This window comes from Lysobacter sp. FW306-1B-D06B, from assembly GCF_038446665.1.
GTDB lineage: Bacteria > Pseudomonadota > Gammaproteobacteria > Xanthomonadales > Xanthomonadaceae > Lysobacter_J.
The window spans coordinates 683,355-792,432 of the sequence record NZ_CP151802.1 but is presented as its reverse complement, the minus strand read 5'-3'; the positions used below and the strand labels follow the sequence as shown (position 1 = coordinate 792,432).

The 109,078-nt window shown below is 68.5% G+C and carries 112 protein-coding genes and 1 pseudogene (2 of these 113 only partly in view); 59 read left to right on the top strand and 54 right to left on the bottom strand.

Annotated elements, in window-relative coordinates; genetic code table 11:
- Window positions 1-597, top strand: partial view of a histidine kinase gene (locus tag AAFF32_RS03655; protein WP_216964870.1) — the 3' portion only. 510 nt of this gene lie to the left of the window's left edge; only the last 597 of its 1,107 coding nucleotides appear in the window; its start codon lies beyond the left edge, outside the window; the stop codon is at window positions 595-597.
- Entirely contained in the window at window positions 594-1,226 is a 633-nt protein-coding gene (locus AAFF32_RS03650) for a response regulator transcription factor (RefSeq protein ID WP_216964872.1), read from the top strand. The genes AAFF32_RS03655 and AAFF32_RS03650 overlap by 4 nt, the downstream gene beginning before the upstream one ends.
- Before the next feature lie 13 nt (window positions 1,227-1,239).
- On the opposite strand, the gene crcB is transcribed toward AAFF32_RS03650, so the two are convergent.
- Entirely contained in the window at window positions 1,240-1,620 is a 381-nt protein-coding gene (gene crcB / locus AAFF32_RS03645; protein WP_216964874.1) for a fluoride efflux transporter CrcB, read from the bottom strand.
- Window positions 1,621-1,766: 146 nt separating this feature from the next.
- On the opposite strand from crcB, the gene AAFF32_RS03640 reads away from it, so the two are divergent.
- Complete coding sequence (locus AAFF32_RS03640; RefSeq protein WP_216964876.1) at window positions 1,767-3,278, top strand: acetyl-CoA hydrolase/transferase family protein; 1,512 nt, start codon at window positions 1,767-1,769, stop codon at window positions 3,276-3,278.
- 295 nt (window positions 3,279-3,573) lie between these two features.
- Here the strand turns inward: AAFF32_RS03640 and AAFF32_RS03635 are convergent, their stop codons facing one another.
- The 4 genes from AAFF32_RS03635 to AAFF32_RS03620 all read right to left on the bottom strand — a co-directional run bounded on the left by AAFF32_RS03635 (window position 3,574) and on the right by AAFF32_RS03620 (window position 7,823).
- Window positions 3,574-4,254: a YafY family protein gene (locus AAFF32_RS03635; RefSeq protein WP_216964878.1), complete on the bottom strand. Its 681-nt coding sequence runs from the start codon at window positions 4,252-4,254 to the stop codon at window positions 3,574-3,576.
- Window positions 4,255-4,318: 64 nt separating this feature from the next.
- Complete coding sequence (locus AAFF32_RS03630) at window positions 4,319-5,758, bottom strand: NIPSNAP family protein (RefSeq protein WP_342316517.1); 1,440 nt, start codon at window positions 5,756-5,758, stop codon at window positions 4,319-4,321.
- 50 nt (window positions 5,759-5,808) lie between these two features.
- On the bottom strand, window positions 5,809-7,158 hold the full coding sequence (locus AAFF32_RS03625; RefSeq protein ID WP_342316516.1) for an ATP-binding protein: 1,350 nt from the start codon (window positions 7,156-7,158) through the stop codon (window positions 5,809-5,811).
- Window positions 7,155-7,823, bottom strand: a complete 669-nt coding sequence (locus AAFF32_RS03620; RefSeq protein WP_216964890.1) for a response regulator transcription factor — start codon at window positions 7,821-7,823, stop codon at window positions 7,155-7,157. Before AAFF32_RS03620 ends, AAFF32_RS03625 begins: the two co-directional genes overlap by 4 nt.
- Window positions 7,824-7,990: 167 nt before the next feature.
- On the opposite strand from AAFF32_RS03620, the gene AAFF32_RS03615 reads away from it, so the two are divergent.
- The 5 genes from AAFF32_RS03615 to AAFF32_RS03595 all read left to right on the top strand — a co-directional run bounded on the left by AAFF32_RS03615 (window position 7,991) and on the right by AAFF32_RS03595 (window position 13,039).
- Window positions 7,991-8,461, top strand: coding sequence for a hypothetical protein (locus AAFF32_RS03615; RefSeq protein WP_342316515.1), 471 nt, complete (start codon window positions 7,991-7,993; stop codon window positions 8,459-8,461).
- 7 nt (window positions 8,462-8,468) lie between these two features.
- Window positions 8,469-9,527, top strand: coding sequence for an MBL fold metallo-hydrolase (locus AAFF32_RS03610; RefSeq protein WP_342316514.1), 1,059 nt, complete (start codon window positions 8,469-8,471; stop codon window positions 9,525-9,527).
- 43 nt (window positions 9,528-9,570) lie between these two features.
- Window positions 9,571-10,611 carry a class 1 fructose-bisphosphatase gene (locus AAFF32_RS03605; protein ID WP_216964897.1) on the top strand — a complete coding sequence of 347 codons (1,041 nt, stop codon included), beginning with the start codon at window positions 9,571-9,573 and terminating at the stop codon, window positions 10,609-10,611.
- Window positions 10,612-10,831: 220 nt separating this feature from the next.
- Window positions 10,832-12,241 (top strand): sigma-54 dependent transcriptional regulator, encoded by a 1,410-nt coding sequence (locus AAFF32_RS03600; RefSeq protein WP_216964899.1) that lies wholly within the window; start codon window positions 10,832-10,834, stop codon window positions 12,239-12,241.
- Between the two features lie 75 nt (window positions 12,242-12,316).
- Window positions 12,317-13,039 (top strand): 2OG-Fe(II) oxygenase, encoded by a 723-nt coding sequence (locus AAFF32_RS03595; protein ID WP_342316513.1) that lies wholly within the window; start codon window positions 12,317-12,319, stop codon window positions 13,037-13,039.
- Window positions 13,040-13,081: 42 nt separating this feature from the next.
- On the opposite strand, the gene AAFF32_RS03590 is transcribed toward AAFF32_RS03595, so the two are convergent.
- The 3 genes from AAFF32_RS03590 to AAFF32_RS03580 all read right to left on the bottom strand — a co-directional run bounded on the left by AAFF32_RS03590 (window position 13,082) and on the right by AAFF32_RS03580 (window position 15,901).
- Window positions 13,082-13,516 (bottom strand): response regulator, encoded by a 435-nt coding sequence (locus AAFF32_RS03590; protein ID WP_206861921.1) that lies wholly within the window; start codon window positions 13,514-13,516, stop codon window positions 13,082-13,084.
- Window positions 13,516-14,652: an ATP-binding protein gene (locus AAFF32_RS03585; protein WP_216964903.1), complete on the bottom strand. Its 1,137-nt coding sequence runs from the start codon at window positions 14,650-14,652 to the stop codon at window positions 13,516-13,518. The genes AAFF32_RS03590 and AAFF32_RS03585 overlap by 1 nt, the downstream gene beginning before the upstream one ends.
- A 160-nt stretch (window positions 14,653-14,812) precedes the next feature.
- Window positions 14,813-15,901, bottom strand: coding sequence for a PA0069 family radical SAM protein (locus AAFF32_RS03580; protein WP_342316512.1), 1,089 nt, complete (start codon window positions 15,899-15,901; stop codon window positions 14,813-14,815).
- A gap of 112 nt (window positions 15,902-16,013) precedes the next feature.
- On the opposite strand from AAFF32_RS03580, the gene cls reads away from it, so the two are divergent.
- The 4 genes from cls (at window position 16,014) to AAFF32_RS03560 (ending at window position 19,245) form a co-directional block, all read left to right on the top strand.
- Window positions 16,014-17,450: a cardiolipin synthase gene (gene cls, locus AAFF32_RS03575; RefSeq protein WP_342316511.1), complete on the top strand. Its 1,437-nt coding sequence runs from the start codon at window positions 16,014-16,016 to the stop codon at window positions 17,448-17,450.
- A gap of 113 nt (window positions 17,451-17,563) precedes the next feature.
- Window positions 17,564-17,830, top strand: coding sequence for a hypothetical protein (locus AAFF32_RS03570; protein ID WP_342316510.1), 267 nt, complete (start codon window positions 17,564-17,566; stop codon window positions 17,828-17,830).
- Between the two features lie 130 nt (window positions 17,831-17,960).
- Window positions 17,961-18,434: a hypothetical protein gene (locus AAFF32_RS03565; protein ID WP_342316509.1), complete on the top strand. Its 474-nt coding sequence runs from the start codon at window positions 17,961-17,963 to the stop codon at window positions 18,432-18,434.
- A gap of 40 nt (window positions 18,435-18,474) precedes the next feature.
- Window positions 18,475-19,245, top strand: a complete 771-nt coding sequence (locus AAFF32_RS03560) for a pyridoxine 5'-phosphate synthase (protein WP_342316508.1) — start codon at window positions 18,475-18,477, stop codon at window positions 19,243-19,245.
- Window positions 19,246-19,263: 18 nt separating this feature from the next.
- Here the strand turns inward: AAFF32_RS03560 and AAFF32_RS03555 are convergent, their stop codons facing one another.
- From AAFF32_RS03555 to dnaA, 11 genes are all read right to left on the bottom strand, one after another.
- Window positions 19,264-19,680: a biopolymer transporter ExbD gene (locus AAFF32_RS03555; RefSeq protein WP_216964915.1), complete on the bottom strand. Its 417-nt coding sequence runs from the start codon at window positions 19,678-19,680 to the stop codon at window positions 19,264-19,266.
- A gap of 168 nt (window positions 19,681-19,848) precedes the next feature.
- Window positions 19,849-20,262, bottom strand: a complete 414-nt coding sequence (locus AAFF32_RS03550) for a biopolymer transporter ExbD (RefSeq protein ID WP_216964916.1) — start codon at window positions 20,260-20,262, stop codon at window positions 19,849-19,851.
- A gap of 15 nt (window positions 20,263-20,277) precedes the next feature.
- Window positions 20,278-20,697 carry a biopolymer transporter ExbD gene (locus tag AAFF32_RS03545; protein WP_216964918.1) on the bottom strand — a complete coding sequence of 140 codons (420 nt, stop codon included), beginning with the start codon at window positions 20,695-20,697 and terminating at the stop codon, window positions 20,278-20,280.
- Window positions 20,698-20,743: 46 nt separating this feature from the next.
- The gene (locus AAFF32_RS03540; RefSeq protein ID WP_216964920.1) at window positions 20,744-21,496 is read right to left on the bottom strand and encodes a MotA/TolQ/ExbB proton channel family protein; all 753 of its coding nucleotides are present in this window, start codon (window positions 21,494-21,496) and stop codon (window positions 20,744-20,746) included.
- A 72-nt stretch (window positions 21,497-21,568) separates the two neighbouring features.
- The gene (locus AAFF32_RS03535) at window positions 21,569-22,243 is read right to left on the bottom strand and encodes an energy transducer TonB (RefSeq protein ID WP_216964922.1); all 675 of its coding nucleotides are present in this window, start codon (window positions 22,241-22,243) and stop codon (window positions 21,569-21,571) included.
- Between the two features lie 149 nt (window positions 22,244-22,392).
- Complete coding sequence (locus AAFF32_RS03530) at window positions 22,393-23,607, bottom strand: tetratricopeptide repeat protein (protein ID WP_342316507.1); 1,215 nt, start codon at window positions 23,605-23,607, stop codon at window positions 22,393-22,395.
- Between the two features lie 129 nt (window positions 23,608-23,736).
- Window positions 23,737-24,540: a M48 family metallopeptidase gene (locus tag AAFF32_RS03525; RefSeq protein ID WP_216964925.1), complete on the bottom strand. Its 804-nt coding sequence runs from the start codon at window positions 24,538-24,540 to the stop codon at window positions 23,737-23,739.
- A 124-nt stretch (window positions 24,541-24,664) separates the two neighbouring features.
- A complete protein-coding gene (gene gyrB, locus AAFF32_RS03520; RefSeq protein ID WP_342316506.1) occupies window positions 24,665-27,130 on the bottom strand; it encodes a DNA topoisomerase (ATP-hydrolyzing) subunit B in 2,466 nt (821 codons plus the stop codon).
- 135 nt (window positions 27,131-27,265) lie between these two features.
- Window positions 27,266-28,372, bottom strand: a complete 1,107-nt coding sequence (gene recF / locus AAFF32_RS03515; RefSeq protein WP_342316505.1) for a DNA replication/repair protein RecF — start codon at window positions 28,370-28,372, stop codon at window positions 27,266-27,268.
- Window positions 28,373-28,450: 78 nt separating this feature from the next.
- The gene (dnaN, locus tag AAFF32_RS03510; RefSeq protein ID WP_216964930.1) at window positions 28,451-29,551 is read right to left on the bottom strand and encodes a DNA polymerase III subunit beta; all 1,101 of its coding nucleotides are present in this window, start codon (window positions 29,549-29,551) and stop codon (window positions 28,451-28,453) included.
- Between the two features lie 301 nt (window positions 29,552-29,852).
- Complete coding sequence (gene dnaA / locus AAFF32_RS03505) at window positions 29,853-31,184, bottom strand: chromosomal replication initiator protein DnaA (RefSeq protein WP_216964932.1); 1,332 nt, start codon at window positions 31,182-31,184, stop codon at window positions 29,853-29,855.
- A gap of 526 nt (window positions 31,185-31,710) precedes the next feature.
- Here dnaA and rpmH point away from each other — a divergent pair.
- The 7 genes from rpmH to AAFF32_RS03470 all read left to right on the top strand — a co-directional run bounded on the left by rpmH (window position 31,711) and on the right by AAFF32_RS03470 (window position 38,127).
- Window positions 31,711-31,851 carry a 50S ribosomal protein L34 gene (rpmH, locus tag AAFF32_RS03500; protein ID WP_027083663.1) on the top strand — a complete coding sequence of 47 codons (141 nt, stop codon included), beginning with the start codon at window positions 31,711-31,713 and terminating at the stop codon, window positions 31,849-31,851.
- Window positions 31,852-31,908: 57 nt separating this feature from the next.
- Window positions 31,909-32,340 (top strand): ribonuclease P protein component, encoded by a 432-nt coding sequence (rnpA, locus tag AAFF32_RS03495; RefSeq protein ID WP_216964934.1) that lies wholly within the window; start codon window positions 31,909-31,911, stop codon window positions 32,338-32,340.
- A 15-nt stretch (window positions 32,341-32,355) separates the two neighbouring features.
- Window positions 32,356-34,029: a membrane protein insertase YidC gene (yidC, locus tag AAFF32_RS03490; protein ID WP_216964936.1), complete on the top strand. Its 1,674-nt coding sequence runs from the start codon at window positions 32,356-32,358 to the stop codon at window positions 34,027-34,029.
- 132 nt (window positions 34,030-34,161) lie between these two features.
- Entirely contained in the window at window positions 34,162-34,290 is a 129-nt protein-coding gene (locus AAFF32_RS03485) for a hypothetical protein (RefSeq protein WP_256448141.1), read from the top strand.
- Window positions 34,280-35,626 carry a tRNA uridine-5-carboxymethylaminomethyl(34) synthesis GTPase MnmE gene (gene mnmE / locus AAFF32_RS03480; RefSeq protein ID WP_342316504.1) on the top strand — a complete coding sequence of 449 codons (1,347 nt, stop codon included), beginning with the start codon at window positions 34,280-34,282 and terminating at the stop codon, window positions 35,624-35,626. Before AAFF32_RS03485 ends, mnmE begins: the two co-directional genes overlap by 11 nt.
- An 87-nt stretch (window positions 35,627-35,713) precedes the next feature.
- Window positions 35,714-36,988, top strand: coding sequence for a 5-demethoxyubiquinol-8 5-hydroxylase UbiM (gene ubiM / locus AAFF32_RS03475; protein ID WP_342316502.1), 1,275 nt, complete (start codon window positions 35,714-35,716; stop codon window positions 36,986-36,988).
- Window positions 36,989-37,080: 92 nt separating this feature from the next.
- Entirely contained in the window at window positions 37,081-38,127 is a 1,047-nt protein-coding gene (locus AAFF32_RS03470; protein ID WP_216964941.1) for an energy transducer TonB, read from the top strand.
- Between the two features lie 370 nt (window positions 38,128-38,497).
- Here the strand turns inward: AAFF32_RS03470 and AAFF32_RS03465 are convergent, their stop codons facing one another.
- The 5 genes from AAFF32_RS03465 to AAFF32_RS03445 form a co-directional block, all read right to left on the bottom strand.
- Entirely contained in the window at window positions 38,498-39,700 is a 1,203-nt protein-coding gene (locus AAFF32_RS03465; RefSeq protein WP_342316501.1) for an ABC transporter permease, read from the bottom strand.
- Window positions 39,697-40,443: an ATP-binding cassette domain-containing protein gene (locus tag AAFF32_RS03460; protein WP_342316499.1), complete on the bottom strand. Its 747-nt coding sequence runs from the start codon at window positions 40,441-40,443 to the stop codon at window positions 39,697-39,699. The genes AAFF32_RS03465 and AAFF32_RS03460 overlap by 4 nt, the downstream gene beginning before the upstream one ends.
- Window positions 40,444-40,447: 4 nt before the next feature.
- Window positions 40,448-41,974, bottom strand: coding sequence for an alpha/beta hydrolase (locus AAFF32_RS03455; RefSeq protein ID WP_342316498.1), 1,527 nt, complete (start codon window positions 41,972-41,974; stop codon window positions 40,448-40,450).
- Window positions 41,975-42,060: 86 nt separating this feature from the next.
- Entirely contained in the window at window positions 42,061-43,254 is a 1,194-nt protein-coding gene (locus tag AAFF32_RS03450; RefSeq protein ID WP_342316497.1) for a hypothetical protein, read from the bottom strand.
- Window positions 43,251-44,030 carry a ferredoxin--NADP reductase gene (locus tag AAFF32_RS03445; protein ID WP_342317210.1) on the bottom strand — a complete coding sequence of 260 codons (780 nt, stop codon included), beginning with the start codon at window positions 44,028-44,030 and terminating at the stop codon, window positions 43,251-43,253. Before AAFF32_RS03445 ends, AAFF32_RS03450 begins: the two co-directional genes overlap by 4 nt.
- A gap of 90 nt (window positions 44,031-44,120) precedes the next feature.
- Here AAFF32_RS03445 and AAFF32_RS03440 point away from each other — a divergent pair, with 90 nt between their 5' ends.
- The 4 genes from AAFF32_RS03440 (at window position 44,121) to panE (ending at window position 47,647) form a co-directional block, all read left to right on the top strand.
- Window positions 44,121-45,152 carry an ABC transporter ATP-binding protein gene (locus AAFF32_RS03440; RefSeq protein WP_216964952.1) on the top strand — a complete coding sequence of 344 codons (1,032 nt, stop codon included), beginning with the start codon at window positions 44,121-44,123 and terminating at the stop codon, window positions 45,150-45,152.
- Window positions 45,149-45,955: an ABC transporter permease gene (locus tag AAFF32_RS03435; RefSeq protein WP_216964954.1), complete on the top strand. Its 807-nt coding sequence runs from the start codon at window positions 45,149-45,151 to the stop codon at window positions 45,953-45,955. Before AAFF32_RS03440 ends, AAFF32_RS03435 begins: the two co-directional genes overlap by 4 nt.
- 169 nt (window positions 45,956-46,124) lie before the next feature.
- Entirely contained in the window at window positions 46,125-46,628 is a 504-nt protein-coding gene (locus tag AAFF32_RS03430) for a hypothetical protein (protein WP_216964956.1), read from the top strand.
- Window positions 46,629-46,705: 77 nt separating this feature from the next.
- The gene (gene panE / locus AAFF32_RS03425; protein WP_342316496.1) at window positions 46,706-47,647 is read left to right on the top strand and encodes a 2-dehydropantoate 2-reductase; all 942 of its coding nucleotides are present in this window, start codon (window positions 46,706-46,708) and stop codon (window positions 47,645-47,647) included.
- A gap of 366 nt (window positions 47,648-48,013) precedes the next feature.
- On the opposite strand, the gene AAFF32_RS03420 is transcribed toward panE, so the two are convergent.
- Window positions 48,014-49,975, bottom strand: coding sequence for a winged helix-turn-helix domain-containing protein (locus AAFF32_RS03420; protein WP_342316495.1), 1,962 nt, complete (start codon window positions 49,973-49,975; stop codon window positions 48,014-48,016).
- Window positions 49,976-50,190: 215 nt separating this feature from the next.
- On the opposite strand from AAFF32_RS03420, the gene AAFF32_RS03415 reads away from it, so the two are divergent.
- On the top strand, window positions 50,191-50,511 hold the full coding sequence (locus tag AAFF32_RS03415) for a hypothetical protein (RefSeq protein WP_216964969.1): 321 nt from the start codon (window positions 50,191-50,193) through the stop codon (window positions 50,509-50,511).
- An 8-nt stretch (window positions 50,512-50,519) separates the two neighbouring features.
- On the opposite strand, the gene AAFF32_RS03410 is transcribed toward AAFF32_RS03415, so the two are convergent.
- A complete protein-coding gene (locus AAFF32_RS03410; protein ID WP_216964971.1) occupies window positions 50,520-51,317 on the bottom strand; it encodes a TatD family hydrolase in 798 nt (265 codons plus the stop codon).
- A 160-nt stretch (window positions 51,318-51,477) separates the two neighbouring features.
- Here AAFF32_RS03410 and hrpB point away from each other — a divergent pair, with 160 nt between their 5' ends.
- The 6 genes from hrpB to AAFF32_RS03380 all read left to right on the top strand — a co-directional run bounded on the left by hrpB (window position 51,478) and on the right by AAFF32_RS03380 (window position 58,459).
- Window positions 51,478-54,000, top strand: a complete 2,523-nt coding sequence (gene hrpB / locus AAFF32_RS03405; RefSeq protein WP_342316494.1) for an ATP-dependent helicase HrpB — start codon at window positions 51,478-51,480, stop codon at window positions 53,998-54,000.
- 257 nt (window positions 54,001-54,257) lie between these two features.
- A complete protein-coding gene (locus tag AAFF32_RS03400) occupies window positions 54,258-55,250 on the top strand; it encodes a sulfotransferase (protein ID WP_216964975.1) in 993 nt (330 codons plus the stop codon).
- A gap of 149 nt (window positions 55,251-55,399) precedes the next feature.
- Window positions 55,400-56,236: an AraC family transcriptional regulator gene (locus AAFF32_RS03395; protein WP_216964976.1), complete on the top strand. Its 837-nt coding sequence runs from the start codon at window positions 55,400-55,402 to the stop codon at window positions 56,234-56,236.
- 96 nt (window positions 56,237-56,332) lie between these two features.
- Complete coding sequence (locus tag AAFF32_RS03390; protein ID WP_216964978.1) at window positions 56,333-56,470, top strand: hypothetical protein; 138 nt, start codon at window positions 56,333-56,335, stop codon at window positions 56,468-56,470.
- Window positions 56,470-57,360 carry an alpha/beta hydrolase gene (locus AAFF32_RS03385; RefSeq protein WP_216964980.1) on the top strand — a complete coding sequence of 297 codons (891 nt, stop codon included), beginning with the start codon at window positions 56,470-56,472 and terminating at the stop codon, window positions 57,358-57,360. The genes AAFF32_RS03390 and AAFF32_RS03385 overlap by 1 nt, the downstream gene beginning before the upstream one ends.
- Before the next feature lie 10 nt (window positions 57,361-57,370).
- Window positions 57,371-58,459 (top strand): saccharopine dehydrogenase NADP-binding domain-containing protein, encoded by a 1,089-nt coding sequence (locus AAFF32_RS03380; RefSeq protein WP_342316493.1) that lies wholly within the window; start codon window positions 57,371-57,373, stop codon window positions 58,457-58,459.
- Here AAFF32_RS03380 and AAFF32_RS03375 read toward each other — a convergent pair.
- Complete coding sequence (locus AAFF32_RS03375) at window positions 58,411-59,331, bottom strand: methyltransferase domain-containing protein (RefSeq protein ID WP_342316492.1); 921 nt, start codon at window positions 59,329-59,331, stop codon at window positions 58,411-58,413. The genes AAFF32_RS03380 and AAFF32_RS03375 overlap by 49 nt on opposite strands.
- A gap of 76 nt (window positions 59,332-59,407) precedes the next feature.
- Window positions 59,408-60,103, bottom strand: a complete 696-nt coding sequence (locus AAFF32_RS03370) for a Fe2+-dependent dioxygenase (protein WP_216964986.1) — start codon at window positions 60,101-60,103, stop codon at window positions 59,408-59,410.
- A 105-nt stretch (window positions 60,104-60,208) separates the two neighbouring features.
- Between AAFF32_RS03370 and AAFF32_RS03365 the strand changes: the two genes are divergently transcribed.
- The gene (locus AAFF32_RS03365; RefSeq protein ID WP_342316491.1) at window positions 60,209-60,619 is read left to right on the top strand and encodes a hypothetical protein; all 411 of its coding nucleotides are present in this window, start codon (window positions 60,209-60,211) and stop codon (window positions 60,617-60,619) included.
- 180 nt (window positions 60,620-60,799) lie between these two features.
- Here AAFF32_RS03365 and AAFF32_RS03360 read toward each other — a convergent pair whose 3' ends face one another.
- Window positions 60,800-61,909 carry a hybrid sensor histidine kinase/response regulator gene (locus tag AAFF32_RS03360; protein WP_342316490.1) on the bottom strand — a complete coding sequence of 370 codons (1,110 nt, stop codon included), beginning with the start codon at window positions 61,907-61,909 and terminating at the stop codon, window positions 60,800-60,802.
- Window positions 61,910-62,137: 228 nt separating this feature from the next.
- Between AAFF32_RS03360 and AAFF32_RS03355 the strand changes: the two genes are divergently transcribed.
- Window positions 62,138-63,091 carry an aldo/keto reductase gene (locus AAFF32_RS03355; protein WP_342316489.1) on the top strand — a complete coding sequence of 318 codons (954 nt, stop codon included), beginning with the start codon at window positions 62,138-62,140 and terminating at the stop codon, window positions 63,089-63,091.
- The gene (locus AAFF32_RS03350) at window positions 63,088-64,065 is read left to right on the top strand and encodes a DMT family transporter (protein WP_342316488.1); all 978 of its coding nucleotides are present in this window, start codon (window positions 63,088-63,090) and stop codon (window positions 64,063-64,065) included. Before AAFF32_RS03355 ends, AAFF32_RS03350 begins: the two co-directional genes overlap by 4 nt.
- A gap of 117 nt (window positions 64,066-64,182) precedes the next feature.
- On the opposite strand, the gene AAFF32_RS03345 is transcribed toward AAFF32_RS03350, so the two are convergent.
- From AAFF32_RS03345 to AAFF32_RS03330, 4 genes are all read right to left on the bottom strand, one after another.
- Window positions 64,183-65,607 (bottom strand): nicotinate phosphoribosyltransferase, encoded by a 1,425-nt coding sequence (locus tag AAFF32_RS03345; protein WP_342316487.1) that lies wholly within the window; start codon window positions 65,605-65,607, stop codon window positions 64,183-64,185.
- 118 nt (window positions 65,608-65,725) lie between these two features.
- Window positions 65,726-66,259 (bottom strand): pseudouridine synthase, encoded by a 534-nt coding sequence (locus AAFF32_RS03340; RefSeq protein ID WP_216964994.1) that lies wholly within the window; start codon window positions 66,257-66,259, stop codon window positions 65,726-65,728.
- Between the two features lie 106 nt (window positions 66,260-66,365).
- A complete protein-coding gene (locus AAFF32_RS03335) occupies window positions 66,366-67,217 on the bottom strand; it encodes a methyltransferase (RefSeq protein ID WP_342316486.1) in 852 nt (283 codons plus the stop codon).
- A gap of 76 nt (window positions 67,218-67,293) precedes the next feature.
- Window positions 67,294-68,265 (bottom strand): LysR substrate-binding domain-containing protein, encoded by a 972-nt coding sequence (locus tag AAFF32_RS03330; protein ID WP_342316485.1) that lies wholly within the window; start codon window positions 68,263-68,265, stop codon window positions 67,294-67,296.
- Window positions 68,266-68,429: 164 nt separating this feature from the next.
- On the opposite strand from AAFF32_RS03330, the gene AAFF32_RS03325 reads away from it, so the two are divergent.
- The 16 genes from AAFF32_RS03325 (at window position 68,430) to AAFF32_RS03250 (ending at window position 81,112) form a co-directional block, all read left to right on the top strand.
- Complete coding sequence (locus AAFF32_RS03325) at window positions 68,430-68,642, top strand: hypothetical protein (RefSeq protein ID WP_216965001.1); 213 nt, start codon at window positions 68,430-68,432, stop codon at window positions 68,640-68,642.
- Window positions 68,643-69,003: 361 nt separating this feature from the next.
- Window positions 69,004-71,118 (top strand): TonB-dependent siderophore receptor, encoded by a 2,115-nt coding sequence (locus tag AAFF32_RS03320; RefSeq protein WP_342316484.1) that lies wholly within the window; start codon window positions 69,004-69,006, stop codon window positions 71,116-71,118.
- Between the two features lie 14 nt (window positions 71,119-71,132).
- Window positions 71,133-71,411, top strand: coding sequence for a hypothetical protein (locus tag AAFF32_RS03315; protein ID WP_216965006.1), 279 nt, complete (start codon window positions 71,133-71,135; stop codon window positions 71,409-71,411).
- A complete protein-coding gene (locus AAFF32_RS03310) occupies window positions 71,411-71,674 on the top strand; it encodes a hypothetical protein (RefSeq protein ID WP_216965008.1) in 264 nt (87 codons plus the stop codon). The genes AAFF32_RS03315 and AAFF32_RS03310 overlap by 1 nt, the downstream gene beginning before the upstream one ends.
- A 21-nt stretch (window positions 71,675-71,695) precedes the next feature.
- Entirely contained in the window at window positions 71,696-73,303 is a 1,608-nt protein-coding gene (locus AAFF32_RS03305) for a PepSY-associated TM helix domain-containing protein (protein ID WP_342316483.1), read from the top strand.
- A gap of 62 nt (window positions 73,304-73,365) precedes the next feature.
- Window positions 73,366-74,256, top strand: a complete 891-nt coding sequence (locus tag AAFF32_RS03300; RefSeq protein ID WP_342316482.1) for a hypothetical protein — start codon at window positions 73,366-73,368, stop codon at window positions 74,254-74,256.
- A gap of 24 nt (window positions 74,257-74,280) precedes the next feature.
- Window positions 74,281-75,105 carry an AraC family transcriptional regulator gene (locus AAFF32_RS03295; protein ID WP_342316481.1) on the top strand — a complete coding sequence of 275 codons (825 nt, stop codon included), beginning with the start codon at window positions 74,281-74,283 and terminating at the stop codon, window positions 75,103-75,105.
- 237 nt (window positions 75,106-75,342) lie between these two features.
- Window positions 75,343-76,311, top strand: a complete 969-nt coding sequence (locus AAFF32_RS03290) for a DMT family transporter (protein WP_216965014.1) — start codon at window positions 75,343-75,345, stop codon at window positions 76,309-76,311.
- Window positions 76,312-76,429: 118 nt separating this feature from the next.
- A complete protein-coding gene (locus tag AAFF32_RS03285) occupies window positions 76,430-77,464 on the top strand; it encodes a DUF4344 domain-containing metallopeptidase (protein WP_216965016.1) in 1,035 nt (344 codons plus the stop codon).
- A 136-nt stretch (window positions 77,465-77,600) separates the two neighbouring features.
- A complete protein-coding gene (locus AAFF32_RS03280) occupies window positions 77,601-77,903 on the top strand; it encodes a YciI family protein (protein ID WP_342316480.1) in 303 nt (100 codons plus the stop codon).
- 63 nt (window positions 77,904-77,966) lie between these two features.
- Window positions 77,967-78,305, top strand: a complete 339-nt coding sequence (locus tag AAFF32_RS03275; protein ID WP_342316479.1) for a ribonuclease E inhibitor RraB — start codon at window positions 77,967-77,969, stop codon at window positions 78,303-78,305.
- 25 nt (window positions 78,306-78,330) lie between these two features.
- A complete protein-coding gene (locus AAFF32_RS03270; protein ID WP_342316478.1) occupies window positions 78,331-78,891 on the top strand; it encodes a hypothetical protein in 561 nt (186 codons plus the stop codon).
- 377 nt (window positions 78,892-79,268) lie between these two features.
- The gene (locus AAFF32_RS03265; protein WP_216965024.1) at window positions 79,269-79,526 is read left to right on the top strand and encodes a hypothetical protein; all 258 of its coding nucleotides are present in this window, start codon (window positions 79,269-79,271) and stop codon (window positions 79,524-79,526) included.
- A gap of 135 nt (window positions 79,527-79,661) precedes the next feature.
- Window positions 79,662-80,111, top strand: coding sequence for a hypothetical protein (locus tag AAFF32_RS03260; RefSeq protein ID WP_216965026.1), 450 nt, complete (start codon window positions 79,662-79,664; stop codon window positions 80,109-80,111).
- Between the two features lie 56 nt (window positions 80,112-80,167).
- Window positions 80,168-80,539 carry a DUF6869 domain-containing protein gene (locus AAFF32_RS03255; RefSeq protein ID WP_342316477.1) on the top strand — a complete coding sequence of 124 codons (372 nt, stop codon included), beginning with the start codon at window positions 80,168-80,170 and terminating at the stop codon, window positions 80,537-80,539.
- 51 nt (window positions 80,540-80,590) lie between these two features.
- Window positions 80,591-81,112 (top strand): demethoxyubiquinone hydroxylase family protein, encoded by a 522-nt coding sequence (locus AAFF32_RS03250; protein ID WP_342316476.1) that lies wholly within the window; start codon window positions 80,591-80,593, stop codon window positions 81,110-81,112.
- A gap of 40 nt (window positions 81,113-81,152) precedes the next feature.
- Here the strand turns inward: AAFF32_RS03250 and AAFF32_RS03245 are convergent, their stop codons facing one another.
- From AAFF32_RS03245 to AAFF32_RS03235, 3 genes are all read right to left on the bottom strand, one after another.
- Complete coding sequence (locus AAFF32_RS03245; protein WP_342316475.1) at window positions 81,153-82,310, bottom strand: oxidoreductase; 1,158 nt, start codon at window positions 82,308-82,310, stop codon at window positions 81,153-81,155.
- 463 nt (window positions 82,311-82,773) lie between these two features.
- On the bottom strand, window positions 82,774-84,999 hold the full coding sequence (locus tag AAFF32_RS03240) for an NADP-dependent isocitrate dehydrogenase (RefSeq protein ID WP_342316474.1): 2,226 nt from the start codon (window positions 84,997-84,999) through the stop codon (window positions 82,774-82,776).
- Between the two features lie 316 nt (window positions 85,000-85,315).
- On the bottom strand, window positions 85,316-86,023 hold the full coding sequence (locus AAFF32_RS03235; protein WP_342316473.1) for a UPF0149 family protein: 708 nt from the start codon (window positions 86,021-86,023) through the stop codon (window positions 85,316-85,318).
- Window positions 86,024-86,119: 96 nt separating this feature from the next.
- Between AAFF32_RS03235 and AAFF32_RS03230 the strand changes: the two genes are divergently transcribed.
- Window positions 86,120-86,512 (top strand): YchJ family metal-binding protein, encoded by a 393-nt coding sequence (locus AAFF32_RS03230; RefSeq protein WP_216965394.1) that lies wholly within the window; start codon window positions 86,120-86,122, stop codon window positions 86,510-86,512.
- A gap of 79 nt (window positions 86,513-86,591) precedes the next feature.
- Here the strand turns inward: AAFF32_RS03230 and AAFF32_RS03225 are convergent, their stop codons facing one another.
- The 3 genes from AAFF32_RS03225 to queF all read right to left on the bottom strand — a co-directional run bounded on the left by AAFF32_RS03225 (window position 86,592) and on the right by queF (window position 88,367).
- Window positions 86,592-87,089, bottom strand: a complete 498-nt coding sequence (locus AAFF32_RS03225; RefSeq protein WP_216965036.1) for a hypothetical protein — start codon at window positions 87,087-87,089, stop codon at window positions 86,592-86,594.
- 44 nt (window positions 87,090-87,133) lie between these two features.
- On the bottom strand, window positions 87,134-87,445 hold the full coding sequence (locus AAFF32_RS03220) for a LysM peptidoglycan-binding domain-containing protein (protein WP_216965038.1): 312 nt from the start codon (window positions 87,443-87,445) through the stop codon (window positions 87,134-87,136).
- Between the two features lie 100 nt (window positions 87,446-87,545).
- Complete coding sequence (gene queF / locus AAFF32_RS03215) at window positions 87,546-88,367, bottom strand: NADPH-dependent 7-cyano-7-deazaguanine reductase QueF (RefSeq protein WP_216965041.1); 822 nt, start codon at window positions 88,365-88,367, stop codon at window positions 87,546-87,548.
- A 222-nt stretch (window positions 88,368-88,589) separates the two neighbouring features.
- Here queF and AAFF32_RS03210 point away from each other — a divergent pair, with 222 nt between their 5' ends.
- The 3 genes from AAFF32_RS03210 (at window position 88,590) to AAFF32_RS03200 (ending at window position 90,782) form a co-directional block, all read left to right on the top strand.
- Window positions 88,590-89,147 carry a diffusible signal factor-reguated Ax21 faimly protein gene (locus AAFF32_RS03210; RefSeq protein WP_216965043.1) on the top strand — a complete coding sequence of 186 codons (558 nt, stop codon included), beginning with the start codon at window positions 88,590-88,592 and terminating at the stop codon, window positions 89,145-89,147.
- 213 nt (window positions 89,148-89,360) lie between these two features.
- Window positions 89,361-90,011 carry a hypothetical protein gene (locus AAFF32_RS03205; protein ID WP_216965045.1) on the top strand — a complete coding sequence of 217 codons (651 nt, stop codon included), beginning with the start codon at window positions 89,361-89,363 and terminating at the stop codon, window positions 90,009-90,011.
- A gap of 132 nt (window positions 90,012-90,143) precedes the next feature.
- Window positions 90,144-90,782, top strand: coding sequence for an outer membrane beta-barrel protein (locus AAFF32_RS03200; RefSeq protein WP_342316472.1), 639 nt, complete (start codon window positions 90,144-90,146; stop codon window positions 90,780-90,782).
- A 75-nt stretch (window positions 90,783-90,857) separates the two neighbouring features.
- Here AAFF32_RS03200 and AAFF32_RS03195 read toward each other — a convergent pair whose 3' ends face one another.
- From AAFF32_RS03195 to AAFF32_RS03175, 5 genes are all read right to left on the bottom strand, one after another.
- Window positions 90,858-91,886 (bottom strand): NAD(P)H-dependent glycerol-3-phosphate dehydrogenase, encoded by a 1,029-nt coding sequence (locus tag AAFF32_RS03195; RefSeq protein WP_216965049.1) that lies wholly within the window; start codon window positions 91,884-91,886, stop codon window positions 90,858-90,860.
- 13 nt (window positions 91,887-91,899) lie between these two features.
- Complete coding sequence (gene secB / locus AAFF32_RS03190) at window positions 91,900-92,412, bottom strand: protein-export chaperone SecB (protein ID WP_216965050.1); 513 nt, start codon at window positions 92,410-92,412, stop codon at window positions 91,900-91,902.
- A gap of 195 nt (window positions 92,413-92,607) precedes the next feature.
- Complete coding sequence (locus AAFF32_RS03185) at window positions 92,608-93,045, bottom strand: rhodanese-like domain-containing protein (protein WP_216965052.1); 438 nt, start codon at window positions 93,043-93,045, stop codon at window positions 92,608-92,610.
- A 78-nt stretch (window positions 93,046-93,123) separates the two neighbouring features.
- A complete protein-coding gene (locus AAFF32_RS03180) occupies window positions 93,124-93,552 on the bottom strand; it encodes a hypothetical protein (RefSeq protein ID WP_254200782.1) in 429 nt (142 codons plus the stop codon).
- Window positions 93,553-93,579: 27 nt separating this feature from the next.
- Window positions 93,580-94,101, bottom strand: a complete 522-nt coding sequence (locus AAFF32_RS03175) for a YiiD C-terminal domain-containing protein (protein ID WP_342316471.1) — start codon at window positions 94,099-94,101, stop codon at window positions 93,580-93,582.
- Window positions 94,102-94,156: 55 nt separating this feature from the next.
- Between AAFF32_RS03175 and AAFF32_RS03170 the strand changes: the two genes are divergently transcribed.
- From AAFF32_RS03170 to AAFF32_RS03160, 3 genes are read left to right on the top strand one after another with little or no spacing between them, the layout of a single operon-like run.
- Entirely contained in the window at window positions 94,157-94,924 is a 768-nt protein-coding gene (locus AAFF32_RS03170; RefSeq protein ID WP_216965055.1) for a uroporphyrinogen-III synthase, read from the top strand.
- Window positions 94,925-94,973: 49 nt separating this feature from the next.
- Window positions 94,974-95,954: a uroporphyrinogen-III C-methyltransferase gene (locus AAFF32_RS03165; RefSeq protein WP_342316470.1), complete on the top strand. Its 981-nt coding sequence runs from the start codon at window positions 94,974-94,976 to the stop codon at window positions 95,952-95,954.
- 49 nt (window positions 95,955-96,003) lie between these two features.
- Window positions 96,004-97,254 carry a heme biosynthesis HemY N-terminal domain-containing protein gene (locus tag AAFF32_RS03160; protein WP_342316469.1) on the top strand — a complete coding sequence of 417 codons (1,251 nt, stop codon included), beginning with the start codon at window positions 96,004-96,006 and terminating at the stop codon, window positions 97,252-97,254.
- A 529-nt stretch (window positions 97,255-97,783) separates the two neighbouring features.
- On the opposite strand, the gene AAFF32_RS03155 is transcribed toward AAFF32_RS03160, so the two are convergent.
- Entirely contained in the window at window positions 97,784-98,341 is a 558-nt protein-coding gene (locus AAFF32_RS03155) for a hypothetical protein (RefSeq protein WP_342316468.1), read from the bottom strand.
- A gap of 270 nt (window positions 98,342-98,611) precedes the next feature.
- Window positions 98,612-99,904: an acetyl-CoA C-acetyltransferase gene (locus AAFF32_RS03150; protein WP_216965401.1), complete on the bottom strand. Its 1,293-nt coding sequence runs from the start codon at window positions 99,902-99,904 to the stop codon at window positions 98,612-98,614.
- A gap of 112 nt (window positions 99,905-100,016) precedes the next feature.
- Here AAFF32_RS03150 and AAFF32_RS03145 point away from each other — a divergent pair, with 112 nt between their 5' ends.
- The gene (locus tag AAFF32_RS03145; RefSeq protein ID WP_342316467.1) at window positions 100,017-100,934 is read left to right on the top strand and encodes a hypothetical protein; all 918 of its coding nucleotides are present in this window, start codon (window positions 100,017-100,019) and stop codon (window positions 100,932-100,934) included.
- 14 nt (window positions 100,935-100,948) lie between these two features.
- Here the strand turns inward: AAFF32_RS03145 and AAFF32_RS03140 are convergent, their stop codons facing one another.
- The 7 genes and pseudogenes from AAFF32_RS03140 to bioB form a co-directional block, all read right to left on the bottom strand.
- Window positions 100,949-101,368, bottom strand: coding sequence for an HAD-IB family phosphatase (locus AAFF32_RS03140; RefSeq protein WP_342316466.1), 420 nt, complete (start codon window positions 101,366-101,368; stop codon window positions 100,949-100,951).
- A gap of 80 nt (window positions 101,369-101,448) precedes the next feature.
- A complete protein-coding gene (locus tag AAFF32_RS03135; RefSeq protein ID WP_216965065.1) occupies window positions 101,449-102,441 on the bottom strand; it encodes a multidrug resistance efflux transporter family protein in 993 nt (330 codons plus the stop codon).
- A complete protein-coding gene (bioC, locus tag AAFF32_RS03130) occupies window positions 102,438-103,358 on the bottom strand; it encodes a malonyl-ACP O-methyltransferase BioC (RefSeq protein WP_342316465.1) in 921 nt (306 codons plus the stop codon). The genes AAFF32_RS03135 and bioC overlap by 4 nt, the downstream gene beginning before the upstream one ends.
- A 113-nt stretch (window positions 103,359-103,471) precedes the next feature.
- Window positions 103,472-104,233 (bottom strand): annotated as a pseudogene (gene bioH / locus AAFF32_RS03125) (pimeloyl-ACP methyl ester esterase BioH); the annotation flags it as partial.
- Window positions 104,234-104,284: 51 nt separating this feature from the next.
- On the bottom strand, window positions 104,285-104,692 hold the full coding sequence (locus AAFF32_RS03120) for an ACT domain-containing protein (protein WP_216965071.1): 408 nt from the start codon (window positions 104,690-104,692) through the stop codon (window positions 104,285-104,287).
- Complete coding sequence (gene bioF, locus AAFF32_RS03115; protein ID WP_216965073.1) at window positions 104,689-105,912, bottom strand: 8-amino-7-oxononanoate synthase; 1,224 nt, start codon at window positions 105,910-105,912, stop codon at window positions 104,689-104,691. The genes AAFF32_RS03120 and bioF overlap by 4 nt, the downstream gene beginning before the upstream one ends.
- A gap of 18 nt (window positions 105,913-105,930) precedes the next feature.
- Window positions 105,931-106,965, bottom strand: coding sequence for a biotin synthase BioB (gene bioB, locus AAFF32_RS03110; RefSeq protein ID WP_216965075.1), 1,035 nt, complete (start codon window positions 106,963-106,965; stop codon window positions 105,931-105,933).
- A gap of 130 nt (window positions 106,966-107,095) precedes the next feature.
- Here bioB and AAFF32_RS03105 point away from each other — a divergent pair, with 130 nt between their 5' ends.
- Window positions 107,096-107,755, top strand: coding sequence for a ComF family protein (locus AAFF32_RS03105; RefSeq protein WP_342317209.1), 660 nt, complete (start codon window positions 107,096-107,098; stop codon window positions 107,753-107,755).
- 190 nt (window positions 107,756-107,945) lie between these two features.
- Here the strand turns inward: AAFF32_RS03105 and AAFF32_RS03100 are convergent, their stop codons facing one another.
- A complete protein-coding gene (locus AAFF32_RS03100) occupies window positions 107,946-108,440 on the bottom strand; it encodes a Rid family hydrolase (protein ID WP_342316464.1) in 495 nt (164 codons plus the stop codon).
- A 212-nt stretch (window positions 108,441-108,652) separates the two neighbouring features.
- On the opposite strand from AAFF32_RS03100, the gene AAFF32_RS03095 reads away from it, so the two are divergent.
- A protein-coding gene (locus AAFF32_RS03095) for a DUF308 domain-containing protein (RefSeq protein WP_216965079.1) crosses the window boundary here: on the top strand, window positions 108,653-109,078 show its 5' portion. Its footprint extends 126 nt past the window's final position; the window shows 426 of its 552 coding nt (coding positions 1-426); its start codon is at window positions 108,653-108,655; its stop codon lies off the right edge, out of view.

The window sequence follows — 109,078 nt, the reverse complement described above, 5'->3', positions numbered from 1 at the left end:
ACGCGCGCCCTCCTCGCCGACAGCGCCCGCGACAACGAACGCCTGCGCGTGGCGCGCGAACTGCACGATGTCGCTGGCCACAAGCTCACCGCGATGACCCTCAACCTGCGCGCGCTGGCCGCCGATCCGGCGTTCGCCGGACGGCAGGAGATCGCGCTGGCGCAACAGCTCTCCAGTGAGTTGCTCAGCGACATCCGCGGCATCGTCCAGGCGATGCGCCACGACCAGGGCCTGGACCTGGGCACGGCACTGCGCGCACTCGCTGCGCCGATGCCGAGACCGTCGTTGCGCCTGCGCATCGACGATGCAGTGCGCGTCACCGATCCGGCCACCGCCGAGGCCGTCCTGCGCCTGGTGCAGGAAGCGCTGACCAACAGCGCGCGCCACGGCGATGCCGACGTGGTGGACGTGTCCATCGGTGCGGGCGATGGACGCCTGCGCATCCGCGTGGAAGACAACGGCCAGCTGCGCGGCGCGATCCGCGAGGGCAACGGGCTGTCGGGGATGCGCGAACGCGTGACGGCCGCCGGCGGCGAGCTGGCGCTGAGCCGCTCCGAACACGGTGCGTTGCGCATCGACGCGAGCCTGCCCGCATGACGGCGCCGCGCATCGCGCTGGCCGACGACCAGGCCATCGTCCGCGCCGGCCTGCGCGCCTTGCTGGAGCGCCAGGGCATCACGGTCGTCTTCGAGGCCGCCGACGGCGCGCAGCTGCTGGAACAGTTGGAACACACGCACGTCGACGTCGTCCTCAGCGACATCCGCATGGCCGGGCTGGATGGCATCGAAGCCCTGCGCCGCCTGCGCGCGCGTGGCGACAGCACGCCCGTGCTGCTGCTCACCACGTTCGACGAAAGCGAGCTGCTGCTGCAGGCGACGCAGGCCGGTGCGCAGGGTTTCCTGCTCAAGGACGCCGCACCGGAAGACCTGCGCGACGCGATCGCCCGCGTGGCCGCCGGCGAGACGCTGCTGCAACCGGTCAGCACCGACCCGGTGCGCGCTCGCTACCAGTACCACCAGCAGGAAGCGCCGCGCGAGACCTTCACCGAGCGCGAAGTGGCGATCCTGCGCCTGCTGGCCGGCGGCTATTCGAACAAGGAGATCGCGCGCGCGATGTTCCTCGCCGAAGGAACGGTGAAGAACTATGTGTCGGTGATCCTGGAGAAGCTCGGCACGCGCGATCGTACGCGCGCGGTGCTCAAGGCGATCACGCTGCGTGTGATCTGAAAGCCGCGCGGCTTCAGCTCGCCACGACTTTCACCGTCCACAGCCCCAGCCCCGTCATCGCCAGCGACCCCAGCAGGTGCAGCGCGATCACGCCGAACGCCCAGGCGTAGTCCTGACGCTGCAGCAGATCCACCGTTTCGGCGGAGAACGTGGAGAACGTGGTCAGTCCGCCCAGCAGCCCCGTGATGACGAACAACCGCCATTCCGGCGCCAGCTGCGGCATCTGGGCGAAGCCCGCGACCGCCAGCCCGATGAGGTAACCGCCAACGAGGTTCGCCGCCAACGTGCCCATCGGCACCGCGTGGTGCAGCGGATTCAGCCACAGGCTCAGGCCCCAGCGTGCCCACGCGCCGAACGCGGCTCCGACGGCGATGGCGACCAGCGAGTAGAGCATCGGAACCTCCTTCAGTGCGCAGGTGCGAGCGTACGCGTGCCGCCGCCACCTCGGCCAGTCACGGCAAGCGATCCGCCTCGCACACGGCAAGCCGCCTGCACGGACGCGGGACTAGACTGCGGCTTCCCCCGCACGTGTACGCCCCCATGAACGACCGCATCCGCCACGCCGGCCTGCGCGAAAAGCGCATGTCCGCCGAGCACGCCGCCGCCCTGATCCAGCCCGGCATGACCGTGGCGATGAGCGGCTTCACCGGCGCCGGTTATCCCAAGGCCGTGCCGCAGGCCCTCGCGGCCCACATCGAGGACGCCCACGCACGCGGCGAGGCCTTCCGCGTGAAGGTGCTGACCGGCGCCTCGACCGCGCCGGAGCTCGACGGCGTTCTCGCCCGTGCCGAGGGCATCGAGCTGCGCCTGCCCTACCAGTCCGACCCCAGCCTGCGCGAGCGCATCAACGCCGGCGATCTTCACTACATCGACATGCATCTGAGCCATGTCGCGCAGCACACCTGGTTCGGGTTCTTCGGTGCGGTGGACGTGGCCGTGGTGGAGGTCACCGCGATCACCGACGACGGACACCTCGTGCCGTCCTCGTCGGTGGGCAACAACAAGACCTGGCTGGAGCAGGCCGACAAGGTCATCCTCGAAGTGAACCGCTGGCAGCCGGCCGCACTGGAAGGCATGCACGACGTCTACTACGGCACCGCGCTGCCGCCGAACCGCAAGCCGATCCCGCTGCTGCACCCGGACGACCGCATCGGCGAGCCGTGGCTGCGCTGCGATCCGTCGAAGGTCATCGCCGTGGTCGAGACCGACGCGCCGGATCGCAATTCGCCGTTCACGCCGCCGGATGCGACCTCGCGCCAGATCGCCGCGCACCTGCTCGACTTCCTCGCCCACGAAGTGCGCCGCGGCCGCCTGTCGCCGCAGCTGCTGCCGTTGCAATCGGGCGTGGGCAACATCACCAACGCGGTGCTGGCCGGACTGGGCGAGGCGGGTTACCGCGACCTCACCGCCTTCACCGAGGTGATCCAGGACGGCATGCTCGACCTGCTCAAGCGCGGCGTGGTGCGCGTGGCCTCGGCGACGTCGTTCTCGCTCAGCCCGGCGGCGATCGACGAATTCCTCGATCACGTCGACTTCTATCGCGAGCGCATCGTGCTGCGCACGCAGGAGATCTCCAACCACCCCGAACTCGTGCGCCGCCTGGGCTGCATCGCGATGAACGGCATGATCGAGGTCGACCTGTACGGCAACGTCAACTCCACGCACGTTGCCGGCACGAAGATCATGAACGGCATCGGCGGCAGCGGCGACTTCGCGCGCAACGCATACCTGTCGGTGTTCATGTCTCCGAGCACGGCGAAGAACGGCGCGATTTCCTCGATCGTGCCGATGGCCAGCCACGTCGACCACACCGAGCACGACGTGATGGTGATCGTCACCGAACAAGGCGTCGCCGACCTGCGCGGCCTGTCGCCGAAGCAGCGTGCGCAGCGCGTCATCGACTCGTGCGCGCATCCGGACTATCGGCCGATGCTGCAGGACTACTTCGACCGCGCCCGACGCGAGAGCTTCGGCAAGCACACGCCGCACCTGCTGGGCGAAGCGCTGTCGTGGCATGAGCGGTTCGTGGAGACGGGGTCGATGCGGGTGTAGTGCGTGTCAGTGCGTCGTCCCTGCCAATAGCGTCATCCGCTCAAGTACCGTCATCCCGGCGAAGGCCGGGATCCAGGCTGTCACGCTCTCCGACCCATCACGTCATTCCAGCGAAAGCTGGAATCCATTTCGCTCCGCTGCTCACAGGCCACGGGGAAGCGTGGAAAGCCGCTGGAGAGTGCCGCCATACGGCGGCCCAAGAGCCCCGCCTTCGCGGGAATGACGGTGCGGTAGTCACCGGAGAAGGAGTGCCCGCGGGTTGCATGCGTAAGTCACCCGCACGCGTCGAGTCGAATCACGACCCACTCACCGCCTTCAAGTACGCCGCCAACCCCCGCTCCCGCGTCTCGACGAACGTCTCCCCCGTCGGCGAATAGCTGACGATGCGATCGGGGCGGAAATTGCGGAAGTCGGCGCGCAGCCGGCACCACGCGCCCAGCGTCCAGCTGCCGCCCCAGAAGGCCAGGCACAGCGGTTCGATCTCGCGCTCCGTCGGGCGCGCATCGTTGTCGCGATAGCTCATGCGCAGCACCAGCGCGCCGGTCACCGCCGCGTGCAGGTCGTCGATCAGTCCGCTGTTCTCGAGCCGGTCCACTTCCGGCGCGAAGATACGCGTGCGCGAACTGCGTTCGCGCAGCTCCGGCGGCAACACTGCTTCGATCTTCAGCAACGCCGCCGCGGCCTCGCGCCCCAGCCGCTTGCCGCCGAAGGCACGCACGAAGCGCGTGCCGACCACCAGGGCTTCGAGCTCGTCGGGCGTGAACATCAGCGGCGGGATGTCCGAGCCTTTACGCAGCAGATAGCCCACGCCCGCTTCGCCTTCGATGGGAACACCGGAGCGCTGCAGGTCGGCGACGTCGCGGTACACCGTTCGCAACGACACGCCGAGCTCCTCGGCCAGTCGCTGTGCGGTGAGAGCGGAACGGCGTCCACGCAGGGCATGGATCAACAGGAAGAGGCGGTCGGCGCGGCGCATGCGCCATGATCGCGCGCCGACGCGCCGCACTCAATCGGCACGACGACGCAGGACGCGACGGCGATCACGCACGCAGCTCCGAACGCTGCGTCGGCGTCAGGCGCAGCCGTTGCGGCGGCTGCTTCAAGCCGTGCAGCAGCGATTGCGCGACGCCGCTTCGCCATTCGCCATCGACCAGCAGCGCGGCTTCGTAGCGATGGTGCGCGTCCGCGTCGGCGAAGCGCGCGAACCACACCAGCGCCTGTTCGCCTTCGCGCACCGGCAGTCGCGGATAGGTGTTAGCGCTCTCTTCGGTGACATACACACCGATCAGCTCCGCACCGGCGGAGCGCAGACGCGGAGCGAGCTGCTCTTCGAAGCGCGCGAGGAAGCCGGCATCGGCCGGTGCATCGAGCAGGCAGATGCCCGCTTCGATCAGACCATCGTCCGTGCGGGCGTCGCCAAGCGCGGGGCGCGGCGATGGATTCGGCGCGAAGCCGGAATCGCGCCGCGCCGGTCGCAGCAGCAGCACGTCGTCGCTGTCGACGATGGTGGCATTGGCTGCTTCACGATGGCGCTTCCAGGTTGGACCGGAATAGAAGCCCTCCAGCGCCTCGGCCCGCACCGGCATGTCGGCGAAGCCGCGCAGCCAGACGAAGCGGTCCTGCGCGTCGAGGTCGCGGAACTGCCCGATGACGTGCATGCCCACCGCTTCCTGCGGTTCGATGAATTCACGCTCGAACAGTTCGATCAGCTCGTCGCGGCGCGCGGGCTGCATCGCGTACTGGCGCAGTTCGATCACGCCGTCCTCGTGCAGCAGGCGGCCGTCGTCGTCGGTGCGACGGAACCACATGTGCCAGTTCGTCTCCCATGTGGCGCCCTCGTCGATGGAAAACGCCTGCTGCCAGTGCGCGGTATTCGCGCTCGCCTGGCTCCAGCGGAAGCGAACGCGCACCGGGCGACCTTCGTGCTCGTCGGAACCAAAGAACGTGCCCACGCGCGTGCCTTGCGGCGTGGTATCGAAGGCGCCCGTCATCGGCGCGTCGAGAACGCCGTCGTGGTTTCCGGCCCAGTAGATCGACCACTGCTTCGAGTCGGGACTGAACAAGCGCAGCGTCATGCCGATGAAGCGCTCGTCGCTGCCGGGGCGCGTCCAGTCGCTGACGAAGTCGTCGACATTGCCCATGCCGCCGAGCAACGGCTGGCACAGCTGCGTGGCGTGGAAGATCTCCCAGTCCCCGGAACCGGCGAGGCGCTGCGTCAGGCGCTCGTTGCGGATGTGCCAGCGGCCGTGGAGGAAGTCGAAGTCGTGCCGGCCGTCCTGGCCGGTGGCGGTGATCATGGTGCTGGTGTCCCCGGTGGTTGCAACGGCGCGCGCCGCCGCGCGGAACGGCAGCAGCCACGCGGTCTGCGCCATCGTGGCCAGTTGCAGGAACAGCCGGCGCTGGCGGCGCCACGCGGGCTCGAGAACGGCGTCGAAGGCGTTGCCCATGGCGGGCTCCGTTACAGTCGTGCGCAATCGCACGACCGCAGAATGGACGGGCGCTGCTGACAGGGTCCTGTCAGCAGGCGCACTCAGACCGCCGGGAAGAACACCGTGACCGCCAGGCCCTTGCCGTCCAGGCCGTCGTCGACATGGATCGTCGCGTGATGGGTGCGGGCGATGCGCGCCACCAGCGACAGGCCGATGCCGCTGCCGCGCTCTGCTCCGCCATTGGCCCGATAGAAGCGATGGAAGATGCTCTCGCGCTCCGCCGCGGGAACCCCCGGGCCGTCGTCGGCCACGCACAGCGCGATGCCGCCAACGCCATCGCGCACGTCGCGGCGGCACATCACTTCGATGCGCCCGCCTTCACCGGCGTAGCGCACGGCGTTGTCGACGAGGTTGCGGATCAGGATGCCGAGCTGGTCGACATCGCCACGGATGCGGCCGTCCTCGGTGCGCAGGCCGATGCGCTGGTGGCGCTCGCGCGCAAGCGTTTCGAAATCGCGCACGACCAGCACCAGCAGCGGCGCCAGGTCCAGCGGCGCGAGCGTGGGCGAGGCGACGGCCGCGTCGATGCGCGCCAGGTCGAGCAGCTGTTCCGACAAGCGCGCCGCGCGCGATACGCCGGCGCTCAGGCGGCGCAGCGCGGTGTTGCGTTCTTCTTCCGTCGCGGCACGGCGGGCGAGGTCGGCGTGCGCGCTCAGCACGGCCAGCGGCGTGCGCAGTTCATGCGCGGCATCGGCGATGAAGCGGCGTTCGTTCTGCACCGCCTGGTCCACGCGCGTGAGCTGGTCGTTGAACGCGTCGACCAGCGGGCTGAATTCGGTGGGAAGTCCCGGCGCCTGCAGCGGCGTGAGATCCAGCGGCTGGCGCGCGCGCAATGCCTCGCGCAACGCCGCGACCGGCCGCAGCGAGCGGCCGATCACCACCCACACCGTCAGCACGAAGAGCACGAAGATCAGGCCCGCCGCGAGCAGGCTCAGGCCGATCCAGCGCGCCACTTCGTTGGCGATCATCTCCTTGGAACGTCCCACCTGCACAGTGAGGCCACGGCGTGGATCGGTGAGGCTGTAGACGTGCCAGACCTGGCCGGAAATAGTGCGTCGCGCGAAGCCATCGCGAAAATCGGGCTTGAGCGGTTCGTCGGGCGCGGCGATGGAATACACCACGTTGTTGCCCTTCACCCACACCTGCCAGCTCATCTTGTGGTCGCGCTGGCCGGCCGGCAGCGCGGGGCGCTCGCGGGCGGGCAGCAGTTTCAGGCCGTCGGGCATCGACTCCAGGATCTGCGAGGCCACCTCGCGTTGCGACTCGTCCCAGAAGCCGTAGTGCGCGCGCGAAAGCTGCCACGCCTGGCAGCCGAGCCAGATCAGCCAGGCCACCAGCACGCATTTCACCGACACCCACGTCAGCCGCCACCGCAGCGAACGCGCCTTCACGACGACGCTCCTCCGTTGATGCGATAGCCCTGGCCGTGCACGGTGACGATCAGCTGCTCGCCGAGCTTGCGTCGCAACTGGTGCACGTAGACGGCGATGGTGTTGCTCTCGATCGTGCCGGAGCTGCCGTACACCGCTTCCTCCAGTTGTTCGCGCGTGACCACGCGGCCCTGGCGCTCCATCAGCAGCAGCAGGGTGCGGAACTCGTGCGCGCTCAGCGCGACCTGTGTGCCGTCGCGCGTGACTTCGCGGCGCGCGGGATCGAGCACCACGCCGTTGAAGCTCAGCACGGGCGAGACGCGCCCCTGCGTGCGACGCATCACCGCGCGCAGGCGCGCGAAGAGCTCGTCGGGCTGGAAGGGTTTGACGATGTAGTCGTCGGCACCGGCGTCGAGGCCGGCGATGCGGTCGCTGAGCTTGTCGCGCGCGGTGAGGATGATCACCGGCGTCGCGTCGTAGCGGCCGCGCAGATACGTGAGCACGGTCAGGCCGGAACTGCCAGGCAGACCCAGGTCGAGCAGGACGGCGTCGAAGTCGTGTTCGACCAGCGCCGTGCGCGCGAGCGCGGCGTCGCCGGCGGTGTCGACACGGAAGCCGTGCGCGCGCAAGCCGGCGCACAGCGCCTCGGCCAGCATCGTGTCGTCTTCCACCAGGAGCAGGTTCATCGCGGTCCAGTCGTCTCGTGCAGGTGGCCAGTGTCGCCGGTCGCGTTTAAAAAGTTCTTAAAGGACGGCGCGCAGGCTGTGCCTCCCATGCGCCGCGCTCCGCATCGTACCGGGAGGCCACATCCCGGAGATCGCGCGGCGGTCGCTTTTCGCTCCCCCGGTGACCCATGACCGCCACATCCCTGCTGTTCCGCATGCCCGCGCCGGCCGTTTCGCCCGTGTCGGTGCGACCGGTTCGCCCCGAGGACTCGCATACACTGCTGCGCCTGGCGCGCGCATCGAACCACGACGATGCGGCGTGGACGGACCTGCTGGAGTTCAACGAGGCGCTGTTCGAGGCGCCAGTGCGCGCCTGGGCGTGGCTCGCCTTCGCGGGCGACGCAGCGGTGGGGCATGCGGTCGCGACGGTCGGCTTCTCCCTGCGCGCACGCGGGTACTGCCTGCAGCTGGATTCGCTGCACGCCAGCGAAGAATGGGCGGACGCCGCCGAATCGGCATTGTACGACGAAGTGCGTGCGATGGCGCGTCGGCTCGGCTGCGTGCAGCTGCACTGGTACGGGCCGCATGACGATGCCGCACGTTTCGACACTCCCGACGCACGGCGCGATGGCCAGCGCCATGTGCTCTGCCTCCTCTGATCGCGCCATGCCGCGCCTATTGCTGGTTGCACTGATGACCACCGGACTGCTTGCTTCCTGCTCCACCACGTCGCCCTATGCCGCCTCGCCACAGTTCCGTGACGGCGGTTTCCGCAATCCCGTCGCGCCGAAACAGGCGGGGCTCGGGCAGATGCCGCGCATGCTGTGGCGCTTCCTGTTCGACAAGCCCGATGACGCGCGACCCGAAGCGCCGCCGCCGGTGAAGCCGCTCACGCGTGCGCAACTGCTGGCCGCGCCGGACGGAACGCTGTTCCGCTTGGGCCATTCGACGATGCTGTTGAAGTTGTCCGGCGGTTTCTGGCTCACCGATCCGGTGTTTTCCGAGCGCGCATCGCCCGTGCAATGGGCCGGGCCGAAGCGCTTCCACGCGCCGCCGATCGCGATGGACCAGCTGCCGCCGATCGAAGGCGTGATTCTTTCCCACGACCATTACGACCACCTGGACCGAGCGGCCGTGCTGGCCCTGGCGGAGAAGACCCGGCATTTCATCGCGCCGCTGGGCGTGGGCGATCTGCTGGTGGAATGGGGCGTGGACCCGGCCAAGGTGCAGCAGCTGGACTGGTGGCAGGAGACGCGCATCGCCGGCGTGCGCCTGGTCGCTACGCCCGCGCAGCATTTCTCCGGACGCGGCCTGTTGGCGAAGAATCCGACGCTGTGGGCGTCATGGGTGATCGAGGCCGATGGGTTGCGCGTGTTCTTCAGCGGCGACAGCGGCTATTTCGATGGCTTCCGTACGATCGGCGACCGGTTCGGCCCGTTCGACCTCACGCTGGTGGAATGCGGCGCCTACGACGCGATGTGGAGCGGCGTGCACATGCAGCCGGAGGAAACCGTACAGGCGCACCTGGACCTGCGCGGGCGCCGACTGCTGCCGGTGCACAACGGCACCTTCGATCTGGCACTGCACGGCTGGCAGGAACCGTTTACACGGGTCAGCGCGAGTGCTGCGCAACACGGTGTCGCGGTCACAACGCCGGGCTTCGGTGAAGCGGTGGACATCCGCAATCCGCCTGCGGAACGCGCGTGGTGGCTGCCCTCGCCGTAGTCATCGGCGACAATGGCGGTCCGTTTCCATCGCGGCACCGCCCATGACGAACACCCCGCAGTCGATTTCCCTCACCCGCTATCTCATCGAAGAGCAGCGTGCCGGCCGCATCAACGCCGACCTGCGCTTGCTGATCGAAGTGGTGGCGCGCGCGTGCAAGACCATCTCCATCGCCGTGGGCAAGGGCGCGCTCGGCGGCGTGCTGGGCGATGCGGGCAGCGCCGGTGAGGCGTCCATCAACGTCCAGGGCGAAGCGCAGAAGAAGCTCGACGTGTTGTCCAACGAGATCCTGCTGGAAGCCAACGCCTGGGGCGGCCACCTTGCCGGCCTGGCGTCGGAGGAGATGGACACCTCGCAGCCGATTCCCGACGTCTATCCGCGCGGCAATTACCTGCTGCTGTTCGATCCCCTGGACGGCAGCTCCAACATCGACGTGAACATTTCCGTCGGCACCATCTTCTCCGTGCTGCGCGCGCCCGATGGCGTGGCCCAGGCGCAGGATGAGGATTTCCTGCAGCCCGGCACGGCGCAGGTTGCCGCGGGCTACTGCACCTACGGGCCGAGCACGATGCTGGTGCTCACCGTCGGCAACGGCACGCACGCCTTCACGCTGGACCGCGAGATCGGCAGCTTCGTGATGACCACGCGCGGCATGCGGATTCCGGAGGAGACGAAGGAGTTCGCCGTGAACATGTCGAACCAGCGTTTCTGGGAAGCGCCGATGCAGCGCTACGTCGGCGACCTGCTCGCCGGCAAGGAAGGCCCGCGCGGCAAGGACTTCAACATGCGCTGGGTGGCCTCGATGGTCGCCGACGTGCACCGCATCCTCACCCGCGGCGGCATCTTCAGCTATCCGCTGGACAGCAAGTGCGCGGCCAAGGGCGGCAAGTTGCGCCTGATGTACGAGGCCAACCCGATGTCGCTGCTGGTCGAACAAGCCGGTGGCGCGGCGAGCACGGGTCGCCAGCGCATGCTGGAAGTGCAGCCGACCGGATTGCACCAGCGCGTGCCGGTGTTCCTGGGCTCGAAGCTCGAAGTCGAAGCCGCGGTGCGTTATCACGCCGAGCACGACGCGTCCGCATGACGGCATCGCACTGCGTTTGATTGAGTGGCGCCCGCCAAGGCGGCGCCACTCACGAACGTGAATCGCATTGGCGCGTTTCATGTCACGTGCCCACACACGGATTCAGAATCACAACGCGTCGTTCTTGACCGCTCATCGTCGGACGGCCCGTTGAATACACTGCGTAACTTCCCGCAGTGGCAGCATCGGTTGCCTCGGATACGCCAGGTATGACATGCCGATGGACGGAATGCAGGAATCCGAAGCGGCGCAGTCCGACGGCCGCGAACTGATCTACGTGACCCGTGGCGGTGCCGGACGCGTGCTGGCGCTGGGTGGCCTGCAGCAGATGGGGTGGAACCTCCGGCGCGCGCCCGATGCGCGCACCGTGCTGCGCATCCTGCACAGCGATGCGCGCAAGCCGCATGCGGCGCTGCTCGACCTGCGTGAAGGCTTCACGCAGCAGGACCTGGCCGAGTTCGGCGTGGCGTTGTCGGCCGGCAATGTCGGTTGGGTGGCGGGCATCGACGCACGCCAGCTCGACGATGGGCCCGTTCGCGATCTCATCCGCGACTACTGCTACGACTACCTCACGCTGCCCTGCCCCGAGTCCGTGCTCAACACGGTCATCGGCCACGCACACGGCATGGCCAGCCTCGCCTGCGAGCGCGGCGACGCGACGAGCGAGGCCGGCTTCGACGGCATGATCGGCGAGAGCCCGGCGATGCGTACCTTGTGCCGCACGCTGCGCAAGGCGGCGTTGACGGAAGCGCCGGTGTTCATCGCCGGCGAGACCGGCACGGGCAAGGAACTGGCGGCGATGGCGGTGCACCGGCATTCGCGCCGCCACGCGCATCCGTTCGTCGCGATCAACTGCGGCGCGATTCCCCACAGCCTGATCCAGTCCGAACTGTTCGGTTACGAGCGCGGCGCCTTCACCGGCGCGCAGCAGCGCAAGCTGGGCCGCATCGAGATGGCCAACAGCGGCACGCTCTTCCTGGACGAGATCGGCGATCTTCCGCTGGAAAGCCAGGCGTCACTGTTGCGCTTCCTGCAGCAGGGGAGCATCGAGCGTCTCGGCGGACACGAGCAGATTCCGGTCGATGTGCGCGTCATCTCGGCGACTCACCACGACCTGGACCGCGCGGTCGCCGAAGGCCGCTTCCGCGCCGACCTGTATCACCGCCTGTGCGTGCTGCGCCTGCAGCAGCCGCCGCTTCGCGATCGCGGCAGCGACATCGACCGCCTGGCCGAGTATTCGCTGCAGCGCTATTCGCAGGAAGGCCACCGCACGCTCAAGGGCTTCGCGCCCTGCGCGCGGCAGGCGCTGCACAGCCACACCTGGCCGGGCAACGTGCGCGAGCTGATCAACCGCGTGCGCCAGGCGGTGGTGATGGCGGAAGGGCGCCTCATCACGGCGGCCGATCTGCACATCGAAAGTTCGCTCACGACGCCACCGCCGACACTGGATGAAGTGCGCGACGCGGCCACGCGCGCGGCGATCGAGCGCTCACTGCATCGCAATCGCGGGCGCCTGGTGGACGTGGCGCGCGAGCTGGGCGTGTCGCGCGTGACGCTGTACCGCCTCATGCAGCGCCACGGCCTGCGTGCGCACGAACCCGAGGCGCCGGGGACGATCCACGTCGCATAGTGCGACCCTGGCGCGTTTGCGCGCCGCTGCGGGCATGCGAGGATGCCGCATCGCCCCTCCAGACGACCCTTGCGCATGCACAGCCAGGACGCTGACGCCGCCGCGGCGGACTTCATCGAGGTCTACGACGATGCGCTCGACCGGGCGCAGTGCGCACGACTGGTGGAACGCTTCAGCGCCAGCGGCGACGCGGTGCCGGGCCGCATCGGCAGCGGCGTACTGCCGGAACTGAAGGACAGCCGCGACCTCACCATCACCGGCCGTGATGACTGGCGCGAAGACGTGGAGTTGCTGCACCGCGTGGTGTTCAAGGGACTGTTGTCGTACCTGCGCCGCTATCCGCACACGCTCATCGCGCCGGTGATGCTGGAAGTGCCGGGCGAAGGCGAAGCGCGTCACCGCCTGACGGCCGAGCGGCTGATCGCGATGGACGACACCGCGCTCGCGCCGGTGGTGCAGACGGTGCTGCGACCGGGCGCGATCAACCTGCAGCGTTACACGGCCGATCGTGGCGGATATCCGTACTGGCATTGCGAGCTGTACCCGCGCGATGCGGCGGGCGAAACGCTGCATCGCCACCTGCTGTGGACGATGTATCTCAACGATGGCTTCCAGGCCGGCGAAACGGAGTTCCTGTATCAGCGCCGGAAGATTGCCCCGCGTACCGGCAGCCTGCTGATCGCGCCGGCGGCGTTCACGCATACGCATCGCGGCAATCGGCCCAGCGGCGGGGACAAGTTCATCGCGACGAGCTGGATCCTGTTCCAGCGGGCGGAGAAGTTGTACGGAGCGGGGTAGGCGGGACCCCGACTTCACCTCGCCTGTGCAGGCACTCCGCCCTCACACATGCCGCGGATGGTTCAGCACCAGCCAGTACAGGCCCACCTGCTTGACGGCCCACACGAACTGCTCGAAATCCACCGGCTTCTGGATGTAGCTGTTCACGCCCAGCGCATAGCTGGCTTCCACGTCGAACGGCTCCGCGCTGGTGGTGAGCACGACGACCGGCAGCGTGCGCGTGGCCTCGTTGGCTCGCACGGCCTGCAGCACTTCGCGGCCGTCGACCTTGGGCAGGTTGAGGTCCAGCAGCATGATCGACGGCAGATCATCCGGATCCCGGTCGGCGTACTTGCCGCGCGCGAACAGGTAGTCGAGCGCTTCGGCGCCATCGTTCACCACGACGAGGCGGTTGGCGATCTTGGCCTCGTCGAAGGCGATGCGAGTGAGCTCGACATCGTCCGGGTTGTCCTCGACCAGCAGGATTTCCTTGTGCATCAGGCGTTCTCCTCCGCCACCGCTCGGGCTGGCAATTCGAGGGTGAACGTGGCGCCGGACTCGGGTCGCGAATCGGCGCGAACGCTGCCGCCATGGCGCTCGGCGATGCGTCGGACGATCGCCAGCCCCAGACCGTGACCTCCCCCCTGGTCCGGTCCGTGCAGTCGCTGGAAAGGCTCGAACAGCTTGTGCGCGTAGCGCATGTCGAAACCGATGCCCTCGTCACGAATCTCGACATGCAGCATGTCGCCGTCGTCACGACCGGAGACGCGGATGCGGATGGGTTCACGCTCGCGCGAGAACTTCCACGCGTTGTCCATCAGCTGGGTGAGCAGCAGCTTGAGCAGGCGTTCGTCGCCCCAGGCGTGCAGGCTCGGCTGCACCTGGATCTCGGCGCGGCGGCGCGGTTCGGCGTCCTGGAGTTCGGCGCCGACCCAGTCCGCCAGCAGGCTCAGGTCCACATCGGCGGCCTTGAGTTCGGTGCGCGTGACGTAGGACAACTCGTTCAGCGCGCTCAGCAGCCCGCTCATGCGCGAGGCCGCGGCGCGTATGCGGGTAAGGTAATCGCGATCGGTCTCGTCCAGACGTTCACCGGCGCGATCGGCCAGCAAGGCCGAGAAGCTCTCGATCGAACGCAGCGGCGCGCGCAGGTCGTGCGCCACGGCATCGGCGAACAGCTGCAGCTGATGATTGGCGGCGTAGCGCCCGGCGTACTCGGCGTCCGCGCGGGACTTCAACGCCAGTTCCGCCGCATGCTGCGCGCTGATGTCGCGCAACTGCACGAGCAGGAACAGCGGCTGCGCGTGTTCGTCGCGCATCACCGAGACATTGACCTGCGCCCAGATGGTCTCGCCATCGCGACGCACGTAACGCTTCTGGGCATCGAGCACCGGGATGCTGCCGTCCACCAGGCCGCGCAGAAAATGGCGGCTCATGGCGACGTCGTCGGGATGGGTCAGCGAGGACGCGGGCGTGCCGATTACATCGTGCGCGCTGTAGCCGAACATGCGCTCGAAAGCGGGGTTCACTTCAAGCCAGCGGCCGTGCAGATCGACGATCGCCATGCCGACGCCGGAGGCATCCATCGCGAGACGGAAGCGGTCGACGCCCGTGTCCTGACGGGGGGTGTGGCTCATCGAGAGTGTGACTCACGCCGTTTGTCGCGCAGCTAGTGTAGCCAAGGCTGTCGTGACGGTGTGGTGCACGTGCCGGCGCGGCCGTGGCGCCGCATTGCGCGTCCGGGCCGCACTGCAACGCGTGTCGTTGGAATGCCCACAGTCTCGGCGGCCGTGTCGCTCAGAATAATTCGCCCTGCGGCGACGGTTTGCGCGGCGGAACGAACTGGCGGGTGTCCAGCGGCGCAGGCGGGCCAAAGCCCAGCCGCTTGTGCGCCTTGCGGAAACGCTGCGCGATGAGTTGCGCGAACGGCCCTTCGCCGCGCATGCGCGTGCCGAAGGTGCTGTCGTAATCCTTGCCGCCGCGCATCTGCTGGATCAGGCTCATCACATGATCGGCGCGGTCGGGATAGTGCAGTTGCAGCCATTCGCGCCACACCTGCTTGAGTTCGTGCGGCAGTCGCAGCAGCACGTAGCCGGCGGAGGTCGCGCCGTGATCGCGGCAGGCCTCGAGGATGTGCTCGATCTCGCTGTCGTTGATCATCGGAATCACCGGCGCGACCATCACGCCCACGGGCACGCCGGCGTCGGCGAGCGTCTTCATCGCCTTCAGGCGCGCGTGCGGGGCGGACGCGCGCGGCTCCATTCGCGCGGAGAGACGGTTGTCCAGCGAGGTGACCGAGAAGGCGACGCTGGCCAGGCCGCACCGGGCCATGGGTGCGATGAGGTCGACGTCGCGCACGACGCCGGCGTTCTTGGTGATCAGGCCGAAGGGGTGCGAGCAGGCGTCCAGCACTTCGAGCACCGAGCGCGTGACGCGGTAGCGGCGTTCGATGGGCTGGTAGGAATCGGTGTTGATGCCCAGCGCGAGCGGTACGCACTGGTAAGACGGCCGCGCGAGCTCGGCCTGCAGGCGCTCGGCGGCGTTGGTCTTGGCGAACAGGCGGGTTTCGAAATCCAGGCCCGGCGACAGGTCCAGGTAGGCGTGCGAGGGCCGGGCGAAGCAGTAGACGCAACCGTGCTCGCAGCCGCGATACGGGTTGATCGATGCGCTGTGGCCGATGTCGGGCGAGTCGTTGCGGCTGATGATGCTGCGCGCCCGTTCCTCGGTGACGCGGGTCTGCGGACTGGGCGCGTCGGACAGGTCTTCGTAGACCGAGCCCCAGCCGTCGTCCTCGCCGCGCGCGACCGTCACCGCGTAGCGGCCGTCCACGTACGACGCGGCACCGCGACCTTTGATCGGGGCCTGGGCTTTGCGGGCGTCATCCATCGGCCGTAGCCTACGCGCGCTGCGTCGCAGCCCGTGAGACGGGCAGGGGCGCGAAACGACGACGCGGCGCCGGTGTCCGGCGCGCCTTGCTGAACGAGGAGATTCGCCCGGCATGCAGGACATCCTGAGCAGCGCATGGAGCGCCTTCACCTCGGTTCCCTATCTGGGCCTGTACCTCACGCTTGGGTACCTGGCCTACTTGGTGTGGCTGGGCCTGTGGATCGTGCTGCAGAAGCGCGAACCGGTGGCGACGCTGAGCTGGTTGATCAGCCTGGCGGCCCTGCCGTACATCGGCTTCGTCATCTATTTCTTCTTCGGCCCGCAGCGGATCCGCCGTCAGCGTCTGCGCCGCGTGCGCGCCCGCGCGAGCCTGCCGCCACCGCCGGAAGGGCTGGTGCCCACGCCCGATGCCATCGAGCTGGCGCGTCTGGCCCAGTCCACCACCGGCCTGCCGCCGATCACCGCCACGCGCGCGGATCTGCTCGTGGACGGCGCATCCAAGTACGCCGCGCTCCTGGAAGCGATCGCGCAGGCGCGCGATCACATCCACCTGGAGTACTACATCTACCTGCCCGACCGCACCGGCACGGCATTGCGCGATGCGCTGGTCGAACGCGCGCGGGCCGGCGTGCAGGTGCGCCTGCTGCTCGATGCCGTGGGCTCGGGCAAGACCAAGCGCAAGTTCCTCAAGCCGCTGGTGGAGGCGGGAGCGGAGGTCGCGTGGTTCCATCCGATGAAGTTGCAATGGATCTGGAAGCGGCCGTGGCTCAACCTGCGCACGCATCGGAAGATCGTGGTGATCGACGGCGAGATCGGCTTTACCGGCGGCATCAACATCACCGATGCGGAAGACGAGCGCCTGCGCAAGGACGCCTACCGCGATCTCCACCTGCGCCTGGAAGGCGACGTGGTGCGCGAGCTCCAACTGGTGTTCGTCGAAGACTGGGCGTACGCGACCGGGCAGCCGCCGCTGCGCCTGCAACATCCGCCGCCGCGGCGTGGCTCGATTTCGGCACAGGTGGTGGTGTCCGGACCGGATTCGTCGTGGGAGGCGATCCATCGCGTGCACGTGGCCGCGATCCACTCCGCTCAGCGGCGCGTATGGCTGGTGACGCCGTATTTCGTTCCCGGCGAGGCGGCACGAATGGCGCTGACCTCCGCCGCGCTGGGCGGGCTGGATGTGCGCCTGCTCGTGCCCAAGGTGTGCGACAGCCGGCTGGTCACGCTCGCGGCGCGTTCGTATTTCGACGAGTTGCTCGAAGCCGGGGTGAAAGTGCACGAGTACGGGCCCCGCATGCTGCACAGCAAAGCGCTGCTGTGCGACGACGAGCTGGCGATCATAGGCAGTGCGAATTTTGATCACCGCAGCTTTCGGCTGAACTTCGAAATCTCGGTGTTGTTCCGCGACAAGGGGGTGGCCGGGGAGCTCGCCCAGTTGATCCAGGGCGAATGCAATCTGGCGCCACGGGTGCGCGCGGACCGGGCGCAACCGCTGTGGCGCACGCGCGTGCCCGAGGGGCTCGCGCGGCTGGTCTCACCGCTGCTGTGATGCACGCAGCGCTTCGGCAGACGGGCGGTCGCCGGCACCCGGCGACCGGACTTCCACCCGTTCGGACGCGCGCTACACTGCGGCCGCTGTCGCACTCACATACGGAGCATCCCATGCACTGGCTGTATCTGCTGCTGGCCCTGGTCGCGCTGGCGATCGCGTTCAAGACGACGTCGGTGGCCGTGCTGGCGGTGTGCCTGCTGGCGTCGCTGGGGTTCTTCCTGGCCTGGGTCCTGAAGCTGCTTGCCTCACGCGTGGACAGCCAGAGCCGCGATTCGTCCCTGATCCTCGATCCGGCCGAACTGCGTCGCCTGCGTGAGCAGGCCGAGGCCCGCCGCGCGGCCGCGGGCACCCCGCCGCCGACCTCGCCGGCCCCCTGATTTCGCCGCCCGTGCGCTCACGGGCGCTGCGCTAGTATCGGCCCGCCGGAAGCCCGGCCACGCCCGGGCTGTAGTCGCGTTTCCTGCCGCCTGTCGGCGCACCGGCCGCGCCGGCTTCCAGGAGATCGCCATGAAAGCGTTCGGCTGCGTGCTTGCTCCGCTGTTCTTCGTCGCCGGCGCATGCGCCGCATCCGACCAGGCCACTGCGCCCGCGACCGCCGATGCCGCTCCGGGTACGGCCTCGAGTTGCGGCCGCGTCAGCATCTTCGACGTGGCGCCGCGCAGCCAGGATCTTTATCGCGCCAGGGTGATGAACATCGACGGCAAGCTCGCCGGTCCGACCGGGGCGAAGACGTTCCGGCTCGCGCCCGGCAAGCACACATTGCAGGTCGCCGAACTCATCAATTCCGATCAGTTCAACGACGTGCAGCTGCGCCAGCGCGACATGCGCGCCGATCCGTACAAAGACCTGGTGGTCGACGTAGCGCCCAACACCACCTATCTTCTGGCCGCGCACCTGATCGAAGCCAAGCGCAACAGCATCACCGACGGGTCCTACTGGGAGCCCGTCATCTATCAGAAGAATTCCGAACCGTGCCACTGATCCGATCGTGCTGGGCGATGCCCGCCAAGGGCCTCGTCCGATGACCGTACTGAGCGTCAACGTCAACAAGATCGCGGTGCTGCGCAATTCGCGCGGCGGCAATGAGCCCGACGTGGTGCGCGCCGCGCGCGCCTGCCTGGACGCGGGTGCGCACGGGATCACCGTGCATCCGCGCCCGGATGCCCGACATATTCGCGCGGACGACGTGTATGCGTTGGCCGAGCTCACGCGCGAGCGTGGCGTGGAGTTCAACCTGGAGGGCAATCCATTCGCGCCACCGCGCGCAGGCTATCCGGGATTTTTCGCCTTGTGCGAAGCGGTGCGTCCCGCGCAGGCGACGCTGGTACCCGACGGTGACGCGCAGCTGACATCGGACCACGGTTTCGATTTCGTCCGCGATGCGCAGGCGCTGCGTCCGCATGTGGAGGCACTCAAGGCGATCGGGTGTCGCGTCAGCCTGTTCGCCGATGCGCACACAAAGGCGGGGCGCGAAGGTATCGCCGGGGCGGCGGAAGTCGGCGCCGATCGCGTGGAGTTGTACACCGGGCCCTGGGCGGAGGCGTTCGCGCTCGGCCAGGGCGAGGCGATGGCCACGCAGTTCGCCGAGGCGGCGAAGCGCGCGCAGGGAGCGGGGCTGGGCGTCAACGCCGGGCACGACCTGAGCCAGGAGAACCTGGGCGCGTTCCTGCGCGCCGTGCCTGGAGTGCTCGAAGTGTCGATCGGCCACGCCCTCGTCGGCGAAGCGCTGTATGAGGGCTTCGCCACCACGATCCGCGGATATCTGGACATTCTGGAAGACGCCCGCCGCTGAGGGCGGGCGCCCGGTGCATCACTGCCAGGCGATGTCGCGCACGCCGTTGTGCTGGGCCTCGGCCAGCGTCCAGGCGAAGTCCTGGTAGTCCGCGTCCGCGTTCGCGCTGATCTGCACGATCGGCCGCTGTTCGGCCTGGGCCAGCTCGCGCAGGGCCTGCGGGAGTTCGGCGCGGGTCAGGGCCACGCCGTCGAGCGTGAAGCGGTCATTGCCTTCGACCTTGAGCTCCACGCGCGGCGGTGGTTTGGTCCGGGTGGACGAGTCAGTGGCTTGCGGGATGCGAAGGTCGATCTGCCCGGTCATCACGGGCGTGGCCACCATGAAGATGACCAACAGGACCAGCATTACGTCGACCAGCGGGGTGATGTTGATCTGGGCGACCTCGACGTGGCCGCGGTGGGAATGCTGGGAATCACGGAAAACGGAAGCAGCCATTGCAACCTCCCGAGGGCCCCATGCCCGGTTCCACGCTAAACCTGGCGCCGCGAAACCCGCAAGGGGACGGGGACGGGGCACAGCCAGTCTGCGTTCACACTCCGGCGCTCGGAGCCCCAAAAGAAAACGCCGCCCGGAGGCGGCGTTTTCACGACAGGTAAGCGTCAATCAGTTCTGAACAAAGCCGATCTTTTCCATATCGGCGTTCTTCGCATGCGCCAGCACCTTCGCCAGGATGCCGTAATCGGCGTCCGGGCTGGTGTCGATCTCGAGCATGGGCTGATTGCTCGGGTCGCGCTGGACCTCCGCCCTCATCATGTCCTGGATCGCGGTGATCGGCTGCGGTGCGTCATTCCAATACACCTGTCCGGACGCGTCGATACGCAGCCTGATCGGCGGCGGCGGTTCGCGCGTTTGCGGCGGTGGGTTCAGCGACTTCTGCGGCAGGTTGACGTCGATCGGATACGTCAGCGGGGGCGCCGTCACCATGAAGATGATCAGCAGAACCAACATCACGTCCACGAGGGGCGTGACGTTCATGTCCGCCATCGGACCGCCACCGGAATTCGATGCAAATGCCATTACTGGGTCTCCGGATCAGCGAGGTTCTTTGAGCGCCATGAAGCCGACCTTGCGCATGCCCTGGGCCTGCGCAATCTGCACCACTTCGGAAACGATGCGGTACTTGGTCGTCTTATCGCCGCGGACGTTGATCGCCGGCTGCGGGGTCTTCTGAGCTTCGATCGACAGACGACTCTCAAGCAGATCCTTGGTCACCGGCTCGTCGTTCCAATACAGGCTGCCGTTGTCTTCCACCGTGATGCTGATCGGCGGAGTGGGCGGAGCCTGATTGTCGCGCTTGTCCAGATTCGCTTCGGGAAGATCGACCTGGACCTTATGCGACATCAGGGGCGCGGTGATCATGAAGATGATGAGCAGAACCAGCATCACGTCCACGAGGGGCGTGACGTTGATCTCGGCCATCGGGCCGCCGCTATCGCCAGTACTGAAGGCCATTACGAGACTCCAACCTGCTGCAAGAGGATGTCGTTAGAACGAGTGCTTAGCGCTTCGCAGCCACTTCGCCGACGCGCGAGCCGGTGGCGAAGAAGTCATGCAGGTCGTGCGCGAAGGTATCGAACTTGTTGTTCGTGACGCGGTTGAGGCGGGTGAAGAAGTTGTACGCCAGCACCGCCGGGATCGCGACGAACAGACCGATGGCGGTCATGATCAGCGCTTCACCCACGGGACCTGCGACGGCGTCGATCGAAGCCTGGCCGGTCGCGCTGATGCGGATCAGGGCGTGGTAGATGCCCCACACGGTGCCGAGCAGACCGACGAACGGAGCGGTCGAACCGACGGTGGCGAGCACGGTCAGGCCGGCTTCCAGCTTCGAGGACTCGCGGGTCACGCCCTGGCGCAGCGCGCGGTCAACGAACTCCGAACGGTTCAGCGACTCGACGAGACGCGAACCTTCGTGACGCTGGTGGTGGGCAGCCGCCTGGGCGGCGTCGAGGGCGATCTTCGAGAACGGCTCGAAACGGCCCTGCTCTTCCATGAAACGGATGGCGTCCTGCGCGTTCGGGGTTTCCCAGAACGTGGAGACGACGCGATCCGAACTGGCGCGCAGGCGCAGGTTCTTCACGAAGTTCACAACGATCCAGTAGATCGACAGGATCGACATGATCGCCAGAGTGATGAAGACGACCCAGCCGACGAAGTCGAAGTTCTGCAACAGATGCGCGAAGCTCATCTGCTGAAGTGCCTGGGCGTTGGAGCCTCCAGCAGTCGCAGCGGTGGTGGTTTCCTGCAGCATGACGCTTACCTTTGAAATGTCGTGGAAAAGGAGTGTGTTACGGAGTGCTTGCTACGAATCCCGTGACCCCGATCAGGTCGGCGGGACGAAATCGACCGGGACGCGGACGCGGCTGGTGACGCCAACGCCGTTCTGCATTTCCGGGTTGAACTTCCACTTCCGGGCGGCATCCATCGCAGCACGGTCGAGGTTGCGGTTGCGGCTGGACTTCTCGACCGAGACGTCGAGCACGTTGCCCGAGCCGTCGATGGTGATGATCAGCACGACCGTGCCACCAATACCCTGACGGGCTTCCGTCGGCGGGTACTTGGGCGGGTTGAGCCGCTTCGAGGACGGGTCGACGCTCGAACCAATCGTCGTGGCCGGTGCGGGCGGCGACGGGGGGCTCGGCGGCGGCGCCTGGACGTCCACCGGACTCGGGTCGTCCACCACGATCGGCGGCTCTTCCGGAGGCGGCGGCAACGGCGTCGGTTGCGGCGGAGTGAGCTTCGGCGGTGGCTTCAGCTCCTTCGGCGGTTCCGGCGGCGGCGGCGGCGGCGGCGGGGGCGGCGGCGGCGGCTTGATGAGGTTGACGAACGTAACCTCCTCTTCCTTCTGCTGCTGGGCCGGAGGCGCCATAGGAGCAAGAAGCAGCAGCAGTGCCGCGACGTGGAAGGCGATCGCGATCGTGATACCGGCGATACGCGCCCAGTTCAGACCGTCGCGGTCGTCGTCGTTTCTAGCGTGAATTTCGAGGTCTTGCGTCATGCGCCGTAGCTCGGGAGGTAATTCCGGACGCCAGGGCGCCTCGGGCCGTCAGATACGATTCCCGTGACCCATTCGAGTCGCGGGAACCTCCTAGCATATACCAATTTGCGGCCGTGGAACCACGCAAATCAGTGGATTCGCTTTGCCGATTACTTGCTTGGCAGCGCGAGGATCTTCTTGGCGTCGTCGGGCTTCTTAACTCCCTTGGCGACGGCCTGTTTGGCGGCTTCCTTAGCCTCGGGGACGCGATCTTCCTGCCACAGCACTCGGGCGAGGTTCAGGTAAGCCTCACCATCGGGTGCCAGAGGAGCGGCCTTCTTGTAAGCATCGATCGCCGGGCCGGCCTGATCGGAGAAATAGTACGCCTGCGCCTGGGCCAGGTAGGTCTGGTAGTCGGGCTTGAGGATGCCCTTCTGCAGGCCGTCGTTGATGACCGAGATGGCCTCCTTCTCCTTGTCGTCCATGTTCAGGTACGTGGCGTAGAGCTGGCGGTACTCCTTGTCTTCGGTCAGCTGGCCGCTGGCGCGGAGCTTCTCGAGGACAGCGGCCGACTTGTCGTACTGCTCGCCCTGCTGGTAGACGGCGGCCAGGTTGAGCTGGGCACGCTTGTCGTTCGGGTTCTTGGCAGCGACGGCTTCGGCCATCTTGGCGGCCTCACCGGCGTTGCCGGACTCGGCGTAGGTGGCCATCAGCAACTGCTGCCACTCGGGCTTCGGGTTCGGGCTGGCGTCGATGGCCTGCTTGAGGACCGCGGCGGCCTCCGGGTAGCGCTCCATGCGGTAGAGGGCGTTGCCCTTCACCACGAGCTGCTCCGGCTTGGTGCTCTTGGTCTCGGCGAAGAAGGTGTCGAGGGTCTTCAGCGATTCGGCGTACTGCTCATCCTGCAGCTGCAGCTGGGCGAGCATGTACATGGCGCCGAAATGGCCGTTGTTGTCCAGGCCGTTGAGGGCGATGGCCTTCTGCAGATAAGCCTTAGCGCCAGCGGTGTCATCGGCGTCGTAGGCAATCTGCGCCGCGATCTGAGCGGCGAAGGCACGGTCGTATGCGTTGAAGGCTTCGGTGGCGATGATCTCGTCCGCGGCGGCGCGGGCCTCGGCGGCCTTGTCGTCGTCGTACAGCTTCATCATCTTCTGCAGCTTCGGGCCGCCCTTCGACGAGGCCTTGGCCTCGACCTGGCGCGTGGCGTTCGGGTACTCGTCGGCCGGCTTGCTGGCGGTCTGCTTGCTTTCCGCGTGGCGCGAGCGGCGCTCCTCGGCGCGATCCTGCGCGGACTGCGCATTGACCTGGCTGACCGCACCGAGCACCAGGACGGCACCAATGGCCGCGGTCAGGATGCTGCGGTTGCGGAGGGAAAACTTGTTCATCGAACACCTCAGATCTGCTGCCGCCCGTATGGACAGGGCGGGACGATGGCACCGGGGCCAGGGGGGCGTCACGCTAACAGAAACTCGCGGGCCTGTGATACGGGGTTGTGTGCCGGATTCGCGGGTTCGTTAACCGCACTTCGGCGTATGGCCCGAGGCGCGGGCCTGCTCGAAGGTCGGCATCAGGCTGCCCGCCCGTGCGCCCAGCTCGCTGATGCGCGATTGCGGGTCCGGGTGGGTCGAGAGCCACTGCGGCGGGCGGCTGCCCCCCGCGGCGATCATGTTTTCCCACAGATTCACGGCCTGGCGGGGGTCGAAGCCGGCCTTGGCGGCGAGCTGCTGGCCCACCACATCGGCCTCGGACTCCTGCGTGCGCGAGTTGGGCAGCAGGTAGAAGGTCTGCGCCGCGGCGCCGCCGACCTGGCTGGCCGCATTGCCGGCGCCTGAGCCATAGGCCGTCCCGAGGATCGCGCTGCCGATGCCCAGCAGTGTGGAGGTGCCCTGCTGGCGCGTGATGCGCTCGTCATGGTGGCGGGACACGACGTGACCGATCTCGTGGGCGATCACCGCCGCGAGCTGGTCCTGGTTCTTGGCCACGGTGAAGATGCCGGTGTTCACGCCGATCTTGCCGCCGGGCAGGGCGAAGGCGTTCGGCGAGCTGTCATCGAACACGGCGACTTCCCACTGGCTCTGCCAGCCGGCCGGCAGCTGGGCCGTGATGGCATTGGCGACGCAGCGCACGTAGGCGTTCTGGCGCGCATCCGCGCTGAGCTTCTGCTTGGCCTTGGCCTCGGTAAAGGCCTGCGCGCCGAGCTGGTTCAGCTGGTCCTGGGAAACCGCGCCGACGTACTGGGTGCGGCCGGTGGGTGAGGTTGTGGTCGCGCAGGCGACCACCAGGCTGGCAACGGCAAGGCCAAGCAATACGCGTTTCATGGGGGCACCCTGAAGTGGCTGTTGGGGTTGTAGCCCCCGCCGGATTAACACGTCGTCAATGGGCTGAACGGCCGCGCGCGACGGGGCCGGGGCCGTTCAGGCGCCCCGGCACGCAGCGCGGGCATCAAACGTCGAGGTTGGCGACCTTGAGCGCGTTGTCTTCGATGAACTCGCGACGCGGTTCGACGACATCGCCCATGAGCGTGGCGAAGATCTGGTCGGCCGCGACGGCATCCTCGATCCGCACCTGCAGCAGGCGGCGGGTCTCGGGATTGACCGTGGTCTCCCACAGCTGCTCGGGGTTCATTTCGCCCAGGCCCTTGAAACGCTGGATCTGGCGGCCCTTCTTGGCTTCTTCCAGCAACCAGGTCTGCGCCTGGGCGAAGCTGTTGATGGGCTGGGCGCGGTTGCCACGCACGATCTGCGCGCCCTCGCGGATCAGCCCGTGCAGTTGGGCGGCCGCTTCGCGCACCGAACGCAGCTCGCCGGCTTCGAAGATCGACAGCGGCAACACCTGCGTCAGTTCCTCGCCCATGTGCAGGCGCTTGACCAGCAGTGCCGGCTGGCCGGCGCCTTCGTGCAGCTCGAGCTTGTAGCGCGGCCTGCCCAGGCCGCCGCGGTTGAGGCGACCTTCCAGTGCGTCGAACTCGCGGCGCAGCGCGGCATGGTCGGACAGCGCGGCGGCATCGAGCGGGATCGAATCGATCAGCGCTTCGATCACGCTCGGGTCGTAGCGATGCGCGTTGCGTGCGATCGCCTCGCGCGCATGGGCGTAGGCCAGCAGCAGCTTCTCCAGCGCGGCGCCTTCGATCGCGGGCTCGTTGACGGCCGGCACCAGCGAAGCGCCTTCGACGGCGTTGTTCGCCAGGTACGCATCCAGCGCCGCGTCGTCCTTGAGGTAGAGCTCGTTCTTGCCCTGCTTGATCTTGTACAGGGGCGGCAGGCCGATGTAGACGTGGCCGCGCTCGATCAGCTCCGGCATCTGCCGGTAGAAGAACGTCAGCAGCAGCGTGCGGATGTGGCTGCCGTCTACGTCCGCGTCGGTCATCAGGATGATGCGGTGATAGCGCAGCTTGTCCGGGTTGTACTCGTCCTTGCCGATGCCGGTGCCGAGCGCGGTGATCAACGTGCCGACTTCCGCGCTGCCGAGCATGCGGTCGAAGCGGGCGCGCTCGACGTTGAGGATCTTGCCCTTGAGCGGGAGGATCGCCTGCGTCTTGCGGTTGCGGCCCTGCTTGGCCGAGCCGCCTGCGGAGTCACCCTCGACGATGAAGAGCTCGGACAGCGCCGGGTCCTTCTCCTGGCAGTCGGCCAGCTTGCCGGGCAGGCCGGCGATGTCGAGCGCACCCTTGCGACGCGTCAGGTCGCGCGCCTTGCGCGCAGCCTCGCGTGCACGGGCGGCGTCGACGATCTTGCCGGCGATGGCACGCGCCTCGTTGGGGTGTTCCTGCAGGAACTCCTCCAAACGTGCGCCAAACGTGCTTTCAACCACCGGGCGAACCTCGGAACTGACCAGTTTCTCCTTCGTTTGCGAGGAGAAGCTCGGGTCGGGCACCTTCACCGACAGCACGGCGATCATGCCTTCGCGCATGTCGTCGCCCGACAGCGTGATCTTCGCCTGCTTGGCGATGCCGTTCTGTTCGATGTAGTTCGACAACGTGCGCGTGAGCGCGGCACGGAAGCCGATGAGATGGGTGCCGCCGTCCTTCTGCGGGATGTTGTTGGTGAAGCAGAACATCGTTTCCTGGTAGGCGTCGGTCCACTGCAGGGCGACGTCCACCGTGATGCCGTTCATTTCGCCGGACACCGAGATAACGTTGGGATGCAGCGGGTTCTTCAGCTGCGCCAGGTGTTCGACGAACGAGGCAATGCCGCCGGCGTACTGGAAGACATCGCGCTTGCCTTCGCCGCGCTCGTCGGTGAGCGTGATCTTGACGCCGGAATTCAGGAACGACAGCTCGCGCAGACGACGGGCCAGGATGTCGTAGTGGAATTCGATGTCGGTGAAGATTTCCTTGGCCGGCAGGAAGCGCAGCGTCGTGCCGCGACGATCCGAGGCTTCAAGCTGCTTGAGCGGGTAAACCGGCTCGCCCAATGCGTATTGCTGCTGGTAGTGGTGGCCGTCGCGCCAGATGTCCAGCCACAGGGTTTCGGACAGCGCGTTTACGACGGAAACGCCCACGCCGTGCAGGCCGCCGGAAACCTTGTAGCTGTTGTCGTCGAACTTGCCGCCTGCGTGCAGCACGGTGAGGATCACCTCAGCCGCCGAAACGCCTTCTTCCTTGTGGATGTCCACCGGAATGCCGCGGCCGTTGTCGGACACCGAGCAGGAGCCGTCGACGTGCAGCGTGACCGTCACTTCGTCCGCGTGGCCGGCAAGCGCCTCGTCGATCGAGTTGTCGACCACTTCGAAGACCATGTGGTGCAGGCCGGTGCCGTCGTGCACGTCGCCGATGTACATGCCCGGACGCTTGCGCACGGCTTCCAGACCACGCAGGACCGTGATCTTGCTGGAGTCGTAGGTCTGGGGGGCAGCGACGGGGGTAGCGACGGACGGATCTTGCGAAGGATCGTGCTCGATGTGGGTCATGCGGCAACAGGCTCCGTCGACGCGGTCGTCGGCGGGGCCGGGCGCGTCGAAACACATTAGCTATAGTGATCGGGAGTATAGCAGTCGGACTCCGGACGCTGGTTGACCCAGCAGTCGGGAGGGATGGATCAGGATTCAACGGCGAACGACTGCGCCTTGTTCCACGTGGAACATATGAATCGGCGTATCCATCGAAAGCCCCGGTGGGCGCTCGGTGCCGGTGATGAACACCTGCGCGCCGCTGGCCTGGAGGCGAGCCAGGACCCTACCTTGATGGTGGCGATCCAGTTCGGATGCAAGGTCGTCCAGCGCCACCACCGGCCATTCGCCCTGCACCGCATCGTGGTGCTCCGCCTGCGCCAGCAAGGCGGCCAGGGCGGTCAGCTTCGATTGCCCGCGCGACAGGGCCTCCCGGCCGGGAAGGGCACCGAACACGACCCGCCAATCCGCACGGTGCGGGCCGACACTGGTGAAGCCCGAGGCCACGTCGCGGTCACGTGCCAGCAGGAGCGCGTCGGCTAACGACATCTCGTCCCGACGCCAGCCCGGGATGTACTCCATCCGGCTCAGGCCCAACGCCGGGGCCAGCTCGGCGAGCAAGGCTTCGAACCGGGGCTGGAGGAGATCGAGGTAGCGCTCGCGGAAGCGGCCCAGCGGCTCGCCGGCTTCTGCCAGCTCATGATCCCAGGCATCAAGCTGTGCATCCCGGGCCCGCGCCTTCAGGAGTGCGTTGCGCTGCTTGAGTGCACGGTTGTAGCGCCGCCAGATCAACAGGAAGTCATGTTCCACGTGGAACAGTCCCCAATCGAGGTACCTCCGGCGGAATTCACCACCGCCGGTGATCAGCGCATGGCTCCCGGGCTCAAAGGTCACCACTGCCAAGGCCGCACAGAGCTCGCCCAGCTGGCCGACGCTGGCTCCGTCCAGCCGGCCGGTCCATTCCTGCCCGGTATGTCGAAGGCCCGCGCGGCGCGTCCGCTCGCCTGAAGGCGTTGAAGACAGCGTTCCCAGACGTTCCTGCCATTCGACAAAGACCTCCAGGCCCGGTTCGCCCGCCCGGATCAAGCCATCCCGCACCCGCCCCCGGAAACTGCGGCCGTAGGCCATCAGATGCAGGGCTTCGAGCACGGACGTCTTGCCCGCGCCGTTGTCGCCGGTGATGAGGTTCAGGCCGGGGGCGGGATCGAGGCGGACTTCCTGGAAACGGCGCAGTTGGCGCAGCTCAAGTCGGGTGACGTGCATTGGGCCCAGTTTAGCGGAGCGACAAAACAAAACGCCCGGCACAAGGCCGGGCGTCGATGTTCCACGTGAAACGTCGGGTTAGAGGCGTAGCGGCATCACGACATGGCGGCAGCGATCGTTCGCGGCTTCCCGCACCAGGGCCGAGGAGTTGGCGTCGCGCAGGGCGATGACCACGTGCTCGTCCTTCAGCGCGCTCAGCGCGTCGAGGAGGTAGTTCACGTTGAAGCCCACCGCCAGGTCGTCGACTCGGGTGTCGGCTTCGACTTCTTCCTGCGCCTCTTCCTGCTCCGGGTTATGGGCGCTGATCTTCAGCTGGCCCGGCGAGACTTCCAGCCTCACGCCGCGGTACTTCTCGTTCGACAGGATCGCAGCGCGCTGCAGCGACGCACGCAGCACTTCGCGGTCGATGCGGATCTCGCGGTCGGCGCCGATCGGAATCACCGCTTCGTAATCCGGGAAACGGCCATCGATGAGCTTGCTCGTGAAGGTGACATCGTCCCGCTTCACGCGCAGATGGCCACGGCCCATCTCCAGTTCCACCTCGCGCTCGCCGCCTTCCAGCAGACGCTGCAGTTCCTGCACACCCTTGCGCGGCACGATCAGCTGGCGCTTGGTCTGGCCGCCGTTTTCCAGGGGCGACTCGCACAGCGCCAGGCGATGGCCGTCGGTGGCCACGCAGCGCAGGGAGGACTCGCGCAGGTCGAACAACAACCCGTTGAGGTAGTAGCGCACGTCCTGTTGCGCCATCGCAAACGCGGTGCGCTCGATCAGTTCCTTCAGTGCCGCTTCCGGCACGCGGACGCGCTCGTTGGCCTCGACCTCGTCGATCGACGGGAAATCATTGGCCGGCAGGCTCGACAGCGTGAAGCGCGAACGTCCCGCTTGGACGGTGATCTTTTCCGCCGACTGCGAGACGGTGACCTTGCTGCCGTCGGGCAGGGCACGAACGATCTCGAACAGCTTGCGTGCCGGGATCGTGGTCTCGCCGTCTTGCGCGTCGTCCACCAGTACGCGAGAGACCATCTCCACTTCCAGGTCGGTGCCGGTCAGCGAGAGCTGTCCGTCCTTCACCTGTACCAGCAGATTGGCCAGCACCGGCAGGGTCTGGCGGCGCTCGACAACGTTGACGACTTGAGCGAGCGGCTTGAGAAAGACTTCGCGTTGAAGGGAAAAACGCATGCGGACCCCGTCCCCGTGCCATTACTAAGTATGTGGAATAAATCAAAAGCATGGTGGTGATGGTGTCGCCGAAAATCCGGGAAAACCACCCCAAGCTATTGATTACCAAGATTTTTATTGCTGTTGAAACTTCGGTAGAACTGGCCCTGCAACCAGCGGACAAACTGTGGACAACTCTAGCGCACCGGCGCGATGTCGAAACTGTCCACAACTTGTGCCCGCACCATACACGGCTTGCCCCGCGCGAACGGGGATAAGTATGTATCGGCGGCCGCCGCTTTGCGCTGCGACCGCTTCGACCTCACTCGCTGAGCTTGCGGATCAGCTTGTCCCAGTCTTCGCGCAACTTGCCGTCGGTCTCCATCAGCGTGCGGATCTGACGGCAGGCATGCAGCACCGTGGTGTGGTCGCGGCCGGCGAAGGCGTCGCCGATCTCCGGCAGGCTGTGTTCGGTCAGTTCCTTGGCCAGCGCCATCGCCATCTGGCGCGGGCGCGCCAGCGAGCGCGTGCGGCGCTTGGACAGCAGGTCCTTCATCTGCAGGCCGTAGTAGTCCGCCACGGTCTTCTGGATGTTGGGAATGCCGATGGCCTGCTGCTGTGCGCGCAGCAGGTCGCGCAGGGTTTCCTGGGCGAACTCCACCGTGATCGCGCGGCCGGTGAAATTGGCGCGCGCGGCAAGCGTGTTGAGCGCGCCTTCCAGATCGCGCACGTTGCTGCGCATCTTCTTGGCGATCAGGAACGCGACTTCCTCGGGAATGTGCGCGCCGCGCTCCTGAGCCTTGGACAGCACGATCTGCGCCCGCGTCTCGAAGTCCGGCGGCTCGATCGCCACGCTCAGGCCCCAGGCCAGGCGCGACTTCAGGCGCGGCTCCAGGCCTTCGACTTCGCGCGGGTAACGGTCGCAGGTGAGGATGATCTGCTGCTTGCCGTCGAACAGCGCGTTGAAGGTGTGGAAAAACTCCTCCTGCGTGCGGTCCTTGCCGGCGAAGAACTGGATGTCGTCGATCAGCAGCGCGTCGACCTGCTGGAACTGGCGCTTGAACGCGTCCATGGTCTTGTCCTGCAGCGCCTTCATCATCGCGCTGAAGAACTGCTCGCTGCGCAGATAGAGCACGCGCATCTTCGGGTTCGCCGCGCGCATGGCGTTGCCGGCGGCGAACATCAGGTGCGTCTTGCCCAGGCCCGTGCCGCCGTACAGCAGCAGCGGGTTGTGGGAGCGGTCGCCCGGCTTGAGCGAGGCCTGCCAGGCGGCGGCGCGGCCGAGCTGGTTGCTTCGGCCCTCGACGAAATTCTCGAAGGTGTAGTGGTTGTCGAGGTGGCCGTTGAACGGCTCGCTCGGCACGGCACGCGTGGTGGGCGCGACCAGTGCGGCCGGCTCCGGTGCGGGCGGCGCGGCGCGCGGGAGGGAACCGATCTCCAGGCTCACCTCGCCGCTGCCGGCGAAGTAGGCCAGCAGCTCGCGGATACGCGAGAGGTAGCGTTCGCGCACATGTTCGACGACGAAAGCGTTGGGTGCGTAGAGCACCGTCATGTCATCGCGCTGGGTCGCCTGCAGGGGCTTGAGCCAGGTGTGGACATCCTCGGCCGGGAGTTCGGCTTCAAGGCGTTCGAGGCAGCGGGGCCAGGCATCCATCGGTTCGGAAATCTTCTTCTCTTGAGCGACCGGCGACGAAGCGCCGGCAAACCACGGCGAAAAGCATCCCGCCGCGCGATGTACGAATCGCGGCGAACGGGTCGGGGGGTGGCGGCCAGACTAACACCGCGACCGGGCGCGGAACAGGACTTGTCCACAGGTCCGTTAACAGGTAGTCCACAGGCGCGGCCGGCTCCGCCGGCTGCGCCCCCAAAGTTCGCAACGCGAACTTTGGGCCCCATGCCCGCACTCCCAGACCCCGCTCCGCGCTGCGCGCGAAGCGCCCCCTGACTCAGGGGGCTGGGTCCCTTCGTTCCGATCGAGATGCCGCGTCGGCATGTTGTTTCGTGGCGCAATCCGACGAATGGCGTTGCCCTGCGCGGTTCCCCTTGGGACGCACGAATCCCCGGTACACTGCGCACCCGCGCCGTGCCCGCACGTTGCGGCCCGGACGCCGGGTTGACCGGATTGTCCAAAGCCCGCTAGAATCCGCGGTCCATTTACGTCGTTTACGCAGAGCCGGACCATGGCCACCAAGCGCACCTATCAGCCCAGCAACCTCAAGCGCAAGCGCGACCACGGCTTCCGTGCCCGCATGGCGACCGCCGATGGCCGCAAGATTCTTGCCCGTCGTCGCGCCAAGGGCCGCAAGCGTCTCACCGCCTGAGCGCCGCCGCTGCCGTTTCACGGCAGCAGCCCACCGGCCCCTCGCCGGTAACGCTTCATGACGTCGGCCCGCTTCCCGCGCAGCGCGCGGGTCCGCGCGCGATCCGATTTCGACCGCATCTTCCAGCACGGCCGGCGCGTTGCGCTGCCCGTGCTGGCTTTGCATTGGCAAGCCAGCGACGTGCCCGCACGCCTGGGACTGGCCGTGTCGCGCAAGGTCGATCCTCACGCCGTCGGCCGCAATCGCATCAAGCGCGTCCTACGCGATACCTTCCGTCACCTGCGCGACCAGCTCGCCGCGGGTGATTACGTCGTGGTCGCACGACCGGCCGCACGCGCCGCCAGCGGCCCGGAACTCGTGGCCGCCTTCCAGGGTCTGCTCCAGCGCAGCGGGGCCCTCACGCCCGCCGCGTTGCCCCTGTCACCCGCGCCCGGCACAATGCCGGCCGCTTCCCCTTCCGCCCCTGCGCCGCACGTTGATCGCGGCTGAGCCTGCCTGTCGCCCATGAACCAGACCCGTGTCTTCCTGATCTTCGCCTGGCTGATGGTGGCGACCCTGCTGTGGATGGAGTGGGGCAAGGAGAAGGCCGCCCCGCCGGTCCAGGCCCAGACGACGACCGCCGTCGCCGGCGGGCCCGTTCCCGCCGCGGCCGATGGCACCGGCGCGATTCCGTCCGCATCCGGCGCGCTGCCCGCGGCGACGCCCGCCGCATCCGCCACGGCGGCCGTGCCCACGGTGACGGTCACCACCGACGTGCTCAAGGTCGTCATGGACGGCGGCGAACTGCGCCAGGCCGATCTGTTGAAGTTCCCGATGACGGCCGACCGCGACAGCCCGCCGGTCCGCCTGTTCGCCGACGACGCCACCAACTTCTTCGTTGCCCGCAGCGGCTGGATCGAGCAGGGGCCCGCGGCGACGCGCTCGGTGTTCGTGCCCGAAGGCGCCGCGCGCGAGTTCACCCTCGCGCAGGGCGAGCGCAACGTCTCCGTGCCGTTCGTGTGGAACGGCCCGAACGGCGTGACCATCCGCCGCACCTTCACCTTCACCCGCGGCGATTACGTGGTGAAGATCAAGGATGAAGTCGTCAACGCCGGCACCGCGCCGTGGCAGGGATACGTCTATCGCGATCTCAGCCGCGTCCCGCGCGCGCTGGTGAAGAAGGGCCCGATGAGCGCCGAGCAGTACAGCTTCCAGGGCGCCGCGTGGTACACGACCACCGACAAGTACGACCGCCGCAAGTACGAAGACTTCGCCGGCGACGGTCCGCTCGACCAGCAGAGCACCGGCGGCTGGATCGGCATGCTCCAGCACCACTTCTTCAGCAGCTGGATCCCGCAGCCCGACCAGGCCGCGCTGTTCTCGCTGAGCCAGGCCGACGGCCGGTACACGATCTCCGCCAAGGGCCCGGCCTTCACCGTGGAGCCGGGCAAGTCGGTGGAAACCTCCGCGCGCCTGTGGGTCGGCCCGAAGCTGGTCAAGGCGATCGAAGCGCAGAACGTGCCGGGCCTGGACCGCGCGATCGACTTCAGCCGCTTCAGCGTGATGGCCACCATCGCCGGCTGGCTGTTCTGGGTGCTGGAGAAGATCTACGGTCTGGTCGGCAATTGGGGCTGGGCGATCGTCGGCCTGGTGTTCCTGATCAAGCTGGCGATGTACCCGCTGTCGGCCGCGCAGTACAAGTCGATGGCGAAGATGCGCAAGTTCCAGCCGCGCATGGCGCAGCTCAAGGAGCGCTACGGCGACGACAAGCAGAAGCTCCAGATGGCGATGATGGAGCTGTACAAGAAAGAGAAGATCAACCCGGTCGGCGGCTGCCTGCCGATCCTGCTGCAGATGCCGGTGTTCCTGGCGCTGTACTGGATGCTGTCGGAGTCGGTGGAACTGCGCCACGCGCCGTGGATCGGCTGGATCACCGACCTGACCTCGCGCGACCCGTACTTCATCCTGCCGATCATCAACGTCGCGGTGATGTGGTTCACGCAGAAGCTCAACCCGACCACCGGCATGGACCCCATGCAGGCCAAGATGATGCAGTTCATGCCGCTGGTGTTCGGCGTGATGTTCGCCTTCTTCCCGGCCGGTCTGGTGCTGTACTGGGTCACCAACGGCGCGCTGGGCCTGCTGCAGCAGTGGTGGATGATCAAGAAGTACAGCGACGCGCCGGCCAAGGCGGCCTGATCGTCCGGACTGGACAGTGAAGATGGAAGCCCGCCGCAAGGCGGGCTTCTTTTTTGCGGGCCGAAGCTGTTCTAACTTTGGTCGGCGGATCCGGGCGATAAAAGAACTGTTACTCACATCCGGAGTAACAGCATGGATCACCCGTTCGAAGGACGGCCCAACCCGCACGACTGGCTGCACGAAATGGTCTTCGAGGATGAAGAATCGATGGACCAGGCACGCCGATTCCTCACGGAGTACCCCGACCCCAATGCCGACTGATGCACACCGCGACACCATCGCAGCCATAGCCACCGCACCGGGCGCAGGCGGTGTCGGCATCGTGCGGCTGTCGGGTCCGCGTTCGCGCACCATCGCCGAAGCCGTGGCCGGCCGCGCGCTCACGCCGCGCCAGGCGCACTACGTCCGCTTCCACGATGCGCAGGGCGAGACCCTCGACGACGGCATCGCGCTGTTCTTCGCCTCGCCCGCCAGCTACACCGGCGAGGACGTGGTCGAGCTGCAGGCGCACGGCAGTCCCGCGGTGCTGCACGAGCTGGTCGCGCGTTGCGTCGCGCTCGGCGCACGCCGCGCGCGACCGGGCGAATTCAGCGAGCGCGCCTTCCTCGAAGGCCGCCTCGACCTCGCCCAGGCCGAAGCCGTCGCCGATCTCATCGCCGCCGCCGACGTGCGCGCCGCGCGTGCGGCACGCCGCGCGCTGGACGGGGAGTTCTCGCGCCGCGTGGACGCCATCGGCGAGGAACTGCTCGCGATCCGCGTGCATGTCGAAGCCGCGATCGACTTCGCCGACGAACCCATCGACACCCTCGGTGGCGCCCAGCTGCGCGCGCGCCTGGCCGACACGACGCTCGCGCTCGAGGAACTGCTCAAGGCGGCCGAACGCGGCCGCCGCCTGCGCGACGGTGTCCACGCGGTGATCGTGGGCCCGCCCAATGCCGGCAAGAGTTCGTTGCTCAACGTGCTCGCCGGCAGCGACCGCGCCATCGTCACCGACATCGCCGGCACCACGCGCGACCTGCTGCACGAGACGATCCGCATCGACGGCGTCGAGCTCACCCTGGTCGACACCGCCGGCCTGCGCGACGGCGGTGATGCGATCGAGCGCGAAGGCATGCGCCGCGCACGCGGTGAACTCCAGCGCGCCGACCTCGCCCTCGTCGTGCTCGATGCACGCGATCCGGACGGCGGTCGCGCGGCGGTTGCCGACGCCATCGCCGACGTGCCGCTGCGCGTGTGGATCCACAACAAGGCCGATCTGCTCGACACCGTTGCGCCCGGCGAGCCCGATGCACTGCAGGTGTCCGCGCGCACGGGCGCCGGCATCGACGCGCTGCACGCGAAACTGCGCCAGCTCGCACAAGGCAATGCGGAGGAGGCGGGCGAAGGTGCCTTCACCGCACGCGCGCGCCATGTCGACGCGCTCGCCATCGCGCGCGAACACCTCGCCCAGGCCCGCGTCGAGCTGGACCGTGAAGCACTCGACCTCGCCGCCGAATCGCTGCGCCTGGCGCACGACGCGCTCGGCGAAATCACCGGCCGCGTCCACGCCGACGATCTGCTGGGCCACATCTTCTCCAGATTCTGCATCGGGAAATGAGGCCCGCCCGGGCGCTTTGACGCGGATCAAGGCACCGGCAACCCACGCGGGCGCACAGTGCGGGCCGGTTCCCCGCGCGAGTGCGACATGCAGACCATCGACACCGACGTAACCATCATCGGCGCCGGCCCCGCGGGGCTGTGCCTGGCCCGCGCGCTTTCCGGGACCGGCCTGCGCATCACCGTGCTGGACCGCGAGCCCGAAGCCGCATTGCGCGCGCCGGCGTTCGACGGCCGCGAGATCGGCCTCACGCAGCGATCGGTGCGTTTCCTGCAACGGTTGCAGCTGTGGAATCGCTTGCCGGCCGACCAGGCGCATCCGCTGCGCCAGGCCCGCGTGTTCAACGGCGCGAGCCACGACGCCCTGGAGATCGGCCCTTCCGATCCCGGCGCCGACCCGCTCGGCTGGCTGGTGCCGAACCACGCGATTCGCGCGGCGGCGTTCGAGTGCGTAGCCGCCTCGCCCGATGTCGAATTGCTGGCCGGCGTCCGTGTGGCCGCCGTCGACACCGACGCCGCGACCGCCCGGGTCCGCCTCGACGACGGGCGCGTGTTCGCCTCCCGCCTGTTGGTCGCCGCCGACGGTCGTTTCTCCGAGACGCGTCGCGCCCTGGGCATCGCCACGCGCATGCACGACTTCGGCCGTTCCATGCTCGTGTGTCGGGTGACGCACGAGCGACCGCACGAAGACATCGCCTGGGAATGGTTCGATCACGGCCACACGCTCGCGCGCCTGCCGTTGGGTCGAGCCGCACCGGAAGGCCGCCGCTCGTCGATCGTGCTCACCCTGCCGGGCGCGCAGATGCGCGCTGTGCAGGCGCTGGACGACGAGGCCTTCGCCACGGAGATCGAGCGCCGGTGCGATGGCCGGCTCGGCGCCGTCTCGGAGGTCGGCACGCGTCACGTCTACCCGCTGGTCGGCGCCTGGGCGACGCGATTCGCCGCCACGCGCGTGGCGCTGGTGGGCGACGCCGCCGTCGGCATGCATCCGGTCACGGCGCACGGATTCAACCTGGGGCTGCTCGGCGTGGAACGGCTCGCGGGGCTATTGCGCAATGCGGCCGCCAGCGGCGCCGATCCCGGCGCATCCGCGCTGCTGGACCGCTACGACCGGGGCCATCGCCGGGCCACCGCGCCGTTGCATCTGGCCACGCGCGGCGTCGTCGGGCTGTTTACCGACGATCGCCCCCCGGCCCGCGCCCTGCGCGCCGGGGTGCTGCGCGCCAGCGCTTCTTTTCCGCCATTCCGGCGTCTGCTGGCGGCGTTGCTGGCCGATCGGGACCCTGCCGGAAGCCGCGTTACAGGACGCCATGACCGCACTGAACAGGGCGATGGCCGGCCACGAGCGGCCGACCGATGGTAGGCTCAAGGCGTCGTTCGCTTGACAAACATGGGCCGCTCACGCGATCTAGTGCCCGTGTGCTCGTGACGGCGCACTTCAGGGGAGCTTTGCCAATGACGTTCGTTAATCCACAAGACCGGCGTGCGCGCCGATTGTCTGTCGTATCGCAGCTGTCCGTCGCGCTTGCCCTGTGCTGCGCGCTGGCCGCCTGCCAGAAAGAAGAGCCCGCACCGGAAGGCGCGGCTGCACCGGTCGCCACGGCGGCCGCTCCCGCGGTAACCGCGGAAACCGCGGTATCGGCCAAGGTGTCGGCCCTGACCGCGGACCAGCTGCGCGAGGCCGCCCGCAAGGCCTACGCGGAGAACCGCCTGTACGCACCGGCCGAGGACAACGCGGTCGAGTACTACCTGGCGCTACGCGACAAGGCGCCGGGGGACGCCGCGGTCTCCAGCGCACTCACCGACCTGCTGCCGATGACGGTCATCGCCATCGAACAGAGCGTCAATCGTGAGGACTTCATCGAAGCCCAGCGACTGGCCGCCCTGCTCGAGAAGGCCGATGCCCAGCATCCGGCCCTGGCCCGACTGAAGACCAGCATCGCCGCGCAGCAGGACGCGACGACCAAGCGTGCGGCCCAGCAGCAGCTGACCGCCGAGGAAGAGGCCAAGAAGAAGGTCGAACTCGAGAAGAAGCGCCTGGAAGACCAGAAGAAGCAGCAGGAAGACGCCGCCAAGCAGCTCGCCGCGCAGCAGGCCGCCAGCAAGCAGGCCGACGACAAGGCCGCCGCCGACCGCGCCGCCGAACAGCAGCGTGCCGCCGAGGCCCGCGCTGCCGAACAGCGCGCCGCCGACGCCCGTGCCGCCGCCGCCCGCCAGGCCGCCGCGACGCCGGCCACCGCGGATGCCAGCGACCTGCGTCCGCTGTCGATGCCGCCGCCGCGTTATCCGCCGGAAGCACTCCGCGCCGGCACCTCGGGGGAGGTGCAGGTCGAGTTCACCGTCGGTACCGACGGCTCGGTCACGGCCGCGCGCGTGGTGCGTTCCAATCCGGCGCGCATCTTCGACCGCGAAGCAGTCAACGCCGTGCGCAAGTGGCGCTTCCAGCCGGTGGATGCACCGGTCACCACGCGCCGTACCATCGGCTTCAACCCGCAGAGCTGATCGCCGCGCGGCGAGCGAAGGTTGGGGGACTGACGCTCACCGCGGGCGCTCCGCGAAGCACGTTGCAAGGGAAGGCCCGGCGCAAGCCGGGCCTTTTTCTTTGTGCGCATTCCGCGTTAGCGGCGAAGCCCCTTCAACGTCATCCCGGCGAAGGCCGGGACCCAGGCCCGCAACGTCCGGGCATTTCGCCATGGGCCCTCCCATCGTCATTCCAGCGCAAGCTGGAAACCATCTGCTGCCGCGTGGTGAAGCCACTTCGATCAGGAGGCTGCCGCCGTCCATGGCGCGACGCACCCGGCCCCGGACAGCGCGGCCCGGCCATCCATGGCCGGTCGTCCGGCACGCGGCAGCGCCGCGCAAGCGCTTGGTCTCACCCGGAGATCGCCAACCGCTCCTGGTGATAACGCCGCACCGCCGCGAACCACAGCAGCGCCGCCACGGCGAATCCCGTGCCCAGGTAAATCGCCCAGGTGCGCAGGTCGATGACCTCGCCGCGGATCACCTTCAGCAGCATCTGGTTCTGCGCGAGGAAGGGCACCATGAACTGCCACGGCTGCGTCTTCACCGGATTCACCATCAGCGCGATCGTCGGAATCATCGGCAGCAGCATCAGCCAGGTCATGTGGCTCTGCGCTTCCTTCATGCTCTTGGCCGCGGCCGACAACCACGTCAGCAGCGTGGTACCGATGAACAGCATCGGCAGCAGCACCAGCAGCATGCGGCCGATCGCGGTGAAGCTCACATCGAACATGCGGCCCACGCCCGTGCCCATCTGCGCACTGATCTTGAATGCCAGCAACGTCAGCACCAGCGAGAGCAGTCCCATCGCGCACGCCGCCGCGATCTTGCCGCTGACGATGGCGCCACGCGAAGCAGGCGTGGCCAGCAACGGTTCGATGGACTGACGTTCGCGCTCGCCGGCGGTGGCGTCCATGATCAAGTGCGCGCCGCCGATGAAGGACAGCAGGATCAGCAGGTACGGCATGATCGCCGACAGCAGCAGCCCGCGCTTGGCGTCCTCGCTGGCCAGGTCGCGGCTGCCCACGCTGACGGCGCGCGTGATCGACGGATCGATGCCGCGCGCCAGCAACCGCAGCGCACCGACCTGATCGCGGTACGCCGCCAATGCGGCGCGCACGCGCGCGCCGGGAATCTCACTGTCGCGACGCGTCGTATCGGAGACGATCTCCACCAGCGCCGGCTTGCCCGCGCGCCAGTCGTTGCCGTAGTCCGGATCGATGCGCAACGCCACGTCCACTTCCTGCCGCACGATCGCCGCGTCCACGTCCTCCGGCGCCTTCACCGCGCGGATGCCCTGCGTGGCAAGGAACGCCACCAGGTTCGGCGCGCGTTCGATGCCGACGGTGGGCACCTCCAGCACGCTGTCGAGCTGCGTGCGTGCGCGCGATTCGGCGAGCGAACTCATGCCGATCATCAGCGCCGGATACAGCAGTGGCCCGAGCAACAGCGCCAGCGCCAGCGTGCGCCGGTCGCGCGAGATGTCGCGCAGCTCCTTGCGCATCACCGCCCACATCGCGGCGAACATTCCCGAGCGGGCCGTCGTCGCACTCATGCGTGCAGGCCCTCGTCCGAACCGATCGCCTTGACGAACGCGTCCTCCAGGTTCGCCTCGCCCGTCTGCGCGCGCAGCTCATCGGCAGTGCCGGATGCGACGACCTGGCCCTGCGCGATGATCACGATGCGATCGCACAGCGCCGCCACCTCCTGCATGATGTGACTGGAGAAGATCACGCAGCGTCCTTCCTCGCGCAGTTGTTGCAGGAACCCGCGCATCGCGCGCGTGGTCATCACGTCCAGGCCGTTGGTCGGTTCATCCAGGATCACGTTGCGCGGGTCGTGCACCAGGGCGCGCGCGATCGCGGTCTTGGTGCGCTGGCCCTGCGAGAACCCTTCGGTCTGGCGATCCAGGATGTCGTGCATCTGCAACGCATCGGCCAGCACCTGCGTGCGCTGCGCGATGGCCTGCTTCGACATGCCGTGCAGCTCGCCGAAGTAGGCGATGTTCTCGCGCGCGGTCAGGCGCTTGTACACGCCGCGCGCGTCCGGCAGCACGCCGAGCGCGCGCCGCACTGCGGCCGGATCACGCGCGGCATCCACGCCGTCCACCAGCACCTGTCCGGCATCGGGCGTCATCAGCGTGTAGAGCATGCGCAGGGTCGTGGTCTTGCCGGCGCCGTTGGGGCCGAGCAGGCCGGTGATCTCGCCGTCGCGCGCCTCGAAGTGCACGCCATCGACGGCGCGCACGGGCCCGGTGCGGGTCTTGAACGTCTTGTGCAGGTCCTGGGCGAAGATCATGCGGTCACGGCTCCCATCCGTTGAATCCGGTGAACGGCGGCACGTAGCCGATCGAATCCAGGCAGCGCGCATCGAGCGACTTCGCATCGAGCGATTCGATGAACTGGCCCACCAGCTTGGGCAGGCATCCCACCGCGCCGACGTTGTGGCCCTGGCCGCGCAGCACGAAATGGCGGCCGTTCGGCAGACCCTTCAGCACGCGCTCGCCATAGGCCGGCGGCGTGACCGGATCGATCTCGCCCGACAGCAACAGCGCCGGCACGTTGGAACGAAGCGGCGTGTCGAAATCCGCCGGACGTGTGCCGTGCGGCCACGCCTTGCAGGCAGCGAAGAACGCCGGACCCGTTTCCGCGCCGAGCACGGTATCGGCATCCTTCGGGTCCGGATGGAAACGATCGGCATCTTCGGCGCAGATCACCGACCACTGCATCGCACGCGACATGCGCCCGTCCATGCTGCGCGTGGCCAGCTGCGCCAGCGCCATCAGCGGCGCGTACTCGCCGCGGTCGGCCTCGTCGATCACCACCGGCATCAACGACATCATCTGCGGCATGTACGAGAACAGATGCGTGAGCCCGACGACGGTATCGGCGGTGAGCGTATCGCGCCGCTTCTGCGCCGTGGCCGGATCGCGGAACTCCACCTGCACCGGCGCCGCTTCCAGGCGCGTCTTCAGCCCGCGCAGCTGCGTGCGCAGATCGCGCGGGTAGCGCTTGCGGCAACTGGGCAGCGACTGGCACTGCGCCGACTGCAACTCCAACGCACGCTCGAAGGTGCGCGCGAACTCGCCGCCCACCACCAGATCGTTCGGCGCGACACCGTCGAGCACCAGCGAACGCGTATGACGCGGGAAGCGCGCGGCGAACTGCTGCGCCACGCGCGTGCCGTAGGAAACGCCGACGAGGTTCACCTGCTCCACGCCCAGCGCCGCGCGCACGGCATCCAGGTCCGACACCGCCTGCGTGGTGGTGTACAGGCGCGGATCGGCCTTGTCCTGCAGCGCCTGTGCGCAACGCGCGGCGTAGGCGGCGATGGCATCGGCGTCGGCTTCGTCCTGCGTGGACAGCGAAAGCTCGCGGCCGTTCGCATCGCGACACACCAGCGGGCTGAGCCTGCCCGTGCCGCGCTGGTCGATCAACACGATGTCGCGGTGCTTGCGCACTTCGCGCAGGGCCATGTCGATCTCGGCGGCATACTCCGTCGCCGCCTGCCCCGGCCCGCCGGCGAGGAAGAACACCGGATCAGGCGCGGTGCTGCCCTTGTCGTTCGCGGGCAGCCACGCGATGTTCAACGCGATCTTGCGGCCGTCGCGCTGCTGCGGATCCTCGAGCACGTCGAAGCGCGCGCATTGCGCGTCGATGCTCGATGGCGCCAGCGGGCTGGAGAGTGTGCAGGGTTCGAATGCGATGGAGCCGAAATGCCGGATCGCGGCATCGGTGGACTTCGCGGAGTCGCCCGGCGCCGTCCCGCCGCAGCCGGCGAGTAAACAGGCCGCGACGAGCGCTGCGATGCGTGAGGGATGGACGTGCATTCGTTCCTCTGCGATGGACGGCTGCCGAGCAAGCGTGACGGAGCGACGGCGCGGCGGGAACGCCTGCCGCCATCGCAGTGCCGAGCTTACGTGGTGGGCAGCGCGGGTTGCACGCTGCTGCTTCGCGCGCGCTGGATGCGCACGTCCAGCGCGTCGAGGTGCTCGGCCAGGATCCGCGCGCCGGCGATGTCATGCATTCGCGCCACCTCCAGCCGCGCGAATGCGACGCCGACGCAAGCCGCCTCGAACTCTCCCGCATCGACGGCCAGCGCGGCATCGAGCCACGCGCGTCCGGCGCCCATATGCAGCAGGCCGCCGTCGCAGTAAGGCCGCCATGCGCGCGCCGCGCCGCCATCGCCGGAGCGAATGGCATGTCCCGCAAGTGCGAGCGCGAGGTGCGGACGCAGCGCGGCCGGTGTCGTCCAGAAGCCATCCGCCAACGCGGCCGCGGCGCGATCCGCCAACGCGCGGTCGCCTGCATCGTCGGCCCATCCCAGGTGCATCAGCAACGCATTGGCGCGCAGTGGGCCGGTGTCCGGGATATCGAAGGGCACCATGTCGGCCGGCCAGTCGCGGGGCCGCACGCCGGCGAGCGAGAGCGCGGCGGCCGCGCGCAGGCGCTGCGCCACCAGGGCATTCGGACGTCCGAGCATCAGGTCCAGCAGCAGGCGGCCGTCGTTCTGCCAGCCGTGGACCGTCAGGGGCATCAGGTTCACGACGACACCGGGAACGCCGATCACGGCGATGGCCAGGAAGAACGCACGCGACGCCGAAGGGATCTCCATCGACGACACCATCGCGATCGCCGCGACCGTCACGGCCAGCGTCGTCAGCGGACCACCCAGCGTGTACAAGGCGGCATCGCGACGACGATGGCCGCGTCCACCGGCCGGCAGCAGCATCGCGAAGCCACCCACGCCGGCGATCGCGCCGCCATGGCGCCAGCGCCAGCCGGACAGTCCGCGCTCGAAACGGAACGCGCCGATGCTGAAGGCGATCGGGCGCATGCCGCACGCCATGCCGGCCAGCGCGTGACCGGATTCGTGCAGCACGATGTGCAACCAGTACGACGGCACCAGAAGGAACAGCACCGCGAGGACTTCGCCGTCCTTGAGGTAGGACGCGCCGGTGATGAGCGCCAGCGACAGGCCGGCGCTCAACAACCACAAAGCGAACTTCCACCATCGCCAGTGCCGGCGAGGAACCACGACGGGTTCGGCCCCGGGCCACGGCACCGGCCCCGATTCGCGATCCATCGCGCCGGCCGGGGCCTGGCTCATTTGCTGCTGACGTACTTCTCGCGACGCACCTGCGGCACCGGCAGGCCGTGGCCCTTCAACGCTTCGAAGCAGGCATCGACCATGTTGGGGTTGCCGCACAGGTAGGCGATGTCGTCGGTCGCGTTCGGGCCGAACTCATCCAGGAACTGCTGCACGTAGCCGCGGCGCGCGTCCTCGTGCGCATGCGGCGAGCCTTTGGCCGGCAGCTCGCGCGAGAAGCACGGCACGAAGCGGAAGTGCTCCGGGTGCTTGTTGGCGAAGGCGCGGAACTCCTCGCCGTACAGCAGTTCTTCCGGGTTGCGTGCACCGAACAGCAGCACCACGCGCACGCCGCGCTCGCGGATCAGCGCTTCCAGCTGCGGCAGCATCGCGCGATACGGCGTGACGCCGGTTCCGGTGCCGATCAGCAGATAGCGCGCATTGGTGTCGCCCGGCATCAGGCAGAAGCGCCCGAACGGACCGCTTGCATCGACGCGGCCGCCGTCCTCCAGTCCCTCGAACAGCGCCGTCGCCGCGCCGCCGGGCACGTAGCTCACCGCGATCTCCACCGCCTCGCCCGGGCCCAGCGCGTGCTCGTGGATGGTCGCCAACGAATAGCTGCGCTTGGTCGCGGCGCCGTCGGCGTACTGGAAATGCACCTGGATGAACTGGCCGGGGATGAAATCCAGCGGCTGCCCGTCGTCACGCACGAACGTGTAGTGGCCCACGCTGGGGGCCAGCATGCGGCGGGAGACGAGTTTGAGCGGGAAGTGCTGGATGGCCACGGCGGTACCAATGAAGCTGCAACAGTCTGTGGCCGGAGTGGCCACGCGCGGGCGCCTATACTACCGTCTATCGCCGCGAGGCCGCGGCGCAGGCCCTCTCGAATGACCCCGGCAACCCCTGTTCCTGCGCACGTTTCCGCGCACACCGGTGCGGTCCCCACCGCTCCCGCCCTTTCCGTGCGCGACCTGCGCAAGACCTACGACCTCGGCGCCGGCAAGAAGGGCGTCCAGGCGCTCAAGGGCGTTTCGCTCGACGTCGCCCCTGGCGATTTCTTTGCCCTGCTCGGCCCCAACGGCGCCGGCAAGAGCACGCTGATCGGCATCGTCAGTTCGCTGGTGAACCTCAGCGAAGGTTCGGTCTCCATCTTCGGTGTCGACCTGGCGCGCAACCGCGATGCGGCGATGCGCCTGATCGGCCTGGTGCCGCAGGAGCTGAACTTCAACATGTTCGAAAAGCCGCTCGACATCCTCGTGAACTACGCGGGCTTCTACGGCGTGCCGCGCGCGCAGGCGATCGAGCGCGCCGAAGTGGAACTCAAGCGCGCGCAGTTGTGGGAGAAGGCGACGGTGATGAGCCGCACGCTCTCCGGCGGCATGAAGCGCCGGTTGATGATCGCGCGCGCAATGATGACGCAGCCGCGTCTGCTGATCCTGGACGAACCCACCGCGGGCGTGGACATCGAGATCCGCCGCGGCATGTGGAAGACGCTGAAGGAGATCAACGCCGCCGGCACGACGATCATCCTCACCACGCATTACCTGGAGGAAGCGGAAAGCCTGTGCCGCAACCTCGCCATCATCGACCGCGGCCGCATCGTCGAGCAGGGCCCGATGAAGGCGTTGCTGGCCAAGCTCGACGTGGAAGGCTTCCTGCTCGACATCGACGGCACGCTGCCCGCGCAGTTGCCTGTCATCGAGGGCACGACGCTGACCGCCACGGACGACCACACGCTCGACATCGAGATGCCGCGCGCGATGGACCTCAACCGCGTGTTCGCCGCGCTGGGCGATGCGGGCATCCGCGTGCGCTCCATGCGCACCAAGTCGAACCGGCTGGAAGAACTGTTCGTCCGCCTCACCGGCGAGAACGCGCAGGACAGCACCTCGCAGACGCCGCCGGAGCAGGTGGCATGAACGACATGACGCAGACCACCACGGAAATTTCCAACGCCCAGCGCAACCTCGTCGCACTGGGCACCATCGTGCGCCGCGAGGTCAACCGCATCCTGCGTATCTGGGGCCAGACGCTGGTGCCGCCGGCGATCACCATGACGCTGTACTTCCTGATCTTCGGCGGCCTCATCGGCTCGCGCGTGGGCACGATGGACGGCATCAAGTACATGGACTTCATCGTCCCGGGCCTGGTGATGATGAGCGTGATCCAGAACAGCTACGGCAACATTTCCTCCTCGTTCTTCGGCGCCAAGTTCGGCCGCCACGTCGAGGAGCTGCTGGTCAGCCCGATGCCGAGCTGGGTGATCCTCACCGGCTACGTGTCCGGCGCGGTGCTGCGCGGCCTGATGGTCGGCGTCATCGTGCTGATCATTTCGATGTTCTTCACGCGCGTGAGCATGCCGCACCCGTTCGTCACCTTCACCACGGTGCTGCTGGGCGCGACGATCTTCTCGCTGGCCGGCTTCGTCAACGCGGTGTACGCCAAGAAGTTCGACGACATCGCCATCGTGCCGACCTTCATCCTCACGCCGCTGACCTACCTGGGCGGCGTGTTCTATTCGGTGAAGCTGCTGCCGCCGTGGGCCGAGGCGCTGACCCATGCCAACCCGATCTTCTACATGGTCAACGCGTTCCGCTACGGCCTGCTCGGCGTGTCGGACGTGCCGCTGTGGGTGTCGTACAGCCTGATGCTCGGCTTCGTGGCCGCGCTCAGTGCGCTGGGCCTGTGGCTGCTCAAGCGCGGGGTCGGCCTGCGCAGCTGAGGCCCTGCTTCCTCTCCATTGCCCGCGCCGGGACGCTTCGGCTACAAAGGCGCGGGGGAAATGCGCGGGCCCCGGCCCGGGCGGGGGCATGCATGCCCGGTCGCCAATTGCCGCGATCCATCACAGGGGGAGAGGAATGAACTTGAAGGGAATTCTGGCGGCTGTGTTCGTGAGCAGCCTGTTGGTCGGCTGTACGGCGACGGTGCCAATCAACTACGCACCCAGCTCGGTCCTGACCGCGCAAGGCACCACGCAGGTCACCGCCTTCGGCTATGGACCGGCGCAGGCCGGCAAGGTCAAGCCGAATCAGGTGCGCAACACCGCGATGGGCAACATCTACTTCGAGAAGGACGTCTCGGTCATCATGCGGGACGCCGTGTTTTCCGAGTTGCGCTTCGTCGGGGTGAAGGTCGGCACCGAAGGCAACGTGCTGTCCGGCAACATCGAGGAGTTCCTCATCGACGACCTGGGCTACAGCGTCGACTGGACGCTGCGCGTGCGTTACACCGTCAAGGATGCCGCCGGCAAGGTGGTGTACGAGCAGGTCAAGAACACGCAGCGCAACACCAACAAGTTCGCCAACGTGTTCGGCGCGCTGAACGAGACGATCAAGCTCAACGTGGAAGAGATCATCAAGGATCCTTCCTTCCTCGGCGCGATCAAGGGCGCGTGAAACCCGGTGGCGTCCGCGCAAGCGGGCGCCACTTTTTGCGGTAACGTGCACGCAGGTTTTTTGCGGACGGAGTTTGCATGCGCGTGCTCGTGCTCGGTGCCGGCGGCACCGGCGGTTACTTCGGCGGGCGCCTGGCCCAGTCCGGCGCGGATGTCACCTTCCTCGTACGCCCCGCGCGTGCGGCGCAGCTGGATGCGCATGGCCTGCAACTGCGCAGTCCGCTTGGCGACGCCGACCTGCGCGTCGCGCACACCACGGCCGATGCATTGCCTTCGCTCGCGGCGGCGCGCCCGTTCGACATGGTCCTGCTGAGCTGCAAGGCCTACGACCTGGACAGCTCGATGGAGGCCATCTCGCCTGCGATGGGCGAGGGCACGTGGGTTCTGCCTATCCTCAACGGCCTGCGCCATTACGCACCGCTGGATGCGCGCTTCGGTTCCGATCGCGTGGTCGGCGGTCTGTGTTTCATCAGCGCGATGAAGGGCGCCGCGGGCGAAGTTCGACACCTCGGACAGCCGGCCTCGATCACCTTCGGCGAGCGCTCGGGCGAGGCCGCCAGCGCACGCACCGCGGCGTTCGCAGCGCTGTGCGCGGGTGCGCACGTCGATCACGTGCGTTCGCTACGTATCGCCCGCGAGCAGTGGAGCAAGTTCACCTTCCTCGCCACGCTCGCCGCGGCCACCTGCCTGATGCGCGCGCCGGTGGGCCGCATCAATGGCAGCGAGGGCGGTGAGGCGTTCATGCGCGCGCTGTATGCCGAATGCGTCGCAGTGGCTGCCGCAGAAGGCGAGCCGATCGACGCGCAGGCGCAGCAGACGGCGCTTTCCACGCTGACGGCTTCGGGCTCGCCGTTGAAAGCGTCGATGCTGCGCGATCTGGAAGCCGGGCAGCCCGTGGAGGCGTTGCAGATCGTCGGCGACATGCACCTGCGCGCGGAAGCGGCGGGATTGCACGCGCCGCTGCTGGCGACGGCGTGGGTGCATTTGCAGGCGTATGAGGCATCGCTCAACAAGGCGTGATGCCGCCTATGTGCCCTCACCCGCACCGTCATCCCGGCGAAGGCCGGGACCCAGGCTCGGGGCGCTGAGTAATCCTTCCTTCGGGCACTCTATTGCCGCTGAATTCTTCCTCATCGTCATTCCCGCGAAGGCGGGAATCCAGGGACTTTCCATGCTTTCGCAGCAAGCTGTCCGAATGGGTGATCGATCGCAACGGTTGCGAACATAGGCTACCGGCAAAGCGTGAAGAGGCCCTGGATTCCCGCCTTCGCGGGAATGACGGTGGAGTGGTTCACCGAAGAGGGAGTGCTCCTACGTTACGGGCCTGGGTCCCGGCCTTCGCCGGGAGGACGGTGAGAGTAGGCGTACGGTCAAGCGGCTCACCGCTCAATCACACCGCGCCCCATCCCCCTCCGCCCGGCACTGCGCCGGAAACCCATGCTCGCGCCAGTACGCCAGCAAACCGCTGCGCTGCAGGTACTGCGCGAAGGCCGGGTCGCGACGCAGCTCGCGCGATTCGGGTTGCCAGAACACCCACTGGTATGACGCATACCCCGACCGCTGCACCGCATCCAGCCCGGCGATATCGCGTGCGTAGTCGCGTCGCGGCAACAGCAGGCGCGTGAAGTCGTAGGGCACCTGGCCGTATTGCGATCCGCGCTCGGCCTGCTCGATCAGCGGCAGCACCGCCGGCCAGCGCGACGGATCGCGCAGTGCCGCCACCGCCGCCAGCTCCGATGCGCGCCACGGCATGTCGGCCGGCAGGCTCGAGGCGATGCGCTCGGCATCGTCGTAATCGCCGCGCCAGACCGCGTTGAAGAACAGCCCGGTGACCGACAGGCCCGGGTCGCCGAGGACGAGGTGACGGCGCGCTTCCTCATGCCGGCCCAACGTGTCGAGCACGCGGCCGCGCCAGAAATGGATGATCGGATCGAACGGCGCGATCGCCAGCGCCGCGTCGATCTCGCGCTGCGCCTCGTCGATGTAGCCCATCGTCGCCAGCCGCCAGGCATGCGTGCCGCGCACGACCACGTCCGACGGCGCCAGCACGAGCGAACGCCGCGACAGCGCCATGCACTCGTCCCACCGCTGCGCGCGGCAGGCGCGTTCGGCGAGCACGGTGTGCGCATCCGACTGGTCCGGGTCCAGCTGCAACGCACGCGCCGCGGCCTGCTCGGCCTGTGCGCGCAGTTCGTCGCGACCCGGCATCGGCGCCGTGGCCCGCTGCGACAGGATCGCCGCCAGCGCGCCCCACGCACGCGCGTAATCCGGATGCTCGCGCAGCATCTCGCGCAGCTCCTTCTCGGCGGTCATCAGCGCCGGTGTCGTGGATTTCTCGCCGCGCTGGCTGTAGCGGATCAGCAGGTATTGGCGGTACAGCGCCGGGTCTTCGTCCGCGCGCGCGCTGCTCGGCGACAGGCCGAGCTGGAGCTGCAACGCGTTGGCGATCGCATAGCCGATATTGCGTTGGAGTTCGAAGATGTCGCGCAGCTCGCGGTCGAAGTCCTGCGCCCAGAGCGTGCGATCGGTACCGGCCTCGATCAGCCGCAGGTTGATGCGCAGGCGCTCGCCGTCCTGGCGCACGCTGCCTTCCAGAACGTGCGTGGCTTGCAGGCGGCGGGCGATGTCGGACACCGGCAGTCCGGCGTCGCGGAAGCGGAAGGCCGAGGTGCGCGAGGTCACGCGCAGGCCATCGATGTGGGCGAGCAGGCCGGCGAGTTCCTCGCTCAGGCCGTCGGCGAAGGCCAGGCTGCGCGGGTCGTCGCCCAGGGCGCGCAGCGGCAGGACGGCCAGCACCGGTGCGGCGGCCGAGCCCGGGGCGGAGGCGGGGGGCGGCGGCGGCGTGTCGCGGGACGCCCACCAGCTCCATCCCAGGCCCCCGACCGCCAGGGCCAGCACCGCCGAAAGCGCCCACGGCCATGCCCGACGCCGGGCGGGCGGCGCTCCATCGGCCGCGCCCACGTCATCTCCGGGTGCGCGCGAGGCGTCGGCGCTGTCGGCCGTCGCTTCGGCCGGGTCGTCCCTTACGGGTGCTGTCGGGGTCGCGGCTGCCAGCGGGCGGTCGAACCGGTACCCGTAGCCATGCACCGTATGGAGGTAGCGCGGGTGATGGGCGTCCTCGCCCAGGGCGTGGCGGAGCAGGGTGATGATCCGGTTGAGCACGCCCGGGGTGATGTGGCGGTGGCCCCAGACCGCGTCGAGGATCTCGTCGCGCGAGAACACCTGCCCCGGCGCCCGCGCGAGCAGGCACAGCACGGCGAAGGCCTTGGGCTCCAGCGGTTGCAGTTCGCCCGCGCGCAGCAGGCGTCGGCCGGCGAGGTCGAGGGTGATGTCGTCGAATTCGAGCACGGGCGGGTCGGGGCAGGTCATCGGCGCGCGGGGGAAGAGCCCATTTACGGATACGCGGCCTGCCCGCTGACGCGGCCTAAGGTTTTCCCAAGCTTGGGATGGATCCCTCGCGATGCCCCCATGCCGCCCTCACCGCGCCCTCAAGACCCGGCGCGGCCTGGGCGCGACGCTGGCCCCACGGTCGGCCCTTCCGCGCCGCCCCCGAGGAGATCGCCATGAACGCTTCGTCCTTTTCGTTCCGGCCCGCCGCCGTCGTTCCCCTGGCCGCCGCCGCCCTCGCGCTCGCCGCCGCGCTGGCAGCCGCCCCCGCCTCCGCCCAGGAGACCGGCCCAGTGACGCTGGAAATCGACTGCGCCCGCCCGGCGCTGCCGAGCCAGCAGGACATCACCCGCCTCACCGGCGTGGCCAACTTCAGCCAGGCCTACGCCGTGCGCGCACGCCTGATGGGCGACGCCAAGCGCGCCTGCCAGTCGGCCGACAAGGTGCGGTTGGTGCTGGACGTGGAAGCCGACACACGCCAAGTGGCGCGCAGGTGATCGGCGCCTCAGCGCGGCGGCGGCAGGCGGAAGAACGCCCGCGCCGTCGCGGTGGTCGCAGCGGCGGTGGTCGCCACGTCCTCGCCGCGATCGCGGGCCAGTTCCTCGACGATGTGCGCCAGGAACATCGGCTCGTTGCGGCGGTGCGCCGGCGCCGGCCGGATCGTGCGCGGCAGCAGGTAGGGCGCGTCGGTCTCGATCATCAGCCGGTCGGCCGGGATGTGCTTCACCAGCTCGCGCAGGTGCTGGCCGCGGCGTTCGTCGCAGAGCCAGCCGGTGATGCCGATGTGCCAGTCGCGGTCGAGGCAGTCGAACATCTCCTCGCGCGTGCCGGTGAAGCAGTGCACCACCGCCGGGCCGAGGCGGCCGTCGAAGTTGCGCATCATCGACATGAAGTCCGCGTGCGCATCGCGCTGGTGCAGGAACAGCGGCTTGCCCGTCTCGGCGGCGATCTGCAGCTGCAACTCGAACGCACGGCGCTGCGCCGGGCGCGGCGAGAAGTCGCGGAAGTAGTCCAGCCCGCATTCGCCCACCGCGACCACCTCCGCATGCGTGTGCAGCTCGCGCATCTCCGCGTCGCACTGCGCGGTGTACTCGGTGGCGTGGTGCGGGTGCACGCCGGCGGTGGCGAACAGCTCGCCCGGATGCCGCCTGGCCAGCTTCAGCGCCTGCGGCGAGTGCTCGCGGCTGGCGCCGGTGATCACCATCTGCGCCACGCCGGCCTCGCGCGCGCGGGCCAGCACCGCGTCGCGGTCGGGGTCGAAGGAGTCGTGGGTGAGGTTGGCGCCGATGTCGATCAATTCCATGCGCCCAGTTTAACGGCGGCGACGCGGCGCACCCGCGGTGTTGCATGGCCGCGTTCGGCCTGACGGGATACGGCGCGCAAACCAGCCCCGTCGGCGTCGAGCGCGGCCATGCAACGCCACGGGCAGGGATCGCCCGCAGCCGTCCCGTATCCTTGCGCGCGTGAATCGCACCGCCTTCCCCATCGACGAGCTGCTGCCGCGCATCCGCGCCAGCCTGGCCGAACACCCGCGCCTGGTCCTGGAAGCCCCGCCCGGCGCCGGCAAGACCACGCAGGTGCCGCCGGCGCTGCTGGACGAACCCTGGCTGCAAGGCCGCAGGATCGTGATGCTGGAACCGCGCCGCGTGGCCGCGCGCGCCGCCGCGCACTTCATGGCGCGCCAGCGCGGCGAGGAGGTCGGCGGCACTGTCGGCTACCGCATCCGCTTCGAGAACAAGGTGTCGGCCGCCACGCGGATAGAAGTCGTCACCGAGGGCATCCTCACGCGCATGCTGCAGGACGATCCGATGCTGGAAGGCGTCGGCGCGCTGCTGTTCGACGAGTTCCACGAACGCCACCTCTCCGCCGACCTCGGCCTCGCGCTCGCGCTGGACGTGCAGGCCGGGCTGCGCGAGGACCTGCGCATCGTGGTGATGTCGGCCACGCTGGACGGCGAACGCCTGGCGGACTTCCTCGACGCCCCGCGCCTGAGCAGCGCCGGCCGCAGCTTTCCCGTGTCGATCGCGCACTTCCCCGCGCGCCGCGAGGAAGCGCTGGAACACCAGGCGCGCCGCGCGGTGGAGCACGCGCTGGCGCAGCATCCCGGCGACGTGCTCGTCTTCCTGCCGGGCCAGCGCGAGATCGCGCGCGTGCAGGCCGCGCTGGAACAGGGGGCGTCTCCCGGCGCCGCCGACATCCTCACGCTCCACGGCGAACTTCCCGTCGAACAGCAGACGCGCGTGCTCCAGCCCGATCCCGACGGCCGCCGCCGCATCGTGCTGGCGACCAACGTCGCCGAATCCAGCGTGACCCTGCCGGGCGTGCGCGTGGTGATCGATTCGGGCCTGGCGCGCGAGCCGCGCTACGACCCCAACAGCGGCTTCGCGCGGCTGGACGTGGTGAACATCGCGCAGGCCTCCGCCGACCAGCGCGCCGGCCGCGCCGGTCGCGTCGCCGACGGTTGGGCCTGGCGGCTGTGGCCGGAATCGCAGCGCTTGGAACCGCAGCGCCGTCCGGAGATGGCGCAGGTCGAACTCGCCGGCCTCGCGCTCGAACTGGCCGCCTGGGGCGATGCGAACCTGCGCTTCGTCGATGCCCCGCCGCCGGGCGCGCTCGCCGCCGCGCGCGAACTCCTGCAGCGGTTGGGGGCGCTCGACGGCGCCTCGATCACGCCGCTGGGGCGGCGCATGCTCGCGCTCGGCACGCACCCGCGGCTGGCGGCGATGCTGCTCGCGCCGAACGACCGCAGCGAACAGGCGCTGGCCTGCGACCTCGCCGCGCTGCTGGAAGCGCGCGATCCGCTGCGGCCGTTACCGGGCAAGCAGCGCAGCGACTCGGCGGCCGAACGCTGGCAGGCGCTGGCGGCCTTCCGCGCGGGGCGTGTCGCACCGGATGCCTCGCGTTCCTCGCTCGCCGCGCTCGACCAGGCCGCCAAGCAATGGCGTCGCCGCCTGCGCCTGGACGCCGCACCGCCCACCAACGCGCCCGCGCACCGGCTCGGCGACGTGCTGCTGCACGCCTTCCCGGACCGCATCGCGCGTCAGCATCCGTCCGATCCGTACCGCTACCAGCTCGCCAACGGCCGCAGCGCGAAGCTGTTCGACGACAGCACCTTGTACGGCGAGCGCTGGATCACCATCAGCGAACTGCGCGACGACCCGCGCGATGCACGCATCCTGCACGGCGCGCCGCTGGACGAGGCGCGCTTGCAGCGCGACTTCCCGCAGCGCTTCGTCACCCAGGACCGCGTGGTCTGGGACGCGAACGTGCGCGGCATCGCGGCGGTGCGCGAAACGCGCTTCGACCGCATCGTCATCGAGAGCAAGCCGCTCGCCAAACCCGACCCCGCGCGCTACGCCGATGCGCTCGTCGATGCGGTGCGCCAGCTCGGCCTGCGCGCGCTGCCGTGGACGGCGTCGCAATCGCAATGGCGTGCGCGCGTGCGCTGTCTGCGCGCATGGATGCCGGACCTCGACGGCCTGCCCGACCTGTCCGACGCCGCGCTGCTGGAATCGCTGGACGAGTGGCTCAAGCCCGCGCTCACCGGCAAGACGCGGCTGGACGCGCTGGACGAAGCGGCCTTCGGCGAGGCGCTGAAGTCCACCACGTCCTGGGCGACGCGGCAGAAGATCGACGCGCTCGTGCCCACGCGCATCGTCGTGCCGTCGGGGATGGAACGCGGCATCGAGTACGCGTTCGACGACGAGGCCGACGCGCCCGTCGCGCCGGTGCTGGCGGTGAAGCTGCAGGAGTTGTTCGGCCTGGCCGACACGCCGCGCATCGCCGATGGCCGCGTGCCGCTGACGCTGCACCTGCTCTCGCCCGGCGGCAAGCCGTTGCAGATCACGCAGGACCTGAAGGGCTTCTGGGACCGCACGTATCCTGAAGTGAAGAAGGAAATGAAGGGCCGCTACCCCAAGCATCCGTGGCCCGACGATCCGTGGAGCGCGACGGCGACGCATCGGGCGAAGCCTCGCGGGACGTAGGGCGATCCGTCATCCCGGCGAAGGCGGGGACCCAGGCGCTCAAGCTTCGCCGCGCCCAAGACGTCATCCCCGCGAAGGCGGGGATCCAACTCCCAGGCGGATCACGCTCGACGGAAGGCATGAGGCTGTTTGCCTTGGATGGTGCTGCCGTTCGGCAGCCCAAAAGCCCCGCCTCCGCGGGAATGACGGCATTGTGTTGCCCTCAGCCCAACCCCTCTCCCGCGAGCGGGAGAGGGGCTCTGTCCTAAACTCGCGCCATGACCCTCTCGCCGCTCGACCAGCCCGAATTCCTGCCGTTCAAGCTCGACCTCGTCGGCCGGCGCGTGCTGTGGCTGCGCTTCGATGCCGCGCAGCGGCGCGAGGCCGCCTTCCTCGACGATCGCGCGATCCCGCCCAACGCCGAGGGCGGCTGGCTCCCGCTCGACGCGCTGCTCACGCATCGCGTGCCCGCGTCGCCGCCGGCGCACGCGATCTTCCACATCGGCCACTGCGGCTCCACGCTGCTCAGCCGCCTGCTCGAAGCCTGGCCGCAGGTGCAGGGACTGCGCGAACCGCTGCCGCTGCGCACGCTCGCCGAGGCATGGCCGACGCTGGAGGAACCCGTTTCGCGCCTCTCGCCGATGCAGGCCGAACAGGCGCTGCACGCGCTGTGGTCGCGCTGGTCGCAGGCATTGCCGCCGCAGTCGCGCAGCGTGGTGAAGGCGACCAGCAGCTGCAACGGCCTGATCGCACCGCTGCTGGAGGGCCAGCCCGGCCTGCGCGCGGTGCTGCTGGACATGCCGCTGCGTGCGTACCTGGCCACGCTGCTGAAATCGCCCGCGTCGGTGTTCGATGCCGCCAGCGCCGCGGCCGAACGCCTGCGTTACCTCCAGTACCACGGCGTCGCGCGCCACCTCGCGCTGCACCAGATCCCGCTGCACCGGCAATGCGCGATGGGCTGGCTGGCCGAGCAGATGCGCTTCGACGCCATCGCGCGCGGGCACGACGGCGATCGCGTGATCCGCATGGACTTCGAGGCGCTGCTCGCCTCGCCGCAGCGCGAGCTGCATCGTGTCGCGGTCCACTTCGGCCTCGATACGGAACGCGTGGACGAGGCGGTCGCGTCGCCGGCGTGGGGTCGCTATTCCAAAGCCCAGTCGCACGGTTACGGACGCGACGACCGCGCGCACGACCTGGCGCTGGCGATGCAGACCTTCGCCGACGACATCGCCGACGCGGAAGCCTGGGTCGCGGCGCTGGCGGCGATCTAAAGATTCCGACAGCGTCGCGGCGGGCGGCGCGCTCCAATAATGTGCGAGTAACCAATGCCGACCCCGTCACCCACCCTGGAGGCGCCATGCGCCGTGTTCATCCGGCCCCGGCGCCCGCGCCACGGGCCCTGCGCTAAGCTGCGCCGCGCATGTCCGACTTCGCCGTCCACACGCTCATGGACACCGGCACCGTCAAGGTGAAGGACGTGTTCTGCGCGGGCACCTGCCGTCATCGCAGCGCCGAGGAATGCGCGGCGGCGACGCACCTGGTGTTTCCGTATCGCGGCCTGTACGCGCGCCACGTCGGCGCCGATCAGGCCGTCGCCGATGCGAACCACGTGCTGTTCTTCAATGCGGGGCAGGGCTATCAGGTCAGTCACCCGGTGGACGGTGGCGATGCGAGCCTGGTGCTCGCGGTGGCGCCGGAACTGCTGCGCGAGCTTTCGCCCTCCGGTCTGATGCAGCGCCACGACGAGCCTTCGTATCGACTGCAATCGCTGCGCATCGATGCACGCGCGCAGGCGCTGGTCGCGTTGTTGCGTCACAGCCTGCGGCACGGCGGCATCGAACCGCTGGAAGCCGAAGTGCTGGCGGTGACGCTGGTTTCGCGCAGCCTCGGCCCGCGCACGGCGCACGAAACCACGGCCACGCAGGCGCGGCGGCGATTGGTGGATCGCGTGAAGGTATTGCTCGCCAGCGACCTGGGCCGGCAATGGAAGCTGGCCGACATCGCCGCGCAGATCGGCGGCTCGCCGGTGTACCTCACGCAGGCCTTCGCGCAGGTCGAAGGCATGCCGCTGCACCGCTACCACCTGCAGCTGCGGCTGGCGCGCGCGCTGGATCGCGTGGCGCAATGCGAGGACATGTCGGCGCTGGCGCAGGACCTGGGCTTCTCCAGCCACAGCCATTTCAGCGCGGCGTTCAAGCAGGCCTACGGCCGCACGCCGAGCGCGTTTCGCACCGCGGCGCTCGCCAAGAGCGCCTGACGCGCCGCGCGATCGCTAAAGAATCCGACAGCGCGCCACGCGCGCAGATGGTCTCCTGACGTTGCCCGGAATCGCCGGGCCTGAAAGGAGCGTGTCATGAGCGAGAACACCTGCGCCGTCTGCGATTACCCGCTGGACGAGAACCGCGTGGAAGTGACCATCGGCGGGCGCGCCGTGGAAGTGTGCTGCGAGGAATGCGCGCAGAAGCTGCGCGAAGCCGAGCGGAGCCGCTGATGAACGCGTCCACCTTCCCCGCCGCGCGCCGCAGCGTGGCGACTCCGTCGGGCACCATTGCGTACATCGAACACGGACGCGGCCCGGTGGCATTGTTCGTCCACGGCGTGCTGCTCAACGGCCATCTGTGGCGGCACCAGCTCGATGCACTGAACGACGTGCGTCGCTGCATCGCGGTCGACCTGCTCGCGCACGGCGACACGCAGGCCGCCGACGGCCAGGACGTGTCCGTCACCGCGAACGCGCACATGCTCGCGCAGTTCCTCGACGCGCTGGGCATCGATCGCGTCGATCTAGTCGGCAACGACAGCGGCGGCGGCATCTGCCAGATCTTCGCCGCGCTGTACCCGCAACGGCTGCGCAGCCTCACGCTGACCAACTGCGATGCGCACGACAACTGGCCGCCGGAAGCGTTCCAGGGGTTCGTGGCGATGGTCGCGGCGGGTGGTCTTGCGGACACGCTGCGCGCGATGGTGGACGACAAGGACGTGTACCGCGCCGCGCTCGCGCCGGCCTACGAGCGCGCGGACCTCGTCACCGATGCGACGATCGACACCTACCTTCAACCGTTCGTGCGTTCGCCACGGCGACTGGCCGAGCTGGAGCGTTTCGTCAACGCGTTCGATTGTCGGCACACGTTGGCCATCGAGGACGGCCTGCGCAGGTTGCAGGCGCCGACACTGATCGTGTGGGGCACCGACGACGTCTACTTTCCGCTGGAGTGGGCGGGCTGGCTGGAACGCACGATCCCGGGCACGACGCGCCGCATCGACTTCGAAGGTGCGCGGATCTTTTTCCCGGAAGAGCGCGCGGCAGAGTTCAACCGCGAACTGCGCGCGCACCTGCTGGCGGTGCAGGCGCGTGCGCCGCTTGCCGATGCCACGGCGTGAGGTGTCGGCGATGAACGATGCGCGCAATGTGAACGGACCGGTCGTCGTGTATGGCGCGACCGGCCACACCGGACGCTTCATCGTCGCCGAACTGCTGCGACGCGGCCGCACGCCCGTGCTGTGCGGCCGCGACGTGGTACGGCTGGCGGAAATGGCGCGCGCGCATCCTGGGCTGCGTTGCCACGTGGCCGCCGTGGACGATGCGGACGCACTGGACGCGGCGTTTGCCGGAGCGGTGGCCGTGATCAACGCCGCGGGGCCGTTCCTGGACACCGCCGTGCCGGTGATCGAAGCGGCGCTGCGTGCCGGCGCGCACTACTTCGACACCAGCGCGGAGCAGCGCGCCGCGCATGACGTGTTCGCGCACTACAACGAACGCGCGCGCGCGGCGGGCGTGGTGGCGATGCCGTCGGTCGCGTTCTACGGCGCATTCGCGGACCTGCTGGCGACCGCCGCGATGGGCGATTGGGACGAGGCCGATGCGATCGACATCGCCGTCGGCCTGGACGGCTGGCATCCCACCGCCGGCACGCGCGTCACCGGAGAGCGCAACACCTGGCCGCGTTGGATCGTCGAAGGCGGGCAATTGCAGGTGCTGCCCGATCCACCGCCCGTTCGCGAATGGGACTACCCATCGCCGCTGGGAACGCAGGACGCGGTGATGCTGTCGCTGTCGGAGATCGTCGCCATCGCCCGCCACGTGCGCTGTCCGCGCGTGCACGCCTACATGAACCTGGCCCCGCTACGCGACCTGCGTGATCCGTCCACGCCGCCGCCGGAAGCGGCGGACGAACGCGGCCGCTCGGCGCAGTGCTTCGTGCTGGACGTGCGTGTGCGCCGTGGCGCGCAGGTCCGGCGAAGCGTGGCGCAGGGGCGCGACATCTATGCGGTCACCGCACCGTTGATCGTGGAAGCGCTGGAGCGCGTGCTCGCCGGACACGCGCCTGGTGCGGGCGCGTGGTCGCCCGGCGAGGCGTTCGATGCGTGCGATTTCCTCGACGCGTTGTCGCCGGAGCACTTCGCCTGGCGCGAAGAGGACGACGGTGCGGATCAGTGTTCGCGTCGCAGGAACACTTCCCAGCCGCCCACCAGTCCGTAATGGTGCGGAAACAGGCGCCCGGGCCACTTCAATGCATACGCCAGCACGGTGCGCGCGAAGTGCCGGTCGATCGTGGTTTCGACGATCGACGGCGCCGAACGCAGGATGCGGTAGTCGTGCGCCATGCCCAACCGGTCCAGCGCGCCGTCCCAGAATCGCGCACCCATGTCGTGCACGTGCCCGGGGTAAGTGAAATCAAGCGAGGTGCCGAGCGTGCGGGCCAGCTTCATCAGCGGCACCACGTGCGGCGTGCGCGCGTAGAAGATGCCGCCGGGCTTCATCGCCGAAAGCAGGTGCAGCAGTACCGGTCGGGGTTCGGGGATGTGTTCCAGGACGGCGCTTGCCAGCACGATGTCGGCCATGCCCGGCGCAATGCGTTCGACGTCCGCCACGCGCTCGAACTGGATGCGGGCATCGCCGGGATCCGCCGTGGACGGTGAGTGGTCCACCAGTTCGATGCGTACGCTGCTCGCGCCGTGCGCGAGGAGCTCGCGCGCGATCAGCGCCGAGTGAGTGCCGTCACCGCCACCGAAGTCCACCATCCGCAGCGCACGTCCCTCCAGGGCACCCAGGTGCGGCCCGCCATGGCGGTACACGTGACGCGCGAAGCGGGTGGGCCGATCGAAGGTGACGCCTTCCTCGCCGTTGTCGTAGTAGCCGGCGTAGTAGCGGTCCAGCACGTCGGGGCGCGGCATCCTGGAGGCCGATGTCGCCTCGCAGTCGAGGCAGTGCATCAAGGCGACGTCGGGACTTTCCTGCAACGGCAGCACGCTGCGGCGATTGCGCGAGCCGCAGATCGGACAGTCGGGCCGCGTGGCCTCCAGGTCCGCCTCGTCCATGTGGGCAGAGCAGTGGTACGCGGCAGCGCGCATAGGCGGCGAATTCCGGTGGGATCCGCCGACAGTATCCCCGCGCCTGTGCAGGCCAGGACAAGACGCGCGTCACGCCTCAGGTGTCGGCCCACATCCGGAACAGGTTCGTCCGCAGCGATTCCAGCAGCACCTGCAGGCGCTTCGGGTCGCCGCCGCCTGAGGCGATGGCGCGCGCTTCCTCCAGCTGCACCAGCAGTTCGCGCCGGCCGGCGTCGGCGACCCAGCTTTGCAGCCAGGTGATCGCCGCGATGCGCACGCCGCGCGTGACCGGCGTGACGCGGTGGATCGTCGTGGAGGGATACAGGATCGCGCTGCCCGCATCCAGGCGGTACGACAGCTCCTGTGCGCCGAGCTGGATTGTCAGCTCGCCGCCGTCGTACTCGGAGGGATCGTTGAGAAACACCGTGCACGACAGGTCGCTGCGGATCGGCGGCGTGGATGGGAACAGCGCTTCATCCACGTGCCAGCCGTAGTTCATGCCCGGCTCGTAGCGCACACAGGTGGTGCGCGCCATCGTGCGCGGCTGCGCGAACACGCGCAGCTCCGGCACGCGCATGAGCGCGTCGCGGGCCATCAGCGCGATGCGCTGGTTGACCGGATCGTCCTGCGGCGCCTGCAGGTTCTGCTTGATCGTGGAGTCGGGGTTGGTCATGCGCCCGTCGCCGAAGCGGATCTGCGGCAGCAGCTCGCGCACCGTCTGCAATTCCGCGGCGGAGAGCACGTTGGGCAGGACTCGGATCATGGCGGCGCCGCGCGGTGTGGGTGCGGCCATGATCGGCATTCAGCCGGGGGCCGGCAACCGGGCCCCGCGCTCACACCGCTTCAACGATGGCTTGCCGACACTGCACTCCGCTTTTCGCGAAATGGAATGGGCACCATGACGAAGCTGACTTCGCTCCCCGAACGCGCGCTCGACCTGGCCTCGCTGGTCGGCGAGAACCTTCGCCACGTTGGCAAGAACCTGCGCCACACGGTTCCCTCGGTAACGCAGCACGCCGGCCAATGGCTGGAAACCGGCGCCAAGCTGGGCGCACTCAAGACGGGCGCGCGCGTCGCGGGCGGCTTCGTGCGGCGCAATCCGGTGCTGGTCGCGGCAGCCGTCGCGGGCGCGGGGCTGCTCTGGTACGCCGCCAAGCGTCGTGCGCGCCGGGCCGAGGAAGAGCTGAATGGCCAGGAGGCGATCGAAGGCAGTTCGCGCCGGGTCGAAGCGCGTCGTGGCAGCGGCCGTCGCGCGCCGGCGGCGCGTCATCGCAACGCGACGACGCGGGAGTCGCACGTCGAGCATTGAATCGCGCGGAACCATGACGCCAGGCGAATGGACCCAAAGCTGTCATCCCCGCGAAGGCGGGGATCCCGCGTTCCGACGCAACCCCGCTCGCCGGAGGCCGTGACTGACGCACAGTCGGGTTCCCGCCTTCGCGGGAACGACAGCTTCATGCACTAAAGCGAGGCAGCCTGTTGGCCGCGATCACACCATCGTCGGCGACGGCACTTCCGGCAGCTCGATGATGAAGCGGGCACCGCCGTTGCGGCGCGGTTCGTACCAGAGCTGGCCGCCGGCACGCGCGATGATGCGCTTGGCCAGCGACAGCCCGAGCCCGTTCGACAGCCCGTTGTATTGCGGGTCGTCGTGCAGGCGCACGAAGGGCATGAACAGCTCCTTCTGACGCTCGGGCGGAATGCCCGGGCCGCGGTCGGCCACGATCAGCTGCCAGTAGCCCGGCGCGCCCGTGCGCGCGGTGAGCAGCAATTCCGAATCCGGCGCGTACTTCATCGCGTTGGTGACCAGGTTTTCCGCCACCTGGCGCAGCACGCGCGGGTGGATGTTCACCTGCGCCAGCCCCGCCGGCGGGCGCAGTTCGACGCGGATGCCGCGCGCTTCCAGCTGCATCTCGTAGCGCTTGTGCAGCCATTCCAGCGTTTCGCCCAGGTCCGCGCGCCCACCGCTGGCGGCTTCGTCCGGACGCGGATCGGACTGGCTTTCCAGGTAATGGTGGATGTAGCCCAGTGCGTCGTCCGCGCTCTCGTGGATCATCTGCAGGTAGCGCGGAATGCGCTCGGACTTGCACAGGCCGCTGCGCAGCAGTTCGGCGGCGAAGACCACGCTGCTCAGCGGGTTCTTCAGATCGTGCGCGACCAGGTTGACCAGCTCTTCGCGCTCGCGCGCCACGCGTTCCAGGCGGTCGCGCGTGAGCTTGAGGCCGACGTGCGCGTTCACGCGCGCCAGCAGTTCTTCCGGCAGGAACGGCTTGGTGACGTAATCGACCACGCCCGCGTCGAAGGCGCGCAGCAGCAAGTCGCGGTCGTGCGCGGCGGTGACGAAGACCACCGGCACCTGCAGCGGTCCCAACTCGTGCAGCGCGGCGATGACATCGAAGCCGTCCATGCCCGGCATCATCATGTCGAGCAGGATCAGGTCCGGCGGGCTTTCGATGTAGCGCTGCAGGGCTTCTTCGCCGGAACTGGCGGAAATGACTTCGTAACCCTGACGCGCCAGCAGCGTGCCGACCACGCGCAGGTTTACATTCTGGTCGTCGACGACCAGGATCCGGCCCGAATTGCCTGCGGCTATGACCATGCTGCGTCCCTGTCCCCGGGGCAGCGCAGACCCCCTTCGCGCCGCGGTTTCATTGAGGCAGACGGTAGCAGAAAGGCGGCCGATTGCGTGCATGGCGTCCCCGGAAGAGCGGTTGAGCGCGCCCGGACCCTCCATGGGCCGGATCGGCAACACGGCGTTGCAAACGCATCCGCCCCGTCGCATAGAACGCATCGCATCATGTGTCCCCCTACTCGCGTGCCGACCCCCATGCGCCCCGATCCTCGCCCCCTTGGCCGATCCTCCCTGCGTGTCGCTCCGTTCGCCCTGGGCGGCAACGTGTTCGGCTGGAGCGCCGACGAGGCGACCACCTTCGCCCTGCTCGACGCCTTCGTCGACAGCGGTTTCGACCTCGTGGACACCGCCGATTCGTACTCGTACTGGGTGCCCGGCCACCAGGGCGGGGAGTCGGAAACGCTGCTGGGCCGCTGGTTCGCCCGCAGCGGCAAGCGCGCGAAGGTGATCGTGGCGACCAAGCTGGGCAAGTGGGAGCGCCACCGCGGGCTCGCCCCGGACACGATCCAGGCGGCCGTGGAGGGTTCGTTGCGGCGCCTGCAAACCGACGTGATCGACCTCTACCAGGCCCACGAGGACGACGCGTCCACGCCCCTGGCCGACACGTTGGGAGCGTTCGCCCGCTTGATCGAGCAGGGCAAGGTGCGGGCGATCGGCGCGTCCAACTACTCCGCCGCGCGTCTGGGCGAGGCCCTGGACGTGGCGGAGCGCCACGGCCTGCCGCGCTTTGAGACCCTGCAGCCGGAGTACAACCTCTACGCCCGCGCCGGCTTCGAGGCCGCGCTGCAACCGCTGGCGCGCGAGCGCGATGTCGCGGTGATCCCGTACTACGGCCTGGCCAGCGGTTTCCTCACCGGCAAGTACCGCAGCGAGGCCGACCTGGGCAAGAGCGCGGCCCGTGCCGGCGCGATCGGCAAGTACCTCAACCCGCGCGGACTGCGCATCCTGCAGGCGCTGGACGATGTCGCCTCCGACCTGGGCGCCACGCCGGCGCAGGTCGCCCTGGCGTGGCTGATGGCGCAGCCGACGGTGGCGGCGCCGATCGCCAGCGCGACCAGCGTGGCGCAGCTGCACGAGTTGCTCGCCGCGGCGCGGTTGTCGCTGGGCGCCGCGCAGCTGGCGCAACTGGACGAGGCCAGCGCGGAATGAGCACGACCGTCTCCACCGCGCACCCGCACGCGGCGCGCCGCGTCGGCCTGGCGATGGCCGCCACCGGCGCGATCCTGTTTTCCGCCAAGGCGGTCCTGGCGAAGTTCCAGTACCGGCACGGCATCGACGCCCTCGACGTGCTGGCGCTGCGGATGTTGTTCTCGCTGCCGCTGTTCGTAGCGCTGGGCATCCGCGAGACGCGTCGGCCCGGTCACGCGCGCATGACGCGCCGGGATTTCGGCCTGATCCTCATCCTGGGCGTGCTCGGCTATTACCTGTCGAGCCTGTTCGACTTCTGGGGCCTGGAGTACGTGCCGGTCTCGCTGGAGCGGCTGATCCTGTTCCTCAACCCCACCTTCGTGCTGCTGATCGGCGTGTTCGCGTTCAAGCGAAAGGTCGCGCGGCGCGAATGGATCGCGCTGGCGGTGAGCTACGCGGGCGTGGCGCTGGTGTTCGTCGAGAACCTGCGTGTGGAAGGCGAGCACATCCTGCTCGGCAGCGGCCTGGTGCTGCTGGCGGCGCTGAGCTACGCGCTGTACCTGTCGATGTCGGGCCAGCTCATCGCGCGCATCGGCTCGCTGCGCCTGGTGGCGTATGCGATGTGCGTGTCGACCGCGGCGACGCTCATCCACTACGTCATCGCACGCGATCCCTCGCACCTGCTGGAACTGACGCCCACGGTGTACGGACTGGCCGCGATCAACGCGTTCTTCTGCACCTTCCTGCCGGTGACCTTCACGATGGGCGCGGTGGCGCGGCTCGGTGCGGGCACGACGGCGCAGCTGTCGGTGCTGGGGCCGGTGTCGCTGGTGTTCCTGGGCGCGTGGTTGCTGGGCGAGCCGATCACGGCCGTGCAGTTGGTCGGCACGGCGGTCGTGGTGGGCGGCGTGCTGCTGCTGACGCGGCGCGGGGCGAACTCGGTGCCGGTGCCGGTGGATGAGGAGGCGCGGTCGAGTCCGCAGGCTTCGCGCTAATTGCGCTTGGGGCAACGCTCTTCGTCATTCCCGCGAAAGCGGGAATCCAGCGCCTTGCGCTTTCAAACGTCTGAAGTCGCTGGATCCCCGCTTTCGCGGGGATGCCGACGATGGGGCTTAAAGCCGTTCGGCGTCGGCGCGCTCGCGTACCTGGGCCAGCGTCCAGTCGCTCAGAAGTTCGCCGTCTTCCCACACGGTGACCAGCGCGTCCTCGCAACCCGGTGGCGCGTGCGCGGCGTCCAGCGAAACGGCTTCGCCCGGCAGCGCGATCGTGCGGTACTCACCGGATCCGGCATGCCGCACCAGCGTCATGCGCCCGCGCTTGCTCGCCTTGCCCTTGTCGGTGACAGGGTCCTTGTAGACGTCGATCCACCGGCCGTCCACGCGTGCGGCGGAGCACTTCAGCGCGAACTTCTGCGTGTCGCGATCCAGCCGCTGCAGCAGCGCGCCGCCCATGCCGAAGGCGAGGTTGTCGGTGGCGTAGCCGGCGCGCGTGGCGCGTTCGAGGATGGCGCGGATGCTGGTCGGGTTGATGCCGTCGCCCTGGATCACGCGCACGTGCCGCAGCACGCGGTAGCCATTTGCATTCACGTCGTGGCCGAAGGCCTCGTCCAGCCGCAGCAGGCACTGGTGCACCACCTCGACCGGATCGCCGGAATCGGGCCGGATCACCACCGTCGCGCCGGAGGCGATGACTTCATCGCGCAACGTGCGGCCCCAGTGCTCGGACACGGCGCGGTAGATGTCGTAACTGTCCGAGACCACCGCGACGATCGCCCCCGGACGCGCGAACTGACGCAGCATGTTGCGGTAGGCATCGACCTCGCGTTCGCGGCCCCAGGCGGTGATCGTGCTGTGCTCGGCGGCGGGGATGGAATGGGCTGCCATCGGTTCGTGGTAGTAGACACGCGCCGCGAGCAGACCGGACACCGTGTCGGTGCCCCTGAAGTTCACCAGGTGCGAGAGCCCGCCGATCGCCGCCGATTCCGTGCTCGACACGCCGCGCGCGCCGAAGTCGTGCAGCTTGTACGGCAACTGGCCTTCGGGATCGTCGCTGGTGCGTTCCAGGAACTGGCGGATCGTCTGCTTCGCATGCCAGCTCGTCGTCGCCACCGTCACCGGGTACCACAGCCGCAGCAGCAGCGTTTCGACGTAGGAGGGCACCCAGCACGCGTGCGGATCGGTGGATTCGATCGTTACCAGCGCCTGGTGCGTGGGCACCACCGTGCCTTCGGGAACGGCGCGGATGCGCAGCGGCAGGCGGCCGTCGTGTCGCTGCACGATGTCGCGCCAGCCGGCCTCGTTGAACGGCTCGCCGTGCGCGGCGAAGAGCTCGCGCGCCTGGTCGATGTCTTCGTGCGTGACGCGCCGCGACAGGTACTGCTTGAGGATCGTCTGCAATCCGAAGAACACCGTGCGGTCGTACAGGCCGCCGCGCGACTCGACGTAGAAGAACGTCGCGTCCGTGCCCGGCGGGTACTGCAGCCAATGGCTGGCTTTGTAGCTGTCGGTGTTGAGGAGCAGGTTGTCGAGGAAATCCATGGCGTCGTATCCGGGCGGTGCGGCGATGGTGTCCGGTGGCGCCGCGGGCGCGCTTGATCGGACGCAACGATCGGCGACGGCATCGTGCGCTGCGCGGCGTCATGGCCGCGCCATTGCATTACACGGCGCGCCACTCGCCCGGCGCGAGGCCCTCGAGCCGATGCGCACCCACCGCCACGCGCACCAGCCGCAGCGTCGGCAGGCCGATGGCGGCGGTCATGCGTCGAACCTGTCGGTTGCGGCCTTCGGTGATGGCGATCTCCAGCCACGCATCGGGCACGGTCTTGCGGAAGCGCACCGGCGGATCGCGCGGCCACAGCGCCGGAGGCTCGATGCGCTTCACCTTCGCCGGGCGCGTCGGTCCATCGTTGAGCACCACGCCGTGCCGCAGTGCGTCGATCTTCGTCTCGTCCGGCTCGCCTTCCACCTGCACCCAATAGGTCTTGGGCTGCTTGTGGCGCGGGTCGGTCAGGCGATGCGCGAGCGTGCCGTCGTCGGTGAGCAGCAACAGCCCCTCGCTGTCGTGATCGAGGCGACCGGCCGCGTACACATCCGGCGGCAGGCCGAACTCGGCCAGCGTGCGCCGCGGCGGCGTGCTGCGGTCGGTGAACTGGCACAGCACGCCGTAGGGTTTGTTGAAGGCGATGAGCATGGAAAGCCGGGATTCGGGAATCGAGATTCGGGATTCGTAAAAGCAGGCTTGCCGCGAGGGGGATCCGCTCTTGCGAATCCCCATTCCCGAATCCCGAATCCCGTTTTTACGGCTTCACAAACCGCAACGTCATCCGGTCGCTCTCGCCGATCGCCTTGTACTTCGCATCGTCCTTGGCGTCGTGCTGGTTGGTCGGCGGCAGCGTCCACACGCCGTTGGGATGGTCGGCGGTGTCCTTCGGGTTCGCGTTGATCTCGCTCTTCGCGTCGAGCTTGAAGCCGGCCTTCTGCGCCAGTTCGATCACCAATGCTTCGGTGAGATAGCCGGAGGTCTTCATCTTCTCCAGGTCCGTGCCCGGCTTGGCGCGGTGGTCGACCAGGCCGAGCGTGCCGCCCGGCTTGAGCACGTCGAAGAACGCCTTGAAGTACGCGTCCGCCGTGCCGTCGTCGACCCAGTTGTGGGCGTTGCGGAAGGTGAGCACGACATCGGCCGAACCGGCCGGGCCGAAGTTCGGTGCCTTGGGATCGAAGTTGCGGACTTCCGGCTTGCCGTACACCTGCGTGTTGGCGAAGCGCTCGCCCATCGCCTTGCTCTGGCGGTAGCGGTACTGCGGCTGGTTCGGGATCGCGGGGTCGTACATGGCCGCGACGTACTGGCCGCCGTCCTTCAGGTAGGGCGCGAGGATTTCGGTGTACCAGCCGCCGCCGGGGGTGATCTCCACGACGGTCTGGTTCGGCTTCACGCCGAAGAAGCTCAGCGTCTGCGCCGGATGGCGGTACTGATCGCGCAGCACGTTCTTCGGATCGCGCGTGGTCGAGGCCAGTGCGGCCTGCAGGGCCGGATCGACGGCGGCGCTCGCGGCGGCCTTCGCTGCGGGCTTGGCTTTGGGCTGCGCGGCCATGCCGGCGTGCGCGACGAGCAGGGCGGGAACGAGTGCGGCGAGAAGCAGGCGTTTCATGCGGATCTCCATGTGGTGGACGGGGGCGACCGGTGAACGGGGCGCCAGACTACCGCCAACGCCGTGGCCGCCACCATCAACGGACGGCACGGGGGCGGCGTTTGGGCGGGGCGGGCTTGCGCGACGCCGGTTTGCGCGCGGGCTTGGCGACGCGTGGCGTCATCGCGTCGCTGGTCGCGTATTGCGCGGCTTCTTCCAGGAGCCAGTCGCGGAACAACGCCAGACCGCGGTGATCGCGCGAACGCGACGGGTACACGAGGTAGTGGGCGAACTCGGTCTTCAGCCGCTCGTCGAACAGCTCCACCAGCCGCCCGGCCTCCACCAGCGGCCGTGCCAGCGTCACGCGGCCGAGCACGATGCCCATGCCTTCGGCGGCGGCACGGTGCAGGTTTTCCGAGTCGTCGAAAATCGCCACGAACCGCGCCGGCGGCGTGCCGCCGTAACGCGCGAACCACTCGCTCCAGCGCCCGCCGGGCGCGCCGAGCAGCGGGAACTCGCTCAGGTTCGCCAGGGTCGGGCGGCCGAGGCGTTCGATCAGCGCCGGGCTCGCGGTCGGGGTCATCCAGTCGTCGAACAGGTGCACCGCTTCCAGTCCCGGCCACTTGCCCGGGCCGAAACGGATGCCGGCGTCGATGACGGTTTCGCGCGCGAAGTCGATGGGATCGACGTTGGATTGCAGGCTGATCTCCAGCTGCGGATGCGTGGCGAGGAAGCGCGGCAGGCGCGGCACCAGCCAGCTGGAAGCGAAGGAAGGCATCAGCGTGAGGGTGAGCGCGTCGTCGCGGCGCACGCGGCGCGGCGCGAGCGCCTGTTCGATCGCCTCCAGGTGCGGCGCGATGCGGTCGTACAGCGCCTGGCCGTGCTCGGTGAGTTTCACGCCGCGCGCGCCGCGCACGAAGAGACGACGGTCGAGGCGTTCCTCGATCGCACGGACCTGATGGCTCAAAGCGCTGACGGTGAGGTGCATCGACTCGGCCGCGCGGGTGAGGTTCCCTGCGCGCGCGGCGGCGATGAATCCCAGCAACGCCTGCAACGGCGGACGACTCATTCGACCTCCTCCCGGGAACCCTGCGCGGGGCTTCGATCCTTGAGCCAGATTCAACGCTGGCTTGCAGAACCGTCGCTTTTTCAGGCCCTGGCGCGGGCGTATCTTGCAACTCAATCAAGGAAGTTGTCCACGCCAGGCAGGCCATCGCACACCGGGAGTACGCCATGAACGTCTTTACCAATCTGCTGTTCCCGCAGGACAACCACGCCGAGCCCCGCGCCTTCGACGAGGGCGACGATCGGTATTCCACCGGTTACGGCAACCGCATCGCTTCGGCGCGCTTCTTCGGCCATCTCGGCCACGCGAAGGCGGCGCGCGGCGAGAAGCCGGCAGTGTTGCCGTTCGACGCCGGTCTCGCGCTGGGCGGCTGCCGCTGACGCGCCTTTTCCGGCGTACGGCGGGAGTGATTCGTCCAATGCATCCCTCCGCGTGAATGCCTCCGCTGATCCGCTCGCTCAACAAAGTCCACCAGATCCGCTCGAACCTTCCCGATCGCCCTGACCTTCCGCGGGCCGGCAAGGTTCATAGCCCAGTCCCCCAGCAGTCCGTTTCCTTCCCCCAACGCCGCCCCCCGGGCGGCGTTTTTTTGTCTCCTACCAGCGCCCGAGACAACGGCTCGATTGTTCGCGCGGGGTGAAGGCCCTACAATCGCGAACGATTCTCATTTTGCTGGCCACCGGTGTCTTTCCACCGGCGCTCCATGGACGGGGTCCAGCTCCCAGACGCCACAGGTCCCCGATGCGCCCCTTCCGCTCCTCCGTCCGGTCGCTGCCGGTCTCGATCCGCCACGCCCTCGCCCTCGCGCTGCTGGCCGGCGCGGCCACGCCCGCCCTCGCCCAGGACGCTACCGATCTGGACGCCGTCCAGGTGCGGGCGCCGATCGCCCGCAGCGCCGGCACGGCCACCAAGACCGACACCCCGATCCGCGAGATCCCGCAGTCGATCTCCGTCGTCACCGACCAGCAGATGAAGGACCGCGCGATCCACGGCATCGAGGAGGCCGTGTGGTACACGGCCGGCGCGCAGGGCGGCGGCTACGGCGGCGATCCGCGCAGCGACTGGCTCCTGCTGCGCGGCTTTACGCCGGCGCGCTACATGGACGGCCTGTCGTTGGCGGAAGGCTCCGGCACCGGCATCACCCGCGTCGAGCCCTACGGCCTGGAGCGCGTGGAAGTGCTGAAGGGCCCGGCGTCGGTCGCCTACGGCGCGATGCCGCCCGGCGGCATGCTCAACTACGTCAGCAAGCGCCCGACGCAGGAAACCCTGCGCGAAGTGGAAGTGCAGGTCGGCAACTACGATCTGTTCCAGGTCGCCGCCGACTTCGGCGGCAAGCTCACCGACGACGGCGTGTGGACCTACCGCCTGACCGCGCTGGCGCGCAACAGCGACGACGTGACCGACTACGTCCACGACGACCGTTACTTCATCGCCCCGGCGCTGACGTGGAAGCCGGACGAAGCCAACTCGCTCACGCTGCTCGCGCGCTACCAGAAGAACGACACCGTCGCCGGCGCCGGCTTCCTGCCGCAGGAAGGCACGCTGCTGCCGAACCCGAACGGCAAGATCCCGCAGAACCGTTTCACCGGCGAGCCGGGCTTCAACGACTACGACAAGACGATGACGTCGTTCGGCTGGGAGTACTTCCACGACTTCGGCGGCGGCACCACCTTTCGCCAGAACCTGCGCTATGGCGTGACCGAGATCGACCCGAGCACGTCGGTCGGTGCGTTCGGCCTGCTCGCCGACCAGCGCACGCTGTTCCGCTACCTGTGGAAGACCGAGGAAGAGAGCAAGACCTTCGGCGTCGATAACCAGCTGCTGTTCCATTTCGACACGGGTGCGGTCGAGCACACGCTGCTCACCGGCCTGGACTTCCGCCGCGCACGCAACGACTACGCGTCCGCCTTCACCTTCGCCGGTGCGCCGACGCTCGACATCTTCAATCCGGTCTACGGCGCGCCGATCGTCGAACCCGACTACACCTCGCGCACGCGCCAGGAGCAGTCGCAGTTCGGCCTGTACGCGCAGGACCAGATGAAGCTGGACCGCTGGGTGGTCACGCTGGGCGCGCGCCAGGACTGGGTCGGCACCGATACGCATGAAGTGATCGGCGGCGCGCAGTCGCACCAGAGCGACGACAAGTTCTCCGGCCGCGTCGGCGTGAATTACCTGTTCGACAACGGCCTGGCGCCGTACATCGGCTGGTCGCAGTCGTTCCAGCCCACCGTGGGCACGGACTTCAACGGTCGCGCCTTCGTGCCGACGACCGGCGAGCAGACCGAGGTCGGCATCAAGTATCAGCCGGACAACAACCGCATCCTCGCCACGCTGGCGGTGTACGAGCTGTTGCAGGAGAACACGCTGGTCGTCGATCCGAACCACACCTTCTTCCAGATCCAGCAGGGCGAGATCAAGGTGCGCGGCGTCGAACTGGAAGGCCGCTGGAACATCGGCAACGGCCTGAGCGTCTTCGGTGCCTACACCTACGCCGATTCGGAAGTGACCAAGACCACCGACCCGCTGTCGCTGGGTGCGGAAATCCCGCTGCAGCCCAAGAACGTCGCCTCGCTCGGCGCGGACTACACCATCACCGCCGGCACGCTGGCGGGCCTGGGCTTCGGCGCGGGCGTGCGCTACACGGGCGAGCATTACGGCGACGCGTACAACCTTTACCAGACGCCGTCGTACACGCTATTCGACGCCTCGGTGCACTACGACATCGGTGCGTGGCGCCTGCAGCTCAACGCCGCGAACGTGGGCGACAAGGAATACATCGCCACCTGCAACAGCGCGGCCTGGTGCTACTACGGCTACCCGCGCACCGTCACCGCCACCGCGCGCTTCCAGTGGTGAGTTGAGGCCGCGCCATGATCGCCACGCTCGCCGCCATCATCGCTTCGCTGCTTTCGGCGGCGGCGCTGTACGCCGCGTCGCCGCACTGCCGCTGGCCGTCGTGGCGGCAGCGCGGACGGCGCGGCAACACGATTGGCGCGGTGCTGGCCGTGCTGGCGCTGGCGTTGTGGATCGCGCAGCTCGGCGTCGGCGCCGGGTTGTGCGCGATGCTCGGTACGTGGATGGGCGGGCTGATGGCGCTGCCGTACCTTGCCTGGCGCACCGCGCCGCAGAGCAACGGAGGATCGCACTGATGTGGGCGCGCGCATTCGCCGGCATCGTGCCGGGCTTCCTGCTGTCGGCAGGGCTCGTCGGGCTGTTCTCCTTCGCGCTGCCGGGCCCCTGGCAGGGCACGTTGGTGGCGGGGATCATCGCGTTCTTCGTGGTGTGGATGGCGGTGATGGGTGCGAGCTTCCAGTTCGCCAACGGCAAGCGTGCGTGGGCGTGGCTCAGCGGCCTGGCCGTAGCGACGCTGGGCGCGCTGTGGCTGCTGCAATGGCTGGGCGTGCTCGAGTAAGCACGATCAAGTGAGGCCGCGATGAAGATCTCCTCCAACACGCTGCGCACCTTCACCACGTTGCATACGTGGGTGGGCCTGGTCGCGGGCTTCGCACTGTTCGTCGCGTTCTATGCCGGCGCGATCACCATCTTCCACCACGACCTGCAGGCGTGGCAGTCGCCGCAAGGCGTGAACGCGAAAGCGCAGACGCTGGACGATGCGCAGCGCCTGCTCGACGAAACGCTCGAGCGCCATCCCGAATCACGCAAGCATGTGGGCATGGTGTTCCCGGGCGAGGAATACCCGATCACCGCCACCTACTGGCAGGACGCGAAGGGCACGTGGCGTTACGCCACCACCGAGCATCCCGAAGGGCGGGACGAAATGCCCGGCGGCGCGCTGTCGGAGCTGGTGAACGCGCTGCACTACTCGCTCGGCATCCCCGTCGCCGGCACGTACCTGATGGGCATCGTCAGCCTGCTCTACGGCCTGGCGCTGATCTCCGGCGTGATCATCCACCTGCCCAAGCTCGTCGAGGACCTGTTCGCGCTGCGCCCGGGCCGCAACCTCAAGCGCATGTGGCAGGACGCGCACAACGTCATCGGCGTGCTCAGCCTGCCGATGCACATCATGTTCGCCGTCACCGGCGCGATGCTGTGCCTGGTGATGATCGCGATGTTCGCGCTGAACCCGCTGATCTACCGCGGCCAGCTCATGTCCGCGCTGGGCCCGGCGATGGACACCGCACCGGTCGTCGCGCCGGCGAATCGCGAACAGGCGCTCGGTTCGTTGGCGATGTGGCGCGAGCGTTCCATCGCGATCGCGAACGAGCAAGGCGTCGCATCCTTCGAACCGGCCTACCTCAAGCTCAGCAACGCGGGCGATGCGAACGCGACGATCGAAATCACCGGCGCATCGCCCGGCTCGCTCGGTCCGCTGGGCGCGGTCGCGATGAACGCCAACACCGGCGCGAAGCTCGCCACCCAGCTCCCCGGCCTGCGCGACGCGAACCACGCCACGCTGTCGTCGGCCTATGCACTGCATTTCGGCGAATACGGCAACCACTGGGTGCAATGGCTGTACTTCCTGCTCGGACTGGGCGGCGCGTTCCTGTTCTATTCCGGCAACCTGTTGTGGATCGAATCGCGCCGCAAGCGCCGCCAGGCCGAACAGGGCCGCGCGCAGCTGTGGATGGCGCGCGCCACGGTCGGCGTGTGCATCGGCGTGTGCGTGGCGATCTCCGTCGCGTTCATCGCCACGCAGCTGTTGCAGGCGCCGGCGTTCGCGGCCGTCGAACTCGGCTTCGGCGTGAATTTCGCCTGCTTCGTCGCCTGGGGCCTGTGCGCATTGTGGGCCGCGCTGCGTCCGCCGATCCGCGCCGCGCAGGAGCTGCTGTGGGCCGCCGCGGTGACGACTGCGCTGATTCCCGTCGCGCACGGCGCCGTCACCGGCGCGTGGTGGTGGGCCAGCGCCGCCGCCGGGCAATGGGCGCTGTTCGCCATCGACGCGGGCGCGATCGCGATGGCGGTCGGCTTCGCGTGGCTGGCGCGGGTCACGGCACGACGCATGCGCGAAGGTGAGGCGAACAGCGTGTGGTCGGCGTCGCCGGCGCCGGTGGCATCCAGGGTGCAGGCGCCGCAGGCGTAGGCCGTCACGGGCCGTTCGCGACGTTCTGCGATAAGGACGCCGCGAAACACGACAGGCCCGTCATGCCCTCCACCCTCACCACCCAGCGCGGCGAGTTCCGCCGCATCTACCGCGCATTGCAGCGCCAGCCGCAGCTGGCCGCGCGCACGCCGGTGTTCTTCTGCGAAGGCGACTCGTGGTTCTCCACGCCCCTGGCGATGAACCTGCTGGACTGGCTGGTGTTTCCCACGCCGCAGGACGAGGAACGCGGCGTGCCGCAGTTCGGCGCGGGCGGGCTGTTCTTCCGCACCGAAAAGAGCGGTGACCTGGCGATCGACATCTTCACCGAGCGTCGCATCGACGACCTGGCCGACTGGTACGAGGGCTTCGCGTTCGACGTCGTGCTGATCAGCGCCGGCGGCAACGATTTCGTCGCCGCCTTCCTGCAGGGACTGTTCGCGGGGCAGGGCCCGATGACGCCCGAGCAGGCGTTCGCGCGCGTGGAGCGTTCGCGCCGTTTCGAGGAAGTGCGCGGCGCGTACCAGCGCTTCCTGCGCGCCTTCAAGCGCATCCATCCGGCCACGCCGATCCTCGCCCACACCTACGACTACCCGCAGCGCATGGGCGCGCCGGCGCAGCTGACCGTCGCCAACCTTGGCGCCGCGGCCCTGCTTATGAACAACATCGGCCCGTGGATCGCGCCGCACGTCGCGCACGTGCTGCCGCAGGTGGCGCAGCAGCGGCGCTTCGCCGCGCTGCTGATCGACGGCTTCCACGACCAGGTGCTGCAACCGCTGGCCGCGCGCGCGGAGTTCTCCGGCCTCTTCAGCTTCGTCGACCTGCGCGGGACCCTGCGCCGGGCGGACCAGTGGTTCGACGAGATGCATCCCACGGGTGCGGGCTTCCACGCGTTGTCGTTGAAGTTGCGGCGCGCGGCCAACGCGCTGCTGCCGCCGGCCAAGCGCCGCGCCTGACACCACGCGTGGCATGATCGGGCCATGCAGGGCGTGCCCGAACAATTCGACCACCCGCTCGACGTGGCGCAGTTCCGGCGCCCGGCGCATCGCGCGGGCGTGGAGTTGTATCGCGCGCACATCGTGCGTCATACGTTCGATCCGCACACGCACGAGGCCTACGGGCTCGGCGCGATCGAATCGGGCGTGGAGCGCTTCCGCTACCGCGGCAGCGACCATCTGGCACCTGCGGATTCGCGGGTGATGATGAATCCCGACGTGCTGCACACCGGGCGCGCCGAGACCGTCGGCGGCTGGCGTTACCGCATGGCGTACATCGACGCCGACGTGGTGGAGGAAGTGACCGGCCGACGCGGTCTGTGGTTCGCCGATGCGGTGGACCACGACGCGGCCCGCGCGCGTCGCGTCACCGCGTTGCTGGATGCGTTGTGGTGCGCGGATGAGCCGCTCGCCTTCGACGGCCTGCTGCTTTCGCTGCTCGACGGTTTCGATGACCAGGCGCGCGCTGCCCGGCCGTTGCGAACGCATGCGGCGCCGCGGTTCGCGGGCGTCGTCGACTACCTGCGCGACAACCTGGCGCAACGGGTCACGCTGGATGAGCTGGCGGCGGTGGCGGGCCTGAGCCCGTTCCATTTCCTGCGCGCCTTCCGCGATCAGTACGACGCCACGCCGCAGCAGATGCTGATGGCGCTGCGATTGTTCCAGGCCAAGCAACGCCTCGCGCGCGGGGATGCGCCGGCGCGCGTCGCGGCCGAGGTCGGCCTGAGCGACCAGGCGCATCTGACGCGCGCGTTCGCGCGGCGTTACGGGGTGACGCCGGCGCGGTATCAGCGGCAGGTGCGTTCGTAAGCCGAAGCCGTTGAGCCCCTCTCCCGTTTGCGGGAGAGGGGTTGGGGTGAGGGCAGAACAACGTAAGGGCGATCCGGCGAATCGGCCCCGTCAGGACCGCATGTTCGCCACTACCGCTCCGCCTGCCCTCATCCGGCCTTCGGCCACCTTCTCCCGCGCGCGGGAGAAGGGGTTCAGTCCGCAGCCACCGCAATCCCGTTCAAGACACCCCACGCAAGCCGCCGCACGCTACACCCCATGTGGACCGGAACCCTCTACGCACTCGCCGCTGGCCTCATGTGGGGCCTCGTCTTCGTCGGCCCACTGCTGCTGCCGGAATACCCGGCCACGTTGCAGTCGGTCGGGCGCTACCTCGCCTTCGGCCTGATCGCATTGCCGCTGGCGTGGATGGACCGCGCCGCGCTGCGGCGTCTGTCGCGCGCGGACTGGACCGAAGCGCTCAAGCTCGCCGCCATCGGCAACCTGCTCTATTACGTCTGCCTGGCCAGCGCGATCCAGCGCGCAGGCGCGCCGCTGCCGACGATGATCATCGGCACGTTGCCCGTGGTGATCGCCATCAGCGCCAACCTGCGCGACCACCGCCGCGACGGTCGCCTGCCGTGGCGCCGCCTGGCGCCCTCGCTGCTGCTGATCGCCCTCGGCATCGCCTGCGTGAATCGCGTGGAGCTGCAGGCCCTGAGCGCGCAGCCCGATGCCGACCCCATGCGCTACCTGCAAGGCGCGCTGCTGGCGGTGATCGCCGTGGCCTGCTGGACCTGGTACCCGCTGCGCAACGCGGACTGGCTGCGCGCGCATCCCGACCGCAACCCGCGTACCTGGGCCACCGCGCAGGGCATCGCGACGCTGCCGCTGGCGCTGGTGGGCTACGTGCTGCTGTGGGCGGGCATGGCCGCCTTCGGTAGCGAATTCCCGATGCCCTTCGGCCCGCGCCCGTGGTTCTTCATCGGGCTGATGGCGGCGATCGGCCTGTTCGCCTCGTGGATCGGCACGCTGTGCTGGAACGCCGCCAGCCAGCGCCTGCCCACCGCATTGGCCGGCCAGCTGATCGTCTTCGAGACGCTCGCCGCGCTGGCCTACGCCTTCATCCTGCGCGGGCGCATGCCCGAGCCGCTGACGCTGACCGGCATCGGCCTGCTGATCGCCGGCGTGCTCTGGGCCGTGCGCATCCGACCCGAACCCGCCGTGTCCGAGGGCCACGCCGCCTGACGGCCCTCGCGCGCGGCGTGAAGGCCGCGCGGTTCCGCCATCACGCGCGAGCCGTTACGATCCCCGCGTGGCGCCCGCGTAGGCCGGCGCCGTCTGCGAAACGCGCACGGGGAAGCGCATGTCCACGAGACTCCTGATCGTATTGCTGTCGCTGGCACTGGGCGTGGTGAGCGGCGCGTTCGGCTATTCACTCATCAACGGCAAGCGCCAGGCCGCGGCCTTGGCCGCCGCCCGCGAGGAAGGCCGCAAGGAAGCCGAAAAGGCCCTGACCGACGACATGGCCGTGCTGAAGCCGGTGACCTTCGCCAAGTCCGCCGACGAGTCCAAGGCCGGCGGCGTGCAGTTCGGCTACGAGTACGTGAAGCCCAAGACCGCCGAGCTGGAGCCGTTCTACAAGATGGCCCACGACGGCGACATGCTGCGCCACATTCCCGAAGTGCAGGCCATCGACGGCATGCTGATGCTGCCGCGCCCGATCAACTACGTCACTGCCGAGTGCGGCGAGGTCAACGCCTTCTACTCGCCCGAACGCGGCGAAGTGGTGATGTGCTACGAGACGATGAAGATGCTGCTCGAGCGCGGCCGCGACCTCGCCACGCAGAACAAGCTCGACGAAGGCTATGCGCAGCGCTACCTCGATGCGAACTTCCGTTTCATCCTGCTGCACGAAACCGGCCACGCGCTGATCACGCTGTTGCAGATACCGATCACCGGCCGCGAGGAAGACGCCGTCGACCAGCTCGCGACCACGCTGATGCTGCGCTTCGCCGGTCTCAACGAATCCACGAACACGGTGACCGAGAACCTGCGCATGGCGTCGAACTGGTTCCTCGCGCGCAGCACGGGCGAGTACAACCTGGACGCCTACGCCGACGAACACGCGCTGGGCGAGCAGCGCTACTTCAACCTGCAATGCCTGCTGTACGGCAGCGATCCGGCGCGTTACCTGAGCATCGTCACCGACGGCGACCTGCCCGAAACGCGTGCCAAGGGCTGCCCCGAGGAATCGCGCCGCATCAGCCGCTCGTGGCTGCGCCTGCTGCTGCCTTACGTGGCGCCGAAGTACGAAATGACGGAAGAAAAGGCGAACCGCCTGTTCGAGCAGCGCGACGAGGAGCGGGCGCGGAATACGGATTCCTCGTATATCCGGTGAGTGCTGACGGCAACGCGACCGGCTCTGTGCATGGCTGTATGGGCGACGAGATTGACGGCCGTGTCCACTGTCCGCCATCAAACCTGGGAGAACAGCGCCAATGCCGCGATACCTGATCTCGTTCGACGACGGCACGATGACGATCCCCGACGAGGACCTCCCCGCCGTGTCCGAGGCTTCGCACGCCGTGGTGCGTGAGGCCAAGGCGGCCGGCGTCTGGATCTTCGGCGCTGGCATCCAGACCCAGCGGGCGAGCATCGTCGCTGCCGATGGCGTTGTCTCCGACGGACCCTACCCGGAGACCAAGGCCGTCATCGGCGGCTTCTCGATCATTGAAGTGCCCTCTCGCGAAGAAGCGCTGATGTGGGCCGCCAGGTTCGCCGCGTCCTGCCGCTGCGCCCAGGAAGTGCGCGAGATCATGTACGACGCGGAGTCGTGATTCCGGCGTTGCCGGATCGGGTTACGATCGCGACCCTGCAAGCCGGATCTCAAGGAGCGAGTCGTGGATCGTGATTTCAATGCCTTTCCCGCCGACGAGGACGGCGATGCCCTCTGGCTCCTGGCAACGAAAGGCGTCGACCTGTCCAGGCGCAGGGAGATCGACTTCTCCGTGCTGATGCCATCGCCCCAGTCGGCGATCGACCTTGCGGTCGAGCTTTTGCGTTGCGAGGAGAAGGTCAGCTGCACGCATGACCCGGACAACGTCGAATTCCCCATGGACGTGCAGGTTCATCCGAAGCTGGTGCCCATTCACGCCGCCATCAATCAATGGCAGGCGGAGCTGCTGGAGATGGCGACGCCATTCGGCGGCAAGCTCGGCGGTTGGGGATTCGAGGCGTAACAGCCGCTTCATGTCGGACGCATCCATGCAGACATCGCCGGCCGCAAGCGCGAAGGTTCCCGCGTGGCCTCGAGTGTTCCTGGCGCTTCTCCAGGAAGTAAATCCCGACTACCGGCTCAATCGCAACGCCCGCGGACGCTTCACGGAATGCCTCCGCCCGCTCGGGCCGGTTTCGTACTCGCAGAACACGGTGTGCATCCGGGGGCAGTACAGCCACGGCTTCGCCGTGACGTTGACCGATCAGGTCAACGCGCACCTCAACAGTCCTTTCTGGGCGGGTGCCCGCTTCGATCATAACCACACGATCTTCTGCGCGTTCGAAAAGGACCTGGGTGCGACCGTGCGGGGCGCAGGCCGCCAGGCGGGACTGCATTCCACTCATGCGCGACGTTCCGGCGCGGACGCCATCGTTCGTCAATGCACGGCCAATGCCGAGCAACACCTCGCCCCGCACTATCTCGCGCAGTTGCAGCGCGGGACGCCATTGCTGATGGGCATTCTCGAGCTGCTCATGGCCAACCCTGGCCTGCTCGACGACCAGGAGCCGGGACCTGTCATGGCGTCATTTCGCAAGCCCGCCCGATGAGTGGACGCGGTTCGGCGTCGATCTGCCGAAGGTTCTGGCTGCTTCCTGCAAGTCGAAGTTCGCGCCGCACCTGGCTCAGTTCGAAACCATCTATGGCCGTCTCCAGCGCATTGCCAGCGTGGTCTGACACGCCTGCGAACGACTGCCCACGACCAGGACCGCGCCAGCCGCGCTTGCGCGCCAGCCACTCTTTCGCAACTTCGCGCGAGTCCGCTTCCGCTTCCCGCTACAGGCCGATGCACAAACGCACGGACCGACGTGTAAAGCACGACTAACCGCGGTCTGCCTGGCCCGTCGATCGAAGGCGGCGCGTTGTAGGGACTGACCTGCGGCGCCACGTTCGGCACGCTGCGTCACCATCTCAGGAGGAGAACGAAGTGGCGACGAAGAAGCTTCCCAGGATTCCGCGTCTTGCCCAGTTCCAGGTTGTCGTGCACGGTCTGGCCGGCGGTCCCATCGTCATGCTGGTTTACGATCCGGGAACCAAGACGTTCAAGGTCGTGAAGATCCCCGATCCGCGCCTCAGGCTGGCCGCCAGCCTGCGCGTGCTCGCCGCCGCAGCTGATCTGGACAGCAAGATGGCGACACAGATCGTCGATGTGATCCGGCCCGCACTCGAACGCCACCTGCCATGAACGACCGTTGCGGATGACGCACAACGCGCAGTCAGCGCACGCGGCGCACGCATTCGGCTGGTCGCCGCCCCGACTTGAAACCGCCCCGTACGCCCTCCAGACTCGTCGCGGGACGATCAGGGGACAGGGAAGCACATGCTCATCCTCGTATCGCCATGGAAGCGCCCAGGGGGATGGATCATGCGAAACGCAGTGCTTCTTGTGCTTTTGGCCGTCCTGCCGGTCGCATTCGCAGCAGAGCCGCCCGCAACCAGCCGGGTGCTGCAGCTTCCATCAGGCGCCAAGGTCCGCGTCTATGGCATCGGGCGCATCGCCTTCGGTGATGGCAGCCATCCGCCGTCGCTCCTCCTGAGGTACGAGACGAACCTGGAGACGAAGGATTCGGATGCACTTCGGAAGGAAGTGCTGCAGGTCTGGCAGCTGTTGCGCCCGCTGGCGGACAAGGCGGGCGACAACTACGCCATGGTGATGGCGAATGAGCCGATCCGCGGTGTGATCTCCCAAACAAGACGGTTCACATACGGGTTCGAGAGGGCGCCCGGTGGCACCTGGCGCATGCGCGAGCCGAGGAAGCGCTCGAAGTGACCGATCGAGCGAAGACCACGCGGGAGGCCTCCTTCTGCATGCGCAATGACGACTCCATGTCGATCGAACAATGGGCCGATGCGTACATCGAGGCGTATGGCTCGCAGGACGTGTTAACTCCCGACAGTCCTCTATGGTGGGTCTTCGAGCGCTCACTGTTGCCGCTTAGACCGGAGGCTGCTGAGGAGATATGGACCTTTGTCCTGGCCGTATTAGTCAGGTCTCCGCCGCAAAAGGTTCTCGGGACTCTGGCGGCCGGTCCGCTGGAGGATCTGATCGCTTATGAAGGTGACAGGTTCATAGAGCGCATCGAGCAGCACGCACGACACGATCCGGCGTTTCGCCATCTACTGGGCGGCGTCTGGCAGAACCAGGCCTCACCGGAGATTTGGGAACGCGTCGAGGTTGCGCGGGGCATCCAGTGGTGATGTCCACTCCCTCTCCGAAGAAAACGCATCCATCTGCCTACCGGAGGAACAGTGGACCGAACTGACCTGGGAAGTCGCATCCTCAAGGTCAATCACGCCGGTGAATTCGGCGCCATTTCGATCTATACGGGCCAGATCGCAATGGCCCGCCTCTTCGCGCGGGACATGGTGCCGGAGCTGGTCGAGTTTCGATCGCATGAGCGCGGTCACCGGGAGATCTTCAGGGCCGAACTGGAGAGAAGGGGACGTCCGCGTTGCAGGAGTTACTGGCTGTGCGGACTGGGAGGCCTCACGTTGGGCCTGCTGACCGGTCTGCTGGGGCGCGCGGCCATTTCGGCGACAACCGTTGCGGTGGAAAGCGTCGTGCTTGCCCACCTCGAGAAGCAACTTGCCGACCTTCAAGGCCTGGATGCGCCTGCCGTCACTGCGATCGCCTCCATCGTGGCCGAAGAGCGCGCCCACCGCGACCTGGCCGCAGCGCAGGTCGTCGAGGGCAGTCTGATCTACCGAATTCTGGAGCCGCTCGTTTCAGCCTCGACCGAGGCGGTCATCTGGGCCGGGATGAAGCTGTAGAAGGAGCGGACGTGGAGCGCTCGGGCGCGGGTCGTCGTTCCTAGGATGGAACCTTCGGTGAAACGGCGCATCCGCTCGATGCCGAGACGATCGCCGCTTCAATGACGGCCATGCCCCGGATGACCTCTTCCGTCGGAACAGGATTCGGGCCGTTGCCCGCGATGGCGTCCGCGAGTTCCACATAGAACCGCGATTGGTCGCCCGACAGGGCGGGTCGCGTCTGGATCGGGCCGTCATCGCGTCGCCATTGCAGCGGGTCGTCATCGATTCCCCATTGCGGGTCGCCGGGTCGCAGTCCCGCAATCAACTGCTGCTCCTGACGATCGGGCCGCACCTTGATCATCGATCCGCGCGTGCCATGCACGGCGAAGCGCGGCCCGGGAATCGCAGCCAGCATCCCCACCTGCAGGACCGCCCTGACCGGGCCGAAACCCAGCACGACGTGCGCCCAGTCTTCCGTCGTCGCACCGCTGCGTTGTGTCGCGAACATCGCCTGCACGCTATCGGGCCATCCGAACAAGGCCAGCGCCTGGTCGACCAGATGAGGCCCGAGATCCCACCACAATCCCGTCGCGGGCCCGGGTCGCTCGCGCCAGCGATCGCGCACCTGCGGACGAAACCGTTCGATGCGCGATTCGAAATGGCGCACCTCGCCGATGAGGCCTTCGCGCATGGCCTGTTGCACGGAAAGGAAATCGCTGTCCCAGCGGCGATTGTGGAATGCGCAAAGGAGTCGGCCGTGCGCCTGCGCCGTCGCGCTCAGCTCGACGGCTTCCGACAGGCTCGGCGTGAGCGGCTTGTCGACGACGACATGCTTGCCCGCACGAAGCGCGGCCTGCGCAAGCGGGAAATGCGTGTCGTTGGGCGTGGCGATCACGACCAGATCCACGTCGGGGGCGACGACCGCCCGCATGGCATCGCCTTCGACCGCGATGCCGGGCAGCTCGGCGTGCACCCTGCTCGAGGCGATCCGCGCCAATGACAGGCCGGGCACGGCCTGGATCAGCGGCGCGTGGAACGTTCGCGCGGCATAGCCGTACCCGATCAGGGCGACGCGTGTGGCAGCGGAAGCGCTGTTCATACCGGTCTCATCCTGCGTGTCCTTCCGGTGCCGACGATACCAAGCGCAGTTACCGGCAGCATCGACGGCAATCAGCGAACCTCCCGGAACTTCAGTCTCCTCCGACGAAGTGCTCACGCACTACTTGCGCCTCGTGCGTGTCATTCGCGGCATGCGCCGCGATGCAGGGGCGGGAGCACCTGTGCCATGCTCGCGCCGTCACAACCAATCAGGAGGACGCGGCCATGGCCAAGGGTCTGGACAAGAAGAAAGAGCAGAAGAAAAAGCCCGCCAAGACGATGAAAGAGAAGAAGGCGGCGAAGAACGAGAAGAAGAGCACGCGCGGCTTCATGCCGACCTGATCGGACTGAGGTTGCTGCTCGTGTGCCTGGACGGCTGAGCGCGAAGCGGAAGCGTCGGCACGGATGAGCGCCTCCCCCTGCTTGCAGGGGGAGGCTGGGAGGGGGTTCTGAGGCGCGTCAGCGCCGAGTTCGCCGCGTTGCGGCTTCTCGACCCCTCCCCAACCCTCCCCTGCAAGCAGGGGAGGGAGCAAGAGCCGCGTCGCCAACCCTCAAGGAGAGGGCTACACCAAAGCCGCGGCTTACAGCGCCGCCAGCGCCGCGTTGAGCGTCTGGCTCGGGCGCATCGCCTTGGAGAGCAGCGCCATGTCGGGGTGGTAGTAGCCGCCGATGTCCACCGGCTTGCCCTGCACCGCGGCCAGTTCGCCGATTATCTTCTCCTCGTTGGCTTCCAGCGTGTCGGCCAGCTTGGCGAAACGCGCCTTCAGCTCCGCATCCACCGACTGGTCGGCCAGCGCGCGCGCCCAGTACATCGCCAGATAGAAGTGGCTGCCGCGGTTGTCGATGCCGCCGACCTTGCGCGAGGGCGACTTGTCGTTGTCGAGGAACTTCGCGTTCGCCTCGTCCAGCGTGTCGGCCAGCACCTTCGCACGTGCGTTGCCGGTGTGGTTGGACAGGTGTTCGAGCGACGCGGCCAGCGCGAGGAACTCGCCCAGCGAATCCCAGCGCAGGTAGTTCTCTTCGACGAACTGCTGCACGTGCTTGGGCGCCGAGCCGCCCGCGCCGGTTTCGAACAAACCGCCGCCGGCCATCAGCGGCACGATCGACAGCATCTTGGCGCTGGTGCCCAGCTCCATGATCGGGAACAGGTCGGTGAGGTAGTCGCGCAGCACGTTTCCGGTGACCGAGATCGTGTCCTTGCCCTCGCGCGTGCGCGCGAGCGAAAGCTTCATCGCGTCGACCGGCGAGAGGATGCGGATGTCGAGGCCGGCGGTGTCGTGATCCTTCAGGTAACGCTCGACCTTGGCGATGAGGTTGGCGTCGTGCGCGCGCTGCGGATCCAGCCAGAACACGGCCGGCGTGTTCGACAGGCGCGCGCGGTTCACGGCGAGCTTCACCCAGTCCTGGATCGGCGCGTCCTTGGTCTGGCACATGCGCCAGATGTCGCCGGCTTCGACCTTGTGCTCCATCAGCACGGTGCCGGCGTCGTCGAGCACGCGCACGGTGCCGTCGGCGGGAATCTGGAAGGTCTTGTCGTGGCTGCCGTATTCCTCGGCCTTCTGCGCCATCAGGCCGACGTTGGGCACCGAGCCCATCGTCGCCGGATCGAACGCGCCGTTGGCGCGGCAGTCGTCGATGACGGCCTGGTAGATGCCGGCGTAGCAGCGGTCGGGGATGATCGCCTTGGTGTCCTGCAGCTTGCCGTCGGTGTTCCACATGCGGCCGGAGTCGCGGATCATCGCGGGCATCGAGGCGTCGACGATCACGTCGCTGGGCACGTGCAGGTTGGTGATGCCCTTGTCGGAATTCACCATCGCCAGCGCCGGACGGCGCGTGTATTCGGCGACGATGTCGGCCTCGATGGCCGCGACGGTTTCCGGCGGCAGCGAGGGCAGGCGCGCGTAGAGGTCGCCGATCCCGTTGTTGGCGTCGAAGCCGGCCTTGGCGAGCACGTCGGCGTGCTTGGCCAGCGTGTCGCGGTAGAAGCGCTTGACGACGATGCCGAACATGATCGGATCGGACACCTTCATCATCGTCGCCTTCAGGTGCAGCGAGAACAGCACGCCGCGGGTCAGCGCGTCGTCGATCTGCGCATCCACGAAACGCGACAGCGCCTTGGCGCTCATCGACGAGGCGTCGATGACTTCACCGGCCTGCACCTTGATGTTGGTCTTGAGCATGTTGCGGCGGCCGTCGCTGCCGGTGAACTCGATCGAGACCGTGCCGGCCTTGTCGATCACCTTGGACTGCTCGCTGCCGTAGAAATCGCCGCCGTCCATGTGCGCGACGTGCGAGGTCGATTCGCCGCTCCACGCGCCCATGCGGTGGGGGTGCTTGCGCGCGTAGTTCTTCACCGACAGCGGCGCGCGACGGTCCGAATTGCCTTCGCGCAGCACCGGGTTCACCGCGCTGCCCTTGACGCGGTCGTAGCGTGCCTTGATGTCGCTTTCCTGCTCGCCCTTGGGTTCTTCCGGGTAGTCCGGCAGCGCGTAGCCCTGCGCCTGCAGCTCGGCGATGGCGGCCTTGAGCTGCGGCACCGAGGCGGAGATGTTGGGCAGCTTGATGATGTTCGCGTCCGGCGTGGTCGCCAGCTGGCCGAGTTCGGTCAGGTCGTCGGCGACCTTCTGGTCATCCTTCAGCACGTTGGGGAACTGCGACAGGATGCGACCGGCCAGCGAGATGTCGCGCGTTTCCACCGCGATGCCCGCCGGCGCGGTGTACGCCTCGATGATCGGAAGCAGCGACTGCGTGGCCAGGAACGGCGCTTCGTCGGTCAGCGTGTAGAGGATCTTGGGCGTATTGGGCATGTCGGCGTGACTCGCAGGCAGAAGACGTGGGAAGGCCGGTGTGGACGCGGCGCGGGATGGCGCTCGGCGCGGCCTGTTCGACGCGCGCGCCGCATGGGCGCGCAACCCCGGCATTGTCGCGGTTTAGCGCGGCGCGGCAAAGCGTGCGGGCGAAACGCTGAAGGCCGCGGGGCGCGTGTGGCACGTTCGTGCTACCGCACGCGAGGGTATGGCGGTTCGCGTAGCCCGGGTAAGCGCAGCGCACCCGGGATTTGCGTTGCCGGAGCCTGGACCCGGTGCGCGGCGCTAACCCGGGGCTACGGAAGCGTTGCGATGCTCAGACCGCGCCGCAGCACTTCTTGTACTTCTTTCCGCTGCCGCAGGGGCAGGGCGCGTTGCGGTCGGGCGTGGCTTCGCGGCGGATGGGTTCGCGCGGCGTGAGCACGTCGATGCGCAGGTGATGCAGGTCGGCCAGCATGCCCGGCAGCGAGGCGATGACTTCCAGGCGCTCGCGGTAACTCACCGGTTCGCCCGGCTGTTCGGGGTCTTCACCGACGATCTCGCCGCTGGCCAGGCGATCGAAACGCAGGAAGATCTCGTCGACCCACTCGTGCTCGTCCAGCCACTTGTCCCAGGCGATCTCGCTCAGTTCGACACCGCGGAAGAAGCCGAAGGCCCAGTCGCGGCCGACGTCGAGTTCGTCGTCCTGCTCCTCGTCCGGGTTCTCCGGCAGCCACAGCAGCGGCGCGAGGTGGTCGGGCAGGTCATCGTCGCCGTGGCGCACGCGCTGGTTGACCATGTTCCAGTGGCCCTGCAGCAGCGCTTCGACCTGCTCGCGCTCCTCTTCGTCCTTCCAGCGCGGCGGCGTGCCCCATACGGCGCCCTGCCACTGCTCGAAGGGAATCGTCTCCGGGCCGACGGCAAGCGCAGACAGGTAGCCGTCCAGCGCCTCCAGGTTGAACCCCTTGAACGGGACCGCGCGCTGCTCCAGCAGCTCGGCCAGGCGTTCGATCTGGTCGTCGTCGAGGTAGGCGGGGGCTTTCATCGGATGGGGCTCGGTATTCGCGGGGGCGCGTCATGGTAGTCGCAGTGGGGTGGGCTCGCCGAGAATTCACGCATGAGCCCCGCCAAGCCCGCCCCGATGCCGCCCTCCGCCCCGTGTCCCTGCGGTCGCGCAAAGCCCTACGGGCAGTGTTGCGGGCCACTCCACGCCGGCACCCCGGCGACCGACGCTGAGGCGCTGATGCGTTCGCGCTACACCGCCTACGTGCTGGGCGATGTGTCCTACCTGATGGCGAGCTGGCATCCGGACACGCGCCCCGACGATCTCGACCTGGGCGATGCGGGCGCGACGCGCTGGCTGGGTCTGGAAGTGAAGCGCCATGTCGCGGTGGATGCGATGCATGCGACGGTGGAGTTCGTCGCGCGCTCCAGGACCGGCGGCGCGCCGGCGGTGCGCATGCACGAGGTGAGCCGCTTCGTGCGCGAAGGCGACCACTGGTTCTACGTGGACGGCGAGTTTCCCGGCCGGTAGACAAGAAACGTGGACAAAAAAAGGGCGCGGTGGGGAGCCGCGCCCATGCGTCCCACCCGAAGGTGGGGGAGAGAGACGGTTACTTCACTTCGAAGTCGCGCGTCTGCACGACGACACCGTCGAGCAGGACTTCGAGCTTGTACTTGCCGGTTGGGAAACCCTTCGGGCTGTTGATGCTGAAAACGGTGTTGCCGCCACCGGCGAAGTTGATGTCGGCGCTGTCTTCCTTCACGGTCTGGCCGTCCTGGAAGGTCCACTTCGCGCCGAGCTTGGCCGCTACCGCGGTCGCCGGATCGGAGGTGGCCGTGCCCACGGACGCGTTGATCGTGTCCTTCGGCTTGAACGTTGCGCTGGGCGTGGTGATCTTCTTGTCCGGGCCCACGGCCGGGCCGAGGTCCACGGTGGTGACCGAGACCGTCGCGGCCGGAGCAGGCGCGGGCGCCGGTGCAGCCGGTTCGGTGGTCGCCGGCGGCGTGCTCACGGCGACGGGTTCTTCCTTCTTCTTGCAGCCGACCAGGGCCACCGACGCGAGCAACGCGGCGGCGACGGCGGTGTGCAGGCGAGTGCGGATCATCATCGAAACATCTCCTGGGAATTTGCGGAGTCGAGCGTCGGGCCGGGTCACTCGCCGGCCGGCGGAATACGCAGCACCTGGCCGGGCTGGATGCGGTCGGGGTCGTCAAGCTGATCGCGGTTCGCTTCGAAGATCGCGTTCCACTTGCCGGCCTTGCCGTAGAACTGCTTGGCGATGTGCGAGAGCGTGTCGCCCTTCTGCACGGTGTACGTCTGCGCTTCGCCCGCCGTGGCAGACGTGATCTGCTCGGTGGAGCTGACCGTCGACTGGACGTCGCTGAAATCCGGTTTGATCTGTTCCGTGCTCTCGACGTTGCTCTGGACGTCGGAGAAATCGGCCTTCTTGTCCGGTGTGGTCACGAGGTGGGCTCTCCTGCCGTGTTGGCCCAGGCACCATCGCACGCATCCTGTTAAGGGTAGGTAACAGGGACGGACGAAAATTGCTGGTTGACGCGAAGTGCTACTGCCGTTCGTCGCGACCCGGCACCGGACGCGCGCTGCCCGGCGTGGCGCGCCAGGGATTGATGTCCAGTCCACCGCGACGCGTGTAGCGCGCCTCCACCGACAGACGCTGCGCACCTGCGCGCGCGAGCAGGTCGACGAACACGCGTTCGACGCATTGCTCGTGGAACTCGGCGTGATCGCGGAACGACACCAGGTAGCGCAGCAGTCCGGCGCGATCGAGTTTCGGCCCGTGGTAGGCGATGACGATGCGCGCCCAGTCGGGCTGTCCCGTGACGGGACAGTTGGACTTCAGCAGCGAGCTGGTGAGCGCTTCGGTGACGACGTTGCCGGCATCGGCCGACAGATGGTCGGCGTTCGGCGGACCGTAGTCGTCGACGTCGATGTCGAGTCCGTCGATGCAGTCCATGACCGCGTTGCCCGGCGAGGTCTCGTCGATCGGCGGCAGGCCGAACTCGACTTCCACGTCTGCGCCGGCCACGCGCGAGAGGTCGTCCACGATGCGCGCACGCACCGATTCGTCCGACGCGAAACGCGCCGAGTTGAACGAGTTGAGATAGAGCTTGAGCGACTTGGATTCGATCAGGTTCGGCGAGGTCGCCGGCACGGTGATCGTCGCCGTGCCCACGCGCGGCTTGCCGCGCTGGTCGAGCCAGCTCAGTTCGTAGGCATTCCATCGGTCCACGCCTTCGAAGGGCAGCGCGCCCGTGCTGATGCCGATGTGGTCGCGGCCGAGGGTCCGGGCGATGGGGAACAGCAGGCTGGCGTCGTACTCGCGCGGGTAGTCGACGTGACGCCCGAGGGGGAGATCGTGGGTCATGCGGCGATTTTAACCGGCGACGGGCGTGCGCCCGAGGATGGTTCGCTTTGCCGAAGTGGCGGCAGGACCGCCCGGTTCGGGCGAAGTTCCTGCACCTGTCAGTTTAGTATTCAGGTTAAATTTGAGTTAGGTCCGGATACTCCAACGCCACCGGAGCCCATTCGACGCTTCCCCCGGAGCGGGGCGACCGGATTCCAAGACCCATAAAGAGGCTGAGACCTTATGAAGCGTTCCCTGCTTGCCCTGACCCTGCTGGCTGCCCTGCCGTTCGCCGCTTCCGCTGCCGAAGGCGTGTCGTACAACTACATCGAAGGCGGCTACATCGCTAACAACGGCGACAACCGTCCCGATGCCGACGGCTGGTCCGTGGGCGGTGCCGGCGCCATCGCGCCGAACTTCCACGTGTTCGGCAACTACAGCAGCCAGGAGTTCGACCACAACTTCGGCGACCTCGACCGCTGGCGCCTGGGCGTGGGCTACAACCACGAGATCAACAGCAAGGTCGATCTGCTGACCCGCGTCGCCTACGAGAAGCAGGAGTTCGACGCGATCGACCTGGACGGCTGGAGCGTTGAAGCCGGCGTGCGCGCCTCGCTGACCCCGAACCTGGAAGGCTATGCGCTGGCCGGTTACGAGGACTACGACCACGGCGTCGACGGCGAGTTCTACGGCCGCCTCGGCGCGCAGGTGAAGTTCAACCAGATGTGGGGCGTCAACGGCGAAGTGAAGTTCGTCGACGGCTACACCGAGTACTTCGTCGGCCCGCGCATCAGCTTCTGATCCAACCGCGTTACCGCGACCGATCTCTCTCTCCCCCCCAAGTCGCGATTGAAGCCCGGCCTCGGCCGGGCTTTCTTTTGGGCGACGCTTCCCGGAAGCGTCACGAAGTGACCCACATCGAAATCCTCTTGTGAGCGTTATCACGCTTCGCTATCGTGCGCGACGCCGCTGCAACGGCGGCAAGGACCACCACCACAAGGATCAGGGGATTTCATGAAGAAGCGTTTTGTCTTGGCTGCCGTCCTGGCGGCCACGCCGTTTGCTGCGTCCGCGACCGACAACGGCCTGAGCTACACCTACATCGAAGGCGGCTACAACCAGCTGCGCATCGACCATGACGACGAGCTGCTGGGCGACTTCGACGCCGATGGCGGCTACCTGCGCGGCTCCTTCGGGATCAGCCAGTCGGTCTACCTCTTCGGCAGCTATTCGCAGGGCGAAGACAACGACACGGTGACCTTCGAGGACGGCGATGAGACGTTCGACGTCAAGGTCGACGACGAAACCTCCCACACCGAGTTCGGCGTCGGCTTCCATTCGGCGATGGGCGAGAACGTCGACTTCATCGGCGAACTGGCGTACTTCCGCATGGAAGAGGACATCAAGATCTCGGCCGAAGGCGAGTCCGAGTCGTGGTCCGACCACGTCAACGGCGGCCGCGCCTCGGTCGGCATCCGCGGCGGCACCGATCGCGCCGAAGGCTGGGTCAAGCTCGGCTATCTCGACGCCAGCGACTTCAGCGGCAACTTCGTCGGCGGCGTGGGCGGTCAGTTCAAGTTCAACCGCACCTGGGGCCTGGTGGGCGAAGTCGAAGTCTTCGACGAGCTCTCGCGCTACATGATCGGCGTGCGCGCCAGCTTCTGAGCCGCGCCCCGCACGAACGAAAGACCCGGCTCCGGCCGGGTTTTTTTTTCGCCTGCGACCGGATCCGCGTTTGCCCGCGCGGCTTCCGTGCGAAAGTGTGGCCATACATCCGTTTTTCGCACTGGGGACATCATGAAGAAGGAACTCGCGCTGGCGCTCGCGCTGGCCGTGGCGCCGACCGCCGCGCTCGCAGACGGCCACAGCTACACCTACCTGGAAGCCGGCTACGCCCAACTCGAACAGGAACTGCCCGGCCTGGACGGCTTCGAGGTCGAAGACATCAAGGCAGGCGGGTTTTTCATCGGCGGCTCGGCGGCGGTGTCGCCGTCGCTCCACGTGTTCGGCGCGTACCGCAAGGGCGACGATGACGACCTCGTCGTCTCAGCGCCGGTGGTGGGGCCGATCGGCAGCGCCAGTATCGACATGTCGCAAGCGGTCCTGGGCATGGGCTATCACCATGGATTGAGCGAGCGCACCGACCTGGTGGCCGAGCTGAGCTGGCTCAACACCGAGATCGACGTGAAGGGCGACGACGAAGGCGCGCAGAAGGGCGACGACGTGCGCGCGGCGGTTGGCGTGCGACACAACATCGCCAACAACGTGGAAGTGTGGATCAAGGGCAACTACACCGACGGCGACGTCTACGACGGCGCTTTCAGCGCCAGCGCCGGCCTGCAGTACAAGCTCACCTCGAACTGGGGCCTGGTGGCCGAAGCCGAGGGTGGCGGCGACTCGGCGATGTTCGCGGTGGGCGCGCGCGCCAGCTTCTGAGCGCCGCGCTACCGAGCATGAAAAAAGCCCGGCGCAGGCCGGGCTTTTCTTTGGGTGCTCGGGACGCGGTCGCGATCAGGAGAACAGGTTGCGTGGGTACTCGGGCTTCTGTTCGCGCGCGAGCAGGAGCTTGAGGCCTTCGGCCGGCGTGATGTCCCCGTGCAGCACGGCCTGCACCGCGCTGGAGATCGGCAGCTCGATGCCATGACGCTCCGCCTGCCGCATGACTTCGTCGGCGGTCTGCACCGATTCGACCACCTGGCCGATCTCGCGCACGGCGTCCTCGATCGATTGGCCGCGGCCCAGCGCGAGGCCGAGCCGGCGGTTGCGCGAAAGATCGCCGGTGCAGGTCAGCACCAGGTCGCCCAGGCCCGCCAGGCCCATCAGCGTTTCGGCCTTGCCGCCGATGGCGTGGTTCAGGCGCAGCATCTCGTTGAGGCCGCGCGTGATCAGGCCGGCGCGGGCATTGAGGCCCAGCGCCATGCCGTCGGCGACGCCGGTGGCGACGGCCAGCACGTTCTTCATCGCGCCGCCGAGCTCGGCGCCGAGCATGTCGTTGCCGGTGTAGGCGCGGAAGGCGGGGCCGTGCAGCGCGTCGGCGACGGCCTGCGCGAACTGCGCATCGCTGCCGTGCACGGTCAATGCGGTGGGCAGGCCCTGCGCGACTTCCTTGGCGAAGGACGGGCCGGTGACGACGGCCAGCGGCACGTCGGGACCCAGCACCTCTTCGGCGACTTCATGCAGGAAACGGCCGCTGCCGGGCTCGAAACCCTTGGTCGCCCACGCCACGCCGGCGTGCGCCGGGCGATGCGGGGCCAGCTTGCGCAGGGTTTCGGCGAACGCGTGCGAAGGCACGACGACCAGCACGAGGTCGGCGTCCTTGAGGGCTTCGGCCAGGTCGGTGGTCGCGCGCAGCGACGCCGGCAGCGGAATGCCGGGCAGGTAGCGCGGGTTCTCGTGGCGCTGGTCGATGGCCGTGACGCCGTCGGCGTCGCGACCCCACAGCACGGTCGAATGACCGTGCCGTGCGATCAGGGCGGCCAGGGCGGTGCCCCAGGAGCCCGCACCGAGGACTGCGACGTTCGGAAGAGTGGTCGCTTCCATGCCGCGGGCGCGATCAGGCGTTGCCGGCGGTCTCGGCGTCGGCCAGACCCGACTGCTGCTGCGATGCGCGCTGGCGCAGGCCTTCGGCGTACAGCGCGTCGAAGTTGATCGGCTGCAGGAAGAACGGCGGGAAGCCGCCGGACTGGATCAGGTCGCTGATCAGCTGGCGGGTGTACGGGTACAGGACGTTCGGGCAGTGCGTGCCGAGCATCGCGTCCAGGGTCTGCGCGTCGAAGCCGGCCAGGCCGAACACGCCGGCCTGCTTCACTTCGGCCACGTACAGGGTCTTCTCGTTGGCGGTGCAGGTCAGGGTGATGCCCAGGACCACTTCGAAGGCGTTCTCGTTGAGGCGCTGCACGCTCTGGTTGAGGTTCATCGAGAGCTGCGGCTGGGCCTGCTCGTTGAAGATCGCCGGGGCGCCCGGAACTTCGAAGGAGACGTCCTTGACGTAGATCTTCTCGACGGTGAACGCCGGGCCGTTGTTCTCGGCGGACGCGGCATTGCCGTTGACGTTTTCTTCGGACATCTCGTGACTCCAGGCGTTAAATATGCGGAAAGGATCGATTATGGCACGCAGGTCCAGCGTGCCCGGCTGTTCAGATTGCGCGGGCGGATGCGCCCACGGCAAGCCATGTGTGCAATCCCCTCGTCACGGTGTTGGGGCGCACGGTGGGCGATCAAGCCCGCACGTCGGCGAATCCACGAGAGGATGTCGCGCCGATCAGGCGCGGCCTTTCACCAGCGGCAGGTCGGCCTGCTGCCAGGCGCCGATGCCGCCGTCGAGCCAGTAGACCTGCTTGAAGCCGGCCTTCTTCAGGCGCTTGGCGGCGTCGGCCGAACCCTGGCCGGTGCGGCACACCACGACCACCGGAAGCTCCTTCGCATTGGCGAGCAGCTTGTTCTCCGGGTCGAACTGGCTGGGCTGCACCGACTTGCTGCCGGCGATGTGGCCCTTCTCGAAGTCGTTGCTGGCCGACAGGTCGATAACCAGCGCGTTCTCGCGGTTCATCAGGCCCGTCAGCTCGGCCGGGCGCAGCGCCTTGTAGCCGCGGAACAGGCGGGCCACTTCGGTGTAGAGGATCGCCAGCGTCAGGCCGACCAGCGCGAACGACAGGTAGGGGTGGCGTTCGGCGAAGGCCAGAAGTTCTTGGAAATTCACGGGATCACGCAGCGGTAGCGGGGGCGGGATTGTCGCCCAGGGGCGGCGGTGGCGCAAAAGGTGCGCCCGCCGGACGGCCTATTCGCCGTCCCAGAGGTCCGGCAGGCCGGTGACCAGCCACCAGTTCTTGGTGGCCTCGTCCCAGCGCCATTCCTCGCGATAGCGCACGGTGCGCTCGGCTTGGGTGTGGCGATTGACCACGCCGATCTCGATGTCGCGCATCGCCACGCCGCCCTTCTTGTCGGCGGTGCTGTTGCGCTCGCGATAGGCGGTGATCTGCACCTGCTCGTAGCGCTTGAGCTCCAGGTCGCTGACCGGGTGCGATTCGCGGTAGCCCGGTTCGATCAGGCCCAGTGCGCCCTCGAAGTCGCCCCAGCGGATCGCGCCGGACCAGGCGTACTGGTTGGCCTGGAGCTGGTCCATCTTGCCGCGACGGGCCAGCGCGTCGCCGGTGAAGGCGAGCAGCAGGGCCAGCACGGCCAGGAGCATGGGCTTGGTCAGGCGCATCGGATTCCCCCTCGAAGTGCCGCCATCCTAGCCGCTGGGCCGGTTCGCCGTCCGTGACTTGGCGATGGCGACATAGCGCGCGGTGAATTCGGTGGCGACGCCGCCCTCGGGCAGCAATGCGCGGGCGACCAGGCCGATGCGCGCACGGCCGCGCTCGCGCAGGGTGGCGACGAAACTCGGCCAGGCGGCGTCGGGGGCGAGTTCGGCCTCCACCTCCAGGTCGGCGAAGAGCGGGGCCACGTAGCGGATCTGGCTGTCGGCGACGAAGACGTCGGCTTCCAGCTCGGCTTCTTCGATGTGCAGCGCGACCAGCCCCCACGAGGCCAGCGTCATCATCGAGGCCAGGCTGCCGCCGAACGCGCAGCCTTTGTCGTTCACGTGCGTGGACAGCGGCGCGTGCAGGCGCAGGCAGCGGCCGTCGTAGGCGGCGACGGTCACGTTCATCGCCGCGACCGGCGGCATCGACTGGTAATGCCGGTGCAGGCGCAGCAGCGCTTGCGAATGGTCGTAGTCGGTTTCGGCAGCGTACGCGCGCGTATTGGAATTCATGCGGATATCGGGGGATGGACAACGAAGGTCGCGGGGCGGCGGCTATGCTGATGCGATGCCCGGCCACGCGACGCCCGGATGGTACGTGATCTCGCTGCGCGCGCGCGGCGAGCACGGTCCTGTCCGCAATGCGGCCGCTCGCGCCGGTGCCGGCCTCATCCCGATTTCGCCCTGGCGCCTGCATCTGCGCGAAGACGCGGCCACGCGCGAGCGCCTGCTGGCCGCACTCGCCGCACCGCGTGTGATCTTCACCAGCCCGGTCGCCGTGCGCGCCGCGCGGCGCCTGCAGGCGCTGCAGGAACGGCCGGGCCAGCGCTGGTTCGCGGTGGGCAGCGGCACCGCCGCGGCGCTGCGGCGTGCCGGTGTCGCCCGGGTGGACGCGCCCGCGCGCATGGACAGCGAAGGACTGCTGGCGCTGCCCGGGCTGGCGGACCTGCGCGATGCGCAGGTGGGATTCGTGACCGCGCCGGGTGGACGCGGCGTGCTCGTGCCGGCGCTGGAAGCGCGCGGCGCGCGCGTGCTGCGGGCCGACGTGTATGCGCGCGAAGCGGTCGCGCCATCGCCGCGCTCGCTCGCGCGGCTGGCGGCACTGGACGCGCCTGCGCGGCTGCTGCTGTCGAGCGGCGAGGCCTTGCAGCTCGTCATCGACGCGTTGCCCGAAGACCTGCGCCAGCGCCTGCGCCGCGCACAGGTGATCGCCGCCAGCGAGCGCTTGGCCGACTTTGCCCGCACGCACGGCTTCACCGACATCGTGCTCGCCGCCAGCGCCCGCCCGGCCGACCTGATCGCCACCGCGAAAAACGCCCCCGCGCCGGCCGCGTGACGCGCATCGCATCCGGTAGCATGGCGCGTCCCGCTTTGCCGATACCGCCGTGTCCGCTACCCCCGCTCCGACGACCTCGCCGCCCGCCCGCCGTTCCTACGGTTGGGTGCTGTGGATCATCGTCGCGCTGCTGCTTGCCGCCGGCGCCGCGTGGGGCTGGACCCAGTGGCAGACACGCAGCGAGCGCGCGCGTGCGGAGCAGGCCGACGCCGGCCAACGCCTGGACGCGCTGGAGGGTCGCATCGATACGATCCGCCGCGATCAGCGTTCGCAGCTGCAGCGCCTGCAGCAGGCCGACGCGACCAACCGCGTGCTGCGCGATGAAGTGCTCGGCATCGGCCAGCGTTCGGCACTGATCGAAGACACCGTTTCCAAACTCGCCGATCCCGATCGCCACGGCGAACAAGCCCTGCGCCTGGACGAAGCCGAACTCCTGCTCGGCATGGCGCAGCAGCGCCTGCTCATCGCCGGCGACCTGGACGGCGCGCGCCGCGCCTATGTGCTGGCCGGCAACGTGCTCGACGGCATCGACGACCCCGCCTACCTCAGCCTGCGCCAGACATTGCAGCAGGAACGCGCCGGCCTCGACGCGCTTGGCACCGAGCCGCGCGTGCGCGCGATGGCCGAACTCGACGCGTTCGCGCGCACGATCAGCGCCGCGCCCGTGGAGCCGCAGACGACCACCGCGACCGACGCGCCGTGGTGGCGCCGCGCGTTCGCCACGCTCGTCGACGTGAACCCCAGCGATCGCACCGTCGCCGTGCAACCGTCCGATCGCATCGCCGCGGTGGCCGGTCTCCAGCTGGAAATTTCGCTTGCGCGTGCGGCGGCGGAGCGTCGCGACGAAGCCGGCTTCCGCGCCGCGCTGCAACGCGCCGACGGCTGGCTCACGCGCCTGTGGCCGCCATCGAAGACGCTCGACAGCCAGCGTGCGCAACTGCGCGAGATCGGTGCGCGCGAACTTTCACTCACGCTTCCGACACTGGGAAGCACACTGCAGCAACTGCGCCAGTTGCGCGCGGCGGATTGAACCGCTTCCCTGCGCGCGCCTGGCAGGGCGGGAACGACAAGGAGCCGCGATGAACCTGTTCCGCAACGTGCTGTTCTGGATCGTGCTGGCGCTGGTGGGTGCGCTGATCGCGCAGCTGCTGGTGCAGGATCCCGGCTACGTGCTCGTTCGCTACGGCGGAAACGACTACACCACCAACGTGCCCAAGGCGATCGCGCTGCTGCTGCTGGCGCTGGCCGTGCTGTGGGTGCTGTGGAAGCTGGCGAGCCTGCCGTTCGTGGCGATGCGCCGGCACCGCCGGCGTCAGTCGCGCGCGCGCCTCATCGACGGCTTCGACGCCGTGCATCGCGGCGAATGGAGCCGTGCGGAAAAGCTGCTCGAGCAGGCGGCACAGGAGCGCGACGCGTTGGCCGTTGGCCGCATCGGCGCGGCGCGTGCGGCGTGGGCGCGCGGCGATGAAGCCGCGGCGCGCGCGCATCTGACAGCGATCGGCACGGACCATCCGGCCTCGCGCGCGATTGCCGATGCCGAATTCGCCCTGACGCAGAACCGCGCCGCCGACGCGCTGTCGATCCTGGATGCGCCTTCGGCCACGCCGCTACCGCCGCGCGGCCTGGTGTTGCGCGGCGAAGCGCTCGCCGCGCTGGGACGCAGCGGCGAGGCCTACGGCACGCTCGGCGCATTGCGCCAGCAGCAGGCGTTGTCGAACGAACGCCTCTCCACGCTGGAAGCGCAGTGGGCCGCCGCATCGCTGCGCGAAGCCGCCGATGCGAACGTGCTGGCCGATCGCTGGGAAGCGCTGCCCAAGCCGCTGCGCAGCGACCCGGCCGCGGTCGCCGCCTACGCCGAACGCGCCGCCGCGCTGCGTTGGGACGAAGCGGCCGCCAAGAGCGTCGAACAGGCGCTGGACGCGCGCTGGGACGAGTCGCTGGCCGCGCTGTACGGGCGTTTGCCGGTGGGCCGTCTCGATGCGCGCCGTGCCGTGGCCGAGCGCTGGTTGCAGGCGCATCCGGCCAGCCCTGCATTGCTGCTTACCCTGGCGCGGCTTGCGCGCGCCCAGGGCCAGTGGCCGCAGGCGGAGCAGTACCTGCATCGCGCGCTGGCGCAGGGCGCCAACAGCGAGGCATGGGAAGAACTCGGCAGCGGTTTCGCCCAGGCCGGCGAGGAGAAGCTGGCGCGCCTGTGCTACGCCAACGCGCTCGCCGCCGCGCGCGGCGAGGCGACGCAGCCGCTGCCGGGACGCGACCTGCGTCAGACCATCTTCGATGAGGCTGTGGTGGAAGAGCGCGACGAGCACGGGGTGCCGCGCTTGCGCGGGTAAGGCGCACGCGAGTCGAGTCACCTGCTGGCTGCCCAGACCAGAATCGTCATCCCGGCGAAGGCCGGGACCCTGGCCCGTAGCGCACGGGCACTCCCTGTGCGGCGACCCACTTCACCGTCATCTCGGCGAAGGCCTGTCCTGAGCTGGTCGAAGGGCCGGGATCCAGGCCCGCAGCGCGCGGGCAATCCGATGACGGCGAACCTTGTCTCCGTCATTCCAGCGAAAGCTGGAATCCATTTTGATTTGGCTTTCTCAGGCTTCTCAAAGAAGGAGCAATAGCAAAAGCTTCCGATCGGCTACGCCGCTCGGGTCACTTTTCTTTGCTTGCCCAAAGAAAAGTAACCAAAAGAAAGGGCCTTCCATTTGCCCAAACCAATCCCACGACCGGACAGCGAGTAGGCGCGTTCGCGATTCGCCATCCCTGGCTCAGCGCTCACCGCCGCACATCCATGTGCGGCGCCCTTCGGGGCTAGTGACCTGAAAGGCTGTTCAAGAGCAACAGCAACAGCCTCTGAGGTTGTGATCAGCCTCACCGCGTCCGATAGAACGCCGGCAACGTCGCCAGGAACTCGGTGCCCGCACCGCGGAAGCGCGTGTAGTTCTCGCCGATGCGCGTCACCACCAGCACGCGCGATCCGACGATGCCGCACACCAGGCTCGCCAGCAGCATCGCCACGCCGATCATCGAAACCACCGGCGCATCGCCCGATACGCCGTAGCCGATCAGCCCGACGCCGAGCAGCGTGCCCGAGATCGCGCCGATCGTGCTCACCCGCCGCCGCATCCGATGCCGCTCGCACAGGCCGATCGTCACCGGCGTGCGCCGCCGCACGATCAGTGCGATGACGAGGTAGATCAGCAGATTGATGAAGATCACCAGATACAGCGCCGGGTGATGCCAGTAGAAGCGCGCGTGCTGCATCGGCTCGGCGGCCGGTTCGTTGCACTTGATGCAGCGCCCCGGCAGCGTGCAGCCCGGACGCACCACCAGTTCCTTGCCATCGCGCCAGCAATCGCCGCCGACCTCGGCGGACAGCGCCTCGCGCAGCCGCGTCGTGGGCGGCTGGTACGGGTTCAACGTCGCCATCTATTTCCCCTTCCCCTGCAGTGCCAGCGCACGCGCCCGCTGGGAGCGTTCGCGGGCCGAATCGCTGCCGGTGTCCCCACACCGGCTGGCCCGCGCGCCGATCCTAGGGCCGAAAGGCCAGATTCTGCAAACTTCGTCGCAGTCTCAGGCGGGCCGCGCCGGGGGTCGGGCAGGGCGCAAGCCGGAATGCCCCGACTTGCGGTCGGCCCATCGAACCTTGCGAGATAGGAGCCGGAGCCGGCGCGTCGTACCGCTCCGGCCGCGCGCGGTTCAGCGCTCCAGGATCGCGACCACGCCCATGCCGCCGGCGGTGCAGATCGACACCAGGCAGCGGCCGCCGCCGCGCTGCTTCAGTTCCTTCGCGGCGGTGGCGACGATGCGCGCGCCGGTCGCGGCGAACGGATGGCCCGCCGCCAGCGAGGAGCCATTCGGGTTGATCTTCGACACATCGATGCGGCCCATTGGGGCATCCAGGCCCAAGCGGTTGCGGCAGTATTCCTCGCTCTCCCACGCGCGCAGCGTGCACAGCACCTGCGCGGCGAAGGCCTCGTGGATCTCGTAGAAGTCGAAGTCCTGCAGCGTCAGCCCGTTGCGCTTGAGCATCTCCGGCACGGCGATGGTCGGCGCCATCAGCAGGCCTTCGCCGTGCACGAAATCCACCGCCGCCACGTGCGCGTCGCGCAGGTAGCACAGCGGTTCGATGCCGTGCGAACGCGCCCATTCGTCGGAGGCCAGCAGGCACGCCGATGCGCCGTCGGTGAGCGGCGTGGAGTTGCCGGCCGTGAGCGTGCCGCGGCCGGAGGTCTTGTCGAACGCGGGCTTGAGCGAAGCCAGCTTCTCCAGCGTGCTGTCGGCGCGCAGGATGTTGTCGCGCGCCACGCCGCGGAAGCTGACGACCAGATCGTTGAAGAACCCGCGCTCGTAGGCGGCGGCGAGCTTGAGGTGCGAAGACAGCGCCCACTCGTCCTGCGAATCGCGCGAGATGTTCCACTGCTTGGCCATGTCCTCGCAGTGCTCGCCCATCGACTTGCCGGTGCGCGGCTCGGCCACGCCCGGGAACTCGGGCTTGAGCTCGCGGAAATGGAAACCCTTGAACGCGGCCAGTTTGTCGCGCGGCGTCTTCGCGCGCGCGGCTTCCAGCAGGCGGCGGCGCAGCTTCTGGCCGTAAACGATCGGCACGTCGGAAGTGGTGTCCGAACCGCCGCCCACGCCGACGTCGATCTGCCCGGCGGCGATCTTGTTGCCGATGTGGACGATCGAATCCAGCGAGGTGCCGCACGCGCGCTGCAGGGTGATGCCCGGCGTCAGCGGCGACAGGCCCGAGGACAGCGTGGCCTCGCGGCCGAGGTTCCAGTCGCTGGAGTGCTTGATGACCGCACCCATCGCGACCTCGCCCAGCTGCTGGCCGTGCAGGCCGAACTTTTCGACCAGCGCGCCGAGCGTGCGCACCGACATGCCCAGGTTGCCGACGTCCGAGTAGGCCGTGTTCTGGCGGCAGAACGGGATTCGGACGCCACCGAGCACGGCAACGGGACGGGCAGGACGCATCGGCACACCTCGCAGAGCAAAGGGGGAGTCGCCAAGGCCTTTACGACCGGGCGGGCATAATGGCCCGAAGTGTAGCGCCGCCTCCCGATTGCGACCACACGCCACCGTATCGACGATACTGGAAGCCATGACTTCAGCGCAGACCGTTCCGCCCGCTCCGCCCGCCGCCCTGCACGTCCTGGGGGCGTTGGCCCTGGAGCTGCGCGGCGACGCGCCCGTCGCCCGCCAGGCGCTGGCGCAGAACGAGGTCGGCGCCCTGGCGGAGCTGATCGCCCGCGATCTGGCCGGCTTCGTGCCGGAAGCCGCGTCGCTCGACCTGATCACCGTCGGCGCCCATTACGACCCCGTCGAACTGCTGCGCCCGGGCTGGCCGCTGCACCGCGAACTCGACCAGCTCGCCGCCCGCGCACCGCGCGCCGGCGTCGCGCCGGAGGCGGGGCGGGTCATCGCGTTCGGCGCGCACGAGGCGCAACTGCCGGGGGCGCTCACGCCCTCACCGGACCATCTGGGCGGCCCGTTCCGGCTGGTGCCGTTCGTGCTGGGCGGCAGCGAGGCCGTCACCGCGCGCGTGGGCGAGGCTTTCGAGCGCGAACTGCTGGAGCGCGGCATGGCCGGCGCGGCCACGGCGCTGGCGGCGCAGCAGGCGTTCGGCGTGCAGGTCGAACATGCGCGCTACCTCACCGTGCACGACCTGGCCGCGATGATGGCCATGCAGTACGACCACGCCGGCCTGGCGCCGCTGTGGCCGCTGCTGGAAACGGCGTTGCTGCAGCCGGAGGGCGAGCACTGGCTCGACGCCGTGCCCGAGCCGCTGGTGCACTACGCCGACGGCGAGGCGCGCATCGCGATGTTCGAGCCGCGCGCGTGGAAATCGCGCTACGCCACCGAAGCGCCCTGCGACACGCCGGAGTGCCGCAGCAAACTGGAAGCGCAGCATCGCCATTTCCAGGCGCGTCAGCGCCAGATCGCCGCGGTGCTGGGCGCGCATGGGATTCCGGTGAACTTCGTGCATTGCACGGATGAGGGGCGCTCGGCGTTGGTGTGAGGTGGCGCAGTGCGTTAGTGTTCGCGCGCGTGGTGCGTTAGCTCCACGCCGTGCTGCGCGCACCAGTGCGACAGGTACAGATCGAAAGCGCCCGACACCACGACGACGGTGTCGCCCTGTTCGCGATGCCATTGCAGGCGCGTCATCGCCTCTGGCCGCAACGCGGCGGGGATGATCTCGCGCGCGAACCGTTCGCCGGCGTCGCTTAGTTCGTGTTGCGACCGTCCGCGAAATGCGTAGGCGACGATGCACGCGCGCGTGATGCGGCCGTTCACCAGGCCCAGCTTGTAGCCGATCACCAGCGGCGCCAGCAGCACACGTCCGATCGCCAGCCGCCGCGGCGTCACCGCGAAACGCATGAAGTCGGGGAACAGTTCGCGGTCGGTAAGCGTGCCGTCGAAGTCGAACAGGGCGAGGTTCATCGCGTCGTGCATGGCGTGCGGGCAAGCGCGGGAGCTTACGGGGTTCGCGCGGGCGGCGGACGGGATCGCGATGCGCGAAGTTCCCATCGCACCTACGCCCCGCGATCTCCCGACAGTTCTTCCGTCGCACGCCGATCGCCCGCGCTGGCGCGGGCGGCGACGATGCTGAAGACCACGATGCCCAGCACCACCAGCACCGCGCCGCCGAGCGCGCGGCCCTGCGGCCATGCCTCGCCCAGCCACAGCACGCCGATCAGGGTGGCGAACAGGATTTCCGCCGCCTGCATCGCTTCGGCTGCCGCGAGCGCGGTCGGGTTGTTGCGCACCATGCCGGTGGCCTGGAAGAACAGCACCGTCGCGACCACTCCCGCGCCCAGCGCCACGCCGGCGGCGAACGTCACCTGCCCCAGCGGCGGCGGCCCGACGTGGACCAGCGTCGCGGCGGCGACGGCCCACCACATCGGCTGGCTCGCCAGCGTCATGCCGAACACGCGCTGCGTCGCGTTGAGTTCCACGCCGCTGCGCTCCAGGTGCAGCAGCAAGCCTCGATTGCCGAGCGGGTAGGCGAACGCCGACACCGCCACCAGCACCAGCGCGATCCAGCCCGCGCGGTCGAGCGAACCGCCGCCGTGGCCGAACTGCAACAACAACACGCCCGCGACCACCAGCGCGCCGGTCGCCAGCGCCGGCAGCGGGATGCGCGCGCGCTCGTCGCGGTAGAGGAACGGCGCGCACAACATCCCCGCGATCACCGTGAGCTGGAACGTGCCGGCGATCAGCCACGACGGGCCGCTGGCGGCGGCGTAGCTCAGGCACAGGTAGAACAGGACGAAGCCGACGCCGCTCCACAACAGCCACGGCCCGGGATGGGCGCGTATCGCGCGCCACACCGGCGCCACGCCGCCCTGCCAGGGCATCACCGGCAGCAGCAAGGGCAGCGTGATCAGGTAACGCAGGCACGCGGTCCACGCCCAGTGGCCGCCTTCCACCGCCGCCGCGCGATTGAGCACGTAGGTGCAGGTGAAGAAGAACGCCGAAGCCAGTGCGATGGCGACCGCCGCCAGCGCGGTGCGTCGTGCGTTCACGAGCGCTTCCGCACCGGGATGCCGTGCGCCGGAACGCGCACTTCGTCCACGCCCCCGACCCGGATCGGCGTGCCCGGCTGCGGGCCCCAGGCATGGGCGTAGATCACTTCCCACGTCGCCGGCAGGCGGCCATCGCGACGCCAGGGCTCGTACCCCTCCGCCGCGCGCGCGAAACGCGCGCGCCCGGTGAGGCTGCGCCGGCGCGAGGTCATCGCGTTGGTCGCGCCGAGCGTGCGCAACTCGCGCATCAGGCTGCCCAGGTCCTCGTGGCCGAGCACGAACTCGTCGCGATCCAGCACCGGATTCTTGAAGCCCGCCGCGATCAGCGCATCGCCGAACTGCGCGATGGAGGCGAACGGACTGACGTGCGGCGCGTTGTCGGCGTGGGCGAAGGCGTCGCGCAATTCGTGCAGCGTGTCCGGGCCGAAGGTGGACACCAGCAGCAGGCCATCGGGCTTGAGCACGCGGCGGAAGCCGGCGAACACGGCCGGCAGGTCCTCGACCCACTGCAGACACAGGTTGGAGAAGAGGATGTCGACGCTGGCATCGCGCAGCGGCAGCGCGCGTGCATCGGCGCACAGCCAGTCAGGGCGACGCGCGACGCCCGGCAGGAAGGCCGGCAGCCAGCCGCCTGCGTGCGTGCGTGCCTCGCGCAGCATCGGCGCGGCGAGGTCCAGTCCGATCACGTGCGCCTTCGGCCAGCGCTTCTGCATGGCGGCGACCGAGTGCCCCGGGCCGCAGCCGACATCGACGACCAGCTGCGGCGGCGCGCGGTTCAGCGCGGGATCGTCGAGGTAGTCCAGCTGTTCCATCAGGCGCGAGGCGACTTCGCGTTGCAGCGCCGATGCATCGTCGTAGTGGTGCGCGGCGCGCGAGAAAGCGCGGCGGACCTGGCGGTGGTCGAACATGTCGGTCATGGATTCGAGCCCCTTCCGCCGCTTGCGGGGGAAGGTTGGGATGGGGGAATCGCAGCGGAAGCGTGGTCGGCGAAGCCGCCCTCACCCCGGCCCTCTCCCGCGTGCGGGAGAGGGGGAAGGGCCTGCATGAAGGTGTCGATCTCGCGCGCCACTTCGTCGGCCGCGCCGAGGAACGGCGCGTGGCCTGCACTGGCGATCACGACGCTGCGTGCACCGGGCGCCATCGATGCGGCGGCGGGCATGGCGCCGGAGGGAATCAGGCGGTCGCGGCGGCCGGAGATCCACAGGCTCGGCACGCGCAGCTGTGGCAGGTCGTCGCGCAGGTCCAGGCGGTCGAGCAGGAGCAGGCCTTCCTGGAGCGCGCGCGGCGCGGGCTCGCCGCGCTCGAAGGCCTGCGCCTTCAGGCTGCGCAGTTCTTCCTGCGCGTAGCTGGAGCCCAGGGCCTCCAGTGCGAGGAAAGCTTCCAGCGTGCCGCGGAAATCACGCTCGAGCGCTCGGCCGAAATCGCGGAACAGGTTGGGCGTCACGCCGTGCGGCCAGTTGTCTTGCGTCACGAAGCGCGGCGAGGAGGCGATCATCACCAGCCCGCGCACTTCTTCGGGGAAATCCAGCGCGGCGCGCAGCGCGAACTGCCCGCCCAGCGACCAGCCGAGCCAGACCGCGTCGGGCACGCGCGCGACCAGCTGCGCGGCGAGCGCTTCGGGCACCAGCGGCGTGGTGTCGTCGCGTGCGCGGCCGTGGCCGGGCAGGTCGATCAGGTGGAGCGTGTAGCGGTCCTGGAGGCGTTCGACCAGCGGCGCGAACAGGCCGCCGTGCATGGCCCAGCCGTGGAGGAGTGCCAGCGCGGGACCCTGCCCGCGCGTTTCGATGTACATGGGGTGCAGCCGATGGGGGATGGGGGAAGCGGTGTTTCCGCGGGCGGTCTCTCAGGCGCCGCCGCCGTCCCGGGCAAGGCCGGCCAGCACCGCCAGTGCGTCGTCGCGGCGATCGGCCGCGACCAGCAGGTGATCGTGGTGGAAGCCGGCGAGCACATTGCAGGGAATGCCGTGCCGCGCCAGCGCGGTGGCGAAGGCGGCGGTCAGACCGACCGCATCCAGCGCCGAATGCACGCCCAGGGTGAGCCAGGCGGCGCGGAAATCGTACGGCAGCCCGCGCGTGTCGGCGACCTCGCAGGGCAGCACGTAGGTGATGCCTTCGTCCTCGCGCACCATGCCGTGCGCGAGCGCGGCCAGTGCGGGGTCGGGTGCCGGGCGCGCGACGAAGGCGTATTCGCCCTCACGCGCCGTCGCGGTCAGCGAGGCGAGCAGGCGCGCGAGGTCGCGCTCCCCGCTCATCGCCCCAGCGCGACCTGGCGCGGGGCCGGGTCGGTCAGCCCCAGGCGGATGCGATCGCGCGCCTTCGCCAGCGTCTCGACCAGGCCGTCGACATCGGCCACGCCGTGCAGCGCCGAAAGCGTGACGCGCAGGCGCGCGCGGCCTTCGGGCACGGTCGGCGGGCGGATCGCGGCGACCCAGTAGCCGGCCTGTTCGAGCGAGGCGGCCAGCGTGAGCGCGGTGGCATCGTCGCCGCAGATCACCGGCTGGATCGGCGTCTGCGAATCCATCAGCTCCAGGCCGGCGCGCTGGGCGCGTTCGCGGAACCGGCCGACGAGTTCGTCCAGCTTGCCGCGGCGCCAGTGTTCCGAGCGCGCCAGCTTCACCGCCGCCAGCGAGGCGGCGGCCTGCGCCGGCGGCAGCGCGGTGGTGTAGATGTAGCTGCGCGCGGTTTCGGTGAGATGGCCGATGAGGTCGGCATCGCCGGCCACGACCGCGCCGTAACCGCCCAGCGCCTTGCCCAGCGTCGCCAGTTGCAGCGGCACGTCGGCCACGCCGAGCTTGTTGGCCGCCACGCTGCCGCGACCGTCCGGACCGACCACGCCGATGCCGTGCGCGTCGTCCACGTACAGCAGCGCCTTCTGCACGCGCGCCACCAGGGCCAGTTCGCGCAGCGGGGCGATGTCGCCGTCCATGCTGAACACGCCGTCGGTGGCCAGCATCGCCAGGCCCTCGGGCATGCTGCGCAACTGGCGGATGGCGCCTTCGGCATCGCCATGCGGATAGCGGCGCAGGCGGCAGCCGGCCAGGCGCGCGGCGTCGATCAGGCTGGCGTGGTTGAGGCGGTCCTGGACGCAGACGTCGTCGTCGCCCAGCAAGGCCTGCACCACGGCCAGGTTCGCCAGGTAGCCGCTGCCGAACAGCAGCGCGCGCGGCGTGCCGAGCCATTCGGCGATCTCGCGCTCCAGAGCGTCGTGGATCTGATGATGGCCGCAGACCAGGTGCGAGCCGACGCCGCCGGCGCCTTCGCGCGAGGCCGCGTCCTGCAACGCGCCGACCACGGCGAAATGCTGCGACAGGCCGAGGTAATCGTTGCCGCAGAAATTCAGCAGGGAACGGCCGTCGACCAGGCAACGCGCGCCGTCGCGCAGCGATACGGTGCGGCGAACGCGCACGCGCGAGGCGGCCTCGCGTTCGCTTCGCGCGGTCTGGATGCGCTCACGCCAGCCGGGCCGGCTCATGAGCGCACCGACGAGGCATCACGCGGCGCAGCTGTGCGCCGCTTCGACGATGTCGGCATGGACAGTCTCCCCCTGTTCAACGACGGGCATCGGACGCAAGCCCAGTCGGGCAAACAATGCCATATCGCGTTCGGTGTCGGGATTACCGGTCGTCAGCAATTTCTCGCCGTAGAAGATGGAATTTGCGCCGGCGAGGAAGCACAGCGCCTGCAATTCGTCGCTCATCGACTCGCGGCCCGCGGACAGGCGCACCATCGAACGCGGCATCAAGACGCGCGCAACTGCGACGGTGCGCACAAATTCGAAGGGATCCAGCAGCTCGGTGCCCGCCAGCGGCGTGCCTTCCACCTGCACGAGGCGGTTGATCGGCACCGAATCCGGGTGCGCCGGCAGGTTCGCCAGCGTTTGCAGCAGGCCGGCGCGCTGGTCACGGTGTTCGCCCATGCCGACGATGCCGCCGCAGCAGGTCTTCATGCCGGCGTCGCGCACGTGCGAGAGCGTGTCCAGGCGGTCCTGCATCTCGCGCGTGTGGATGACCTGGTTGTAGAACTCCGGCGCGGTGTCGAGGTTGTGGTTGTAGTAGTCCAGCCCCGCGTCCTTCAGCGCGCGCGCCTGGTCCGACGACAGCATGCCCAGCGTGGCGCAGGTCTCCAGGCCCAGCGCCTTCACTTCAGAGATCATGGCGGCGACCTTCGGGATGTCGCGGTCCTTCGGCGAACGCCAGGCCGCGCCCATGCAGAAGCGGCTGGCGCCGGCGGCCTTGGCCTGGCGGGCCTTCTCCAGCACCGCCTCGGTGCTCATCAGCTTCGTCGCTTCCACGCCGGTGTGGTAACGCGCGGCCTGCGGACAGTAGCCGCAGTCCTCCGGGCAACCGCCGGTCTTGATCGACAACAGGGTGCTGACCTGGACCTGCGCCGGGTCGAAGTTCGCCCGGTGGACGCTGGCGGCCAGGTGCAACAGCTCCGGGAACGGCAGGTCGAACAGCGCGCGGACCTCGGCGCGGGACCAGTCGTGGCGCGGCTCGACGGCGGGGGTCTGGCTGACAGCGGTCATGGGGGAATTCCGACGGTTTCGGCGTGACAGGTCGGGCAGTCTGGAAACCATGCCGAACCCTGTCAACCAAACGACTGCGCATGGAGTTTACGGACGCTGGCGTCGTGCGACCGAACGCCTTGCGAACCGACTGCTGCCGCCGTCCTGCCTGATTTGCCGCGAACGTGCCACCAACGGCATTCAACTGTGCGAACCGTGCGCACAATCGTTGCCCGAGAACGCCGCGTCCTGCGGCCGTTGCGGCCTGCCGTTACCCGTCGAACACACGCTGTGCGGCGATTGCCTGCGACGCCCACCGCCACAGGCCGCGACGCGGGCGGTCTTCCTCTACCGCCCGCCGCTGGACCGCCTGCTGCCACGGGCGAAGTTCCACGCCGACCTCGCCAGCCTGCGCCTGCTGGCCGCGCTGATGGCGTCGCGCGTGGGCACGGCGGACCGCCCGCAGGCGCTGGTGCCGGTGCCGCTGCACCGGGGACGCCTGCGTCGACGCGGCTTCGACCAGGCACTCGAGCTGGCCCGGCCGCTGTCCCGGCACCTCAGCCTGCCGCTGCGCGACGACCTGCTGCGACGCGGTCGCGCGACGTCGGCGCAGACACGGCTGGACGCAGCTGCCCGTCGCCGCAACGTGCGCGGGGCGTTCGAGGTGCGGCACGGGGTCGCGCTGCCGGCGCATGTCGCGCTGATGGATGACGTCATGACCACCGGCGCGACGGTGCGCGCCGCAGCGACCGCGTTGCTGCGCGCAGGCGTGGCGCGGGTGGATGTGTGGGTGTGCGCGCGGGTGCCGTGAGCGCGCTTTTCCCTTCTCCCCTTGTGGGAGAAGGTGCCCCCGAAGGGGGCGGAAGAGGGGGCGCGCGCAGCGCGTGCTCTTCAGCCGCCCCACCCCTCTCCCTGGCGGCCTTCGGCGGCCTGTCCTTCTCAGCCCTGTACTCCCTTCGGTCGCCGCAAGGGGGAGAGGGTCTGCTGTTGTGGTCTTGCGTCTACGGCTTCACCGGAATATCCGCCTTCGCCCGCGCGCCCGAGCCGATGATCGCCTCGGCCCGGATCTCCATCGGCGCGCCCTTGGAGAACAGCGCCGTCGTGCCAACGGCGGTCCAGGCCGGGTAGTGGTCCTTGAAGAACTCGCGATGCACCTTCAGCACCGGCTCCACGCGCGTGCGGAATTCCTCGTGGTCGCGCGCGACGTGGAAGCTCTGCAGCTCCACCACGTCGGCCATCGTCGCGCCGGCCTTTTCCAGGTGCGCTTGTAGCTGCTGGAAGGCCCAGCGGATCTTCGCTTCGTCGGTCTCGCCCTCGCTGGCGGGAATGCCCGAGACGATGACCCGGTCGCCCACGCGCAACACCGGCGTGTAGTGCAGGCCGTGGTACGAGCCCTCCCAGCCGGCAGGGGCGAGGTGTTCGCGCGTCGGCGCGGTCTGCGCCAGGACGGGGGCGGCGAGGCAGAGCAGGGACAGCGACAGGCACAGGCGACGCATGGCGGACTCCGGCGCGGGCGAAGTGCCGATTCCAGCACAGCGCACCCGCCGCCGCGCGGGTCGAACGGGCCGCTGGGCGCATTTGCGCGCGGAATGTCGGCAAACGCACAACGACCGCGCACACGCAGCGTTCACGCCGCGGCGACCGGGCGGGCTTCACGCTCCCTTCGCGCCGGCGCGAGCCGGTCCTTCATCCCGTCACGGAGGTCGTCATGAGCGCAGGACTGTTCGCAAGCCTGGGACGCAGCTGGTGGGTGCTGGTGCTGTACGGCGTGGTCGCGGTGGTGTTCGGGATCGGCGCCTTCCTGTGGCCGGGCAAGACAGCGGTGGCGATCGCCTGGGCGTTCGGCGTGATGGCGATCGCCGAGGGCGTGCTCAGCCTGATCGCACTGTTCAGTCGCGACATTGCCGTCTCGAAGGGCTGGCTTGCGCTGTACGCGCTGCTGTCGCTGATCTTCGGCGTGCTCGCCGTGAGCAATCCGGTGGCGACGGCGGGCCTGTTGCTGCTGTTCCTGGCCGCGTGGCTGGTGGTGGCGGGGATCTACCGCATCGTGCTGGCGATCCGCATCCGCAAGGAAGTCACCGGCGAATGGATGATCGCGCTGAGCGGGCTGCTGGCCATCGCGCTGGGTGCGCTG

What these genes read in the sequence shown, in the direction of transcription:
- AAFF32_RS03320 (WP_342316484.1), top strand. Translation starts at nt 69,004, where the DNA reads ATGCGCCCCTTCCGCTCCTCCGTCCGGTCGCTGCCGGTCTCGATCCGC.
- AAFF32_RS03345 (WP_342316487.1), bottom strand. Translation starts at nt 65,607, where the DNA reads ATGGATTTCCTCGACAACCTGCTCCTCAACACCGACAGCTACAAAGCC.
- AAFF32_RS03355 (WP_342316489.1), top strand. Translation starts at nt 62,138, where the DNA reads ATGCGCCCCGATCCTCGCCCCCTTGGCCGATCCTCCCTGCGTGTCGCT.
- AAFF32_RS03550 (WP_216964916.1), bottom strand. Translation starts at nt 20,262, where the DNA reads ATGGCATTTGCATCGAATTCCGGTGGCGGTCCGATGGCGGACATGAAC.
- AAFF32_RS03460 (WP_342316499.1), bottom strand. Translation starts at nt 40,443, where the DNA reads ATGATCTTCGCCCAGGACCTGCACAAGACGTTCAAGACCCGCACCGGG.
- AAFF32_RS03585 (WP_216964903.1), bottom strand. Translation starts at nt 14,652, where the DNA reads ATGAGCCACACCCCCCGTCAGGACACGGGCGTCGACCGCTTCCGTCTC.
- bioB (WP_216965075.1), bottom strand. Translation starts at nt 106,965, where the DNA reads ATGACCGCTGTCAGCCAGACCCCCGCCGTCGAGCCGCGCCACGACTGG.
- AAFF32_RS03160 (WP_342316469.1), top strand. Translation starts at nt 96,004, where the DNA reads ATGAACCTGTTCCGCAACGTGCTGTTCTGGATCGTGCTGGCGCTGGTG.
- bioF (WP_216965073.1), bottom strand. Translation starts at nt 105,912, where the DNA reads ATGAGCCGGCCCGGCTGGCGTGAGCGCATCCAGACCGCGCGAAGCGAA.
- AAFF32_RS03365 (WP_342316491.1), top strand. Translation starts at nt 60,209, where the DNA reads ATGACGAAGCTGACTTCGCTCCCCGAACGCGCGCTCGACCTGGCCTCG.
- AAFF32_RS03145 (WP_342316467.1), top strand. Translation starts at nt 100,017, where the DNA reads ATGACTTCAGCGCAGACCGTTCCGCCCGCTCCGCCCGCCGCCCTGCAC.
- gyrB (WP_342316506.1), bottom strand. Translation starts at nt 27,130, where the DNA reads ATGACCCACATCGAGCACGATCCTTCGCAAGATCCGTCCGTCGCTACC.
- bioC (WP_342316465.1), bottom strand. Translation starts at nt 103,358, where the DNA reads ATGACCGACATGTTCGACCACCGCCAGGTCCGCCGCGCTTTCTCGCGC.
- AAFF32_RS03435 (WP_216964954.1), top strand. Translation starts at nt 45,149, where the DNA reads ATGAACGACATGACGCAGACCACCACGGAAATTTCCAACGCCCAGCGC.
- AAFF32_RS03595 (WP_342316513.1), top strand. Translation starts at nt 12,317, where the DNA reads ATGCACAGCCAGGACGCTGACGCCGCCGCGGCGGACTTCATCGAGGTC.
- AAFF32_RS03410 (WP_216964971.1), bottom strand. Translation starts at nt 51,317, where the DNA reads ATGGAATTGATCGACATCGGCGCCAACCTCACCCACGACTCCTTCGAC.
- AAFF32_RS03170 (WP_216965055.1), top strand. Translation starts at nt 94,157, where the DNA reads ATGCCCGGCCACGCGACGCCCGGATGGTACGTGATCTCGCTGCGCGCG.
- crcB (WP_216964874.1), bottom strand. Translation starts at nt 1,620, where the DNA reads ATGCTCTACTCGCTGGTCGCCATCGCCGTCGGAGCCGCGTTCGGCGCG.
- AAFF32_RS03295 (WP_342316481.1), top strand. Translation starts at nt 74,281, where the DNA reads ATGCAGGGCGTGCCCGAACAATTCGACCACCCGCTCGACGTGGCGCAG.
- AAFF32_RS03225 (WP_216965036.1), bottom strand. Translation starts at nt 87,089, where the DNA reads ATGATGATCCGCACTCGCCTGCACACCGCCGTCGCCGCCGCGTTGCTC.
- AAFF32_RS03325 (WP_216965001.1), top strand. Translation starts at nt 68,430, where the DNA reads ATGAACGTCTTTACCAATCTGCTGTTCCCGCAGGACAACCACGCCGAG.
- ubiM (WP_342316502.1), top strand. Translation starts at nt 35,714, where the DNA reads ATGCAGACCATCGACACCGACGTAACCATCATCGGCGCCGGCCCCGCG.
- AAFF32_RS03310 (WP_216965008.1), top strand. Translation starts at nt 71,411, where the DNA reads ATGTGGGCGCGCGCATTCGCCGGCATCGTGCCGGGCTTCCTGCTGTCG.
- cls (WP_342316511.1), top strand. Translation starts at nt 16,014, where the DNA reads ATGCAGGACATCCTGAGCAGCGCATGGAGCGCCTTCACCTCGGTTCCC.
- yidC (WP_216964936.1), top strand. Translation starts at nt 32,356, where the DNA reads ATGAACCAGACCCGTGTCTTCCTGATCTTCGCCTGGCTGATGGTGGCG.
- AAFF32_RS03555 (WP_216964915.1), bottom strand. Translation starts at nt 19,680, where the DNA reads ATGGCTGCTTCCGTTTTCCGTGATTCCCAGCATTCCCACCGCGGCCAC.
- dnaA (WP_216964932.1), bottom strand. Translation starts at nt 31,184, where the DNA reads ATGGATGCCTGGCCCCGCTGCCTCGAACGCCTTGAAGCCGAACTCCCG.
- AAFF32_RS03240 (WP_342316474.1), bottom strand. Translation starts at nt 84,999, where the DNA reads ATGCCCAATACGCCCAAGATCCTCTACACGCTGACCGACGAAGCGCCG.
- rpmH (WP_027083663.1), top strand. Translation starts at nt 31,711, where the DNA reads ATGGCCACCAAGCGCACCTATCAGCCCAGCAACCTCAAGCGCAAGCGC.
- AAFF32_RS03375 (WP_342316492.1), bottom strand. Translation starts at nt 59,331, where the DNA reads ATGCGCGCTGCCGCGTACCACTGCTCTGCCCACATGGACGAGGCGGAC.
- AAFF32_RS03380 (WP_342316493.1), top strand. Translation starts at nt 57,371, where the DNA reads ATGAACGATGCGCGCAATGTGAACGGACCGGTCGTCGTGTATGGCGCG.
- AAFF32_RS03600 (WP_216964899.1), top strand. Translation starts at nt 10,832, where the DNA reads ATGGACGGAATGCAGGAATCCGAAGCGGCGCAGTCCGACGGCCGCGAA.
- AAFF32_RS03485 (WP_256448141.1), top strand. Translation starts at nt 34,162, where the DNA reads ATGGATCACCCGTTCGAAGGACGGCCCAACCCGCACGACTGGCTGCAC.
- AAFF32_RS03525 (WP_216964925.1), bottom strand. Translation starts at nt 24,540, where the DNA reads ATGAAACGCGTATTGCTTGGCCTTGCCGTTGCCAGCCTGGTGGTCGCC.
- AAFF32_RS03590 (WP_206861921.1), bottom strand. Translation starts at nt 13,516, where the DNA reads ATGCACAAGGAAATCCTGCTGGTCGAGGACAACCCGGACGATGTCGAG.
- AAFF32_RS03335 (WP_342316486.1), bottom strand. Translation starts at nt 67,217, where the DNA reads ATGAAACGCCTGCTTCTCGCCGCACTCGTTCCCGCCCTGCTCGTCGCG.
- AAFF32_RS03560 (WP_342316508.1), top strand. Translation starts at nt 18,475, where the DNA reads ATGACCGTACTGAGCGTCAACGTCAACAAGATCGCGGTGCTGCGCAAT.
- rnpA (WP_216964934.1), top strand. Translation starts at nt 31,909, where the DNA reads ATGACGTCGGCCCGCTTCCCGCGCAGCGCGCGGGTCCGCGCGCGATCC.
- AAFF32_RS03650 (WP_216964872.1), top strand. Translation starts at nt 594, where the DNA reads ATGACGGCGCCGCGCATCGCGCTGGCCGACGACCAGGCCATCGTCCGC.
- AAFF32_RS03270 (WP_342316478.1), top strand. Translation starts at nt 78,331, where the DNA reads ATGCAGACATCGCCGGCCGCAAGCGCGAAGGTTCCCGCGTGGCCTCGA.
- AAFF32_RS03340 (WP_216964994.1), bottom strand. Translation starts at nt 66,259, where the DNA reads ATGCTCATCGCCTTCAACAAACCCTACGGCGTGCTGTGCCAGTTCACC.
- AAFF32_RS03230 (WP_216965394.1), top strand. Translation starts at nt 86,120, where the DNA reads ATGCCGCCCTCCGCCCCGTGTCCCTGCGGTCGCGCAAAGCCCTACGGG.
- AAFF32_RS03280 (WP_342316480.1), top strand. Translation starts at nt 77,601, where the DNA reads ATGACGATCCCCGACGAGGACCTCCCCGCCGTGTCCGAGGCTTCGCAC.
- AAFF32_RS03285 (WP_216965016.1), top strand. Translation starts at nt 76,430, where the DNA reads ATGTCCACGAGACTCCTGATCGTATTGCTGTCGCTGGCACTGGGCGTG.
- AAFF32_RS03580 (WP_342316512.1), bottom strand. Translation starts at nt 15,901, where the DNA reads ATGGATGACGCCCGCAAAGCCCAGGCCCCGATCAAAGGTCGCGGTGCC.
- AAFF32_RS03640 (WP_216964876.1), top strand. Translation starts at nt 1,767, where the DNA reads ATGAACGACCGCATCCGCCACGCCGGCCTGCGCGAAAAGCGCATGTCC.
- dnaN (WP_216964930.1), bottom strand. Translation starts at nt 29,551, where the DNA reads ATGCGTTTTTCCCTTCAACGCGAAGTCTTTCTCAAGCCGCTCGCTCAA.
- mnmE (WP_342316504.1), top strand. Translation starts at nt 34,280, where the DNA reads ATGCCGACTGATGCACACCGCGACACCATCGCAGCCATAGCCACCGCA.
- AAFF32_RS03540 (WP_216964920.1), bottom strand. Translation starts at nt 21,496, where the DNA reads ATGCTGCAGGAAACCACCACCGCTGCGACTGCTGGAGGCTCCAACGCC.
- AAFF32_RS03570 (WP_342316510.1), top strand. Translation starts at nt 17,564, where the DNA reads ATGCACTGGCTGTATCTGCTGCTGGCCCTGGTCGCGCTGGCGATCGCG.
- panE (WP_342316496.1), top strand. Translation starts at nt 46,706, where the DNA reads ATGCGCGTGCTCGTGCTCGGTGCCGGCGGCACCGGCGGTTACTTCGGC.
- AAFF32_RS03390 (WP_216964978.1), top strand. Translation starts at nt 56,333, where the DNA reads ATGAGCGAGAACACCTGCGCCGTCTGCGATTACCCGCTGGACGAGAAC.
- AAFF32_RS03370 (WP_216964986.1), bottom strand. Translation starts at nt 60,103, where the DNA reads ATGGCCGCACCCACACCGCGCGGCGCCGCCATGATCCGAGTCCTGCCC.
- AAFF32_RS03605 (WP_216964897.1), top strand. Translation starts at nt 9,571, where the DNA reads ATGACGAACACCCCGCAGTCGATTTCCCTCACCCGCTATCTCATCGAA.
- AAFF32_RS03205 (WP_216965045.1), top strand. Translation starts at nt 89,361, where the DNA reads ATGAAGAAGCGTTTTGTCTTGGCTGCCGTCCTGGCGGCCACGCCGTTT.
- AAFF32_RS03385 (WP_216964980.1), top strand. Translation starts at nt 56,470, where the DNA reads ATGAACGCGTCCACCTTCCCCGCCGCGCGCCGCAGCGTGGCGACTCCG.
- AAFF32_RS03315 (WP_216965006.1), top strand. Translation starts at nt 71,133, where the DNA reads ATGATCGCCACGCTCGCCGCCATCATCGCTTCGCTGCTTTCGGCGGCG.
- secB (WP_216965050.1), bottom strand. Translation starts at nt 92,412, where the DNA reads ATGTCCGAAGAAAACGTCAACGGCAATGCCGCGTCCGCCGAGAACAAC.
- AAFF32_RS03545 (WP_216964918.1), bottom strand. Translation starts at nt 20,697, where the DNA reads ATGGCCTTCAGTACTGGCGATAGCGGCGGCCCGATGGCCGAGATCAAC.
- AAFF32_RS03530 (WP_342316507.1), bottom strand. Translation starts at nt 23,607, where the DNA reads ATGAACAAGTTTTCCCTCCGCAACCGCAGCATCCTGACCGCGGCCATT.
- AAFF32_RS03175 (WP_342316471.1), bottom strand. Translation starts at nt 94,101, where the DNA reads ATGAATTCCAATACGCGCGCGTACGCTGCCGAAACCGACTACGACCAT.
- recF (WP_342316505.1), bottom strand. Translation starts at nt 28,372, where the DNA reads ATGCACGTCACCCGACTTGAGCTGCGCCAACTGCGCCGTTTCCAGGAA.
- AAFF32_RS03635 (WP_216964878.1), bottom strand. Translation starts at nt 4,254, where the DNA reads ATGCGCCGCGCCGACCGCCTCTTCCTGTTGATCCATGCCCTGCGTGGA.
- AAFF32_RS03200 (WP_342316472.1), top strand. Translation starts at nt 90,144, where the DNA reads ATGAAGAAGGAACTCGCGCTGGCGCTCGCGCTGGCCGTGGCGCCGACC.
- AAFF32_RS03620 (WP_216964890.1), bottom strand. Translation starts at nt 7,823, where the DNA reads ATGAACCTGCTCCTGGTGGAAGACGACACGATGCTGGCCGAGGCGCTG.
- AAFF32_RS03330 (WP_342316485.1), bottom strand. Translation starts at nt 68,265, where the DNA reads ATGAGTCGTCCGCCGTTGCAGGCGTTGCTGGGATTCATCGCCGCCGCG.
- AAFF32_RS03400 (WP_216964975.1), top strand. Translation starts at nt 54,258, where the DNA reads ATGACCCTCTCGCCGCTCGACCAGCCCGAATTCCTGCCGTTCAAGCTC.
- AAFF32_RS03300 (WP_342316482.1), top strand. Translation starts at nt 73,366, where the DNA reads ATGCCCTCCACCCTCACCACCCAGCGCGGCGAGTTCCGCCGCATCTAC.
- AAFF32_RS03195 (WP_216965049.1), bottom strand. Translation starts at nt 91,886, where the DNA reads ATGGAAGCGACCACTCTTCCGAACGTCGCAGTCCTCGGTGCGGGCTCC.
- AAFF32_RS03565 (WP_342316509.1), top strand. Translation starts at nt 17,961, where the DNA reads ATGAAAGCGTTCGGCTGCGTGCTTGCTCCGCTGTTCTTCGTCGCCGGC.
- AAFF32_RS03415 (WP_216964969.1), top strand. Translation starts at nt 50,191, where the DNA reads ATGAACGCTTCGTCCTTTTCGTTCCGGCCCGCCGCCGTCGTTCCCCTG.
- AAFF32_RS03235 (WP_342316473.1), bottom strand. Translation starts at nt 86,023, where the DNA reads ATGAAAGCCCCCGCCTACCTCGACGACGACCAGATCGAACGCCTGGCC.
- AAFF32_RS03395 (WP_216964976.1), top strand. Translation starts at nt 55,400, where the DNA reads ATGTCCGACTTCGCCGTCCACACGCTCATGGACACCGGCACCGTCAAG.
- AAFF32_RS03350 (WP_342316488.1), top strand. Translation starts at nt 63,088, where the DNA reads ATGAGCACGACCGTCTCCACCGCGCACCCGCACGCGGCGCGCCGCGTC.
- AAFF32_RS03120 (WP_216965071.1), bottom strand. Translation starts at nt 104,692, where the DNA reads ATGAGCGGGGAGCGCGACCTCGCGCGCCTGCTCGCCTCGCTGACCGCG.
- AAFF32_RS03455 (WP_342316498.1), bottom strand. Translation starts at nt 41,974, where the DNA reads ATGCACGTCCATCCCTCACGCATCGCAGCGCTCGTCGCGGCCTGTTTA.
- AAFF32_RS03305 (WP_342316483.1), top strand. Translation starts at nt 71,696, where the DNA reads ATGAAGATCTCCTCCAACACGCTGCGCACCTTCACCACGTTGCATACG.
- AAFF32_RS03255 (WP_342316477.1), top strand. Translation starts at nt 80,168, where the DNA reads ATGTCGATCGAACAATGGGCCGATGCGTACATCGAGGCGTATGGCTCG.
- queF (WP_216965041.1), bottom strand. Translation starts at nt 88,367, where the DNA reads ATGACCCACGATCTCCCCCTCGGGCGTCACGTCGACTACCCGCGCGAG.
- AAFF32_RS03440 (WP_216964952.1), top strand. Translation starts at nt 44,121, where the DNA reads ATGACCCCGGCAACCCCTGTTCCTGCGCACGTTTCCGCGCACACCGGT.
- AAFF32_RS03610 (WP_342316514.1), top strand. Translation starts at nt 8,469, where the DNA reads ATGCCGCGCCTATTGCTGGTTGCACTGATGACCACCGGACTGCTTGCT.
- AAFF32_RS03465 (WP_342316501.1), bottom strand. Translation starts at nt 39,700, where the DNA reads ATGAGTGCGACGACGGCCCGCTCGGGAATGTTCGCCGCGATGTGGGCG.
- AAFF32_RS03290 (WP_216965014.1), top strand. Translation starts at nt 75,343, where the DNA reads ATGTGGACCGGAACCCTCTACGCACTCGCCGCTGGCCTCATGTGGGGC.
- AAFF32_RS03470 (WP_216964941.1), top strand. Translation starts at nt 37,081, where the DNA reads ATGACGTTCGTTAATCCACAAGACCGGCGTGCGCGCCGATTGTCTGTC.
- AAFF32_RS03615 (WP_342316515.1), top strand. Translation starts at nt 7,991, where the DNA reads ATGACCGCCACATCCCTGCTGTTCCGCATGCCCGCGCCGGCCGTTTCG.
- AAFF32_RS03140 (WP_342316466.1), bottom strand. Translation starts at nt 101,368, where the DNA reads ATGCACGACGCGATGAACCTCGCCCTGTTCGACTTCGACGGCACGCTT.
- AAFF32_RS03180 (WP_254200782.1), bottom strand. Translation starts at nt 93,552, where the DNA reads ATGCGCCTGACCAAGCCCATGCTCCTGGCCGTGCTGGCCCTGCTGCTC.
- AAFF32_RS03535 (WP_216964922.1), bottom strand. Translation starts at nt 22,243, where the DNA reads ATGACGCAAGACCTCGAAATTCACGCTAGAAACGACGACGACCGCGAC.
- AAFF32_RS03360 (WP_342316490.1), bottom strand. Translation starts at nt 61,909, where the DNA reads ATGGTCATAGCCGCAGGCAATTCGGGCCGGATCCTGGTCGTCGACGAC.
- AAFF32_RS03450 (WP_342316497.1), bottom strand. Translation starts at nt 43,254, where the DNA reads ATGAGCCAGGCCCCGGCCGGCGCGATGGATCGCGAATCGGGGCCGGTG.
- AAFF32_RS03100 (WP_342316464.1), bottom strand. Translation starts at nt 108,440, where the DNA reads ATGCGTCGCCTGTGCCTGTCGCTGTCCCTGCTCTGCCTCGCCGCCCCC.
- AAFF32_RS03260 (WP_216965026.1), top strand. Translation starts at nt 79,662, where the DNA reads ATGCTCATCCTCGTATCGCCATGGAAGCGCCCAGGGGGATGGATCATG.
- AAFF32_RS03155 (WP_342316468.1), bottom strand. Translation starts at nt 98,341, where the DNA reads ATGGCGACGTTGAACCCGTACCAGCCGCCCACGACGCGGCTGCGCGAG.
- AAFF32_RS03210 (WP_216965043.1), top strand. Translation starts at nt 88,590, where the DNA reads ATGAAGCGTTCCCTGCTTGCCCTGACCCTGCTGGCTGCCCTGCCGTTC.